The following is a 95,620-nucleotide window of genomic DNA, read 5'->3' on the forward strand; positions in this document are numbered from 1 at the left end:
TATCCGGTGAAGTGGTATATGCCGGCTTAGGAACGAAGGAAGAGCTTGAAAAAGCGGATGTTACAGGGAAAATCGCCCTTATTCAAAGAGGCAGCTTCACTTTTGCAGAGAAAGTATTGAATGCAGCAGAAAAAGGGGCAGCAGGTATCATCCTATTCAATAATGCAGATGGGGAATTAAATGGGACCCTTGGAGGGGCTAATGATCAGTATATTCCATCTGTCACGATAACGAAAAAGGATGGAGAAGCACTGCTTGAAAAATTGAATGCTGGAGTTAAACTGGCAGCATCATTAAAGATTGAAGGAGCACATACCGGAGAGAAAACCTCTTATAACGTGGTGGCAACAAAAAAAGCAACAAAGAACATTAAGGCTAAGAAGAGCGATATCATCTATATCACTGGACATCATGATTCCGTCGCTGGGGCACCTGGAGCGAATGATGATGCATCAGGCACGTCCGTCACACTTGAACTTGCACGTGCACTGAAGAATCTTCCTACAGATACGGAACTTCGCTTCGTCACCTTTGGGGCCGAGGAAAATGGATTGCTTGGTTCACAGAATTATGTGGAGAACCTCTCTGATGATGAGATCAAGCGGACGATTGCAAACTTCAACCTGGATATGGTGGGAAGCAAGGACGCTGGAGATTTGGTCATTTTGACTAATGATGGAGAGTTGAATCTTGTGACCGAGCTGGCTCAGGCATCAAGTACAAGGCTGAATGGCGAGCCTACTCCATATGGACAAGGCGGACGCAGTGACCATGTATCTTTCGCTGAGGCTGGGATTCCCGCTGCTTTATTCATCCACAGTCCATCAGAACCTTGGTATCATACTCCTGATGATTCCATTGATAAAATCTCAAAAGAAAAGCTTCAAGATGTTGCTGGAATTGTCGGAACCGCTGTCTATGACCAAGCTAAAATCGAAGCTAAAGAGCCAAATCCAAATCATAAAAAAGGGGAAAAGGTGAAAGCTCCGCATTTATTTGACGAAAAGGAAATCAGATAATGCATTAAAAAAGTATGAATTTCAGAGGGTGCAGCTGCACTCTTTTTTTATGTTAAAAAATGAATAAACGGGGGAAGTCTAATTCATAATCCTTCCAAATGGGATGGATTCCCTATGTAAATGAAGTTAATGAATTATTTTCTATTAATCCCTATGCTGAATATAAGGGAGAGTTGTTTCCAGTATCAGAAGAAAGAACAACAGGAAAAGTATTGTTGGATACAACCAACACTGAACTTGCTATAAAGATGAGGTTTGAACGAACAGATAAATATATATATCCAAATATGTGGAATAGGATTAAGTGGGAATTACCAAGGAGAGGAGGCCTTATTCAATGGATTAATTTTTTCATTTAAATAGCCTTTAAGGTTAAGGGCCTATTTTTATACCCACTATTATACAAACTGGTTCACCAAGTTGTTTACATAAAGTAAAAGAGGATTATTTTTTCCGGAATTGGGTAAAAAGTATTAAGCTGTCTTTCATTTAATATCTAGCACTAAGGTTTCTTTATTCTTTTGAATAAGGATGGTTTGGTGGGAGGTGATTAAATGAGAAAGGCCTATGGTATAAAAAGTTTAATAATTTACTTAGAATCGGTAAATTATCCAATTACCGAAAAGGAAATCGATGATCTAATATTAAATAAGAAGATACCTCATCTAAGACCCATAAATAATTTACTGATTTTTAATTTAGATCATATTGATGGCTGGCTTAGTGATCAATTAAAACCTTAGTTAATTGAAGCCCTGCTTTAAGCGGGGCTTTGATCTGCTATCTAAGTCTATTTATAAAACCCCGTTAATATGAAAAGTAACCAGATGGAAAAAGGCGGCCAAGGTGTTCATGAAGACCTTGGCCGCCTTTTTGTTTATCTTCTTTTTTTTGCCTATTAGTGGCAAACTAATTTATAAGGAACTGGAGTTGGAATGAGTATTTGTTGTTTTACAGGTTTAATTATTGCTATTGTATGTGTAGCTAGAGCTATAAAAGAAGTGGAGATGTGGTTTCTATGATACATATATTAATTGCGGATGATGATCGGCATATTCGGGAGTTGCTTAAATTTCATTTGGAAAAGGAAGGATACATGGTATCGGAAGCGAAGGACGGGAATGAAGCTTCCTTGAAACTGGAGAGGGAACGGATCCATCTGGCGGTTGTTGATATTATGATGCCGTTTAAAAACGGACTGGATCTTTGTAAGGAAATCCGGGATCAATATGATCTGCCTGTCATTTTATTGACTGCCAAAGATCAACTTATCGATAAGGAAAAGGGATACTTTGCGGGTACGGATGATTACCTCGTCAAGCCATTTGAGCCACGGGAACTTCTATTTCGGATAAAAGCGCTATTGCGAAGGTACCGTATGGTGAATTCTGAATCCATATCATTGAATCAAACGATTATTGACCGGAAAAGTTATGAAGTGAGAATAAAGGGGAATACGTTGCTCCTGCCGCTTAAGGAATTTGAGCTGCTGGCTCAGCTGGGGAGTTTTCCTGATCAGGTCTTTACGCGTGAACAGCTTATTGAATTGGTGTGGGGTGCTGATTTTGAAGGGGATGATCGGACGGTTGATGTCCATATTAAACGGTTAAGGGAACGTTTTGCCGGGCGTACGGATGATTTTGTTATAACGACTGTCCGTGGCTTAGGTTATAAACTGGAGGTCAATAGGAAGTGAAAACACTATATTTCAGGATAGTTATTCAAACCATTTTGATCATGGTGCTTGCGAGTGTCATCGCTTTTTTGATTTCCAATATCTATTATCATAAGGTTCAGAAACCTTACAATGGCGAGAAGATAAGCAAAGTGGCAAGTGAGATTGTCTCCTTATATGAGGAAAACCCAGATCAGGATATTGATGACTATTTAAATCATATAGCAGGATTGCACTATCAAATGTATCTTTTTAATGAGCAGGGTGAAGGAACTTTATATGGGGAGCCGTTTCGGGAAACGGCTTTGGATCCAGACACGATTTCCGGAGTTTTGAACGGAAAAACGTATCAAGGGATCGCCAATTATAATAATGGGCTATTTATTACCGGTTTTTTTGAGGATGTATTAATCAATAGCATTGGCGTTCCCATGAACGTGAATGGGGAAAGGCATGCATTGTTTGTAAGGCCGAATATAGAACTGCAGTTTGGAGAGTTCCGTTTTTACCTTTCTGTTTTGCTCGTACTTACGCTCCTACTCAGTTTTTTATTTGTTATTATTAACACGCGTTTCATCGTTAAGCCAATTACGAAATTAACAGAAGCTACAAAGAGAATCGCTGATGGGGATTATAGTAGTAAATTGAATGTTACCCGGAGTGATGAAATTGGGGATTTGGCACAACATTTCGCGAAAATGACTCAAAGCATACAGCGGTTAGATGATATGAGACAGGAATTCGTTTCAAATGTTTCTCATGAAATTCAATCTCCGCTCGCATCCATCCAAGGTTTTTCTCAAACCCTTCAATCTGAGGAATTAACAAAGGAACAAAGAAATAATTACTTGTCCATTATTGAAAAAGAAAGCAGGCGCATGTCGTTGTTAAGCAAACAGCTCCTAATGCTTGCTTCCTTGGATAAAGAGGATGACCCGCTGCAACGTTCCAATTTCGATTTAGCACAACAAATAAGGCAAGTGATGTTTATGCTGGAATGGAATTGGCGTGAAAAAAATATGGTGATTGAAATGGATTTACCATCAACCGTCGTTACTGCAGATGAGAAACTTTTAAATCAAGTATGGACGAATTTGATAACCAACAGCATTAAATACTCCGAAAGCGGCAGTTCGATCGTTATTCGACTCAAAAAAATGGGTAACTTTGTTGAAGTGATGATTTCAGACACGGGAATGGGAATTCCAGAAGAAGACCTCCCTTATATTCTTGAGCGCTTTTATAAAGTCGATAAAGTGAGAAATCGCAGTGAAACAGGCAGTGGCTTAGGACTTTCGATAACGAAGAAGACCGTTGAACTACATGGCGGAACGATTGAGGTTCAAAGCGAACTTGGCAAAGGGACCACTTTTTATATACGGCTGCCCCTTATGTAATCATTTGTTCATCTTCCATTCATATTGATTGTTTACAATCGGGTCATACCGAATCAAGTAGGAATTGATCGGTAAACAAAAGGAATGGGGGATGAAATGATGTTTTTGGCAATACGTGAACTAAAGCATTCAAAGTTACGTTATCTGCTGATTGGACTGATCATGGTATTGGTCGCTTTGCTTGTCTTTATCATTTCAGGATTAGCTAATGGACTTTCTTCAGATAATGCTTCATCCATACAAAATATGAAGGCCGACTATTTTGTCATGGAGCATGACTCTAAAAATAAATTGAACCGATCGATCATATCCATGGAAAAACTAGATGAAATCCGTGCTTCCTCGGATGTTAAAGCAGCCGAGGGTCTTGGGCAAATGATGACCACATTGAATAAAATCGGGTCAACGGAAAAAACGGATGTCACGATTTTTGCGACCAATGCTAATGGTATTTTAGCACCGAAGGTCATAGAAGGAAGGAACTATGACAATAAGAAACAAGGTGAAGTAGTTGCTGATCGTTCTTTAAAAGAGGTTGGCTATAAATTAGGTGATTCACTCAAAGATGACCTATCAGGTAAGGTTTTCACCATTGTTGGTTTTACAGAAAAGCAGTCTTACAGCCATTCACCTGTTGTTTACATGAATGTTAAGGGATGGCAGGAGATTAATCCTGCATTGAAAAACCAAGGGGAGGATTCAATCAGCACCATAGCAGTGCAAATGGATTCGAAGGCAGAAGAGAATGTACGTGAATCATTGCCTGAGGATGTAACGCTCATTTCTAAAGATGAATCCCTTCAGAGTATACCAGGGTTCAAAGAGGAACAGGGCACATTGACGATGATGATCGCTTTCTTGTTTGTCATAGCAGCATTCGTTTTGGCTGTATTCTTTTATGTGATTACCTTGCAAAAAACGAATCAATTCGGAGTTCTTAAAGCACTCGGGGCCAATACGGGCTACCTGGCAAAAAGTATTATTGGTCAAGTAATGCTGCTTGCAGTGACATGCATAGCCATCAGTGTTGCCCTGACATATGTCGTCACGTTAATCATGCCAGAGGGAATGCCATTCGTATTGAGTACCGATTTGGTCATTAAATATTCCGTGTTACTTTTGGTTGTATCCCTATTGGGTTCGCTGCTATCACTATACCGAGTAGCGAAGATAGACGCAATCGAAGCAATAGGGAGGGTATCATGATGAGGGATAAACTATTATTTGAAAACGTCAGTAAGATTTATGGGGAAGGCATTAATAAGGTGACAGCCCTTGATAATATTTCCCTGAATGTGAAAGCGGGGGAATTCGTCGCGATCGTGGGTCCTTCAGGCTCAGGAAAAAGTACTTTTCTTTCCATAGCGGGTGCGTTACTATCTCCGAGCGAAGGTCGCTTACTGCTGAATGATGAGGATATTACATCACTATCCTCAAAGGAATTGACTCGGGTGCGCCTTGAAAAGATCGGGTTTGTATTCCAGTCATCGAATCTTGTTCCATATTTAACTGTACGAGATCAGCTGCTACTCATTTCCGAACTGATTGGCAAGCGGGATAAAAAAACTGTGAAAAAAGCGGACGAATTGCTTAGCCATCTTGGACTTGGAAATCGGGCAGATCACCTGCCTGAAGCACTGTCGGGCGGAGAGCGGCAGCGTGTAGCCATCGCCCGTTCGCTGATGAATGATCCTGAAATCATTTTAGCGGATGAACCAACGGCAAGTCTTGATTCCAAAAGAGGCAGGGATGTTGTTGAAATGCTTGCACATGAGGTGAAGTCAAGAAATAAAGCGGCCATCATGGTAACGCACGATGAAAGAATGCTAGATTTATGTGATCGAGTGGTCAATATTACAGATGGCAAGGTATTTGGATGAGTTATACCTAAAACACACGCCCCCTTGAGTTGAATCAAGGGGTAACTGGGCCGCCGCCTCTCCAAAGGAATTAGGAGAGGCGGCGGCCTGAATTCTCTGAAATACTAGATGGAACCGTTATAAATAATTTTATAGGAACGGGCTGCAAATATGTAAGCAAAGGCAAAGGCATATTTTATATATGGCTATAAGAAAAGGATATTATGCTGGTATCCCAGACCGTTCTCTTCGGATTAATTATGTTTTTTAATTTTAAAGAACAAACAGTGATAAGTTGCTTTCACACCTGATTCTTCTCGGTATTCTGTGTCGTATATGTTGATTAACTCTCGAAAAAAAGCGGGGCGTTGGCAGTAGTTTTCTTTGTTGCTGTTAGCTGCACCAATCTTTTTGATTGAAGTGAAAAATTCACGTACTGTCTGAAAGTACTCTGGTTCAAGCGTTTCCATTTTTGTCATCTCTATTGGAAATGCTGTTGAAAAAGGGATTGCTTCTTCACAAACCTGCGATAATTCTTCTAGAGTATAAAACATTTGGCCAGGTGAACTATCAATGGTAAGTTGAAGCTTTTCTTTCGCATGTTCATACGACATATGAAGCTCTTGAAAGGTTTTAGTTCCGAACGTTGAAAATATCAGGCATCCTTCAGGCGTTAAACGCGCAGACAATTTTTCAAGGGTTGCAGGAAGGTTATTCAGCCATTGAAACGTTGCATTGGAAATAACTAAGTCATAGTTTTCATTAAGTTCCATTTCTTCGATGTCAGCACATAAAACAGTAACACGGTCTTCCTTTGTCAGTCCTTTCGCCACTTCAACCATTCCTGGTGCTAAATCAACAGCCGTAATAACAGCATTAGGAAATGTTTTAACGAGTAACCTGGTCAAGTAACCAGTGCCGCAGCCAATTTCAAGAATATTAATTCTTTGACTGGGGTTTTTTTGAGGAAGTAGATCAACCAATTGTCTCGCCATATTTTTTTGAACATTGGCATACGCATCATATGTTTTCGCATGTTCACTGAACCGCTTACTTAACAATCGTTTATCAATCATGAATGTACTCCTTTTTGAATGAATGTTTTCATTAGCTGTACACATTCCTGTGGTTTTGTGAAAAATGGAATATGACCAGCCCCTTCCATAATGTGGAATTCGGCTTCCCCACCCAGATTTTCTTTAATGAAAGATGAGGCTTCGAGTGGGCAAATTTTGTCTTCCATTCCATGAATCAATAAAAAGGGGGTTTTAACCTGAGCGAGCTTTACTCTTACGTCTTTCTGAAGTAAATAATCCAAGCCTATAAGAAGCGAAAACACATCATCTCCTTGAAACTCGCGTTGAATTGTCGCATTGAATTGATGATAAAAACCTTCTTTTTTTTCTGCTTCGGAAAACATTGCTTCATAAAATGAAATCAAAGTCTTCTCTTTATTACGCTGTAGTTGTTTCTTCATGCGCTCGACAATAAGTGGATTCCAACCAAATGAATAGTTTTCATCTGTGGTAAACCGACTCGTTGCACCAATTAGTATAAAACCTTTTATTTTTTCTCGATATGAGCTTATAAGTTCAAGTGATACGAGTGCCCCTAATGACCAGCCAAGTAAAAAAATAGGACCATCGATGGAAGCGATTGTGTCGATGACTCGTTCTTCAAAGTCATTTAGTGTTTTCGTATCTCTCCATTCTATAAATGAAAGGTTAAATGCTTCAGACAGCGGTTTGATTAACGGTTTAAATGCTCCTTCTTCCATTCCCCAGCCAGGAAGCATGATTAAATTCGGCTTTTTCATTCAATAACACCCATTTCTTTTCCAATAATAGAAACCTTTTTAACTGCCCAATCAAGATCTTCTTTATTGTGGAGAGCTGTCACGGTAAACCGGATTCTCGCCTCATTTTCAGGAACGGTCGGCGGTCTGACAGCAATGGCTGCAATTCCTTCTTTCTGCAAACGTTTGGCAAATTTCATCGTTTTTTCGTTTTCTCCGATGACAATAGGAACAATCTGTGATTGACTCCCACAAATATTAAACCCGTAATATGTGAGTTCTTTTCTAAAGTATTCCGAATGTGTTTGGAGCAGTGCACGGCGCTCTGGTTCTTCTTGCACAAGGTCAATCGCTGTTTTTATAGCACCGAGTATGGCAGGGGGAAGTGCAGTTGAATAAATGAATCCGCGCATGCGATTTTTTAAATAGTCAATAAGCCATTTTTTTCCGACAACATAGGCTCCGAATGAACCAAGCGCTTTACTGAATGTTCCCATTTGGATATCAATTTTATTTTGAAGATGGAGATGACAGGCATAACCTTCGCCGTTTTTACCGTAGATGCCGCTTCCGTGTGCATCATCTGTCATTAAAATTGCGTTATAACGCTCTTTTAATCGAACAAGGTCTTCAAGATAAGCAAAGTCACCGTCCATGCTGAAGACCGTATCCGTCACGATTAATTTACGTGCTTCAATTGATGATTTTTTCAATAATGCTTCTAAATGATCTAAATCATTATGCCGATATCGCATATGCTTCGCACGGCTCAAAAGAGCTCCGTCGACAATGCTTGCATGATTCAATTTATCACTATAAATAAAATCGTTACGAGACAGCAGGGTGGAGATAATTCCTAGGTTTGCGTTATATCCACTGTTGATAATAAGACCTGCTTCTGCTTTCTTCCAATTGACAAGAGCTTGTTCTGCTTGATCGTAAAGGGGATGATTGCCAATGATTAAACGTGAAGCCGTTGCTCCTGCACCATATGTATGTACTGCATCAACCATAGCCTTTTTCAACCGTTCATCTCCTGCATATCCTAAATAGTTATTGGAAGCAAGGTTTAGCATCCTATGGCCATTAATCAAAAGCCATGGTTTCTCGGCAAATACAGTTGTGACGAGTTCACGTTTTTGCGATATCTCTTCTAAATAAGCCAGTTCTTTCTTTATTTTATCTTCCCAAGGTAATTGTTTTTCACTGTGCATGGACATTCTCCTTTTGTTATATGTTAACTTAAATTTATTTTAGTTAACATATAAAACATTCTAATCATGACTCTATAAAACTGTCAAGCTTTGAAAAGGAACCCGATTATAAAATAATTATCCATAAATCAGGGAGATAACGAGGGGCGAAAGAGGAGAACTATTATCAGCATTCTGATTAGAATTTGTCCTTTGAACCATGTAGTGGAGCAGTAGAGTTTGACCATAACAATAAGTTGAAAGGGGGATTATGATGGCTGCTGTTTTCCATGGGCAGCAGCTTTGTTAAGCTAATGTCTAATAGAGCTTAGAAAAATTTAGTGCCCTTATACGTATTAAGCTTATTCATTGAAGATAATCTAACTACCAAGGTAGTCTTTTTGTTAAACCTTCAAATCTTTGAAGGATTAAATGGAATTCCATGTTACTATAGAGCAGTGAAATTAACCTATTTCTTTTCACATTAACAATTACATAAAGGAAGGTAATTAAATATGAAAAAGATTTCTTTAGATGTTTTATTTATATTAATAGGAGCTTTTATTTTCGCTTTGGCAATAAATCTTTTCGTTATTCCCAATGAACTTGGTGAGGGAGGAGTCACGGGGATAACCATCATTTTATTTTATCTTTTTGAGTGGTCACCAGGGCTGTTAAGTTTGATCATTAATGCTTTCCTGCTCATTGTCGGTTATAAATATCTGTCGAAAATGACAACGATTTATACCATCATCGCCGTTGCATTCAACTCGCTTTTCCTTCATTTAACCGAAAGTTGGAATATATCTTCCGATGAAATTGTCATCAATGCGATATTTGGCGGGGTTTTTGCTGGAGCAGGGATTGGAATAATCATTCGAGTTGGAGGTACGACTGCCGGTACAACGATCCTAGCCCGAATTACGAATAAATATTTGGGATGGAGCTTAAGTTATGGACTTCTGTTTTTCGATTTAATCGTTGCGTTCTCATCTTATTTCATCATTGGCGCAGAAGGTCTGATGCTTACTATCCTAATGCTTTATATTGGAACAAAAACGATGGAATTCATCATTGAGGGATTGAACCCGAAAAAAGCGATTACCATCATATCAAATGAAGCGGACCAGATTGCAAAACAAGTGACGGTATTGATGGACCGAGGGGTAACCGTTTTTAGCGGTCATGGATACTATACAAAAGCATCCAAGGATATTTTATATATCGTTATAAGTAAGCAAGAGGTGCTCAAGTTAAAGAGAATTGTGCAGTCAACGGATAGCAATGCTTTCATAGCCATACATGACGTTCGGGATGTATTTGGTGAAGGATTCCTGGATATCTCGAAGTCCTGAAGCGATTGGTTAGTTCGAAATGAAAAGGCCTAATAGGCTTTTTTATTTTGCAATGTAAAAAAATCTGTAAATTCCGAATAATTTGTTATATTATGTAAGTAAGAAACCACACACCCTGAGGAATGCAGCCATTAAATATGGAGGTGTCTAAGATGATCCTTTTAAAAGTGGATGACAGAAAGTTTGGGAAAAGCAATATCAAGTACAGTGTAGTTGATAAGGAAACGAATGAATTGATCATTAGTGGTGTGTTTAAAGAATTTGGACAGGCAAGCGATAAATATTATGAACTGAAAGATGAATATGGTTCATCCAATGTACAGATGGTATTGAAGTGAAAAGAGGGGGACCGTTGGGTTTCCCTTTTTGGGTACTAATGTCAGAGGTGAAAATGGCCCGTACAAAAAAATAGTTTTTATAACCGTTTAAAGGAATATTCAATGGTTTCTGAATCATATAATTAGATTGAGAAGGTTTTGAACATCCTTTTTTTACAATATACTACAATTTAATTGTAAAGTATGGAATTTGGTGGTAATATAAAGCGCATAAATGTAAACGTTTGCAAAGGAGTTTGTGGGGAGGTGATGTAAAAGAAGTACGATAGACTATTCATATCGTAGAACGAAAGGTTTTTATTTTACTATTTTATGCAAACGTTTTCTTAAAATTGCATGAATATTATGAAAAAAGGGAGAGTCGGTAGGCATGAATCGTAAAAAATGGTACGGGGGAATCTTTTCTGTTTTATTAATTTTTAGTGTGATTTTGGCTGGATGCTCTTCTTCTACTGGTGGAAACAGCGACTCTAAGGATAAAGTGACTCTGGATATTTTTCAATTCAAGGTAGAATTCAAGTCGCAATTCGAGGCATTGGTGAAACAATATGAAAAAGAAAATCCAGATGTGAAGATCAAGATATCGACAGTTGGCGGTGGAAATGATTATAAATCAGCCATTACGGCAAAGTTCGCTTCAGGTGAGGAGCCAGCGGTTTTTAACATTGGCGGACCGGTAGATGTCAAACAATATAAAGATAGATTATTAGATTTAAAGGACACGAAGGCAGCGGCAGCAGCACTTGATGGCACTTTGGATGGCGTGGAAGAGGACGGGCAAGTTCTTGGACTTCCATTTAACCAGGAAGGATACGGCTTGATTTATAACAAACGGATATTTAAGGAAGCCGGAATCAATCCTGAAGAAATTACAAGTTATGCAGCATTAGAGGCGGCAGTTAAGAAAATGGATTCACAGAAAGACAAATTGAAAATCGATGCAGTTTTCGCTTACCCGGTTAAAGAGAAGTGGGTGACAGGAAACCATTTATCCAATGTATTCTTAGCGCCGGAGTTTGATGGGAATGTGTTAAAAGCAAGCAAGTCTCCAACTGTTAAATTCACGGATGGTGACAAGTTTAAACAAATGATCGATATCCAAAATAAATATTCTGTCCAGCCGACAACAAGTCTTGATTACTCCCAACAAGTGGAAGAGTTGTTCTCACTTGAAAAGGTTGCAATCATTCAGCAAGGTAACTGGGTGTATAACACAGTATATGATATGGACCCGGAATTAGCGGAAAAAGGCATTGGTATCATTCCGATTCCTAATGGAGACAAAGCAGGAATGCCGGTCGGCGTACCGAACTATTGGGCAGTGAACAAGAAATCGGATGAAAAGGTACAGGAAGAAGCGAAGAAGTTCCTCGACTGGATGTATACATCTGAAGAAGGGAAAAAAGCCGTTTTGGAAGATTTTAAATTCATTCCTGCTTATGAAGGATATGATGTAGAAAAAATAGCCGATCCAATTTCAAAAGAAATTTATAAATACTCCCAAGATGGAAACACGATTGGTTGGGTGTTTAATGGATATCCGGTTGGTTGGAATGATGACCTTGGTGCAAGTGTCCAAAAGTACGTAACTGGTAAATTGACGTGGGATGAACTTGTCCAACAGAACATTGAAAATTGGGAGAAGATTCATAGCAAGTAAGTGTTCGGAATGGCAAATGACCAATCGGCATGAAAAGTGTGTCGATTGGTTGTTCCTGTTACAAGAAAGTAGCTAAGGGAAATTGCTTAAATAAGGTATACATCATTTACTAACTAGTCATGATCGATTTTTTTAATATTTTTTGAAATCCGTTATCTATTAAATCATTTCAAGGAGGTCGGTTTCGTTGAGGAATCGGGATGCCGCATATTGGCTGTTTTTGACACCTGTTCTTGCTGCACTCATTTTGGTGGTGATCGTGCCACTCATCTACGGATTTTATTATTCCTTTACGAATTGGAACGGTCTAGGGACGCCAGCTTTCATCGGTCTTAAGAATTATATGGATTTGTTTACGGATAGAGGGTTTCTGGATACATTTTGGTTCACCATTAAATTTTCCGTAGCGGCAATTGTTGTAATCAATGTCATCGGTTTAAGTTTGGCTCTTATCGTGACATCGAAAATCAAATCAAGCAACATACTGCGGACAGTTTTCTTTATGCCCAATTTAATTGGCGGCTTGATCCTAGGTTTTATTTGGCAGTTCATTTTCATTAAGGTCTTTGGTGCGATTGGTGACTTGACTGGGATCGAGGCATTTAATGGATGGTTATCAACGACAGAAACAGGTTTTTGGGGGTTGATCATATTAACGTCTTGGCAAATGGCCGGGTATATCATGATCATTTATATTGCATATCTGCAGGCTGTTCCTGAAGACTTGATCGAAGCGGCAAAAATTGATGGGGCTAACAGCTTCCAGCGTTTTCGCCATATCACCTTCCCGCTTGTGGCACCTGCTTTTACCGTCAGTTTGTTTTTGACGCTGTCCCACTCGTTCAAGATTTATGATCAAAATCTTTCTTTGACGAACGGAGCTCCCTATAATTCAACCGAAATGGTCGCGATGAACATTGTAAAATCCGCTTTCACCGAAAATGATATGGCATATGCACAGGCAAAAGCCGTAATCTTTTTCGTAATTGTGGCAGCAGTTTCTTTAACACAAGTGTATATCAATAAGAAAAGGGAGGTTGAGCTGTAATGAGAAAAAAATGGAAGCTATGGCTGGTTGGATTCATCGGTTTCATTTTAGCCGTAATATGGCTCACTCCGTTTTATTTAATGATTGTCAATGCTTTTAAAATGAAGCGGGATATATTTGCCGATACACTGGGACTGCCTGAAACCTGGACATTCGAAAACTTCATTCAAGCTTTCGAGCAATTGGATTTCCTCCGGACTTTATTCAATTCTTTATTGATATCGGGCGTCAGTGTAGTCATTATTATCATCTTTTCTGCGATGGCCGCATATGCACTTTCCCGAAACAAAAGTAAAATAAGTTCCTTGCTTTTCTTTGTGTTTGTAGCAGCCATGTTGATTCCGTTTCAGTCTGTGATGATACCGCTTGTTGCCCAATTTGGTCAGCTGGGGATGTTGAACAAGGCCGGACTGATTTTCATGTATTTAGGTTTTGGCTGCAGTCTTTCCATATTCCTATACCATGGTACATTAAAAGGGATTCCCCTCTCTCTTGATGAAGCAGCTAAAATTGATGGTGCTAACCGGTTTCAGGTATTTTGGTATATCATCTTTCCATTATTAAAACCGATGTCCATTACAGTTGGGATCTTAAATGTCATTTGGATATGGAATGACTATTTGTTGCCATCCCTTGTTATTGGTGGCGAGGGATCGGAGACCATTCCGCTTAAATTGTTCTTCTTTTTCGGGCAGTATACGAAACAATGGCATCTTGCCTTGGCTGGACTTACTTTATCCATCATTCCAGTCATCATTGCGTATTTTTTTGCTCAAAGGCAAATTATCAAAGGAATTGCAGATGGAGCCGTTAAATAACTATTTAAATATAGGGAATATTAAACCATATGCGGTGAACGGGGAGTGGTGATGAATATGTCTGTTACAATAAAGGACGTTGCCAAAAAAGCGAATGTCGCTCCATCAACGGTATCGCGTGTAATTCATAACAGCCCGACAATAAGTGAAAAGACAAAGCGTAAGGTACGCAAGGTATTAAAAGAAATGGGCTATCATATGAATGAAAATGCCCGCAACTTAGTCACGAAGTCCACAAAAGCCATTGGAATCGTCATGAAAAGTTCCGCAAGGGAATCACTTTATAATCCCTTTTTTCCAGAAGTGATCCGAGGCATCGGGGATTTCTGTAATAAAGAGGGGTACAGCCTTTCTCTGACAACCGGCGAGACGGAGGATGCCATCTTTGAGGATGTCGTGAAAATGGTTCAGGGCAGAAGAGTGGATGGCATGATTGTTTTATACTCTAAAAAGGACGATAAAGTAGTGCCGTATTTAATAAAGCAAGGCTTTCCGTTTGTTTTGATAGGGAAGCCAAGTACGAACGTCGGCGGCATCACATTCATTGATAACGATAATGTTCAAGCGGCCAGGGAAGTATCGGAGTTTGTAATCAGCCTTGGACATGAGCGAATCGCCTTTTTAGGAGGCAGTCCAGAGTTTGAAGTGATTCAAGCCCGCTTGACAGGGTTTCAACAAGCGATGGAGCAGGCTGGATTAGATGTGCCACAGGAATATATCAAATTGATCCCTTTAAATCGAACAGATGGAATAAAGGCGATTGATGAATTGCTGGAATTAAGTAAGGCTCCAACCGCTTTTTTGGTTATGGATCTTTTATTGGGAGTTCTTTTGCTTGGAGTTTTAGCAGAAAAGAACTTGAAAGTGCCGGAGCAAATTAGTGTCGTCTGTTTTAATCACTCAGAATTCATAGAATTTTTAAGTACGCCGCTTACAACGGTTGATATTCATACGTATCAGTTAGGGTATGAGGCGGCAAAATGCGTGTTCGATCTCATTGCAAATCCTGAAATGATGGAAAAAAGTATAAGGATCCCTACCAAAATCATAAAGCGGGAGTCGCATTTTGTTGCCGAAAAGGAAATTAAATGAAAAATGTAGAAATGTTTTACTAATTAAAGCTTGATTTTTGCTAACATAAATTTACAATATAGATTATCACTATTATTTTTGAAAATTCAACTTTCTATAAGCCAATAAGTATGATCTGATAATCGACTAAGGTTTGATCACGTTTAACGCAAACGTTTGCGTTATGAATAAAGAGGTAATAGTTTAAAATACGAGCAAGAACAAGATGCCGACAAATTGATATGGAGGAGATTGTTCATGAGAGTCCTAGTATGGAATGAGTTTCGCCACGAGAAAACAAAGCCTGAAGTAGCCGAAGTATATCCAGATGGAATCCATGGGGCAATTTCCGGATTTTTACAAAGTGAGCAGGTCGAAGTGAGGACGGCCACTCTCGATGAAGAAGAGCATGGATTAACCGAAGAAGCACTGAAACGAACGGATGTACTTCTATGGTGGGGACATGTAGCACATGATGAAGTTCAGGATGAAATCGTTACAAGGGTTCAGAAGCGGGTTCTCGAGGGAATGGGTCTCATCGTCCTTCATTCTGGTCATTTCTCTAAAATCTTCAAACAGTTAATGGGCACGACTTGCGATTTGAAATGGCGGGTGGCGGATGAGAGGGAAAGGCTCTGGGTTGTCGATCCCAGTCATCCGATCGTTGATGGAATCGGGGAATATATAGAGCTTGAGAAGGAAGAGATGTATGGGGAACATTTTGATATTCCTGCACCAGATCAATTAATATTCGTCAGTTGGTTTGAAGGCGGGGAGATCTTCAGAAGCGGTTGCACGTATCAGCGGGGAAAAGGAAGGATTTTCTATTTCCGTCCAGGTCATGAAACATATCCGACTTTCCATAATCCAGAGATTCAACGGGTAATTAAGAATGCCGTTGATTGGGTCAAGCCAGAATTTGGAATGGTAACGAACTATGGGAAAGCCGAACCGTTGGAATCCATATCAACAAAGAGCTGAAGTGAAGGAGAGAACAGAATGGGCAAAGTGAAGGTAGGAGTCATTGGATGCGGGAGTATCGCAAAAAATAGGCATTTTCCGGAGTATGATGCACATAAGGAAACTGAAATCATTGCCGTTTGTGATATTGTGCCAGACCGGGCGAATGCAGCAGCACAAAGGTATGGCGCCCAAGCATATACTGATTATATAGAACTTTTGAAAAATGAGGAGATTGAAGCGATCAGTGTATGTACACCGAATTACCTGCATGCAGGCATCACAGTTGCGGCCTTGGAAGCAGGTAAGCATGTCCTTTGTGAAAAACCAATGGCCACTTCTTTAGATGAAGCTGAAAAAATGAATGAGGCATCAGCGAAAAGCGGAAAAATACTAATGATTGGTCATAATCAGCGTTTTGTTCCTTCGCATCAAAAAGCGAAACAGCTTATTGAGAGTGGGAAGCTAGGAAAAGTCTATAGCTTCCGGACGGCCTTTGGACATTCCGGGCCAGAAACCTGGAGTGTGGACGGACGGGAAAGCTGGTTTTTTAAAAAGGATCAGGCAGTCATTGGTGCAATGGGCGACTTAGGCGTCCATAAAGCTGATTTATTAAGGTATCTCCTTGGAGAGGAATTTGTTGAAGTGGGAGCCTTTGTGGAAACGACTGCCAAGAAAAACACAGACGTTGATGACAGTGCGGCCTGTATTCTCCGGACGGAGAGCGGTATCATCGGTACTCTTACCGCCAGCTGGTCTTATGCAAAAGAAGACAATGCGACGGTCATTTATACGGAAAAAGCGGTATTGCGCCTTGAAGACGATCCGAAATACTCACTGATCATCCATCATGATGATGGAAAGACAGAAACCATCCAATTAGGAAGCATCCAGACAAATGATTCTGATGGACAGCATGATTCCGAAGTGATCAGCCACTTTGTAAAATGTGTGGTGAACAATGAGGAGCCTCTTGTCTCCGGAGTTGAAGGGTTAAAATCATTAAAAGTCATTCTTGGCGCGATGGAATCAAATGCATCCCGAAAAATCATCCGCTTATAAAGGGGTTTATAGTCATCATGTACAAATTAAAAATGGGTATTATCGGTGCTGGCGGAATTGCCCAAAAAAGGCATATCCCAGCTTTTCAAAAATTTCAAGATAAGGTAGTTTTATACGCCATCCAGGATATAGATGAAATGAAGGCGAGAGAAGTGGCACGTGAATTTCATATCGAGAAGGTTTTCACCAATTATGAAGAAATGTTTGCTGAAGTGGATGCTGTTACGATTGCAACGCCAAATAAGTTCCATGCGGAGATTTCAATTGCTGCCCTGCAAGCGGGTGTACATGTGTTATGCGAAAAGCCGATGGCCATTACAACTGAGGAATGTAAGGCAATAACCGAGGCTGCAAACATATCGGGTAAAGTGTTATCGACTGCTTATCATTACCGCTTCATGAAGGAAGCCCAGGCTGCAAAGAAAATGATTCAGGCCGGTGAAATCGGTGAGCCATATGTAGCGCGTGTACAGGCAATCAGACGCCGAAAAGTCCCTGGCTGGGGAGTATTTACAAGCAAAGAATTGCAAGGCGGGGGAAGCGTAATCGACTACGGCTGCCATTTGCTTGATTTGGCTTTATGGCTGATGGATGACCCAGAACCGATTGAAATCGTAGGTTCGACATATAATTATGTCAGTAAGGGTGTCGATCAGGTCAATCTATGGGGGAATTTCGATGCATCGGTATTTGAAGTGGATGACCATGCCACGGCTTATATCAAATTTGCCAACGGAGCATCTTTATTATTCGAAACTTCTTGGGCCGCGAATATCCGTGAAGAAGCAACTGTTTTGAGTTTATCCGGAACACAGGGCGGACTTGATGTGTTCCCATTAGTCTTGAATCAGGCTAAACACGGCATGCTATTAAATAGTGAGGCAGTATGGATGCCAGGGGAGGATACACCAGACCTGCAGCAGGCAGAGAACTTTATTGACAGCTGCCTAGGATTGGTGGAACCATTGGTAAAACCATCGGAAGCCATGAAAGTTTCAAAAATAATCGAAGCCATTTATCAAAGCTCGGCAAGTGGGAAGGTCATGAGCATAAACTAAAGAAAAGGTGAGGTGGGGCTTGTGAAATTAGGGGTTTTTACCGTGCTATTTGCTCAAAAATCATTCGAGGATATGCTTGATTATGTTGCGGATTCCGGATTAAAAACAGTTGAAATCGGTACAGGCGGGTATCCAGGCAATATCCATTGTCCACTCGATGAACTGCTGGATAGTGAAGAAAAGCGCCAAAAATACCTGGAATCCGTTCAAACAAGAGGATTAACGATCAGTGCATTCAGCTGCCACGGCAATCCGATCTCTCCAGATAAAGCGTTCGCCAAAGAAAGTGATGAAACACTGATTAAAACAATCAAGCTTGCATCCTTACTAAATGTCCCGGTCGTCAATACCTTTTCTGGTACAGCTGGTGATCACGAAGGAGCTAAATATCCAAACTGGCCTGTCGCCCCATGGCCCAATGAGTATACAGATGTGCTGAAATGGCAATGGGAAGAAAAATTGATCCCCTATTGGAAAAAAGTAGCCGCCATTGCCGATGAACACAATATAAAAATTGGACTTGAACTGCACGGTGGTTTTCTCGTTCACACACCCTACACCTTGTTAAAACTGCGGGAAGCTACATCGGATGCAATAGGAGCCAACCTAGATCCAAGCCATCTTTGGTGGCAGGGCATCGAGCCAGTCGGAGCCATCAAAATTCTAGGGAAAGCGGGGGCAATCTACCACTTCCACGCAAAAGACACATACTTGGATCAGGATAATATCAATATGTATGGATTAACCGACATGCAGCCATATGGAAATGTCCAAAGCCGCGCCTGGAACTTTCGCTCAGTAGGATGCGGACACAGCCTGCAAGATTGGTCCGACATCATGAGCGCCCTTCGCACATACGGTTACGATTACGTCGTCAGCATCGAACACGAAGATCCGCTGATGTCAGTCGAAGAAGGATTTCAACGGGCGGTAACCAATTTAAAAACTGTCCTCATCAACGAAAGTCCAACTGATTTATGGTGGGTATAATTTTATAGCCGATTACGAGCAGCCTATTAGAGGTTGCTTTTTATTTTGGCCATTAAAAGTGGAATTCGCGAGTAAAAGTGCGGAACTCACGAGTAAAAGTGCGAAACTCACGAGTAAAAGTGCGAAATTCACGAGTAAATGAGCGGAATTCACGAGTAACTGTGGAACTCACGAGTAAAATTGCAGAATTCACGAGTAAATGAGCAGAATTCACGAGTAAAAGTGCGAAATTCACGAGTAAAAGTACCCAAAAAGAACAAAATAGCAATTTTATTGCTGAAAAATCTTCTGAAATTAAAAAACGATGCCCCCTGAATTCTGGGAGCATCTCAATAGTTATCTCTGCCTAGGGGTATAATCCAACTCCTTGAATAGTTCCGATAATTCATCTTTGGTCAGGTCGCGCCATTGTCCTAGCGCCAGTCCGTCCAAATGGATATTCATGATTCGGATTCGATGCAAATCACGGACCTCATAACCGAGTGCTGAGCACATACGGCGGATTTGTCTGTTCAATCCTTGCATCAAGGTGATGTTGAATGTATATTTGGTCAATTGCTTAACCTTACATGGAAGTGTTTTCGTATCCAAAATCTCCACGCCGGATGACATATCTTGAATGAAGGAAGCGGTAAGTGGCTTATCCACGGTTACGATATATTCCTTTTCATGTTTGTTTTCTGCACGAAGGATTTCATTTACGATGTCTCCGTCATTCGTAAGCAGGATCAGTCCACTAGAGTCTTTGTCCAGCCGTCCGATATGAAAAATGCGAAGCGGATGATTTACAAAATCAACAATATTTCCTTTAATGTGTTTTTCCGTCGTACTTGTAATCCCTATCGGTTTATTCAGTGCAATATAGACATTTTGCTGTTCCACTTTTATTGGCTTGCCATCTACACGAACATCATCCCCGGGTTCAGCTTGACTGCCAAGCTCAGCAACTGTGCCATTAATCGTCACACGGCCATCGGCTATCCATTTATCTGCGCCTCGTCTCGAGGTAATTCCGGATTCACTGATATATTTATTGATCCTCAACTAAAGCACACCTTTGCATTCAGATTTTCTTCTTTAAAGGATAACGTAAATCATGCTGGGTAGACAAGGGGAAAAGACAAGAAAGTGTTAGGGGGTTTGAAATTCTGTACATTTTTTACAAGTTTTTCATGACGGCAGCTGGGTATTCTTTTTTCTTTTTACTTGTCAGATAGACACCAATGAAGGCAAGGAGACCGTCCAGGAGTTGGACCAAAGTAATCGGTTGACCTAAAAGTAGGTTAAGAATGGCGGTAAAAACAGCAATCAGATTTAGATAAATTCCAGCCTGGCTTGCATTGATATGACGAAGGGAAATATTCCAGAAAATAAAGGGGCCAACAGATGGGAAGATTCAAATGTATATGAGTCCTGTGAGCTGGAAAATATCCGGAAGGTGTCAATAAAGATATGATAAGTCCGAGTGCATGGAGGGCTGAAATTTTCTCCTTTAGCAGCAATCTCCATTATTTCCATACACTCCTCCAATTTGGCTTTTGAATCCATTGTCGAAAATGTAATTATCGGCCCAGAACAGATTGGCCAAGATGAGAAAAAATAAAATAACAATAGATTTTTTCATCAGGCTGTCTCTTCCTTAATTAGTAGAATATTCACTAAATATAGCGAAAATAGAAGATCCTAATCATCTAGTAATGTAAGACGTTCAATTAAGGTTAGGAATAAAGATGGGATAAATCAAGAAAAGGCTGCTCAACAGTGCTGAACAGCCTTTCCTTCTATATACTAAGCGAAAATGGCACTGATTTCGGCGATTTCATCCATGGTTAGATTGACATCCAATGCTTTTAAGTTGCGTGTGACCTGTTCTGGCTTTTTCGCTCCGGGAATCAGGACATCTACCGAGTGCCGAGTTAAATACCAAGCTAGTACCACATCGGCGACATCGGCATGCTTCCTGTTGGCGATTGCCCGTACCTCTTCCACTTTTTGCAGGTTGCTTACAAAGGCTTGTCCTTGGAAAAGCGGACTTTTTGCCCGGCCGTCCTCGAATGTTGATTCTTGATTATATTTGCCGCCGAGAAGACCGGAAGCAAGGGGGAAATAAGGAATGAAGGAGATATTATTTTCGGCTGTATATGGCAGTAGGTCTTGTTCTGCCTCCCGTTTGAATAGATTGTACTCGGATTGCAGGACATCGACATAGCCGTCTTTATTCGCTTCCTTCAATTGTTCGAACGAAAAGTTCGAGACTCCGATTGACTTGATTTTGCCTGCATCCTTCAATTCCTTTAAGGCACCTACTGCTTCATCTTTAGGAGTACCCTCATCAGGGAAATGGATATAGAATAAGTCGATGTAGTCTGTTTGGAGCCTTTTTAGACTCGAATCCACGGCATTTTTCAGAAAAGCCGGAGAGTTATCAAAGACGATATTGCCATCGGAAAATTTATGTGCCCCTTTAGTGGCAAGTACGATATCCTCGCGTTTGCGACTCTCTTTAAGGATTTCACCGATAAGTTCTTCTGAGCGCTCCGGACCGTAAATGTAAGCTGTATCCCAAAAGTTAATTCCTTCATCAAGTGCCGTTCTCAAGACGTCCCTTCCTGTATCCTCGCTTAGATTAGGGAATAGGTTATGTCCGCCAATGGCATTCGTTCCAAGGCCAATCGGATTTACATACAAATCTGTTTTACCAATACGAGTTTGTTTAGACATATTACTTATCATCTCCTTTAACCCCATCATAACAAAAAGTGGATGGTGTTTTCCAAAATAAAGCAATGCAGGCCGTCCAAAAAATAAGCAGATGATCTGTAAAATCATCTGCTTCCCTCATTATAATAATGTTTTGATTTCCAACTCCTCAGCTGGAGCTGTTTGTCCGATTTGACTGAGCAGAATGCCAAGGGCTGTACCGACGAGAGCAGGGATGACCCACTCCATGCCGTAAGCGGAAAGGGGAAGGACATCAGTCAAGGTTTGCACGGGTCCTAATTGTAAGCCGAAAGCATTCAGCCCATCCATCAAGGCGAAAACTCCTGTGAAAGTCATTGCACTGCGATAAACCTTCTTCGGGTTTTTGAAATGACGGCTGAAGAATGTCAGGACAATCAGGACGATCGTTAACGGATAAGCCATCACAAGGAATGGTACCGATACTTTCAGAATTTGATTCAGACCCATATTTGAAAGGATGAAACCGACGATTGTTACAATCAGAATGACGCTTTTGTAGTTCAGCTTGGGAAAAAGTTTCGAGAAGTACTGTCCGCAAGCGGTCGTCAATCCGACGACGGTGGTGAAACATGCTAAAGTGAAAATGATGCCGAGAAGGGCCTTCCCGCCAGTTCCAAGTAAAAGGGTGGATGCGACTGTGAGGATATCCGTTCCGTTTTCGAATGACCCATCGGCTGCCATGCGTGCTCCCATTATACCTAAGGAGATATAGACTAATGAAAGCAATACACCAGCGATGAGACCCGCTTTTACTGTATATCTCGTCAATTGTTTTCGATCGGAAATCCCTCTTTGCTGGATTGAAGTAAGGATGACGATCCCAAATGCCAGGGCAGCTAAAGCATCCATCGTGTTGTACCCTTCAATGAACCCTTTCGAAAATGCTCCTGCTGCATATGCGTCTGTTGGAGCTTTGAATGGAGCATCAAGCTTTACGAATCCGACAGCACAGAGAATGACCATGGACAAAAGCAGAATAGGTGTAATCCAGCGTCCCATGAAGGTTTCCATTTTTTTTGGATTCAATGAAATGGCATAAACGATGATGAAAAATATGGTTGTGAATATGAATAGGAACAGGGATTGATTCATTGAGTCACCAAGATATGGCTTGAAGCCCATTTCATAGGCGACATTCGCATTCCGTGGAATGGCTAGAAAAGGTCCGATGCTTAAATAAATGACAACCATGAACAACGTGCTGAATAGAGGATGTACACGTGCCCCGATAGTTTGTGCCCCGCCTTTAACAAGTGAGACGGCGAGAAGCACTAAAATTGGCAGGCCGACTCCAGTGGCGATAAAACCGGTAATGGCTGGCCAAAAAGAAGTTCCCGAAGACGCCCCTAAAAATGGGGGGAATATAAGATTCCCGGCTCCGAAGAACATTGAGAAAAGCATTAGGCCGATAAATAATGTGTCTGTTTTTTTCATGGTGATTCTCCTTTTTTTAAAATGATAACTCCCGCCGACTGGCCTGAAAAAGGCTATTTTAAGTGTTTTGTGCAAATAAAAAACTCGCCCCTGAAAATCAGGGACGAGTTTGTGCTCGCGTTACCACCCATATTCCGCACTTCATAAGAAGCTGCGGCACTCAGTCAACGTACGAATTCATACGTGATCCATTGTAACGGCGGAAACCCGTCAAAGCCTACTGCATTTTCAGCTTTGCATCTCAGAGATGATTTTCGGATAGGCCTTGGACATCGACTTCCACCAAATGTCGACTCTCTGTGGAACAGGGTACTAATCTTACTCTTTCTCTTCATAGATTTTATAATATAAAGATAATTTAGCAAATTCTGATTATGAAGTCAACATAATTTATCATTTCATTATTCCTTTTAAGCAGGGAATTAGTCCTCCGTTGGCGAAACTTCCTTTATCGAGGGGTATTTTTTGCAAAAAGAATCGGATATAACTCCCTATTATCTTTCTAACCGCAACTATATTATAATAGAAGGCAGAACACTAAAGGAGACAACATTATGTCTGAAAATAAAAAGTTAAGCCTGGCGGATGCAGTCAAACAAAAACTGGCTCAAAAGCAAGCAGGATCAAGTAAAGATAAACTGGAAACCGGCGTAGTGAAGAAAACGAAACAGCTTAAAAGCCAGTTGACCAAAAAGCCGAATAACCAACGTAAGCGTACAGGGGTATAATCCTAATTTGTCAATGGACAATGACTGTTCGGAGCTTATCAGAGAGCAGTTACCTTTCACGAATGAGGGTGCTGCTTTTTTATGTGAACGATTAAATGGGATATTAGTAATGAGTGGGGTAGAGGATTTGTCTTATTACCGTTTTTAGTTTTAGGTAGTTAAAGGGCTGGACTTCTGGTAATTTAGATGTATAAAGAATGGTTCGCTAAACTTTTCAGATACCGGTTAAACTAGAAAAAACATAATTTCTCGAATATGGAAATGACATCTCTGTATCGGTTCATTAAAATCATTACAGTTCCATTCGTTTCTGTTTTAAAATTGTAAGAGTGGTGACATGTTGTTACCATATTGTTTTGTTAAAATAACATTTTAAGGTTTACAAATGATTTTCTTAACTAAAGGAACCTATTAATTGCATGTTAGGGCTTCTTGACTGCTTTTCAAATTAGTGATTATCCTTTAATTGAAAATATGAAATATATCGGGGGAATAAAGATGGACGAACGGCTGATCGGGAAAAAATATTATGAAACGATGATTGAGGATACAAGGAAACACCCCATTCAAGCTTTGGGTGAAATGTTTCTCGTGGAACAAAAAAAAGAAAGAGCGGATTTAACGGCAATTCGATTCGCTCAAGGTGAAGTATACTTTCAGCACCATGACTTTGAAGCAGCCATTTTTAAATGGGAAAACATAGAAGGTGAACTTGGTTCATGGGCGAAGAAAAACATCGCTGATGCTTATTTTGAACTGGAAATGTATTCAACCGCAGAGGATATTTATAAATCCGTCGATACGAATGAAGCGGTTTTGAAAACGGAGGTTCTTTTGCAACTGTTTTCCCTTTACATAGTTGAATCTAGAAATGATTTGGCTTCCAAAGTCGTGAAAGAAGCAGTAGAGTTTCAACCTGACTATCCGAATGTCACGGAAATCGCACGAGCCTTTTTTGAAGAACAAAAGGATTGGAACAGTGCGGTGGTATTAGCGGCGAATGAAAGTATCCGTACAGAATCAATGGGCTGGTTCGATGTGCTGAAAACGTATATCCAGCAGGGGGTTGCCCAATCGATGGATCCGGACTACTTTTCAACTGTCCTTGGTTCGCTATACACACTTGACCAGGGGCGTTTCGAAAAGGTGACGGTTGCCCTCTGGAAAAATTATAAATATACCGATTCTTATTTTGAATGGCTAAGAGTGATTAATAACTTGATAGATACAATCGAATTAAACCAAGGGGATGTATGGGATGAGCTTTCCGTCTATTACAGGGATGCATATGCAGGCCTGTTGGAAGGAACGCACCTAATCAAAGATTTAAGCCCTGTCGTGCCAAGGTTGCTGGAAAACTGGCTGAAAATCGCAGATGGGGAGCTTTCGCTGTTTGCGGCGGCATCCGCGCTGTCCTGGAATGAAATCTTCCCGGATACGATTAATGCGCTGGTCATTCAGGATGCAGAAAGCCTGCTTTCGAAATCGCCTAAATTGGGAGGCGGACTGGAAGCGGGAGAGAAACTGTTCAATTCTATCATCCAATGGGCTGAAGAGAATGATTTAAGGGTTGGCAATAAGCTTAAATGGATGGTCGAGGGGCTTAAGGATACCGGAAATTTCAATCTTCTTCTTGTGGGAAGTACAGGAAATGGCAAGACATCCTTTATACAGTCAATAGTTGGCGAGAGCATCGCTGCCGAAGATCATTCTTCACTAGTCAGCGTCAAAGACGGGGATGATTTGGAAATCCTTGAAATTACCGATACAGATAGCAAGGTTGTCATGGAGCTAACTGAATTGGATGAAACACGCCGCCAGCGCGGGACTATTGTCGATGTGACGCTTATTAGTGACTATCTTAGAAATAATCGTCTGCGATTATTGGATACACCGGGGTTCAATGGGGAAAAAAGCGTGGAATCGGATTTCCAAGGCTATTTACATGGCAGTGATGGCCTGATGTTCGTTCTTGATGCCCGGGCGCCTTTCACCGGTAGTGAACGGGACCTGTTATTGGAAATTCAAATGATGGCTCCGAAACTGCCGATTCATTTCTTATTAAATAAAATGGATACGATATACAGTGATCAAGTCGCGGTCCGGATGGAAGACGAAACATGGGATAAAGTGAATGCATATTTCCCGAATGCGAAAGTGTTCGCTTTCTCTAAACTTTATGACAGCAAGCAGCAGTTGAATGACCTTTCTGCATTCCTTCAATCGAATTATCAAGATGATAATTGGAAAGAAAGAAGGTCTGAAAAAATCCTTGCTTTCATTCGTAAAACTTTATCTTATCTGTTAGAAAAACGGACAGCCAATGAACGGAAATGCGAGCATTCCATCTCTTGGAATGAACAGATGGAAGTCAAATTGAATGGTGCGGTCAATCAACTGGCTGATTTAGAAAAAGAAAAAAGTGAAAATATCATAAGGTCGTACCGTGTGCTTAAGGATGAAGTGAAAAGTCAGCTTTCTTCTAAAATTCCTGAATTACTGAGGGATTGCTCTAAATCGTTAACGGAAAGCAGTGATTTCAGTCAGGTCCATATACAGTTGAACCATGAAATGAATGAGCGGATTCAAGCCTTCATTTCTGACAAGATCATGCCTCAATATTACCGTTCTCTTCAAGATTGGATTGCTAGTTCCCAAATGGAGTTCTCACAAAGCCAACAGTTTATGGATGAGATGAGTGCCGGATTCAATGAATTATACAAAGAAGAACGGATTATGCTGGCAGGTGACTTCAGGGTATTGGATGACTGGCGCCGTGATGCCGACAGGATGACAAGCAGTATCCGCATCGATGACGTTAATATCCTTTTGCGAAGGACTCCATCACAATTGCTGCTTAAAGGAGCAGGAAAGCTGTTTGGGGCAATACCGCAAAATAAAGCCAATATGTACAATCGTTATAAGAAATACTTGGAAAGTGAAGATTACCAGGATGTTGCGGAAATGATCACTGAACGCTTCCTTACCCAATTTGGATTGTTTGAAAAATCTTTAGATCGGGACATCTCACTTTTCTATCGCAGCTCATTTGCCTTACTTCAAAAAACAATAGAGCAAACGCAGACTGAAATTAAAGACTACCAGGCTGCATTGGAGCATATGAAAGAAAATCCGGAAGTTTACCGTGATCCGATCACTGTGTTCGAAGTGAAACTACGTCAGTTGGAGAGACTTGAAAAAATTGAGAAAAAGCGTCTAGCCCAGCTTCAAAGAAAATAAAAAGTAGCAGGAAACATTTCAAATATTCGAAAAACTATTGACTTTACGACTATATCCCTATAAAGTGATAATTACGAAAAACGTAACACGATATATTCTCTTATCAAGAGTGGCGGAGGGACTGGCCCTAAGATGCCCAGCAACCGTTCCATTAGGAATTGGTGCTAAATCCTGCAAAACAGAAATGTTTTGACAGATAAGAGAGGGATAAGTCTGCAATACAGCTGATTAAACCTCTCTATTACTAGAGAGGTTTTTATTTTATGATTTACACCAACTTAACTGATAAGAATAATAGGAGAATGTGGAGGGAAACAAGATGGGAAGATCTATTAAAGGGATATTCGTTTCAGCCATCGCTTCGGCGTTGCTTTTAACGGGTTGTTCTACAGGACAGAGTTCCACAGAATCGAAGAAAGAAGAAAAAGTATCATTTGAAAATGTACCGGAAAGATTTGCTGATGGGGAAGGGGCCAAAATCAAAGTGATCCGTAAAATTGGCGGTGATGATCATACGGCCCAATACCTTGCTGGAGCGAAGGAAGAAGGAGAAGCAATGGGCTTTCAAGTGGATACGTATACAGCCAATGGGGATACGGCTAAATTCCATGATGCGATCGCGCAGGCTTTGCAGGAAGATTATGACGGCTATATCATCTCCCATGGTGATGATGCAGCAACAGTGAATGACGTTCAAAAGTTGGTTGATGCAGGTAAAAGCGTTGTCACATTCGATTCAAATAGCGATTTATCTAAAATAGAAGGTGTGACATTAACTTCACAGGATGATGAAGCGCTGGCAACACTGGCTTTCGATAAACTGATAAAAGTACAGAAAGGTGAAGCGGCGATTGCTTACCTTTGGGTGGATGGTTTTCCTCCAATGGTGAGAAGAAATTCAGTTTATCAGGAAAAATTAAAAGAAAACCCTGGAATTAGGGAAGTCGAAAGATTCGGAGTGGCATCTGCAGATACTTCGGTTCAAACACAAAATGCAGTAGCCGCAATGCTGAATAAATACCCAAAAGGTAAATTGGATGCCATTTTCGCAACATGGGATGCCTTCGCTATCGGTGCCGCCCGGGCGATTAAAGAAGCGGGCCGCGATGAAGTGAAGATATACGGAATTGATGTATCGAATGCAGATCTTCAGGAAATCCAATCGGCCGCTAGCTCATGGTCCTACACGGCAGCCGTCGATCCCAAGTTGATTGGTGCAGTGAATATGAGGATATTGGCAAAAAAATTAGCGGGCGAAAAAACACCGCAAACCTATGACTTAGAGGCTTCACTTATTTCACAAAAGCAAATCCAAGCCTCAAAAGAAGCCGTTAACATGGCAAATCTGTCTGGTATTGTCGAAGGATGGGGTGTATCAACGGAATTTGAAGAAGATTGGATGAAAGTTTTGAAAGCTCATTATAAAAAGTAAAAGGGGACACTCTCTTGCAAGTGAAGGGAGTGTCTGTTCAATAAGGGGGAATGGACATGGGCACGCAACTAGAAATGAAGAAAATCTCGATTGAATTTCCAGGAGTGAAGGCGCTTAGTGAAGTTGACTTTTCTATACAATCAGGGGCAACCCACGCATTGGTCGGTGCAAACGGAGCAGGGAAATCGACGTTAATGAAGGTTTTATCGGGAGCCCATGTTCATTATTCAGGTGACATTTTTATTGATGGGATAAAGCAGAATATCCGCTCGCCCAAAGCGGCGCAGGAACAGGGTATTCAAATAGTTTATCAGGAAGTAGATACGGCCCTCATCCCTTATTTAACCGTTGGGGAAAATATAATGTTGAATGATATGGTCCAAAACATGGGAAAAAAACAGATAGTTCAATGGAAAGAGCTGCACAACCAAGCCTCTTTAATTCTTGAAGATATGAAAATTCGTGTCCCTTCGAAAAAGCTGGTAAGAGACCTTACCTTGGCTGAAAAACAGATGGTCCTGATAGCAAGAGCCGTTTCGACAGAATGCAAATTCCTGATTCTCGACGAACCAACTGCTCCGTTAAGTCATATAGAAACGACAGAACTTTTTCGAATTGTAAATGAATTAAAGCAAAAAGGTGTTGGAGTCATTTTCATTTCACATCGTCTGCCTGAGATTTTTGAAATCTGTGAGGAAATTACGATCATGAGGAATGGGGAGCTTGTCACTTGTCGAAAGATGGAAGACATCACCTGTAACGAAGTGATAGAGAATATGCTAGGGAAAACCATGGATGAACAGTTCCCTGAAGTGAATTCTTCGATTGGCGACGTTATTCTGGAAGTGAAGGGATTGTCAGATACAGAGAAAGTTAAAAATGTCAGTCTGCATATTAAAGCAGGGGAGATAATCGGCTTGGCAGGGTTGGTCGGGTCTGGGAAAACGGAGTTGTGTAAAAGCCTTTTCGGTCATACTTCGATTACAGCAGGTGAAATCATCCTAAATGGCCGAAAGCTTTCTTTGAAATCACCGCACCAAGCAGTAAAAAGCGGTCTGGCACTTATACCTGAGGAACGCAGGAAAGAAGGGGTCCTTGTTCAGGAATCAGTATCGGCGAACTTGACTGCAGCCAGTATCGGCAAATTCTGCAAGACATTCAGTTTTGTGGATCGTAAGGCGGAAATGGAAAAAGCGAAGGAAATGATCGCAAGTCTCGGCATAAAAACTCCTTCCGGGGAGGTGAAAGTAGAAAACCTTTCAGGTGGTAACCAGCAAAAGGTTGCCATTGGAAAATGGCTTATAGCCGATGCGGATGTATACATATTCGATGAACCAACGAAAGGTGTCGATGTTGGAGCCAAGAAGGATATATTCGAAATGATTGCAAAGCTTGCGAGGGATGGGAAAGCGATCATTTATGCATCATCCGAGCTCTCCGAAATCATTGGCATTACTAACCGGACATACGTGTTATATGACGGGAGCACTGTCATCGAACTAGAAACAAGCAAAACGAATGAAGAAGAACTACTATTCTATTCAACAGGAGGAAATTAGGATGAGTACACCCATTTCTGTTACACAGACAGCGAAAGCGAAGAAAAAGGTGGACCTGTTCGAATTTTTCTATAAATACGGCACAATATTAACGATTGTCATTCTAATTGGAATTTTTGCCGTGTCCAATCCATCTTTCATTCAAACTACTAATCTGATCAACATCCTGCGTTCTATCTCAATCGTGACCATCATTGCGATCGGCATAACGATATCCTTGACAGTGAATGGGTTCGACCTTTCCGTCGGCTCCGTCGCATCATTGGCCAATGCCATAGTCATATCAATGTTTGTCTGGTTTTCACAGGATACATTCATCGCCATATTAGCTGCAATCGGTGCCTCACTTGTCGTAGGGGCTTTGAATTCATTCATGATCGTTAAATTGAGAATTCCCGACATGCTAATGACATTGGCTACGATGTTCATTATCCAGGGAATTGCCCTTACCTATACAAAAGGGGCAACGGTTTCGCAAAATATGGTCATGCCCGATGGGACATTCGCAACAGGACTGATCAGCCCGTTTTTCGCCAAAATTGGCCAAGTACCATGGATAATCCTGATCATGGCAGTCATTGTGATAGCGACCCATATCTTTTTGACTTATACGAAGCACGGTCGTTATATGTACATGATTGGGGGAAATAAGGAAGCGGCGAGACTTTCCGGGATATCGGTTAATAAATACAAAATCCTTGCCTATCTGCTTTCAGCTCTATTAGCTGCAATCGGGGGGATTGTCCTAGCTTCAAGGGTCATGACATCAGAAATCAATTCAGGGTCCCCCTATTTAATGGATGCCGTTGCAGCAGCCTTCATTGGTTCCTCCGTTTTAGGAGCGGGAAAACCGAATGCCTTTGGAACCTTTGTCGGTGCAGTCCTGATCGGAATCCTTCAAAATGGTTTGATCATGATGTCCGTTCCGTATTATGCTATGGATATCGTCAAAGGAACAGTGCTGGCCCTTGCGCTCGCGGTAACTTATTATAAACAAAAACACTAAAATGAATCTATCACCTTAAATTATTAAGAGGCCGTTTCCCATTTAGGATAAGGGGTAGACATTGTCCTTATTAGATTCTTCTTGCAAGAATCCTGTAATTTTGAATTTTGAATAAAGATTGATAAAAATCCTGTTGGATATGAACAGGATTTTTTCGTTGGCACCTAAAGGGCGGGGTAATCGAGATAAGAATTTCGTTTATGTATCGTCTTCATTTTACTTTATCACCTCTTATAATAAAGTCGCCAAAAGCAATTATAAAAGAAGGCGGAGCTAGTTCGATAACCGCAAATGATGCTAGTTGCTGAGGGTTGAGAAATTGGGTGCAGCGGCTCCCCAGCTGATGGTCAGAATGCTTCTTTTAGAAAAGGCTGAAATAAAACGTCCAGAAAAATGCTAAGCAAAGATACTCGCCCCAAATAAAAACTTATATGATAGACCTCCAGATTTTTATTCAGAACACCATCATAATATTGTTAAGGGATAACACCAACTGATTTTCAAAAAAACAGAACCTTTAAATTTCAGGTTCTGTTCCTATTGGTTATTTGAACTTTTGCACTTCTTCTTTTCCCTCGAATTTGTTGTCTTTCAATATGCCGATTTCTTCGATATGGTTTCGTGCCGTTTCATCGCCAAATTTATATATGAGGGCATAAAGCTTTTTCATGGCTGCATCGTATTTATCATTTGCCCGGTCATGATGATAGAGAAGGTAGGGGACATGTGAACGGGCATATGCCTCCAGGTCATCTGTCCGGTGTTCCTCCAAGCATTGTTTCAATTCTGCCAGTTCCTCATCAGTTACGTGTACAGTGAAGCTCGGGTTCTCTTCAAGTTTTTGTCCGAGTACGTCGCCGCTGACCAAATCGACATGATAGGTCTGTTTGTCCTGCCTCATTCTACTCATCATCCTTTCAACCGTTTATCTTTCTGTACCACTTTTTGTAAAAAGATAATCATAAAAGTCAACATTTCCTTAATGAAAATGATAGGAAATAGAGGTATCGGATTTCTTATCAAAGGGTTTAAGATGGATGTATAGAATAATATGGGGGAGTATCTTTGGAAAAGTGAGGAGTGATGTAGTGAAGAGAACATTCATGGTTATTTTTTTGATGTTGATTGCTTCAGGCTGCGTAACAAGGAATTATGATTCCAATATGGATTTGGGGAAAAGTCAGTTGAATGAGGAAAATTATTTAGAAGCCCACGAGGCATTTGAATTAGCTTATAAAGAAGCAAAAACACCGGAAGTAAGAGAATTAATGGATCTTTCAGGTTTTCTGGCGAGTGGAATGAAGAAATACGACGAACAGGATTTTGATTCGGCCCAAAGAGATTTTCAAGAAGCAGCCACATATAAGGCAAAATACCAGGAAGGTAAACTAATGGTTTTAAAGGCGGCGGAAATGCATCCGGTATCAGGCCCAGCCACTATAGAAACCGTAGAGGGGAATGACGAAGTGGAACCGATGGAGGAAGCAAGTAAAGAAGGGACCATTGGATCCGAATTAGAAGATAAGGCGGCAACGGATACAAAAGCTGAGACGGTAAAAGGAAAAGAAGAGAGTGAGGATTCGGTTAGTACCTTAAGTAAATCTCAGGCGGAGAAGCTTGTGAAGGATTACGTGGACATGGAAAATTTCCCGCATTTGCAAATAGAATATGATCATGATGCCGAAAAGGGAGATTACATTTTTCAAGTGTTCGAAGTGGATGAAGGCAGTCAGAAAAATGGCCATGCAGCCACTTGGGGATGGTATGGCGTGAATAAGGAGACAAAAGAAGTGTATGAAGTCATGTAAAGGTATATATAACGGTCGAATTGAAAAGGGGCCCATGTTGAGGCCTTTTTGTTTTCTAGCATGCCAAACATCATATAGCAGGATGTGATAAAATTTTATATTTTTTATAAAAAGGTCACTTATTTCTTTATTTCTTAAGAATTTTTTAATAATTACTGTATATGATTGAGCCAAGTAAATGACAATCATAGGAGGGATAAAGATGGAGAATTATAATGGTGATGAGCAAGCCAGAGTGAAGACAGAAAGGAAGAAGGGTAAGTCCTTTTTGCTAACTGGCCTTGTTTCCGGAACAGTTGCTTCTATTGTTACATCTTCTGTATTTGTATTTGGCGGGGATTTTATAGATCAAGGGAAAGGTTCCGTGAATGAGTCAACCCAAAAGGCGGGTGTAGAGCAAACGGAAAACGTTGAAAAGGATAGAAGTGTCACGGCAGAAAAGTTATCGACAAGTACGGATTCAAATGATAGGGCAGAGATGGTGGAATCAGCATCCAAATCGATTGTAGGGGTCGTGAATTTACAAGAGATGCAAAACCAGGACCCATTCCAGCAGCAAAGCACGAAAAGCGAAACGGTTGCGAGCGGCACTGGTTCAGGGGTCATTTTTAAAAAGGCAAATGGGAAGGCCTATATCATTACGAACAATCATGTTATTGAGGGAGCAAAGAAAGTCGAAATTTCATTATATGATGGACAAAAGGCAACTGCAGTGGTTGTCGGGGCGGATGCTTTGACGGACTTAGCGGTTTTGACAATTGATGCCTCGAAAGCACCTGATGGAATTAAATTCGGGAATTCTGATAGCATGCGTCCAGGTGAAGAAGTATTGGCGATTGGTAATCCTCTTGGACTTGACTTTTCACGTTCGGTTACACAAGGGATCGTCAGTGCGACCGGACGCTCCATTTCAGTCGATACATCGGACGGTGAGTGGGAACTTGATGTCCTTCAAACAGATGCTGCGATTAACCCTGGCAATAGCGGCGGGGCATTGATCAATACAGCTGGGGAAGTGATAGGCATAAACAGCTTGAAGATTTCCGAAAATGGTGTGGAGGGCCTAGGTTTTGCCATACCAAGTAATGATGTGATTCCGGTTGTTACGGAACTGATTGAAAACGGAAAAATCACGCGCCCGTATTTAGGAGTAAGCTTGGCCAGTATAGAAGAACTGCCACAGTATTACCTACAAAATGTTCCTGAAGCTGCAAAGTCGGGTGTCATGGTTACAAGTATTGAAGCGGGATCGGCAGCAGCGAATGGAGGGCTTAAGCAACAGGATATCATCGCGGAGATTGATGGAACGAAAATAAATACGGCAGCAGAATTAAGGAAAGTCTTATACACGGATAAGAAAATCGGAGATAAAGTGAAGGTTAAAGTGTATCGGGGGGCGGAAAAGAAAACGTTAACGATAACCTTGCAGAAATCATAGAAAGATGTATGGCCCCTGATAAATTCATCAGGGGTCATTTATTTGATATTGAAGTCAAAAAGTTTTTAAAAGTATAGAAAAGGATAGTATTGGAAAAATTGATAGTGTATTTATACTGTTTTACAGATTTTTCATATAGTCTTGAATACCTAAAAGTGAATAGTGGCGTCTTCTATTTGTCAAGGTTTTCATTGTGGATATGTTAAAAAATAGAAAAGATTTGACAAATTTGTGAAATGTCATAAAATAGAAAGAAAGGGGATGAAATAATGGAAACTAATCAGAAGATGATGGATGCAGTGAAGTGGGTATCAGGCACAGGTTGTGTAATCGGGATTTTAATTTTTAGTTTAAGTTTTTTTGTAAGCGATTACAACAAGGATTATTTATTAACCGCTGTTGGGATGGCCATTACACTAAGCGCAGCTGCCATTTTTCTAGTTGGTATATTTTTTGTCCTGACAGAAGAAATGGTGATGAACACAAAAAAGGGTGAAAGAGTTGTACCGGATACAACTAAAGTTATAAAATTAAAATCAAAAGCTATTCCTAAAACAAAAAGGAGTACCGAATACAGTAACTAAAAAAGGACAATCATTCCTGTTCTGAAAGAAAGGCCACACGACACCAAGAGCAACGGCTGTAAGAACATGGAGAATAGGAACCCCATTGTATATCCACGAAGAAATAATAGTTTCATACTCGTATTACATCATTCCTTACAGGTAGATGAGGCTAGAACCCGGAATGCTTGTGAAGAATCAGCTGTCGGTATGGTAGCGAAGTTGTATTCGGGAACTTTGGAATTGAGAGTAGGCCAATACTCTGAATTTTAAAGGGTCGCTTGAAATATTACTTGGTGCATAACGAGTACTTCAGAAAATTGTACACGATTAAAATGTAACCAAACGATAACCCAAGTGCACTAACGAATGAAAGCGTATTCAATAACCCAAATCCCAGCTGACTTACAATATGTGTACATTCGATGTGCTTGGCCATCCAAACCAAACTTGCCCACATTCCTAAATGAAAAGTTCTCACTCTACATCATGAACTATACCCACGAAAAAAAATGGACACCTTAAAATGTCCATTTTTTTTCGTTTTTTTATGTGCGTTTACTAAAAGAAATGCAGTTATCCAGTGTGTTTCTTTTATGCTAGGCACCAAAATGCAGTTTTACTAAAAAGGACAACTGAGGTGAAGTGGTTTTTGCAATAGCATATTGGGATAATAATTGGATTAATGTCCTAAACTGCTGTTGGGGAATACTGACAGGGCAGTAAGTGTTTATTGGGGAAGTAACCCAGTTAGCAATCAAAGTGGGAAGGCAATCAAGTAATTATCATAAGGATCGGAATGTTCATTTCAGACTATTTGCTTCCATATATAGTGACCAGTGTTGGACCGTAAGGGGATTGAAGCAGAAAAAATGACATGGTGTGCACAATGCCGTTACCCACGTCCGTGGTCGAGTTAGAAAAATACGTTTTTAAATCCTGGCTAACATCGTCATCATTCACGATCCCATCGATAGTTACCTAATTAACATGATAGGTAATGGAAATCGTAGTGTTAAGAAAATTCAGATTTGCTCTTGAGGTTATGTACGTGGCGAATATATTGTAAAAATTATATTTCATTATATTAAAGTAACATTAAATGGAAAATGGAGCAGAGCTACTTTTTAATCCTAGACTCCATATGTAAGGAATTAAACACTTATTATATTTCATTTCCTTAAGGTTTTCGAACATTTCAGTTCAATTACCAACTTCTTACTGTATTTTAATGAACTTTATGTGACAGATGTCACTTTGTATTGTCTTTTTTTAAACTTGGGATTAATATTGTTATGTCGGGGTTTGTGAACATGGTAACACTTTGTCCGAATAATTACCAATAGGAATTTTATTATGTAAGAAAGGGGTAGTACTATGAAAATAAAATGGGCTTTATTAACTATACTTTTTACCATCGCCACTGTGCTAACGGGTTGCGATAACCCATTAATGGTCTTGGACCCTAAAGGGCCAGTAGCTGCAACACAAGCAGATGTCATTATGTTATCGATATGGACAATGGCCTTTGTCGTTCTTGTCGTAATCGTACTGTATGTCTTCATGATAATGAAATATCGTGCTTCCAAACAGCGTGATGATTATGAACCACCTCATATTGAAGGAAGTAAGGTTCTTGAAATAATTTGGGTTGCAATCCCAATTTTAATCGTCGCTTTCCTTTCCTTTGTTACTGTTAAAACAACAAATGAAGTAGAGGCAACACCTAAAGGATACGAAAAGCAGGAACCATTAGTTATCTACGCTTCATCTTCTAACTGGAAGTGGCACTTTAGTTATCCTGAAGAAAATATCGAAACAGTTAACTATCTGTTTTTACCGACTAACCGACCAATTGAATTTAAACTTTATTCATACGGACCAATTGCTAGTTTCTGGATTCCGCAACTTGGAGGACAAAAATATGCGATGTCTGATATGGTTACCACGTTGCACTTAGCAGCTGAAGTACCAGGTGAGTATATGGGCCGAAATTCAAACTTCAGTGGTTCAGGTTTTGCTCAGCAAACGTTCAACGTAAATGTATTGCCAAAAAAAGAATATGATAAATGGGTAAAAGAAATTAAAGCAACTGCTAAACCGATTACTAAGGATAAATTCAATAAATTACTAGAACCTGGTCATGTGGGACAATCCACGTATACTGGAACTCACTTAAAGTTTTCTCCAGCTCCAGAAGGTGAAAATTCAGGTCATCACCACGGATCATCTGATACTGAAAAAAAATCAGATGAATCTACCAAAGATTCACACGAGGAACATTCAGAACACAGCAACATGAACATGGATCATTAAGGGTTTAACTCACATTCTACTAAACAATTAGTTTTACGATAAGGAATATTTTCCTGAAAGGAGTCACAAAAGTATGGATTACTTTGATCGATTTGCCGTACCTCATCCAAGTCCTGCGATTTATGCATCCATGGTTGCCATTGGCCTAACTATGATTGCGCTTGTTGCCGGAATTACCTATTTTAAAAAATGGGGTTACTTATGGCGTGAGTGGTTAACAACGGTTGACCATAAACGTATTGGTATCATGTACATCTTGTCAGCACTACTTATGCTTTTCCGTGGTGGCGCAGATGCTCTATTGATGCGTGCCCAAACGGCTATTCCAAATAACGGCTTGTTGGATGGACAGCATTATAATGAAATTTTTACAACACACGGGGTTGTTATGATCCTGTTTATGGCTATGCCATTTATCATTGGGTTAATGAACATTGTTACACCATTACAAATAGGGGCACGTGACGTAGCATTCCCACGTCTAAACGCAGTAAGCTTCTGGTTATTCTTTATGGGGGCAATGCTATTTAACATCTCTTTCGTAGTCGGTGGTTCTCCTGATGCAGGCTGGACATCTTACTTCCCGCTGGCAAGTAACGATTTCAGTGAATCAGTAGGTTCGAACTATTACGCGATTGCAATTCAAATAGCTGGTATCGGGACATTACTGACTGGTATCAACTTTATCGTAACAATCTTGAAAATGAGAGCACCTGGCATGAATTTAATGAAAATGCCAATGTTCACATGGTCTATCTTGATCACAAACTTTATTATCGTTTTCGCTTTCCCTGTATTGACAGTGGCACTTGCGTTAATGACAATGGATAGACTATTCGGAACTCAGTTCTTTACGATGGCTAATGGCGGTAGCGATATGCTTTGGGCAAACTTGTTCTGGGTTTGGGGACATCCTGAAGTTTATATAGTTATTCTTCCAGCTTTCGGTATTTACAGTGAAATCATTTCGACTTTTGCACGTCGTAACCTGTACGGTTATAATTCGATGGTTATCTCTATGGTAGCTATTTCTACACTATCTTTCGTTGTATGGGCTCACCATTTTTATACAATGGGTCACGGTGCAATGGTTAACGGTATCTTCTCGGTTACCACAATGGCAATTGCAGTTCCGACCGGTGTTAAGATTTTCAACTGGTTGTTCACACTTTGGAAAGGTAAAATCGTTTTTACCGTCCCAATGTTATACTCTTTAGCTTTCATTCCGATTTTCACTCTCGGTGGGGTAACTGGGGTTATGCTTGCCATGGCAAGTGCTGACTACCAATACCATAATACAATGTTCTTAGTAGCTCACTTCCATTACGTTTTGATCCCTGGTACTGTATTTGCCGTACTTGCTGGTTTTACGTACTGGTGGCCAAAAATGTTTGGTTTCATGTTGAGCGAAAAAATTGGGAAATGGTCGTTCTGGTTCATTACTATCAGCTTTAATGTAACATTCTTCCCGATGTTCATAACTGGTTTAGATGGGCAAGCACGTCGTATGTTTACGTACTCTGAATCAACGGGCTATGGTCCATTGAATTTGCTCTCATTCGTTGGAGCAATTGGCATGGCAATAGGTTTTGCGCTTATTGTGTACAATATCTATTGGAGTACTCGTTATGCATCAAGAAATATTTCAAAAGATCCATGGGATGCACGTTCTCTAGAGTGGGCTACACATACACCAATTCCAGAATACAATTTTGCAATTGTACCTACAGTTGATTCTACAGAAGCATTCTGGGATTCTAAGAAAAAGGGCTTTAAATTATTTGGTGGTAAAGTAGAAAAGATTCATATGCCAAATAACAGTGGCGTACCGTTTATCTTGAGCTGTATCTTCTTCGTTTGGGGCTTTGCAATGGTATTCAGCATGTGGATCATTGCAATCATTGCCACACTTGGTATCTTTGCTTGTATGGCTCACCGTTCATTCGAAAAAGACCACGGACGTTATATCTCCGTTGAAGAGATTGAAGAAACTGAAAATAAATTGCGAGGTGCTAAGTAATGAAAATAGATAACTCGCTGCCACTAGAATATAGCACGGAAGAAAATCGCTTAAAGATTTTTGGATTTTGGATTTTCCTGGGGGCAGAAATAGCTCTTTTCGCTACACTGTTCGCCACTTATTTTGTATTAGTTCATGGTACTGGAAATGGTCCTACAGGGGACGAACTCTTTAAAGTACCAACCCTAATGCTTCAAACAATTTTTCTTTTAACCAGTAGTTTTACCATTGGTCTTGGAATCAATGCAATGAGACTTGGCAGACAGAAAGCGATGCTTGGTTTCTTCATTATCACCCTTATTCTTGGTTTAGGCTTTTTGGGAGTCGAAATCTATGAATTCGTGGAGTATGTACATGAAGGAGCAACCATTCAAACAAGTGGTTTCTTATCTAGTTTATTTGCGTTACTAGGTACGCATGGAGCTCACGTTACACTTGGTTTATTCTGGGGAACCTTCATCATTCTGCAGATTAAAAAACGCGGTATGACTCCAGAAACTACAAACAAAGCTTTCATCTTTTCTCTTTACTGGCATTTCTTAGACGTTGTCTGGATTTTCATCTTCAGTTTCGTCTACCTGAAAGGAATGATGTAATATGAAAGAATTATTCCCACGGGGCCAAGTTATGGGATTTGCTTTTTCACTAGTCCTGACTTTGGTTGCACTATCAGTTATAGTGTATGATCTCTCACTAAAAATGGCTTTAATCATCCTACTTGTTACAGCCTTCATGCAAGCTGCACTTCAATTTGTTATGTTCATGCATGCAGGAGAGTCTGAAGATAAAGCATCGATTTACACAAACGTTTACTACGGATTGTTTGTTGCATTGGTTACAATTTTCGGTACAATGCTAACAATGATTTGGGGATATCAATAATCCATTCCTGCAAAACTGGGCGTCTTGATGACGCCCAGTTTTTTTGTATTCAAATTATGGTGAGCGTAAAATTACATACATTCAATCCTCTGCATCATAGAAATTTGTATTGTTAAGAAAGAAGAGGGGGGAGGAGAGGCAAATACTGTGATGGAAAATAATTTAGTATCTCCTTAATTTATTGTGTATCCTGCATTATAATGGGTACGGTGGGCTTTTTGCATTTAGATATATTGAAAATGAGACTCAAATTCAAACGTGATATTGGATATATCTTTAAAAAATAATTTTAGCGTAAACAAAAAGAATCCATTTTTGAAATTAGATGATCAAGATGATTAAGTTAGTATAAAGTTTTTATATTCACCAATAGTTAAACGTTAATAGAACGGACACATTTCCTAAGAAAAGCTTTCCGCTCTTTTGATATAATAAGTGATATAGTAGTTAACTATGCCTTAGCGGAGATGATGAATATGACATTGCCGGTTTTGATTTTGACAATTCTCATAAGTTTGATTAAATTATTAGTTACCTGTCTTCCAACAGATGCAGTGAATTGGATTCTCAGCAAATTTGAAATGCATTCAGAACTTAGTGACGCGAATGCCATCGTAACCTTTGACGGAAAACGGTTGGAAGGTGAAGAAAAAATTCAAGTTATTAATTATTTCAACAAAGCTAAATTTTTGAAAAAGAATCATATATTTCCAGGTAACGAACAATTATTTTTACATCCAGAGAACAGTGGGGCTCCATTAGTCATTGATACTAAAAAAGGCAAGAAGGATGTTAGGTTATTTTTGTACATTTACAACGACCACGTGGATGTAGTTAAACAGTACAAGAAGAAAGTAGTTGCGTATAGTCTGCTCTCCAATAGCCTTCAGGAACGTTCAATGCCATTAATAAGGGATGTAGTTTAAAAGGAACATAAACAAAGTCGCTCTTTTTTTCTGATTCAGATTGAGAGTTGAATGTTCACAAACTGACACATCCAAATTGGTATTATGTGGGAAAAGCTATTAAAAGTGGATTTAGGGGAAAATCGTTATCGAGGAGTTCTTTGAATAGAAAAAATTCATTAGAATACTATAAATGAAATACAATAAATCTGGATTGAAATGCGAAAAGTAATTTTGATGATTATGTCTAAAAGGGTAATAAAAAAAGCAGGTATCTAAAGCGATGCCTGCTTTTTTAAGCTTTCCATTGTTTTTCCACTTGATTAAAGGCTTGTTGTAAAATTTCTTCTTGATTAGTACCTGGTTTAGTAAGGACGTTAGTTTGATAAGATTTTCCTTGGAAATCAACTGTTACTGTAACTTTTACCATTATGCATCTTTCCTTTCTTGGTTCAGTAATGAGGTGGTTGTACCTACTTCTTTTATACCCGTGGGGGAAGACTTTTCAAACATTGCGAAGTAGCAAGTGTGGGGATTTAATATTCAAAATTATCTGATATTTTTAAGGGGATGTCAACACTTTTTTTGACAGACTCCATTTCCTTATTTATTTTTAGGCTGTTTTCACATACTTTGTTGCTATTTACCAGGTAGTGAGTTGTGGTTGATTTCCCCTCCAGATGCTCGCTTTCCTTGGTGCGGGCGGTGAGCCTCCTCGGCGTAAACGCCTGTGGGGTCTCACCTGTCCCGCTGCTCCCGCAGGAGTCTCGCACTTCTGCTCCAATCAACCTTAAATAGTTTCGTTTTAAAAACAACAATCTTTACGAAAAGAGCCTATTTTTATGTGTACAAGGCTTGTGTATTGGGGTCAGACCATACCCTTTTTTGCGGCTATATAAAGACGACCTGGCTTGTGTGCGCATAACAGCCAGGTTGTTTTTGTAAAATTAACTATTCATATTTTCGTTAAGATAATTCCGATTAATGCTGCAAGTACGCCGGCAATTTGATAGGATTTAAGTTTTTCTTTGAATAAATAACAACCAGCGAATACGACAACTAAACAGTTCAGGCTGACGACAGGAAAGATGATGCTGGCGATTCCAGTATTTAATGCAAAGAAATAACATCCATAGGCTATGATGCTTAATAACCCTACGAGTGATCCAATTTTCACTTCCATTAACTTAATCTTCTCATTCTTGATGGCTAATGCCGAAATGAGATAAAGTGTTCCGCCACCATACATTGATACTAGGATATCAAGGGAGTTTAAATGAAGACGGGTTGATGTCGTCATTAAGATACCTAGCACACCAAATGAGAAAATCGCGAATAATGTGTGCATCATCCAAGGTAAATATTGATGATTGCCCTTAGCATTAGGTGTATACTGAATGACAAGGGTAGCGAGCAGCATGCAGACAATTCCGCTCCACTGCAGTGAAGAAATATGCTCATGAAAAATTAATGCAGCACAGAGGATGGGAAATATTGCATTTGCCGCAATCAGTGGTGATGTCAAACTTGCCGGTCCTTTTTCAAAGGCACTTGCCATCTGGATATTACCGTTAGCGTTCAGTATACCAATGGCTCCACCAAGCAAGATGGATGGCCAGTTAGTAGTCAAGCCATCTACAAATCCGCTATATAAAAGTGACATGATGAAGGCGGTAAAATAAAAGAAAAATTGGATATGTACCTTTGAGTAACCCTTTCCGTTACTCCATTTAAAAATGCTGTTATTGATTCCGAAACATAAACTGGTGATAAGAGCCGCAAAAATCCACATTGCTTTAATCTCTTCCTTCATGTAGGATAAACTTCTTCTACATTTTAAGCCGAATACGTGTAGGAATCAAACTTAAATAAAAAGTAGATTGACAGATTAGATTTTTTTTTCTATATTTACTATGACAATTTTAAATATTTCCCGATAAACGGGAGAGGTTCATAGCTTCACCCTCTTAAAAAAACTATGGCTTTGATTATTTTTTTGCGAATCAACCATATCTTTGAGGAGATATGGTTTTTGTTATATAGAGGCCCATTTTATGAATCTCCCCTGACAAACGTGGATGAGGAGGACTTTTTATGTCTGGAAGAAAAGAAGAAGAATTAAAAAAAGATATCACACTGCTTGGGAATCAAGGGACAAAATATACATTTGACTATGCGCCTGAAATTCTGGAATCATTCGATAACAAGCATCCGAACCGGGACTATTTCGTCAAATTCAATTGCCCGGAATTCACTAGCTTATGTCCAATAACGGGCCAGCCGGACTTTGCAACCATTTACATCAGCTATATTCCAAGTGTGAAGATGGTGGAAAGCAAGTCATTGAAACTTTATTTATTCAGCTTCCGTAATCATGGTGATTTCCATGAAGACTGCATGAACATCATCATGAATGATTTAATCGAGTTGATGGATCCCAAATATATTGAAGTCTGGGGCAAGTTTACACCTAGGGGCGGAATCTCCATCGATCCTTACACAAATTATGGTAAACCAGGTACAAAGTATGAGAAAATGGCGGATTACCGCTTGATGAATCATGACTTATACCCGGAAACGGTGGATAATCGCTAAAGATTAGAAAAAGACAACTGGCTTATGCCGTTGTCTTTTTTTGGTTTTTTGCTATTCTCATTCAGTAAACTCACTATTTTGTATTCTTTAAAAACACAAATGTCCTCCTGTGGAGGAATTAACACTTGATTGTTTCGTGAAAAAACGTAATAATAGGAAGAGTTAATTTTGACAGAATATTTTCAAAAATAGGGGATGTCGTGATGAAAGTTGCAAAGTTTGGCGGAAGTTCACTTGCGTCAGGTGAACAGGTGAAAAAGGTATTCGAAATTGTAGTTGCTGATCCAGAGAGGAAGATTGTTGTCGTTTCGGCTCCAGGGAAACGCAATTCAAATGATATAAAGGTGACGGATCTATTGATTGAGGCTGCGGAACAGCAGCTGCGCGGGGATAACGGAGAGCATTTGATAGAAGATGTGGTATCCCGCTATGCGAGCATTGCTGAAGAGCTGGATATATCCGAGGAGGTCATCACTGGGATTCATGGAAATCTAAAAGCACTGTTGCATGGAGACCAATCTAACCCGAAGCGCTATTTGGATGCTTTAATGGCCAGTGGCGAGGATAATAATGCTAAGCTGGTTGCAGGTTATTTTCAAAGCCGTGGTGTAGAGGCTCAGTATATAAATCCAAAGAAGGCTGGTTTGATCGTAACGGATGAAGATGGATTTACCCAGGTGATGCCAGAATCGTATGATCGGTTATATGCTCTACGTGATGAGCCAGGAATCGTAGTATTCCCAGGGTTCTTCGGATACACGTTAGATGGTGAGGTTTTAACATTCTCAAGAAGCGGTTCCGATATTACGGGTTCGATTCTTGCGAATGGGGTCAAAGCCGATTTGTATGAGAACTTTACGGACGTGGATGCCGTTTATGCGGTGAATCCAAATGTGGTTTCCAATCCGAAGGGAATCAGGGAATTGACCTATCGTGAAATGCGGGAGCTTTCTTATGCCGGTTTCTCGGTATTTCATGATGAGGCGCTGATTCCTGCATTCCGTGCGGGAATACCAGTCCATATACAAAATACAAACAATCCGGCTGCACAAGGGACCCGCATTGTAAGTTCACGGGATAATACGAATGGGCCAGTTATTGGGATTGCAAGTGATAAAGGATTTTGCAGTATTTACATTAGCAAATATTTGATGAACCGGGAAGTTGGTTTTGGCCGGAAACTGCTGCATATCCTTGAAGATTACGGAGTTTCGTATGAGCATATTCCATCAGGCATCGATGATGTGACACTTATTCTAAGGCAGGACCAGATGGAGGGTGAAACCGAGAAGCAAATCATTTCACGAATCAAGAAAGAGCTACATGCCGATGAGGTGAATGTGGAGCATGATCTTGCTTTGATCATGATTGTAGGTGAAGGAATGCGTCATAATGTCGGTACAACGGCAAGGGCGTCAAAAGCGCTGGCCGAAGCAAAGGTGAACATTGAAATGATCAACCAAGGCTCTTCGGAAGTAAGCATGATGTTCGGTGTGAAAGGGAACAGTGAAGAGACGGCCATTCAGGCCTTATATCACGAGTTTTTTTGAGTAAGAACGTTTAGGGACCTCCTTGAAAAGGGAGGTTTTTTTGGATATGAATTGTCCCCGCTAAGTTCAAATGAATAAAAGACGCGCTGAGGGTTCAGCGCGTCATGTTTAGTTCAGGACCCATTTGTCCTTTAAGAATAATATTCTTGAGACAACAAAGGGGAGGATGATCAAGATGACGAGGGAGCTGGCTGTAAGGAAGATATTCTGAATATCAATCACACCATATATCAATTCTTTAAAGAGTGCGAAGATGTTTAAAATCGGCAGCAGGAAGTGCTTGTTTGTTAACTCATGTAAACCTGTGCCTCCTAAAAACAATGTCGGCAAAATGACGAGCATGGTAATGGGCGATAAATAGTTAAACGTTCCCCTCTCATCTTTACCTTTAAAGGATCATGACGTTGTGGCACTGATAGGGAATGTCCTCGCAAATGCGATAGAAGCTGCTGCATCATGGCAGGAGGAAAGAAGGGAGATAGCCCAAATTACGCTCCATTTTTATAAACGGAGTGGTATGTACCTATTATCATGCAGTAACAGTTGTCTGCCAGTACCTAATCCCATTCTGGACGGACTGTTTGAAAAATACGGTCAAACCACGAAATGGGGGCAGCATGAAGGGATGGGTACGAAAATCATCGCTGATATCGTGAAAAAACATCAAGGGTATTTGGATTTCACCTATAAAAGTGAAGAATTCAACTTGAAAATTAAGGTGCCGGCTATTAAATAATCTTCTTTAAGGGGTTATTATAAGTGAAAAACAACATTTGCCTGCGTTTTGCTCTTAAATATAAAAGGAAAGCCTCCAAATAGAAGATTGGAGGCTTTCCTTTTATATCAGTCCATAATTGTCAGGAGTTGATCGATCGCGTTCCTTGGCCGTGGGGCAGGGATCATATCGGGATAGCCGACGTGAAGGCTGCCGACAATCTTCTCTCCGGGTTTCATGCCTAAAGCTTCACGAAACTCGATGCTGTGTATCATGCCGTATGTTTCCCATATCAGCCCGATTCCTTGTTCCCAGGCAAGCAGGCTGAAATTCTGGATCAAGGCACTTGTAGCCGCATAATCTTCTTCACGTGTCATAGGATTCGGATTCTCTTCCATGATCACCGCGACAAACATCGGTACATCTATAAGCTTATTATATCCTCGCTGTCCGGCTGCTTCTTTCTTTTCCGGGTCCTTCTCTTTGCCTGACATGAAAGCACGGGTTGCCTCTGCGAGTTTTAATCGGCTATCACCATGCACCACGACAAAGCGCCATGGTTGGGTAAGTTTATGGTTCGGTGCCCATGTCGAAGTTTCCAATAGTGATCGGATGGTATCAATAGGAACAGGAATGTCCTTAAATCGTTTGATGCTGCGCCGTTCTTTAATGATATCTTCAAGTTTCATGATCATCCTGCTCCTTTATATAAGTAAGTTTGTTAGTTTTTTTAAAAAAATAATCCCCGGCTGCCTAATATGCTTCCAACGTGAATAAATACTTGAATAAAGAGGGGGCAATATTCCAGTGAACTGCATTCGCTAATGAGCATATAAATTTTACTAGGCACAGAGAAGCCGGGGCGACATTGTATCTATGTACAATATCAAAAAGGTACGATATGAGATTATCGTAATTGTTTATCAAATTTCAGAGATTGATAATGAAATTGAAAATCATTATCAATTAGAATTGTCGCCTATTTCCTGTTTTTTGTCAAGGGTATTTATTAAAAAAATCAAGTTATTTACCAATCCTTTAAATCAGTTAAAATCTTTTAAATAATCTGTATAAAAATGTATAATGAGAGGTGAAAAGATGCTATCTACATATGAAGAATCGAAGGGTGTCATAGATGAAAAAACTGGCCTCATTTCTTAAGCCATACTGGCTCTTGATCATTCTTGCTTTATTCTTGATGATTGTCGAGCTCGGTGTAGAACTGTTACAACCTCTATTTATTGCTAAAATAATTGATGATGGCATTTTACAGAAAGATTTATCGGTAGTGATTAAATGGGGAAGTGTCATGGTTGGACTTTCCATTTTTTCATTTCTTGGCGGGATCGTTAATTCCTTTACAGCATCACATGTAAGTCAGAGCTTTGGACATGATGTAAGAAAAAGCCTTTTTGGTAAGATACAGGCGTTTTCTTTTGCGAATTTGAATAATATCCCGACTTCATCGTTGATTACAAGGATGACGAATGATGTGACCCAGCTTCAAAATACGGTTTTCATGGGCCTTCGTATCATGGCAAGGGCGCCTTTGATAGTAATCGGGGGGGCGATAATGGCGATTGCGGTGGATTTGAAACTCTCCCTTGTTTTGGTCATTTCGATTCCGGTTCTTGTTTTCTTCCTGGGATGGGTTATGAAACGGGCGGCTAAGCTGTTTAAGCTCGTACAGAAAAAGCTCGATAATGTCAATGGGGTCATGAGGGAAAACCTGACAGGCATGCGCTTGATCAAGGCCTTTCTTCGTAAGGAGCATGAAATCGGACGGTTTGACGATGCGAATGACGAGTTGAAAAGAAAGACTGTGACTTCCCTTCGTTTAATTGAAACGACAATGCCTGTTCTGATGCTGGTCATGAATGTGGCGATTCTGATCATTCTTTGGCTTGGAAGCGGATTTATTACAACGGGAGATATACAGGTAGGGGAAGTTGTGGCGATTGTCAACTATGCCACAAGGATTGCGGCATCACTTTCCGTTTTTTCATGGCTGATCACGGTCATATCCCGTGCAAAGGCTTCAGCGGAACGTGTGACGGAAATATTTAAAACCCCGATAGATATTGATGAAGGCAAAATTGAATGCAAGAGTGATACCGTCAAAGGGGGAGGCATCAAGTTTCTAGATGTATCTTTCCGCTATCCTGGAACAGATGCACCGGTATTGAAAAACTTGAACTTCTCTATCGATCCGGGAGAATCGCTTGCCATCATAGGAGCAACAGGATCAGGGAAAACATCCTTGTTTCAGCTGATTCCGAGATTGTACGAAGTTGAGAGCGGATCCATTCTAATAGATGACCAGAATGTGAAAGATATTCCCTTGAATTCGCTGCGGAAAAGGATCGGCTATGTACCGCAAGAAGCCTTGCTTTTTTCAGGAACCATAAAAAATAATGTTGCTTGGGGAAAAGAAGGGGCCTCGATGGGGGAAATCATGGCAGCTGCCATGGATGCTCAGGTTCATGAGACCGTAATGAAACTCCCAAAACAATATGAGACGCAGTTAGGGCAAAAAGGGGTGAATCTGTCCGGAGGTCAAAAACAACGGTTATCGATTGCGAGGGCATTAGTGCGCAGACCGAAGATTCTCCTTCTGGATGACAGTACGAGTGCGCTGGATTTGAAAACGGAAAGTAAATTGCTCGCCGCTTTAAAGACCTATACATGTACAACACTCATCATTACACAAAAAATCAGTACAGCCATTGAGGCGGACAAGATCCTGTTGCTGGAAAATGGCCAAGTGCTTGCGCTGGGGAAACATCAGGATTTGATTCAAACAAGTGATCTTTATCGAAAAATCGTTCACTCACAGTTTGGGGAGGAGGGGATTTCTCTTGAGTCGAAGAATATCTCCCGATAAGAAAAAGGCAAAACCAGTCAACTCATGGAATACGATAAAAAGGATCACCCCCTACTTAGCAACGAATAAAAGCCTGCTGTTTTTTGTCCTTTTCATGGTACTGGTAAGCTCGGTTTTGGGGTTGCTTGGCCCATTTCTTGTAGGGATGGCCATCGATGACTATATTGTAACGAAGGATAGCGGGGGGCTGATTAGCCTTCTTATCGGGCTTCTCGGAGTCTATATATTCTATTCACTATCCATGTGGCTTCAGAATTATTGGATGATCGGAATCGCACAGGATACAGTTTATGCGATGCGCAATCAACTGTTCAAAAAGCTTCACCAATTGTCCATTCCCTTTTTTGACCGGCGTCAGCATGGGGAATTGATGAGCCGGGTCACGAATGATATAGAAAATGTCAGTTCTACTTTGAATAGTTCCGTCATCCAGATTTTCTCAAGTGTGCTGACACTGGTCGGGACGATCGGAGTGATGCTGTATTTAAGCCCGTTATTAACTGTTTTAACCTTATTCATCGTTCCTCTTATGTTTTTTGGGCTGAAGTGGATAACGAACAGGACGGGCAAGCTTTTTAAGGAACAGCAGAAGAACCTTGGAGACTTGAATGGGTTTATAGAAGAAACGATTTCGGGACAACGGATTGTAAAGGCTTTTTCGCAGGAAGATAAAGTGATCCGTGATTTTATCACCCGGAGTGAAAACTTAAAGAAAGCCGGATTCCTATCACAATCATACTCTGGGCTGATTCCAAAACTGATGAATTTACTGAACAACTTAAGTTTTACTGTAATAGCAGCTGTCGGGGGTTTTTTGGCGATGAGTGGCATGGGAACGGTTTCCATCGGGGTCATTGTCATTTTCACCGAGTATTCAAGGCAATTCACCCGTCCGCTCAATGACCTGGCTAATCAATTCAATACACTCCTCTCGGCTGTTGCTGGTGCGGAGCGGGTTTTCGCCATACTTGATGAAAAAGAAGAAGAAGTGGATGAGAAACAGGCCTCTGAACTTCGGGATGTATGTGGTGAGGTGGACTTTGAGGATGTTTCCTTTTCGTACAATGATGAGGGCCAAACGATATATGATGTTAGTTTCCATGCAGAAAAAGGGGAGACCATCGCGCTTGTAGGTCCCACTGGGGCCGGTAAGACTACGGTCATTAATCTGCTTGCGCGTTTTTACGAGCCGAACAGCGGCCGGATCTTGATCGATGGCCAGAATATCCAGCAGGTGACGAGGTCCAGTCTCCGCAAGCATATGGGCTTTGTTTTACAGGATTCCTTTTTGTTTCAAGGTACGATTCGTGAAAATATTCGCTACGGTCGGCTGGAGGCGGGCGATGTAGAAGTGGTGGATGCAGCCAAACTTGCCAATGCCCATTCCTTTATCATGAAACTGCCAGACCGCTATGATACCATCTTGAATCAGGATGGCAGTGGAATCAGTCAGGGACAGCGCCAGCTTTTATCGATTGCCAGGGCTATTTTAGCCGATCCCGTTCTATTGATTTTGGATGAGGCGACAAGCAGTATAGATACGATTACCGAGTTAAAAATCCAGGAAGCATTACATCGTTTGATGAAGGGGAGGACAAGTTTTGTCATTGCCCATCGATTGAATACGATTCAGCAAAGTGATCAGATCTTGGTGCTTGATGAAGGAAGGATCATTGAAAAGGGATCACATGATGAATTATTGCGGCGAAGGGGTTTTTATTACGAACTCTATCGCAGCTCATTAAAGGAAAATCAGACCGGATGATGAAAAAATGTGTGCCGTTAGGCGCACATTTTTTGTTTTGGTCACCTTATACTTTCAACTTGCATTCCATTTCATTTAAAGAGGCGATTGCCTCCTCTAAAAATATGAGGATTTCTTCCTTTACCGGATATAAACCTGCCGAGGAGGAGTCAGCTGCGGATTTACGAACTTCCCAGAATTTCTCCTCTAGATCTTTGTTTCCTTCGAAAATCAATTCGGATAAAAGCAGGCAATCTTCAGCGATCAGCTTTCCTTCCTCGGATTCGGCAGAAAATCCTTTTTTGATGGTTAATTCTATACGTTTTATTAGGTTGATCCATTGTTTCGTTTGGATATTATCTTTTTCCATCTTAGGTAGTTTGTCCAAGGTTTTCCGTTCTTCTTTGCTGAAGAATTGATCACGATTATGTTCTTTTCTGTAGATTAGCGGCAGCAGCAGCTCCCAATCCAGATCTCCTTCGACTTCTATACTATTTAACAAGGTTTGGATGTTCTTAAGAGTGTTTTCAGCTTCCCTAATGCTTGATATCGTCTGTTGTTGTTGATGAAGGAGCAATTCTTTGAAGGCCTTTTTATCCAACACGGTCTTTATATCATCTAAAGAGACCGAAAGGCTTTTAAGCAAGCAAATTTTTTCAAGCCTTTTGAGGTATTTCCGTATAATATCGGCGGCCATTTGCGTGTCGGAACTCAGGTGTCAGTAATTGGATTTGGTCGTAATACCGAATCGTTCTAATCGTAACGTTCGCAAGTTTGGACAATTGACCCACGGTCCAAAATTCCATTGTCTTACCTCCAAATTAATATTGAAGATGACGTTGCGTCATCATCTACACTTACATTATAGCTTAACAGAACAGGAGGGATAAAATGGATTTTGACAAGAATGAGTATTTTAAAGGTGATCCATGGGGAATTAAGGAAGGAGTATGGATGTTGGGGTTATCATGCTTCATTGTGCCTGTTTTCATTGAATTCTTGCTGAGAGAGCAGTTCGATTCATTTTTTCGGAATGGTTTATATACAGGAACGACCATGGGCTTCATTATGGCCATCGTATTTATGTTAGGGGTTTATTTCGTATGCTTAAGGCCGTGTAGTTTATCTTGGAAGGAAGTGGGGGTTCGCCGATTTGCTGCGTCTTACTGGGGGGCGATAGCAGGTTGGACCATTGTATTGATATTTAGCAGTATTATGGTGCTTGCCCTGATGATGGCCGTAGGGGGAACGTATGAAAATGAAAAAACAGAAAGTGTGAAACAGAATGTCACAGTCTTTAATTTCTTCATAGGCTTCATTTCTGCTGCCATCATTTCTCCCGTTTATGAGGAAATCCTTTATCGAGGATTCATATACCGTTGGATTAGAGTCCGAACGGGAAAGAGCTGGGGAATGTTCATCAGCTCCTTCCTTTTCATGGTCGTTCATATCCCTACTTATAATACATTAATGATCAATTTTATAAGCGGTTTGGTATTTGCTTGGGCATACGAAAAGACAGGGTCCATCTGGCCATCTGTTATGATTCATGGATTATTTAACGGACTGGCGGTGATATTGACGTTCTTAGAGTGAAATAACCAATCAGAAAAAAGGGAATTATCGACAAGATAATGGAAAATACTTTACAAATCGCCTATTTTGCTATTGCTAAAAAACCTTTTAATAACATATAATTCTGAATATACGTAAAATTCTTTAAATTAAATGGATCATAGCCTAACTCCATATGATATGAAGATTTTTTATAGTAAACCATTGAGAGGGGATGGTAAAAAGTGAAAGCGCTTAAGTCGGTCATTCTTTGGGGAATCATATCTGCGGTGGGGGCGGTGAGTTTTGGTTTCGTCGCATTAAACCGGGGGGAAAGCATCAATGCCATGTGGATTGTCACTGCAGCACTCTGTGTTTATTCAATCGCATATCGCTTTTATAGTAAATTCATTGCACAGAAAGTGTTTGAGCTAGATGATAATCGCCAGACCCCATCGGAAGCGAATAATGATGGGAAGGACTACGTGCCTACAAATAAGTGGGTGTTGTTTGGCCACCATTTCGCAGCGATTGCCGGAGCTGGCCCTCTTGTTGGCCCCATTCTTGCAGCGCAGATGGGGTATTTGCCAGGGACACTATGGCTTGTAGTCGGAGTTGTATTAGCTGGTGCGGTTCAAGATTTCGTTATTCTCTTCGGTTCGATGCGCCGTAACGGTAAATCATTGGGAGAGATGATCAAAGAGGAAATCGGACCGATTACAGGTTTGATTGCGATGATCGGAATCCTCGGCATCATGGTTATCTTATTAGCGGTACTTGCCCTGGTTGTCGTAAAAGCGTTGGTGGGCAGCCCATGGGGTATGTTCACGATTGCCTCGACAATACCGATTGCAGTCCTCATGGGCATCTACATGCGCTATATAAGGCCCGGTCGTGTTGGAGAAGGTTCCATTATTGGCATTATACTATTGATGCTTGCGTTATTTTTCGGCCGCTTTGTATCCGAAAGTGCTACATTGGCGCCAATGTTCACATTTGATGGAGAAACGATCGCCATCATGCTGATTGTCTACGGATTCGTTGCCTCCGTTTTGCCGGTATGGATGTTATTGGCACCACGTGATTACTTAAGCACATTCTTGAAAATCGGCACGATCATAGGACTTGCGCTTGGTATTTTCATTGTCATGCCGAGCCTTGAAATGCCTGCCGTCACTCAATTCATCGATGGAACAGGACCCGTTTTTTCAGGGAATTTATTCCCATTCTTATTCATAACGATCGCTTGTGGAGCGGTGTCGGGGTTCCATGCTCTCGTTTCATCGGGAACGACTCCGAAAATGATTGAACGTGAATCACATTCACGTCCAATCGGATATGGGGCGATGTTGACTGAGTCCTTTGTAGCCATCATGGCGATGATAGCAGCCTGTGTACTGACGCCAGGGATCTATTTTGCCATTAACAGCCCGGGCGCCGTTGTGGGAACGGAGCCGGCTCAAGTGGCGGCTACGATATCCGATTGGGGTTTCATTTTGACACCTGAAATGATTACCGGCCTTGCAGATGATGTTGGGGAAGAGACCATTTTATCCCGCACTGGTGGAGCGCCAACCTTTGCAATCGGTATGGCCCATATCTTCTCACAAGTGATTGGTGGAGCGTCCCTGATGGCGTTCTGGTATCATTTCGCGATCCTATTCGAGGCATTGTTCATATTGACCACCATTGATGCGGGAACCAGGGTAGGGCGTTTTATGATACAGGATATTATCGGCACCTTTTACAAGCCATTTGCCGAAACGAATAAATGGCTACCTAATATTATTGCGACTGCCATTTGTGTAATCGGTTGGGGGTATTTCCTATATCAAGGGGTCATTGATCCTCTTGGCGGAATCAATACCCTTTGGCCATTGTTTGGAATTGCGAACCAGATGCTTTCCGCCATTGCGTTGCTGCTTGGGACGACAGTCCTTTTCAAAATGGGCAAAAAAGCGTATACATGGGTCACTCTTGTGCCAACTACATTCTTATTGATAGTGACCATGACGGCGGGATGGCAAAAGCTTTTCCACGAAAACCCTGCGATTGGCTTTTTGGCACATAAGGATAAATTTAAAGCGGCCTATGATAATGGGGAAATTCTCGCTCCGGCAGCAAATCTATCTGAGATGAAACGGGTTATCGTCAATGATTATGTGGATGCTGCCCTATGTGCCATCTTCATGATCGTTGTGATCACTGTCCTGATTTCTGCCATTAAGTTATGGATAAAGGTCTTGAAGAGCGAGAAAATAGATTTACATGAATCACCTTATGTATCCAGGTCATCATAAGGGAGGGAAGGAAATGTTGAAAAGATTAGTTAAGATTCTCAGCTACAGAAAGCAGTTCGTCAGTTTGCTTGTCGGCGTTCCGAGTTATGATACTTATGTGGCACATATGAGAGTGCACCATCCTGAAGATCCCGTGAAAACCAGGAAAGAATTTTTCTGCGAAGCCCAGGATGAACGCTATAACGCAAAGGGTGGGAAAGTGTCTCGTTGCTGTTAACTGAATATTTTTTTGAAGGGCCCTCAATAGGAGGGCCTTTTTTATTTGAATTAAGAACCCGGACATGAGTAGAGGGAGAAATATAACGACGATAGAATCCTGGTCCATTATTCAAAACTGATGTTATTTAACCTAACAATATTGGTGTGAAACATTAAAAAATAAGTTGAATTATTAGAAAATTAAGTTTATGATAAAAAATATAACATTTAAATGTTAATAAACATAACATATACAAAAACAAGGGGGAAAAAAACAGTATGCAAATGGCAGATTCAGTATTCATGTTTTTGGCGACGATGATGGTTTGGTTAATGACACCAGGGATTGCCCTATTTTATGGAGGGATGGTAAAAAGTAAAAATGTCCTGAATACGGCAATGCATAGTTACATGCCACTTGCTGTCATTTCGATTCTTTGGGTGCTGATTGGATATTCTTTATCATTTTCACCTGGTAATGCATTTCTGGGCGGTCTGGACTGGGTTGGCTTAAATGATGTAGGCTTTGCACCTGGACCATACAGCGAAACAATTCCTCATAGTTTGTTCATGTTATTCCAAATGACATTTGCCGTTTTAACAGCATCGATCATTGCAGGTGGCATTGCTGAGCGGATGAAGTTTTCAGCATTCTTGATTTTTACGATCCTTTGGTCTTTATTCGTATACGCTCCTGTTGCTCACTGGGTATGGGGGGGCGGCTGGTTAGCAGAGCTTGGTACTCTTGATTTTGCAGGTGGCAACGTTGTTCATATTTCTTCGGGGGTTGCCGGTCTGGTTTTAGCGATTATGTTAGGTAAAAGGAAAGAGTCGGGGGACAGTGCACCACATAATCTTCCTTTAACATTCCTAGGTGGATCATTAATATGGTTCGGTTGGTACGGCTTCAATGTCGGAAGCGCACTGACAATCAATGAAGTGGCGATGAACGTATTCGTTAATACAGCTGTTGCAGCAGCTGCTGGTATCGTTGGCTGGCTGATCGTTGAGTATATGGCTAATAAAAAGGCGACATTGCTTGGGGCAGTATCCGGAGCCATTTCTGGGTTGGTTGCCATTACACCGGCTTGCGGATTTGTAACGCCTGCATCATCCATCATCATCGGGGTCATAGGCGGCGCCGTTTGTTTTTGGGGCGTATTCTTCTTGAAAAATAAACTGGGCTATGACGATGCTCTTGATGCTTTCGGATTACATGGGATCGGTGGAACATGGGGTGGCATCGCTACAGGTTTATTCGCGACCACTTCCGTCAATGAAAGCGGGGCAAACGGTTTATTCTATGGAGATTTCAACCTATTGTGGAAGCAGCTCATAGCGATCGTTGTAACTTATATTTTCGTTGCCGTGGTCACATATATCATCGCTAAAGCCATTAACCTTTTCGTTCCGTTACGTGTCAGTGAAGAAGATGAGTACATGGGGCTTGACCTTACACTTCATGGAGAAAAAGCTTATCACGAATCAATTTAAAAGGGGGTTGATCATATGTCCGAGGTTTTAACGAAAATAGAAATCATTACACGTCCCATTAAATTTGAACAATTCAAAACGGAACTAGCAAAAATAGGGGTAAGCGGAATGACTGTTTCGGAAGTAAAAGGAACGGGTCTTCAGAAAAGTTATGTGGAAACATATAGAGGCAGAAATCGTGAAATGTCATTACATGACCGAATGAAGATTGAAATCGTCGTGTGTGAAGTTCCAGTTCAGGATGTCGTGGATGTAGCAAGGAAATTCTTGAGTACCGGTAAACCAGGTGACGGAAAAATCTTCATTTATGAATTGGCGAATGTTGTGAATATCCGTACCGGAAAAGAAGGCCATGATGCGTTAAAGAATGAGATTTGATGCAGTGACTCAATCGACCAAATGTGCCGGATCCAATAAATAAAAGAAAGGGAGCTGAAAATGGGGAGACTGGTCCGAATTGTTAATGCAAAAAAACAGAAGATCGTTAATACGCTCATTTCAGAGGATGTATATCAACCTGATGACAGACCCTTTTTATTGGAATTACCATTAAAAAATTTAGAAGAAATTTTATCGCTTCGAATAAAGTCCTCGTTTCAGGATCCCCGATTTAAAAAATAACCTTTTAGCCGTTTCCTTATGAAGGAGAACGGCTTTTTTATGCATCCCCCATGGAAATCGAGGAGCTTTCCAACTATAATAGATAAAAGGACATAAATTTAAATCCAATTTTTTTGCCTTTTTTGATACTTTTCGCTTAGTTAATTCGTTTTTTCTTTAATTTGCGAAAAGTGAATTCGGAAAAATGTAAGTCCTCCAAAAATTATTCGCGAATGCCCTGTTTAATGATGGGGAAATTATTAATATGTTCTTTTAAGAGGTGAAGGGAAATGGATCAATTTACGGTCGAATCCGTTTTAAATATCATCAGGGAGTTTGTTCCGAAGGATGCTTCAATTTCTGTGGCTGATTCCAAAAAATACATTTATTATCAACCGAGCAAACAAGTTGACCTAAGAATAAAACCGGGTGATTTAATTAGTGAAAACACGGCGACATATAAAGCTCTGAGTGTCCGTAAAAAAATAGGGGTGCAAGTTGAAAGTAATGTTTTTGGCGTACCCTACTATGGGCTGAGTGTACCTATCATGGACGAGGGCAATCCTTTAGGGGCGGTAACAGCCATTTTGCCTTCAAAGCCATTAATTTTACCGACATCATTCTTGACCATTAAAACAGATGAACGCTGGATACCGCTTCCTTATGATGAAATTATGTATTTGGAAGCTCAAAATAGGAAAACTAAAATTCAGTCCGAACGTGTGAGTGGATTTCATAAAATGAACTTAAGTGAATTGGAGTACATTTTACCTAGTGAATTATTCATTCGTGTGCACCGTTCGTACATCGTCAATATTAACTATATACAGGAAATCCTTCCTGATTTTCATTCTACATTTTTACTAATAATGAAGGACAATTCCAAAATCCAAGTAAGTCAAACATATGCAAGTCAATTCAGAAGGGCTTTAGGATTTTAGTGTTACTCCTTTGTGTGAAATAAATGCTGGTTTATGCTCCATTTAAGGCTTTTCATTCGGAAACGAATGTAACTATTACACTGGCTTGGTAAAATTAAGTGTAAGAAAAGCGAAAAATGGGGGTCTTTTGTATGAACGAAAGCGTTTTCAAAAAAATTCGCAACGAACAATTTAAGGGGAAAGTAGTTACAGCGGAAGAAGCAGCTTCATGGATTAAAGATGGGATGAAACTCGGTATGAGTGGATTTACCCGTGCTGGTGATGCTAAAGTTATTCCAATGGCTCTGGTTGAAAGAGCTAAAACTGAAAAATTCAAAGTTGATGTTTATACTGGTGCTTCTTTAGGACCTGAAGTCGACCAACATATGGCGGAAGCTGGTATCATTAACAAACGCTTACCGTTCCAAGCGGACAAAGGCATTCGTAATAAAATCAATGCTGATGAAGTCACATATGTTGATCAGCATTTATCTCATACAGCTGAACAAGTCCGTCAAGGCATTGTCGGACCTATAGATTTTGCAATCATCGAAGCACTGGCGATTACAGAAGAAGGGTTAATCATCCCGACAACTTCTGTAGGTAACTCAGCCATATTCGTTCAAGAAGCTAAACATGTAATCATTGAATTGAACGTATCCCATCCAGAAGGATTGGAAGGGTTGCATGATATATATACACCAGCTAAACAAGGGGAACGCGAACCGATTCCTATGACTAGCGTAAGCGATCGTCTAGGTTCGATCGGTATTCAGGTTGACCCTGAAAAGGTAATGGGGGTCGTCGTTTCTACAGATCTTGATGCACCTTCTACAATCGTGCCGCCGGATGAAGAAACTGCAACCATCGCAAACCACCTTATTAACTTCCTTCGTGAAGAAATCAAGGCTGGTCGTTTAACTGAAAGCCTGGCTCCGCTTCAATCAGGTGTAGGATCAGTGGCAAATGCAGTATTCGCGGGCTTCCTTGATTCTGAATTTAAAGATTTGGAAGTGTATTCAGAAGTGCTGCAAGATGCGGTATTCGATTTAATCGATGCTGGAAAAGTTAAATTCGCTTCAGGTTGTTCGATTACATTAGCTGAAGAAAAAGGAAAACAGGTTTACGGTGAACTTGAGAAGTACCGTGATAAACTTGTTCTTCGTCCACAAGAAATATCTAACCACCCTGAGATCATCCGCCGTCTTGGTTTGATTTCAATCAATACAGCGTTAGAGTGTGATATCTACGGTAATGTAAACTCAACACATGTTTCTGGGACAAGAATGATGAATGGAATTGGTGGATCAGGAGATTTTGCCCGCAACTCACGCTTAGGTATTTTCGTAACGAAATCATATGCAAAAGGCGGCAATATTTCCAGTATCGTTCCTTTCGTTTCTCATGTGGATCACACTGAACATGATGTGGATGTATTAGTGACAGAGCAAGGGATCGCTGATTTACGCGGGTTGGCACCAAAAGAGCGCGTAGAGTTAATCATCGAAAACTGTGCGCATCCTGACTACCGTCCGCAGCTTCGTGCATACTTCACTGAAGCAGTTGCGCAAACTGGAGGACATCAAACTCCACATATTCTTGAAAAAGCATTCTCATGGCATACAAACCTAGCTAAAAACGGTACGATGCTTGAAGCAGTACTTCAAGATCAAAAATAAGAGTCAAAACCCCGCCATTACAGCGGGTTTTTTTTATTTGGATTCGCCCTTGTTACTTATCCACTTTATGATATTTGTGGAAACCAATGAATCTTTCGTCAACTCCAATGGAATATTGAAAGGTAAATAGATTATTCTCCTGAGCAATTTGTATGGTGTTTCCAATTAGTTCTTTTTCCTTCAACTTATAACGGATTTAAAGTGTAAAATGAAGCTTAACCATCAAAAAGGTAGGGAATGGCGTCATTATGATTTTTTCTTTTATTTTTGTATATAATTATTCATTCAAGTTAAGGAAATATGGTAAACTGCAAACAATGAAAGATTATCATCATAGGATTTTCCGAATTTATGATGTTGTTTCCTAAGGGGAGTTAAATAGAATGGTAATAGTGGAGGAGATAATTTGTTCAAGACAAAACTGCATTTTTGGACGTTAGAGTTATTACTATTGTCTTTACTTTTTTATGTTGGTACAAAGATTTCTTTTCTTTTCGAACCAATAGTTATTTTTACATCTACATTGTTCTTTCCCATCTTGATTTCAGGTTTTCTCTACTTTTTGTTCAACCCCACTGTTGATTTCCTGGTTAAAAGAAGAGTGCCAAGGGGATTGGCCATAGTATTGCTTTATGTATTTTTCCTAGGATTGGTTAGTTTGTTGGTCGGTCTGGTTGGCCCATCACTTTCCAAACAGGTTACGGATTTAATCAATAACCTTCCGGATTATTTCAATCAAGTTAGGAAGTTCATTGAAGATTCAGCAGAGTCAAAATGGTTTTTGTGGACGGTGGAACAAGATTATGTCCCTTTGCAAGAAGTAGGAGATTCGCTTCAAAAATATTTGACGAATTTACCGAGTAATATAACGAATAGTTTATCTTCTGTTTTCAGCGTAGTGACGAATATAACATTAGTGGTCGTAACGGTTCCTTTCATCTTATTTTATATGTTGAAGGATGGGGATAAGCTTCCAAGCTCCATCATGAAGTTCGTACCGGTTAGCTATAGAAAACCAGCTTTAACAGTACTTCAGGAAACTGGCGGGACGCTTACTACATACATACAAGGACAGATGCTTGTTTGCTTGTTTGTTGGGATTGGAACGTTCATTGGGTATTTAATCATTGGTTTGCCTTACGCGTTCTTATTTGCGCTGATTGGTGCAGTAACCAATATCATTCCATATGTAGGTCCGTTTATCGGAGCGGCTCCTGCGGTCATAGTGGCATTGATTCATTCACCGGCCGAAGCGTTATTGGTCATTCTTGTTGTAACGGTCATCCAGCAACTGGATGGTAATTTCATTTCACCGTTAGTCATCGGGAAAAAATTGAACACACATCCGCTTACCATCATCATCCTATTGCTCGTCGCCGGAAATATAGCCGGTATCATCGGTATGATTTTGGCCGTTCCTACTTATTCCGTTGTTAAAACGATTGTATTGAATATCGTAAAATTCATCAGGATCAGGAAAGAGGAAAAGCTTGAAGAGGATATACTGGAATGAAAAAACGGGTCCGACTCATTTGAGTCGGGCCCGTTTTCTTAGTGAAGGAACGAAAGCTTATTAATTACAAACCTAACGAAATATATTTTACTTCAAGGTATTCTTCGATGCCTTGGTGTCCACCTTCGCGGCCGAGCCCACTTTGCTTGAATCCGCCAAATGGAGCTTGTGGAACGGAAGGGAGTCCGTCGTTCAATCCTACAATACCGAATTCAAGTGCCTCGGTGAATTTGATGCCTTTGGTGATATTTTCAGTGAATACGTAAGCTGCCAAACCGAAGATGGAGTCATTTGCCCTTTTGATTGCCTCTTCATCGGTCTTGAAGGATGCGATTGGAGCTAGTGGACCGAATGTCTCTTCCTTCATGCAAAGCATGCTGTCATCAATGTTGGACAGTACGGTTGGTTGAAGAAAAAGGCCGCCGATTGATTTTCCGCCAGCTTCGAGCTTAGCTCCGCTGCTGATTGCTTCATCAATTTGTTTTTGAACCTTATCCACTGCATTTTGATCGATAAGCGGACCGATATCAACGCCATCTTCCAATCCGTTTCCTACTTTTAGTTCTTTGACCCTGGCAACGAGCTTTTCGATAAAGGCTTCCTGAATGGCTTCGTGGACATAAATGCGATTTGAACAGACGCATGTTTGTCCAGCGTTACGGAATTTTGAACTGATGATGCCATCAACCGCCTTATTAAGGTCGGCATCTTCAAGAACGATCGCGGGGGCATGACCTCCAAGTTCAAGCGAGATTTTCTTTACTGTGTCGGCTGAGCCCCTCATTAAGGTTTTACCGACTTCTGTAGACCCGGTGAACGTCAACTTACGGATCCTCGTATCTTGAAGCCAAGTTTCACCGATTTCTGATGATTTTCCTGTCACGACATTGATGACTCCTTTTGGAATCCCAGCTTCTTCCGCTAATTCAGCCATTTTTAAAGCTGTTATGGGAGTCAGGTTTGCCGGTTTAATGACGACTGTGCAGCCGACGGCAAGGGCTGGTGCCACTTTTCTTGTAATCATGGCTGCTGGAAAGTTCCAAGGCGTAATGACAGCTACAACTCCTACAGGCTGTTTAGTCACGAAAAGCCGCTTATTGGACACGGAAGCAGGAATCGTTTCGCCGTAGACCCGTTTCCCTTCTTCGGCAAACCAAGATAAAAAGCCATTTGCATATGTCATTTCGCCAAGAGCCTCTTTAAAGGGCTTGCCTTGCTCTTCAGTCATGATTTTGGCAAGTTCTTCTTTATTATCATCAATCAATCGATGCCATTTCCAAATTAGTTCCGCACGTTCGTAAACTGAGAGTGCTGACCAATCCGTAAAGGCATCATAAGCGGCATCTGCAGCCTTGGCTGCTTCAGTCGCACCGCCTTTAGGAACGGTGGCAACTATTTCATCCGTTGCCGGGTTTTTCACTTCAATTTTATCCAACCCAAAATCCGACCACTCACCGTTAATAAATAATCCGTAATCCTTCATGATAAAACCTCCTATTTTGGTTAAATCCATCAAACTACTAAAAAACTTTTAACTTTATACCTTTACCTGTTACATAAAAGTATAAACACTTTCCGATGATACTGAAATTTATTTGATTGGCTATTTTTTTGAAACTCGACTATTCCTTGTAGAATGTGGAGGAGGAAGACATAAAAAAAGAGGTGCAAGTTGCACACCTCTACATTCATGGTTTCGATTATTTTTCCGATGAGACGGCCACTTCACCCATATCACCTGAGATGGCTTGATTTGGATTGAATTCACCTTCGGATTTAGAAATGACCACAGTAGCAACACTGTTACCGATTAGATTAGTGATTGCGCGTGCTTCAGACATGAAGCGGTCGACTCCAAGAAGTAGTGCCATTCCTTCAACCGGAATCATTGGGAAGGCAGCTAATGTTGCAGCAAGTGTAATGAAACCGGATCCCGTTACACCAGCAGCTCCTTTGGACGTTAACATCAAGATTCCCAGAAGGGTTAATTCCTGCCAGATGCTTAAATCGATACCATAGGCTTGGGCGATGAAAATCGCTGCCATGGATAAGTAAATGGATGTGCCATCAAGGTTAAAAGAGTAACCAGTTGGGACAACTAAACCGACTACGGATTTTGAACAACCGTATTTTTCGAGTTTTTTCATCACGCTTGGGAGGGCGGATTCCGACGAAGATGTACCTAAAACTAAGAGGATCTCTTCTTTTAAATAGGCAATGAACTTGAAAATATTAAAGCCGTAGATTTTTGCGATCGAACCAAGGATAAGAATGATGAATAGTGCCATGGTAATATATACGCTACCCATTAATTGTCCTAAGGAACTTAGTGAACTAAGACCGAACTTACCGATTGTGTAAGCCATTGCCCCAAAAGCCGCCAATGGAGATACTTTCATGATCATACTGACTATGCCGAAGAAAATATCAGCAATATGTTGAAGGAAGGAGACGACAGGTTGTACTTTTGGTCCCATCGCCGCCATTGATAATCCGAATAATACGGCAAAGAATAAAATAGGGAGTAAGTCCCCGCCAGCCATTGCAGCAACAGCATTATCGGGGATGATGTTGGAAATGAAGGCCATTGCGCCATGTTCCGTTTCGGAAGCGGCTGTTGTATATTGTGATACATCGCCGCCTTCGACTGAATCGATGTTGAAACCTTTACCAGGTCCTAACATATTAACTACGATAATTCCGATAGCAAGGGCGAAGGTGGTAACGATTTCAAAATAGAGCAGGGCCTTTCCGCCGATGCGGCCAACCTTTTTCATATCGCCCATACCGCCAATCCCGATTACGACGGTTAGGAAGATGATTGGTGCAATGACCATTTTAATCATTTTAATAAATAAATCAGCTAATATCTTCAGCTGTTCACCAAAAGCAGGGAAGAAGAAACCGACTGTTATACCCAAAATGATACCGATGATGACCTGAACTGTTAGATTTTTTAATATTTTCAAGGTACATTCTCCTTTGCTATATGATAGCGCTTTCTTAACTTGACTATAGTGTAACAGAAGGAAGAATCAGAATATTCTTTTGGTGATATTGTTCTTTTTGGTCTTTTTGGTCTTGTGGATTTCAAATGATGGGTAGAAGAGGAAATGATAGTGATTTAGGTCTAATGTATACCTAAGCAGCATAAAAAAAATACCGGCGGAGCTCCGGTATTGAGGAAAATCAATTTTCAAATGGTTTTATGAGTGCATAAAGGGTTGCAATCACAGGAAGTTTCAAGCCGGCCTTGTCAGCAAGGCGCAGTGCTCCGCCCTGTAAATGTTCCACTTCGAGGGTTTGGCCCTTCCGGCGGTCCTGATGCATGGAAGAGGTTGATTCATCCGGTAAACCTGCCATGTTTTCCAAAGCCTGAGCAATATTCTGCCTGGTAATCCCAACGTCATAAGCGTTTGCAAGTTCCTTCATTTCAACTAGGACGTTTTCCAGCAATCCATTGGTTTCCGGGAATCTCCGTATCGTGCCGATAGGGAGGTTTGAGGCGGTTGTTACACCCGAGAAAGCGGTGATGAACATGTATTTGATCCACATCCTGATTAATATGTTTTCCGTCCTGCTTACCTCCATGATAGCTGATCCGACCGCCTGTTCAAATTCATCACAAATCTTTTTCTGTGAAGGGTGAAGCGGGCCATAGATTAAATCGTGATTATCATTGGAGTGAATGACATGACCTTTTTCATCAAGGGTGGCAATGATGAAGGCACTTCCTCCCATGACGGCTTCATCGCCCAGTTCTTCTTGTAAAATGGATATATGCTCCAATCCATTCAAAAGCGGAAGGACCTTTGCGCCCTTTTCAACAAGGACCTTTAAATCTGTAAGGGTACCTTGCAGATGCTGGCCTTTTACGGCGAGAACCACAAGGTCAACCTTGTCTATATCAATTACATTTTCTGTGATATGCAGGTCGTTAAATTGATAGTTTCCATGTGGGCTTGATATGCTTATGCCGTTTTCTTTCAATTGTTCGGCACGTTTTTTTCGGACAAGGTATTGAACATGCTGACCAGCCTGCTGCAATCTGCCTCCAAAGTAAGAACCGAGTGCTCCGGCCCCTATAATGACAATATTCAAAGTGCACACCTCTCTTTTGGTTAAGATGTACTAATCATAACATTGACTGAATTTTCGGTAAATGTTTATCGTTTAAGGGTAAACTAGCTGTTTTAAAGTGTGTAAGTGGAAAAAACAAAAGACCAGCCTGAAAGATATCAGGCTGGCACTTATCATTATTTATAGACTTTTACTTTAACCGTTTTTCTGCCCCAATTCATTGCTTTTGAATGAGAAGAGTAGAAGACGTCAATTTTATTCCCTTTGATTGCGCCGCCTTTATCTGCGGCAATGGCCTCCCCGTATCCTTCTACATGAACTTTAGTTCCTAGCGGAATGACCTTAGGGTCGACTGAGATTGCTTTTGCGTTAGGGTTTTTCTTTAAGTTAAGACCTGATGCTGTAATACCGCTGCAACCTTTGCAGTTCGCTGTGTAAGCTGTCGCATTGACGGTGATCGTTTTATATTTCTTGGATGATGTTGTTTTAGCTTTAGCTTTAGGTTTAGCAGAGGTCGAAGTTTTCTTAACCTTTAAAACTTGATTTGGATGGATGTTATCTTTTTTAAGGTTGTTCCAACCTTTGAGTTGATTGACTGTTATATTATGTTTATTGGCGATACCCCATAGTGTGTCGCCGCTTTTAACTTTGTATGTAGTAGTAGCAGCCGATGAAACTCCGGAAAAACTAAATACCAGCAAGAAAGCAGTGAATAGTGGAAGTAGTATTTTTTTCAAAATGAATAGTCTCCTTTGTTTTAAATCGTAGACTTAGAATAACAGGTATATATGACAATAATGTTTCGGTGGAATAGTAATTGTGTTACAAAAACGTTTCCGTTGATAAATAAATGTAATGTAAACTAGGTCTAAAGGACTTGTCCATTAAATGGAAATGTATATTTATTATGTCAGTATGAGCGTTTTTTTTGTTTAAAAATGTTGATGCAATGGCATATTTTGTTTAATTATAAAAAAACTGGTTGATTGATGCTTAGTTTTAAAGTCCTGTATATTTTGTAAAAATACAACGCGATAATAGTCAAATACCTGCTGTATATTTTAGTGAGAGAGGATTTTTAGGAAATGAAAAAATCCGACATCTAATGATGCCGGATGTTAACATCCAAATGGATTAAGTTAAAGAAAATTCAGAAGCGAAATCGACTAGCATTTTTTGATATACTGCCACAGATTCAAGATTAACGCATTCCCTATCTCCATGCCAGTTCTCACCTTTAGGTCCGAATTCAATGGCTGGTATATTATATGCCGCAAAAAAGACGGTATCTGCGGAGCCATGTTGTCCAAAAATGACAGCATCTCGATGGGTGTTCTTTTCGATAATCGGGCGAAGCAGTGTGATGAATGGGTCTGACTCTTCTGTTTTTACAGGTTTACTGTACATATTAAGGTGGAGATTCTTTCCTGTCACACTTTCGATCTGAGCAATGATCTCTTCCATTGTTTGCGTAGGAAGATAGCGGATATCAAGACTGAGCAAACACGCATCCGGTACCTTATTGTAGACATCCCCACCTTTTATTTTTGCTAGGTTAATTGAAGGGGAAGAGTAAAGGGGGGTATGATCCCGGGTGAAAGGAAGTTCCTTTATTTTTTGATAGAGATCATAGGCCTTTTCGATTGCATTTACGCCTTCCCATGGTCGGCTTCCGTGTGCGGATTTGCCGGATACTTCAATATCGAGTCGAAGTGCACCCTTTGCCTGGAGACCGATTCCCAATTGTGTCGGTTCAGCGCATATTACGAAGTCCCCTCTGTAACCATGTTTCGCTAAATATCCAGAACAGTTCAACCCGCCAATTTCTTCATCTGATACAATCTGTAGCTGGATTTTCAAACCTATGCCCTTATCTTTCAGTTCGGTAAATGCACACATCATCCCTGCAAGCCCAGCTTTCATATCGGCTGCCCCGCGTCCATATAAATTTCCTTCATGAACTTCAGGGAAAAATTGATCAGGCGTCCCGCTGACAACATCCACATGGCCATTCCAAATTACGGTTTTATCTCCGCTGCCAATCTCGCTAACAAGCATTTTATAACCGTTATTGACGATCACATTTACGGTAATTCCTTGTTTTTTAAGCCAGTTCGCACAGTATTCAACTGCTTCGTTGGCTCCTTCTTTCGATGAACTATCAATAGATACTAAATCCTTAAGTAACTCGATTAGCAAAAAGAAAACCCCCTAAAAATATGCATACTATTAGTATATATACCCTTTCTTAGTAAGGGTTAACTCAAAAATATTTTCTTGTTAAAAAACGTTTAACCTTTTCTTCCCGTGGGGTATGTAAAGGGGGAGCGACAATTTACATTCTTTAAGGAGGATGATAAATATGGATAAACGTATAATTGGTGTATATGAAACTGGAGAAGAAGCCATTAAGGCTGTTGAGTCATTGCAGGCACAAGGATATAACCGTGAAGATATTTCAGTAGTTGCGAAAGATAAAGAAGAATTAAAGACAGTGAATGAAGAAACGGGTACAAAGGTTGAAGAGGGACTTGCAGCCGGTGCGGCGACCGGAGGAATTTTGGGCGGTGCTGCCGGATTATTGGCAGGTGTGGGTGCACTGGCGATTCCGGGAATCGGACCGGTACTTGCAGCTGGGCCGCTTGCTGCCACATTAGCCGGAGCGGCTGTAGGTGCAGGTACTGGCGGATTGGCCGGTACATTAATCGGTATGGGCATACCTGAAGAAGAGGCGAATCGTTATGAAGCGGATGTTAAGGGTGGCAAGCTGCTTGTGTTAGTCGATTCGGATGCGAGTAAACCCAACTCTTCCTACTCAGGAATTACAGAGACCGATGAAACGCTAACGAACAGTAGAAGACCTCTTTAAATTGTAAGTTAAAAAAGGACGGACCCCGTTAGGGCCCGTCCTTTTTTTGATTAGAATGTAAATTTCCGTATTTCCTTGTGCATATCCTGGGATAGGGCATCCAATTCACTAGCCAGGGCATTTAATTGTTCCATGGAAGCATTCGTTTGTTCTACGGAAGCAGATACTTCTTCAGTTCCTGCCGCAGTTTCCTGGCTGATCGAGTTTAATTGTTCTGCATTACTCGCCATCCGTGTGACCTCGGATACCATTTCGTTCATCATCTTTTTTATTTCGTCAAAATTGCTGAATGTATTCGCGATAATGGATGCAATGTGACTGAAGGCATTTTCCGTATCCGTTACAGAAGTATCCTGAAGATGGATTTTTTGATTGACTTGGTCAATCAAATCAACGGTATTGGTTGTATCGGTTTGCATGGCTTGAATGATTTCCGAGATTTCCTTTAGTGAGTTTTTCGTCTGTTCGGCCAGTTTTTTCACTTCATCGGCAACAACTGCAAACCCTTTTCCATGTTCACCTGCCCTGGCTGCTTCGATGGCAGCATTCAGAGCGAGTAAATTAGTTTGTCCGGCAATTCCGCTTATGGTCTTTACAATCGCATTGATATCATTTGACCGTGCATCCAAAGATTTGACTGCCGTACTCATCTTACTGGATATCATGGAAGTTTCATTGAATTGCCGTTTTAGGCCTTGCACTTGAGTGATTCCGTTTTCGGAAGCCTTGAACATATTTTCGGATTCCGTGGCCATATTGCTCGCTTGCGCTTCAAGATCATTGATTTTGTCAGCCAAAAGCTTTACAGCCCTTTCGTTATTCTGCCCTACTTCAATTTGGTCGATGGCACCGGCCGCTATTTGTTCCATAGTCAGGGCCACCTCGTTAGCTGCCGCTGAATTCTCATCTGCACTAGCCACCAGTGTCATGGATGAATCGGATACTTTATCGGAAAGGTTGTTGACAACCCCTAACATATGGCTCATATTCCTGGTCATTATGTTGGTGTCTTCTGAAAGTTGCCCAATCTCATCCTTTCTGGGAATGGAAGTCCTGGGTGTGAAATCGCCGTCAGCCATTTTCCGAATGGATTCTTGCAGCTTTTTAATGGGAGTTGTTAAAGAACGGGTTATGAAGATGGCAGTTAGTGCAGTGACAGTAAAGACGATCAACATTGTGATGATATTACCGATTATCATCGGGCTTGCATGGGCTATTACTTCATTTTCTTCCATTACTCCAGCAATTCGCCATCCAGTGGTTGGATTGGTGGCGTATCCGATGATCCGGCTTTGCCCTTCATATTCCTCTATCATTGAACCGGATTCACTTTTCATTTTTCTGAAGATATTTTCCTTTGATATATCCTGTTGAATTTTTTTCTTGTCAGGATGTGTAACGAATATCCCCTTCTTATCAAGCAAAACGGTATAGCCAGTTTTTCCGAATTTCGTTTGATTAACCATCGTGATCAATGTATCGATTGAAATGTCGACGCCGATCACGCCTATTAATTCATCTCCATCATATATGGCTTTTGCTGCCGTAATGACAAGTTTATTCGTCGCCTGATCTGTATAAGGTTCCGTCCAAATGGTCTTGTTTTTTTGTTTTAATGCGGATTGATACCAATCCCTTTGTCTTGGGTCGAAGTCAGCCGGCAAATCCGCTTTTGGGAATATTAATGTTTTTCCACCTTTCTCAGTGCCGAGGTATAAACCATTTATTTCGGAACTGCTTGACTGTGTATGGGAAAACTCATCCATTATGGATTCTGGGTACTTATCAGAATTACTCATGATAGGATACTTACCGATCCTATCCAATTGATTCTCCGTTTTTTGAAAGAAGATTTCGAAAGAATCGTTCATTGACTTTACTTGCTCTTCCGTCGTTACGGTAAGTACCTGGGTCGTCATATCGATACTATTTTTATAGCTCATGTAGGAGATGGCCATTCCGCTTATCATGATCAAAGCTAAAAAGGGAATCAATATTTGTTTTTTTAGCGAATTAAAATACCAGTCCTTCAGTCTTTTCATATGGACAATCCTCCTTATATACCTCTAATTAATTTTGGCTTCTATAGATATTTCGGTCTGTTTGCCCTTTTTTGAAGATTGAAGTTGGAAAATTGCCAATATTAATTTTGTCGGAATCTCCAACATAAATATAAGGTATTCTGCGGTTGGCATGGAGTGGAATATAGATGAAAAAAAAGAGCTGACCGCTATAGTCAACTCTTCCAATCATTGAATCTTATTCGACTTGGATATTTTTTGTCCTGCCCGTATACCATGTGTAAAACTCGTCAGCATATTCAACGGATACATCTTGGAGCTTTGTATGGTGCACAGGCTTGGAGCGGTTGATCGTTTCGATTGAGGCAAGCCCGAAAAGCTTTTGCAACTTCGTACGTTCCACCTCAATTTGAATGACCTTGCTTCTTTTGGTAATGAATAGTGATGTTTCCAAACTTCCGGACTTAAACTGAATAAACTCATCATTTAATAAATAACGGCTATTTTTGTAATCTAGAATTCTCAATGTATAAATGATGGCGAGTAAAATCAGCGATATATACCATAGGGAGGGTTTGAAATAATAGATTGCCACTGTTGTGAGAATCCAGAAAAAGCTGGGCCGCAGCATTCGGATTTTGAAGGCCTGCTTCGATAGCGACTCCATTGACCGTTCCACTCTGTAAGCGGGTAAAATCTCTTCTACCATTCCATATGCCATTTCAATCGATAAAAAAGGATAGAGAGTATTTGTTTCTAGCTCTTCATCACCCGTACTTCCTGCGCTGATCAGTTTCACTTCTGCCAAGCCTAGCAACCTTTTAATGATTGATTGGGAGATTTCGACAGCTTGTACTTTTTCTTTCTGAATGGAAAAAGCAGATTCATCCAGTAGACCTTTCTTGATATATATACGATCGTGATCGGATGAAATTTCATATTTTCCATATTTAACGAATGTGGAAATGATTCCGAAGGCAACGGCTATACATATGAGGCCGACAAGAACGATGGTTATGATCCACCACGTATCCAATAACTTGGCAAAGAACCCTTCGGCATTCTCCAAATTGATAAAATCATCGAGTGTATTATATAACGTAGCCACAATTGGGATAAGAGCCAAAAAGCTGAGTGATGTAAAGGAAGCTTTCAGCACATCCTGTTTAGTTGGCGTGAAATGGATCGTTTTTTCAATTGGTTCCATATCCTCCGCTATTCGTTCTTCGGGGCTATCCAATTCGATAACCTGAAGTTCCTGTTTTGAAGAATATTCCCCCTCAAGCCGTTCGGCCTCTTTTCGGGAAATAACCTCAAAAGGCAAGGTACCCTGATCACCAGTCATCCCTGTTTCGAATGTTAAAGAGGTTAAGCGGAAAATCTTATGGAATACCGTCGTACGTTGTTGAACATTCTGTACCTTATGAAGCGGGACCGTTCGATAAGATTTCGAAATGATCCCTGAGGTAATATAAATGGTTCCTTCTTTGATTTGATATTTATACGTATACCATTTAAGGATGATAGAAAGGACATTCCAAATCAGATAAACTAAAAAAACGATTTGGAGTACCTTCATATACATCTTTTCAGAACCGAAGTTCAGGACATAAAGCATGATTATGAAAAACACATTCCCTTTCAGCAATTTCCATAATTCGAAGGGGATTTTGAAAGGGTGTAATCGTTTCACATGTTCTTCCATCGTTAATCCACTTCCTTAATTTTAGCGAAATGGGCAATTTTATCTCGTAATTCATATGCCTCTTTCTCGGGGATGGCAGGTATGTCATGTGAGTCCCCCATTGTTCCGATACTTAGTGAATAAAGGTTATATTTTCGCAAAAACGGGCCTTGGTTCAATTTGACGGACTGAACCTTCGTCATCGGAATGAGTTCATGCGTTTCACTCCAAGCTCCGCGTTTTGTTTGAATGAATTCTTCGTTCACGTCGTAACGCCAATACTTTTGCAACAAGATTGGTTCAATGAAGATGGACCAGATTGCATGGAAAAAAGATAATGTGATAAGTCCGTATAAAATCCATCCAATCCATTCTTTCCAAGCGAAATAATCATCAACATATAATAGGATGCAAAAGACGGCGAGGGTAATGAAATTGGTAATGGCTTCGGTCATCCGCCATACCTTCACGGATTCTTTGGAAATTTTCTTCGTTGGTGGCGATATCTTTGAATACATATATTCACTCCTTACTATGTCTTTATACTTATACGGATTATCATTCAAAAAGGTTCCCTGTAATCGTACATGTAAATGAATCATGAAGTAAGGATCGCCAATTGGATTCCATTGAATGGCGGTCGAATAATCCTGCCTTTCTTGAGTATGTATAAATAGAGACCATCATGTGGAAATTTTCTTTTTTAAATGACTTTAAAATGGACAAGATAGAGGTGGTGAGTTTTTAGAGTGGGAGTGATAGGTTTGACATATAAAAGGAAGTTGAGTTTTATATTCTTCCTGTTTTTGATTTGTTTTTTTAATGGAGAATCGATGCAGGCTGCGAATGATGATGGAAACCTAGGACAGGAAATTCAACAAATTTTGGATGATTCACCAGGGTTGGCAGGGGCGTTAACGGGAATTTCCATCCGATCAGCGGAATCGGGGGAACTGATTTATGAACGAGGGTCGCAAACGAGATTGCGGCCTGCTTCGAACCTTAAGCTTTTGACTGCAGCAGCTGCGCTGGAAACATTAGGGGAAGATCATCTTTTTCAAACGGAACTATACATAAAAGGGGTGCAGGTTGGCCATGTTCTGCAGGGGAATGTTTATCTGAAGGGAAAAGGAGATCCAACATTATTGGAAAAGGATTTTGATGAGCTGGCATCGTCACTGAAGCACAAGCAAGTTAAGCTCGTTCATGGAGATCTTATAGGGGATGATTCTTGGTATGATGATATCCGTTATTCCCGAGACTTGGTCTGGAGCGATGAACAGGAATATTACGGAGCAGCTGTTTCAGCTTTAACCGCTTCTCCGAATGATGACTACGATACCGGTACCATTATCGTGGAGATAACCCCCGGGGAAAAGGCTGGAAAAATGGCAAAGGTGATGCTGAAGCCTGAAACGGATTACGTGAAGATCATCAACAAAACGAAAACAGTAGCGGCAGACGGCAAACAGGAAATTGAAGTCGAACGGTCTCATGGCACAGATGTCATTACAATCACCGGGACCATTCCGGAGCATGCCGGGGTGACCGAAGAATGGATCTCAGTGAAAGATCCCACAGAATATGCCCTGAGCCTATTTGAAAAGTCAATGAAGAAACATGGAATTAAAGTGTTGGGAAAAAGGAAAAAAGGAAAAGCCCCTGTAGGAGCGGACTTGATCGCCACTCATCAGTCCATGCCACTTTCACAACTGCTTATTCCTTTCATGAAATTGAGCAATAACGGCCATGCTGAGGTTTTGGTGAAAGAAATGGGCAAAGAAGCAGCAGGGAAGGGAAGCTGGAAAGATGGTTTGAAGGTCGCTCGAAATCAAATGAAGGGTTTGGGTCTCAATATGCAAACAATCAAGATGCGTGATGGATCTGGCATATCCCAAGTCAATATGATTCCAGCGAATGAAATAACGAAACTGCTATATGCCGTACAGGAGAAAACGTGGTTTCCTGCTTACTTGAACGCTTTGCCGATTGCAGGAAATGAAAAGCGGATGGTAGGCGGTACGCTTAGAAAGAGAATGAAAGGGACAAATGCAGCTGGGAACGTTCGTGCGAAAACAGGGACCATTTCAGGAACGAGCTCTCTATCAGGTTATGTGACGACCAAAAGAGGGGAAAGAGTCATATTTTCGATCATCGTGAATAATTTCATGGAAGAAAAGGGCATTACGGCAATCCAGGATAAGATAGCCGTGATGCTTGCAGAACAGGAAAAGCTATTGGTGAGCGGACTTTAGTATCCATTTTGAAAGGTAAGCTTGAAGTTCAGAAAAATCTGCGATGAACAGATCAGCATCAGCCAATTCATTTTCTTCGGCAAATCCAAATTGGCAGCCTACAGCCGATAAGCCATTTTTCTTTGCTGCCTCGATGTCGGATTTTCGATCCCCAATCACAATGGCGCTATCAATTCGATAGTCTTTCAACAACATTTGCACTAATTCGGTCTTCGAGCCTTTCGAGGACCTTTCCACGCTATATATGTCCGTAACGAATTCATGCAGCCCAAAATAAGAACAGATTTCTTCCAGGTACTTTACTAGACCGTTGCTAGCAATGAAAATGGAAATTCCAAGCTGTTTGATCGTTGACAAGGTCTCCATGACGAGGGGGAAAAGCTGACCATTCCCTTGTTTGATTTCTTGAATCAAGCAATCTAAAAAAAGTTGGTCAGCCTGTCGGCGAATATGATCGGGATGCTTAGGTAATAGAGTTTCCCATACGACTGTCAGCGGGACGCCCATAATCTCTTGATACTTGGCAAGCGGGGTATTCCCTGTCCAGCTCCCTTCTGATCGAAGTATCTCAAATGTTCTTTCAAGTGAAGAACCTAATATCTTGTTTGTTTGAAACAAGGTGCCGTCCATATCGAAAATGGCGGCAAATTGGATTCTGTTCATTACTAGCACCTTCTTCTTAGTTTTTTTCATTTTATCCCCACAAGGAAGGAATATAAGGGAGGACGAATAGAAATAAGTAGTATAGGAGGAATGCTTATGAACTTTCCAACACTTAATGGACAGTATACGATTAAAAATCTTATTGCTGAAATTCACGAAATTTCCCAAAAAAGATCTCCATATATTATGGCCATCGATGGTCGGGGCGGGTCTGGAAAAAGTACACTCGCTTCCCTTATCCATGCAAAGTGTCCAGGTAGCGCAGTCGTTCATATGGACGATTTTTATTTGCCATCATCGAAAAGGATCCAGTTGCCCCCAGCCCAAAAACAGATTGGAGCGGATTGTGATTGGGAACGGGTTTTTAACCAAATCCTAAAACCGCTTACTGTAGGGAATGATGCAAGGTATCAAAGGTATGATTGGGAAACGGACACTATGGCCGAATGGCATATCGTTCCTGCTGGAGGCCTTGTCATTATTGAAGGGACGTATTCTATCCGTAAAGAATTGGCAGGGTCCCATGATTTCACGATATGGGTGGAATGTCCCCGCGATCAGCGCTTGAAACGTGGCCTCGAGCGGGATGGTGAAGATGCGCGTCAAATGTGGGAGGATAATTGGATGGTTCATGAAGATCTATATGTTGACGCGCAAAGGCCGCAAGAAAGAGCGAATCTTGTTGTGGACGGAACGAGCTGAATCCTGGGATATCTGGAAAGTCACTTTTAATTGTAAGGGTTTACCTGTAAAATTCATATTGAATTTTTAGATAAATTTCTGGGGAGCCAGAAGCATGGGGGGAAATTATGTTTAATAATGAAGAGCAAGCAGCCGTATATAAAGCCATTTATAACCGAAGGGATATCAGGAGTTTTTTGCCCAAGCCCATTTCAAAGGATAGACTCCGCAGAATCTTGGATGCTGCACATCATGCGCCGTCTGTAGGATTCATGCAGCCTTGGAGTTTCATTGTAATTTCATCTCAGGAAACCAAGAACAGTTTGGCATGGGCAGCGGATAAAGAAAGAAGGGCACTAGCTATTCATTATGAAGGGGGTAAAGAAAATAAGTTTCTTAGTTTGAAAGTGGAAGGGTTAAAAGAAGCACCTTACACCATTTGTGTAACATGTGATCCGACACGTGGCGGCTCCCATGTTTTGGGGAGGAACTCTATTCCGGAAACGGATATCCTATCAACGGCCTGTGCAATTCAAAATATGTGGCTGGCTGCCTGTGCGGAAGGATTGGCAATGGGATGGGTAAGCTTTTATAAGAAGAATGATATTCGTGACATTTTGGAGATTCCGCCGCATGTAGAACCCATTGCACTCATGTCAATTGGCTATACGGATCAATATCCGGATAAACCCATTCTTGAACTTGCCAATTGGGAAAAAAGAAGGCCGATGGATGAACTTATTTTCGAGGATAAATGGGGTAAAAGATGAAACTTTTATAATAAATGGATTCTGAATCCTCTTCGAGTGAACTGGGGAGGGTTTGGGAAAATCAGTTACACAGGTATTGGAAAGTTAATCTTTACAAAGTTATGAAGCCCCTGGTTTAGGGGTTTTTGTTGTGAGGAAATGGTTTTCTGAGAAAAAACCAGAAGGCACTCATTCAGTATGGGCGATTAAAAAGATTAATCCTGTTTACACATTTACGTTGGAGGGGAAGGCAACGGACCTGCAGCCATCACGAAGTGGTTGTAAATGAAAGAAGCAGTGAAAATATAGAAGGCTCTTTCGGAAGATACATATTCTGGAAGAGTCCTATTGAATGTACGTATTCAATAATTTCCGTGGATCCTGGTAAGTGCCTTTGTGAACACCGAAAAACTAAAAATAAAAACTGGCTGCACTTTTAACGTTGTCAGTTTTTTGATTTTAAAGGCTGCGCCTTTTAGAGGATTCAGGTATACCGAGGTCTTCATGGTTTTCCTGTAGGTTTTTCTGCTGAATCCGGTTAGTGCTTTTTATCGATCGTATATGCCAATTCATTAATCCTCAAGCTCCCACAGCTGAATGAGTAAACAATCAGTCAGATCTTTAGCCCCAACTCCAATGGGGTCAAGGGATTGCAATACTTGAATCATATCTTCTATTTCTACCAAGGAAACGGAAAATGCGAGGCAGCCCAATTTGCATCCAATTCAAGAAGTCCATATTCATTTAAGCCCCCCATTGGGGAATCTCCCTTTCGATAGCTTTCAAGGATCTTAGCATGCTCGTTTCTTCTAGTTTTTCCAGTGTTTCTGCTTTGCTGGAATAATTATCGTTCGGGTTGTAAACATCGTCGCCGTTGAAACTCGACAATATGCCTGTCATTTAGCACTTAATGTAATGGATGGGGTGATTAATGATTTGAATACGAATCGAATGATTTATATATGAATCAATACATGCTCGTGATGATTTGATTATGAATCGTTGTTCCTTGAATACCTTTAATATAAGACTCATATAATTTGGCATGCATCTTGCTATATCTATATATATAAATATAAAAATAAATTAGCTTGAAAAAAATCCATAACATGAGAAGGGTGTTTTTTACATGATTAAAGAGAAGACGGGTATTCAGGAATTAATCGATTTGGATAAAAAGCATTTTATTCATCCGACTACGGCAATCGAGCAACAGCAGGCAGATGGTCCAAGTTTCATCTTTAAGGAAGGGAAGGGAATATATCTTACGGATGTCACGGGCAGGACAGTCATTGATGGCATGGCTTCACTTTGGAATGTGAATATTGGACATGGACAAGAAGAGATGGCTGAAGTCGCGAAGGAACAAATGGCGAAGCTAGCTTTCACCTCAAGTTTCGCCACTTTCAGCAACGAGCCGGCAATCCGGTTGGCGGCCAAAATCGCTTCCATCGCTCCTGGGGATTTGAATGCAGTTTTCTTCACTTCAGGTGGATCAGAGTCGAATGATACGGCCATCAAACTTGCTCGTCATTACTGGCTTTTGAAAGGGCAGCCTAATCGTCAAAAAATCATTTCCCGCTCGAAATCCTATCATGGAGTGGCAATGGGAGCTACAAGTGCGACTGGCCTGAAGCCGTTCCGGGACTTCACGAATTCAATCGCACCGGATTTTTACCATGTGGACGGTTCTTCCATTGAAGAGTTGCGTAAGGTCATAGAACAGGAAGGACCAGAAACGATTGCGGCATTTATCGCTGAACCGATTCAAGGGGCCGGTGGCGTGAACCTTCCTCCTGAAGGCTATTTTAAGGAAGTAAGGGAGATTTGTAATGAATACGGCATTTTAATGGTGACGGATGAAGTCATTACAGGTTTCGGAAGAACAGGGACTTATTTTGGGATTGAACATTTTGGTGTTGTACCTGATATGATGTGCTTCGCAAAAGGTGTGACGAGCGGATATGCACAGTTAGGCGGTGTCGTCCTGAATGATAAGATGCATCAGGATTTCATTGCCCTTTCAAAAGGTACGCTTTTACACGGCTACACATACAGCGGCCATCCTATGGCTTGTGCGGTTGCATTGAAAAATATTGAAATAATTGAACGTGAAAACCTGATAGAAAACTCGAAACAGCGTGGTGAAGAGTTGCTTGCAGGCTTCAAGAAGCTTCAAAGCAAACACCCGATTGTTGGTGATGTCAGGGCACTTGGATTAATTGGCGGCATCTCCATCGTAAAGGACAAACAAACAGGTGAAGGCTTTGAGACACAGCTTGCTCCAAGACTGGTTGCTGAAGCGGCGAAGAATGGTTTGATTTGCCGGTCTGTTACGTTTGATCAAGATACACTCGTATTCGCCCCACCTTTAATTATTACTAAATCGGAAGTCGAAAGAATAATTGAAATCCTTGATGAGACATTTACTGCTGTCGAAAAAGAAATTTTATAAGAGGTGAAAGTGATGGTAATGACGGAAACGCTGAAAAAGAAATTATTCATTAATGGTAAATGGCAAGAAGCTGAAAAGTTCACGACACTAAAGTCTCCCTATAGCGGGGAAGTTCTGGCGGAGATTCCTTCTGCAAGCCTTGAGGATGTCGAGTTGGCAATAGAATCAGCCTATCAAGCTAGAAAAACAATGGCAGCTTTGCCTAGTCATAAACGCGCTGCCATACTTGAAAAGCTCGCGAGTCTTTTGGAAAGCCGCAAAGATGAGGCAGCTGAAATTATTGCTAAAGAGGCAGCGAAACCGATTAAAACGGCAATGGTTGAAGTATCCCGGACAATTGCCACATATAAATTTGCAGCAGAGGAAGCCAAAAGGATTCATGGAGAAACATTGACGATGGATGCTACAGCTGACGGAGAGGGAAGAATAGGATACACCGTCCGTGAGCCTCTTGGCGTTGTGGGTGCGATTACTCCATTTAATTTTCCGATGAACCTTGTAGCCCATAAAGTAGGCCCAGCCATTGCTGCCGGAAATACACTTGTCCTGAAACCTGCGAGCCAAACACCGCTATCTTCGCTATTTCTTGCTGAACTATTAGCCGAAACTGATTTGCCGGCAGGTGCGTTTAATTTAGTTACCGGAAGCGGTTCGGTTATTGGTGATAAATTAGTCACCGATTCACGGGTGAAGAGCATTTCATTTACTGGGAGTCCGGCTGTCGGAATCGGGATTCGTAATAAGGCAGGAATAAAGAAAGTGAGCCTTGAACTAGGTTCGAATGCGGCTGTCATCGTTGATAAAGGGATCAATATCGACAAAATCATCCAACGCTGTGTATCGGCAGCATTCGCTTTTCAAGGGCAGGTCTGTATTTCCTTACAGCGTGCATATGTTCATGAAGAGGTATATGATGAGTTCGTCAAAAAATTCATAGAAGCAACAAATGGCTTGAAACTTGGAGATTCTTTGGACCCGTCGGTGGATATTTCGGCATTGATCAGCGCTGGTGATGTACAGCGAAGCCTGGATTGGATCGGTGAGGCTAGACAACACGGTGCGATTGTTGCAGCAGGAGGCAAATCTGAAGGGAATATCCTGCATCCGACTGTGTTGCTGGAAGTGGATGCAGTGCTTAAGGTATCATGTCAGGAAGTCTTCGCTCCCATTGTTTTGATCAATAAGGTTTCGTCCGTTGAGGAAGCGATTGATTTGGTCAATGATTCCGAATTTGGATTGCAGGCCGGGATTTACACAGAAAATATCAATCTGGCTCTTTCTGCCGCAGAAAAATTGGAAGTCGGCGGTGTTATCATTAATGATATCCCAACTTACCGTGTCGACAACATGCCATATGGCGGAGTCAAAAAAAGCGGAACGGGCCGCGAAGGGCTGAAATATGCCATTGAAGAGATGACGGAAATGAAACTGGTCATTATTAACCGAAATTAATCAAAAAAAGAGATGAGCAGCTGCTCATCTCTTTTTTTGAGCTGCGGGTTTCATTTTTCTAGGAATATTGAAAAAGTCTGAGATGAAGGATTGCCCATATGTTATGCGAAAATGAATAGGTAATTCACGGTTGAATTTAAATGGTTGACGGGAAAGGGGAAGAAAACGTGATTTCCCTATTATTTCAAACTGGCATGAATCTTGCTCATATTATATATAGGTAGAAAACTTAAAACCGAGGAGGAATTTAGATGCAGGAAACTTTACAAAATAACACGAAAAAGGAAGGAACGGGAGCACTGGACTTAAAGATGTTCATCAATGGAAAATGGGTGAATTCGACTTCAGGTGAAAAGAGGGATGTATTGAATCCGGCCACGGGAGAAGTCATTGCTACGGCTGCGGAAGGCACACAGGAAGATGTGGATGCAGCGGTCGAAGCAGCGAAATATGCATTCTATGAAGGTGGATGGTGGGGTACTCCGGCAGTGGAGCGAGCTCGCATTTTATTCAAAATTGCCGATAAAATAGAAGAAAAGGCTGAAGAACTTGCTGCGTTGGAAACATTGGATAATGGGAAACCGTTGCGTGAGGCTCGTTATGACATAGATGATTCAGCAGCCTGTTTTAGATATTATGCAGGGTTGGCTACAAAACCGACTGGTCAGACTTACGAAGTTCCTGATGGTCAGCAAGCGATGGTCGTAAGGGAACCGATCGGTGTATGCGGGCAGATCGTTCCTTGGAATTTCCCTCTAATGATGTCAGCCTGGAAACTGGCCCCGGCACTTGCTGCAGGAAATTCAGTTGTGTTCAAACCATCGGAGGTTACACCAGTGACAGCGGTCAAACTATTTGAAATCATGGATGAGGTCGGATTGCCAAAAGGTGTCGCAAACCTTGTGTTAGGAGCGGGACCAGTTGTCGGACAGGCCATTGCCGAACATGAGGAAATCGATAAAGTAGCCTTTACGGGTGGAACGGAAACAGGACGTAAGATCATGGAGGCTTCACTGGGTAACCTGAAGAAGGTGACATTGGAGCTCGGCGGGAAATCACCTAATATCGTATTTGCGGACTCTGACTTTGAGACTGCAGTGGATTACGCTCTATACGGGATTTTCTGTAATCAAGGGCAAGTGTGTTCAGCAGGATCCCGTTTATTGTTGGAAGAGTCCATTTACGATCAGTTCATTGCAAGTCTTACTGCGAAGGCAAAAAAGATCAAAGTAGGTTCAGGTTCTGATGAAAAGAGCCAGATGGGACCTATCGTTTCAGAGGCACATATGAACAAAATATTATCGTACATCCAAATCGGAAAGGAAGAAGGAGCCAAGTTAATCGTCGGTGGAAATAGAATTAAAGGAAACGGTTTGGAAAAGGGATATTTTGTCGAACCTACCATTTTTGTTGATACGACACCGGATATGCGTATTGTACAGGAAGAAATTTTTGGCCCAGTGCTTGTCGTTCAAAAGTTCAAGGATGAAGCTGAAGCTCTTCGACTTGCCAATGATACGAAATATGGTTTAGCGGGAGCGGTGTTCACGAATGATATCGCAAAAGCATACCGTGTCATAAAAAAAGTGCGTGCCGGCATCACGTGGATAAACTCATATCATCCGACCTATAATGAAGCTCCTTGGGGAGGATTCAAGCAAAGTGGAAATGGACGTGAACTCGGCACTTTTGGTTACGAGGCTTATACGGAAGTGAAGCAAATCAATAACAACTTGGATATTCAACCAACAGGCTGGTTTGATGAAGAGTAAATAGCTTGACGAAAAGGCTGTTCCTTGGGGAACAGCCTTTTTTGTGGAATCGCAGTTATAATGCCAGAATCATGAATATATTTCTAGAATCGCAGATAAAATCCCGGAAATAGCAGATATATTTCTAGAATCGCAGATAAAATCCCGGAAATAGCAGATATATTTCTAGAATCGCAGATATAATCCGGAAATCGTAGATATATTTCTAGAATCGCAGATATATTTCTGGAATCGCAGATGAAATCCGGAAATCGTAGATGTATTTCTAGAATCGCAGATAAAATCCGAAAATCGGAGATATATTCAAAGGTTGCTGGACATTGATTTACTTTTGCTGGACTTTTTCAAGATCCACCCGTCCTGAAAAGAAAACGGCGCCATTACCCATATCTGAAAGGCGATCTGGGGTAAGGGAATTGATCTGTTGTTTGGTCTCAGGTGTATTCTGCCATAAGCCTTGGCTGACTAGTACGCCGGGTAACACATTTTCACCGGGAGCAGCGGTGAGCAAACATTCACCGCGTCCGTTCCAGATTTTAACCATATCTCCGGAAGCTATTCCTAATGTTTTGGCATCAGCGGCATTCATGTGCAGCTTCGGTTCCTTTTCCAAGGAGATATGTTTGGCATTATTTGAAAAGGTTGAATTCAAGAAGTTGTGATTAGGTGCCGGTATGAATAAAAATGGCAGGTCACTGTCTTTTATGATTGGTGTATATGTTGGCAGAGGCTGGTATCCATCCAGTTTCATCCGATCTGAGTAAAGTTCGATTTTTCCGCTTGGTGTCGGTAGTTTACCTGGGAATATCCGGCGCATCTTTGCTTTGACAAATTGATTCCTTGATAGGGAGTCATAGGTGATGCCATCTAAGTGCGGGTTATCGGGAAAATCCAGCGCCTGCCGTATCATTTCTTCCTCTGAATCTCTAAAAGCTTGTTCCTCAAAGCCCATTCCAATAGCCAAAAGTTTGAACAATTCAACATTCGATTTCGACTCGCCATATTTATTGACTACAGGTTTTTGTATTTGGACGTAATTATGCCAGTATGAATTATAAAAATCCTCCGTTTCATAAGATGATGTGGCAGGGAGGACAAGGTCAGCATACATGGCCGTTTCGGTTAAGAATAGGTCATGGACCACTGTGAATAGATTTTCCCGCATTAAACCTTGCTTCACTTTATTTGCATTCGGAGCGACAAGTGCTGGGTTGGAGCCGTATACAAACATGGATCTAATCGGGTTATCCTTTTCTAAAAGAGCTTGACCGATTTGGTTCATATTAATGGTCCGGGTAGCTTTATTATGCAATAAATCAGGACGTCTTAAGGCATTTGTATTAAAAGCAAGATAGCCTGAATTCCCTTTGATGGCTCCGCCGCCTTCCACCATCCATTGTCCGGTAAGTGCAGGCAGGCAGGCAATGGTACGTACTGCCATGCCGCCATTGTCATGGTGCTGCAGGCCATTGCCTATGCGAACGAATGATGGAGTGGTGGTGCCATACATCCTGGCTAATTCATATAAGTCATCAATTGGAACGCCAGTGATCGCGGAGACGGTCGCAGGCTCATATTGGCGGACGTGTTCGCGCAATTCAGCAGCACCCACTGTGTATTCATCGAGAAAAGGCTGATCGACTAGATTCTCGTCAAATAGTATATGCATTAAACCGAGGGCGAGGGCAGTGTCTGTACCAGGAAGAATCGGTATGAACCAATCTGCCCACTTACCGGTTTGGTTTTTATGTACGTCAATGACAACTACTTTGGCCCCATTTTTTCGGGCTTGCTGGGCAAGCGTAACTTGGTGCATATTTGTGCTTACGGCGTTGATGCCCCACAGGATGAAAAGCTTTGTATGAATCGTTTCTTCAGGGTCGATGCCGAATGAACCACCCATTGTATAGCTGTATCCGACTGAGCCGGCCGCATTACAGATGGAGCGCTCAAGCATGCTTGCACCGAGTTTGTGAAAAAAACGCCGATCCATCCCCTCTGCGCTGAGGTTGCCCATGTTTCCATAAAAGCTGTAGGGAAGTATGCTTTCAGGACCATGCATTTCGATCAGTTCTTTCCACTTTGAAGTGATTGTGTCAATGGCCTCTTCCCAGCTGATTGGAGTGAAATTCCCTTCTCCTTTCGGGCCGATGCGCTTTAATGGCTGCTTTAAGCGATTGGGGTCATATAGGCGGGCAGTCATGTTTCGGACTTTGTTGCAAATATTCCCTTTGGTGACTGGGTGATCAGGGTCCCCCAGGACTTTAATGATTTTCCCGTCTTTTTTGTGCAGCAGTAAACCGCATTGATCAGGACAGTCAAGCGAGCAAACAGAGGGAAAGACTCCATCTGGCTGATCGATATAGGATTGCATGGGCGTATCCTCCTAATAATCTAATCTCATAAATGAATCCAAAATTCATTTATATCTTAATTATATTGAAAGTGAAATCATTGAAAGGTGCAAGAACTTCTTAACATATGTTTTTTTTTCTGATAAGCTTACAAGATGAAAATTAACCTATATTTATCACAAAACCAATAAGTAATAGGAGGATTCATTTTTGGATTATGGAATTATAATATCAATTGGGATATACATGGCAGGTATGCTGTTAATTGGTTATTTCGCCTATCGAAAAACGGCCAACTTAACAGATTATATGCTTGGCGGACGGAACTTGGGCCCGGCTGTAACTGCATTGAGTGCAGGTGCTTCCGATATGAGCGGTTGGCTATTGATGGGTCTTCCGGGTGCAATGTACATTAGCGGTTTGAGTGCTGGCTGGATTGTCCTCGGCCTGTGTGCAGGATCTTATTTAAACTGGTTATTCGTGGCACCAAGACTTCGGACATATACGGAAGTGGCCGACAATTCGATTACGATTCCCGACTTTCTGGGAAATCGCTTTAAAGATGAATCCCGGATTTTAAAAGTGGTATCAGCATCGGTCATTTTAATTTTCTTCACCTTTTACACATCTTCAGGTATGGTAGCAGGCGGTGAGCTTTTCCGCTCCACTTTCAATTTGGATTACCGGTGGGGCATCTGGCTGACGGCGAGCGTCGTTATTCTTTATACATTATTTGGCGGATTTCTGGCTGTTAGCTGGACGGACTTCGTACAAGGTACGATTATGTTCATTGCCTTAATTCTAGTACCAGTTGTCACGATTGTAAATATTGGTGGCTGGGATCCTACCTTCAATGAAATAAAATCGATTAACCCGAAGTTATTACATGCTTTTGAAGGAACATCAACCATAGGCATCATATCACTTCTGGCTTGGGGACTTGGTTATTTCGGCCAGCCTCATATAATCGTTCGATTCATGGCGATTTCATCTGTTAAAGATTTGAAAAGTGCACGAAGAATCGGTATGGGCTGGATGATTTTTGCTATCGTAGGAGCCATGTTCACCGGATTGGTAGGGATTGCTTATTTTAACCTGACAGGCAGTCCTTTAGGGGAAAGAAATGCAGAGTCTGTCTTCATCCTTTTAGCTAAAGAACTGTTTCCTTCTTTAATTACAGGTTTCTTGTTGGCGGCGATTTTAGCAGCGGTCATGAGTACGATTGCGTCTCAGCTGTTAGTTTCGGCAAGTGCTCTGACGGATGATTTCTATAAGCAGTTCATTCGGCCAAATGCATCGGATAAGGAATTGGTGCTGGTGGGACGGTTCGGCGTTTTGGCAATTGCTGCCATAGCCCTCGTTTTAGCTTTTAATCCCAGTGGTACGATTCTTAAATTGGTGGGTTACGCATGGGCTGGTTTTGGAGCGGCTTTCGGTCCGGTCATTTTGTTAAGCCTGTACTGGAAGCGAATGACGAAATGGGGAGCACTGGCGGGAATGATTGTCGGTACCGCAACCGTGATCATCTGGGAAATGATCGATAAGTTCTCTGAAGTATACGAAATCATTCCCGGTTTCATTGCTGGTACAATAGCGGTGGTTGTCTTCAGCTTATTATCGGCCAAGCCTTCAAAAGATATAGAAGAGGAATTCAATCAGGCCATCAAAAACCTCTCTTGATCCTTTGAAACAGTCCAGTTAAATGGTGCTGGATTTTTTAGAGATATGAAACAATGAATGCAATATATATGATACAATATCCAAAGAGTCCTTATGTTGAAAACATGAGGGCTTTTTTTGAGTGATTTGGGAATAATAAACCAAAAAACAATACAAAGGATAAAACATGAAACAATCTCATAAAATTGCATGTAAAGTGGCTATTATATATATAATCATTGGGGTCTTATGGATTATCGTTACGGATTATATCTCTATGACACAGGCAAAGGAAGATGTTCAGATATATGCAATGTTTCAACATTCCAAAGGGTGGATTTTCATTTTCATAACCGGGCTTTTCTTATACTTCATAATTAGGTATTGGACAGGGAAAATGTTGAGGTCCCAACAGGAATTTAATCTGAAGGATGAACAGTATCAGTCGCTGTTCAACCATAACCCGGATTGTGTCCTTGAACTGAATCTTGAAGGTAATGTCGTTTCGATTAACCCGGAAGCTGAAAAGCTGTTAGGTAATAACAGTGACAATTTGAAAGGCAAGAATGCGAAGCATCTCATCAACTGGAATGAAAGGGAAAAGGTATCTGTTTTCTTTATACAGTCCCTTAAAGGCGAGGCGGTAAAATTCGAAACGACCATTCAGAATAAGAATGGTGAAGAGCGGATAATCCGTGTAACCTTTTTACCGATCATCGTACAAGCGGAGTTGCTTGGAGTATATGCAATCGTTAGGGATATTACTGAATCACGGCGCGAAGAGGAATTGATGATCATGTCTGAAAAGCTATCCGTAATCGGGCATCTGGCCGCGGCCGTGGCACATGAGATAAGGAATCCGCTGACATCGTTAAAAGGATTCGTACAGTTAATGGATATGACGAAGGAAGTCAATCCGCTGCATTCTGATATCATGTTAAAGGAAATTGATCGAATTAATATAATCTCGAGTGAACTGTTGGTTCTCGGAAAAAAACAGGATGTCGCTTTCCAAAGGATTGATCTTGCCGACAGTTTACAACAGGTATTCACGTTAATGAAAGCAGAGACGAATTTGAATAATATCGAGATGGGGTTCAGGGTTAAAACCGCCGAACCGATTTATATTATGGCTGATACAATCGAACTTAAACAGTTGATAATCAATATTGTCAAGAACAGCATTGAAGCGATTGACGATAATGGGAAAATTGATCTGTCGCTGAAAATCATCGATGATCAAGCTGTAGTCAGCGTGAGTGATAATGGTATAGGAATGGTACCCGAGCGCCTTGAACGGATTGGTGAACCTTTCTATTCGACAAAGGAAAAGGGCACAGGGATCGGGCTTGCGATTTGCCGGAAGATCGTTCATCGCCTTGATGGGGAAATGCATTTTGAAAGTGAGATAAACAAAGGAACGACGGTTACAATTCGTATTCCGTTGGCTACTGGACAAGAATAAATGGTACTATGAAAGATAGGAAAAGTTTTATATTAAAGGAGAACGATATGAGCGAATTACCTGCATTAGTGAACGATAGAAAACCATATATACAAGAGGTCTGGAAAAAATCCGGGTTCGGACAACTTACCCCGATTCAAACGAAAGCGATTCCCGTGATTGTTGAGGGAAAAGACATCTTGGCTGAATCACCGACTGGAACCGGAAAAACTTTAGCTTATTTACTGCCATTGCTAGAAAAGATAGATCCTGAAAAAAAATCGCCCCAAGCTTTGATTTTAGCATCATCCCGTGAACTGGTCATGCAAATCAATGAAGAAATTCGCATTTGGTCAGAGGGAAGCGGTATAACTGGTGCAGCATTCATCGGCGGTGCTAATGTAAAAAGGCAGTTGGACAAACTGAAGAAGCATCCACAGGTCATTGCTGGAACGCCAGGACGGATTTACGAATTGATTGCACAAAAAAAATTGAAGATGCATGAAGTTAAGACGATTGTACTTGATGAAGGTGACCAATTGATCACTCCAGAGCATATGGGAACGATCAATAATATTATCAAAACAACGCTAAAAGACCGGCAAATCATGGTATTTTCGGCAACCCTGCCAGAGGAAACGGAAAAAGCGGCCAGAGGATTCATGAATGAACCCGAAATGATCAAGGTCGATAAGCATGAAAAAATGGAATCGAAAGTGGACCATCTTTACTTTGTTGTAGAGAGACGGGAAAAATCCAAGATTCTTGAGAAAATCACAAGACTTAAAGATGTGAAGGCCCTTGCCTTCCTTAACGATATAGCAGAGCTGAGCGTCCTACATGAAAAGCTGAGTTATAAAGGTGTTGAAATGGGTGTGCTTCACGGGGAATCCAATAAAGTCGACCGGGAGAAGGCGCTGCGCAAGCTTCGTTCCGGAAAATCCCCGATGTTGATCGCAACGGATGTAGCGGCAAGAGGGCTAGATATAAAAGGCCTCACAGCAGTCGTTCATATTGATATGGCTGACAACATCGATCAATATATCCATAGATCAGGGAGAACAGGGCGTGCAGGTGCAGATGGCACTGTTATTTCAATCGTAACGGAAAGAGAAGAGCGAGAGTTGAAAAAAATGGCTCGTGAACTGGAGATTCCATTAACGAGAGTAACTTTCTATGGTGGAAACATCGTAGTCGATGAATGAGTTGGGGAAAAGGGATGGCCGTTGCGGCTGTCTCTTTTTTTTTGTAGGAGTCAGATACAATCCGCAAACATGCCTGAACTCCTTCTCGTCTTGAAATTAAAGTGGAGATTCATTTTGCAGAATCCACTCTACATGCCTTTTCCACTGTATGGTGGGATTCCCAGTTAACCAAAAATATGCCGATGAAAATGAGTGAACCTCCAACCGCAACGTACCAGTGAACAGGCTCATCCAGCAAGAGGTAGCCAGATAGGACACCAAAAAAGGGAGCTAGAAATAGGAAGGCGCTCGTTTTGGCTGAATCCCCCTTTTGTAATAGGAAAAACCAAACAGAAAATTGAACGATGGATGCCATGATGGCCAGCCATAACAAAATAAGGATGGATGCCTGGGAAATCTTGAAAAAGGGCTGTTCAAAAAGAAATGATCCAATGAGCAGGAGAAAACCTCCGCACAGCATTTGATAGGCTGACATGACCCAAGTGTCGAAGGTATGTCCCCAAACTTTCATCAATAGGGTCGCAATGGACCACGAAATGGCTGACATCAATCCAAGAAGAGTACCGGTCTTCAAATCAAGATGTGCCCCCATTGTGATAAAAACGCCAATAAAACCGAGCAAAACTCCCGACCATTGTTGCAAGGTGTAAATCGTTCTAAGAAATAGCGTTCCAAAAATGACCACTAATAATGGGTTCATGAATGTCAAGATCGAAAGTTCCCCGGCTGAAATGGTCCTTAAACCTACAAAGATGCATCCCATTACACCAGCAGTCTGGAAAAAACCGATGATACTCAACTTTGACCAATCCTTGATCTTTTTTGGATGCGGGCGTTTGATGAGCTTGACGACAATGGCCATGATGAAACCTGCTAGGATGAACCGAATCGCTGCAAGTAACATTGGGGAAGTATACGCTAAGCCAATTTTTCCTATAGCGAATGAAGAACCCATTAACGCAGTCGTTAAAATGACCAGAAAACCAAAAATGAATTTGTTCATCTTGTGCCCTCCCGAAGTCTTCAACTATAAATACCAGATTGTGAAAGTATATCACACATACTAAATTATGGGTTTTTACAACGGGGATATCTATGTATGAAAACGCTTCCTTTATGTGGATTTTTGACATATGATATCAATAGACATAGGTTAGGAGGAGATGTTATGACAGGAAAGTATAAACAGTTTGAAACGGCAGTCATACATGAAGGATATGACTCGAAGAAGCATTTAGGAAGCTTGGCAACACCATTATTCCAAACCTCAACATTCACTTTTGAAACGGCCGAGCAAGGGGAACGGCGTTTTGCCGGTATAGAAGATGGATATATTTATTCACGCCTTGGAAATCCGACGGTACAAGTGCTGGAAGAAAAGATTGCCGCTTTGGAAGGCGGGGAAGCTGGCCTTGCTTTCGGATCAGGTATGGCTGCAGTTTCTGCGGTGCTTTTTGCCTTAACTAAAACGGATGACCACATCCTGTGTTCACAGGGTTTATATGGTTGTACTTTTGGCCTTCTGCAGTTAATGAAAAATAAATACCGCATCACTCATGATTTTTGTGAAATGGATACAGAAGAAAAGGTAAGGAAAATGATTCGGCCGGAAACGACCTGCATTTATGTAGAAACCCCGATCAATCCGACGATGAAAATGATTGACTTACAGATGGTAGTGAGAGTAGCGAAGGAATATAATGTGACGATTGTAGTCGATAATACGTTTTCGACACCCTACTTACAGAGACCCCTTGAATATGGGTGTGATATCGTCCTTCATAGTGCTACGAAATATCTTTGCGGACATGGGGATGTCGTTGCGGGCCTTGTCGTTGGTAAGAAGGACTTTATTAATCAGGTAGCTGGGACTACACAGAAGGATATCGGTGGAATCATTTCACCATTCGATGCCTGGTTACTATTGCGGGGGTTAAAGACCTTGCCTGTCAGGATGGACCGTCACTCAGCCAATGCAATGAACATCTTTCATGAACTTGTGAAACATCCAAAGGTGAAAAAGGTATATTATCCAGGTGATGAAGCTTCACCGGATCATTATATAATGCAAAAACAGATGAAACACGGAGGCGGCCTTATCTCTTTCGAATTGCATGGTACAAAACAGGATGCACAGGAATTCCTCAATAAATTGAAACTTATCAAAATTGCCGTCAGTCTAGGGGATGCCGAGACATTGATCCAGCATCCCGCTACCATGACGCATTCTGCCGTTCCTGAAGAATCGCGGGAACAAATGGGCATCAGTGACCAACTGGTCCGTCTCTCAGTTGGCCTTGAAGCTTGGCAGGACATCTGGCACGATCTTCAGCAAGCTTTTTAGACCACCAGATTTCCCTATCAGTTCTTCCGATTTTTAATGAAGGTCGTGATCGACACGATAAAAATGAAAGCAGCCAGAATATAAGAAATGTCTGTGATTACCTGGTAGGGCGCACCATTTCGGATCCCGATGCCAATGAACGTCCAAACGAATACGAGAGGATAGCACCAATCCCGGTTTTTACCAGCAAAGACAAAGGCCAGGATTGTTGCTGCAATCAGCAAAACGATCGTCCAAGCTACACTGGAAATCCCAAAACCGTCCCATTCGATATAGGTAAGGTAATAAGAAATGTCGGCGATGGCTGCAACACTCACCCAGCCGGTATAAACGGAAAACGGAAAAAGGTCGAAAGGAGTATGCTCCACTTTTTTTATGCTTGTATAACTGACCAATAATATAGCCAAAAGAGCAATGATAATGAATACGGATAACAAAAATCGTTCGTAATGCCAAGCCAAAAGCCAAGCGCCATTTAGGACACAGCTTAAAGCGAACCAAGGGAAGGATGCCTTATTGGCAGGGCTGTTTTGATGTTTACTTAAAAACTGCCTGAATACCCAGATGGCGAGCAGAAAATAGATTAAACCCCAAATGGAAAATACATAACCGGCAGGAGTGAAGAGGACATCCAGTTTATCGGAAATCTCTCCAGATGTTCGGCCGTTCAAAGGCAGGAAATTGGCTAAAAAATTCATCGTGACGACGAATAGAAAGAAAAGCAAATTGTTGATGGCGATAATCTTGGGCTTCCTCCTTGTTTGAATTGTAATCCCTATAACCTATTCCACCAATTAGGCCCGGTTAACCTTTTGGAGCACATCGAGGTTACTTGGAGCGGAATTTCATTTTTCCATAAAGTGAGGGAGTTCCTGTAACAAATGAACCATTTAAGTTTAGAAATTTTACATCCTCACTTTAAGGTGATAAAATATTCAAAGATTCATATTATTTTAGTCCTTCGGGGTCGGGTGAAAATCCCAACCGGCGGTGATGAAGAAATTCTAAGCCCGCGAGCCTGATAAAGGCAGGATTTGGTGAGATTCCAAAGCCGACAGTAAAGTCTGGATGGGAGAAGGACGTGTGGAACCCAAGTGTATACGTACGCCTAATTTTTCAAAAAAGAAAATATTGGGCTTTTTAGGTATACAGTTTTTTTCACTCATTTCTCCTGTTAACTCCTTAGGTCATCCTAAGGGGTTTTTTATATTTTATAAAAGGGGGAAAAACATGTTTACGGGAATCATCGAGGATATCGGTACCGTCCATTCCTTGAAAAAAGGGAAAAGCAGTATGGAGTTGTCGATCCGTTCTGAAAAAATCCTTGAAGATGTTCATCTGGGGGATAGTATTTCAGTCAACGGGGTCTGCTTAACGGTAACGTCCTTCACGAAAAGTTTGTTTACGGTCGACGTAATGCCGGAAACGGTCAAAGCTTCCTCGATCCGGACGTTAAAATTGGGATCACCTGTGAATCTCGAACGAGCCATGAGTGCACAGGGAAGGTTTGGCGGTCATTTTGTTTCAGGTCATATCGACGGGACCGGAACAATCATAAAAAAAGAACGAAAAGAAAATGCCGTATATTATGTAATCCAATTGGAAGAAGGGCTCAGTGCCTTTTGCATTCCAAAAGGCTCTGTAGCCATTGATGGAACGAGCCTGACGATATTTGGAATTGAACGAAACCTTTTGACTGTATCTCTGATTCCATTGACTCATCAGGACACCGTATTGGGACAAAAAGCGGCTGGCGATATCGTTAACATTGAAAACGACATGATAGGGAAATATATTATACATCAAATGAAAAATGGCGATTCAAAACCAGGACTGAATTTAGAGTTTTTGGCAGAGCACGGATTCTAATAAAAGGGCGGTGTAATGATGTTCCATACAATTGAAGAAGCGATCGAGGATTTGAAAGCTGGCAAGGTAGTAATCGTATCCGATGATGAAGACCGTGAAAACGAAGGGGATTTCGTCTTGTTGGCCGAAAAGGCAACGCCGGAAGCGATCAATTTCATGGCGACTCATGGACGAGGTTTGATATGTACAACCATTACAGAAGAACTGGCAGGGAAATTGAACCTGCATCCTATGGTAGGAGAAAATACCGATCATCATGGTACTGCCTTCACGGTTAGTGTCGATCATAAAAGCACTTCCACAGGAATAAGTGCTTTTGAACGGTCCTTGACCATTCTTGAGCTTCTTAAAGAAGATTCGGTTGCTGAAGATTTTCAAAGGCCTGGTCACACTTTTCCGATAGTCGCTAAAGAAGGCGGCGTATTAAGGAGGGCAGGACATACGGAGGCTTCGGTGGATTTGGCAAAATTATGCGGTGCCGCTCCAGCTGGTGTCATATGTGAAATCATGAATGATGATGGATCGATGGCACGCGTATCCGATTTAGAAGTCATCGCTGGGAAATTCAACCTGAAGTTCATTACGATAGCCGATTTGATTCGGTATCTTGAACAAAGTGATACAATCGGGAAACAGGCACTTGAACTGAACATCCCGAATGCTTAAGGATTTTTAGCTAAATTAATCTTTAAATGAAAAAAATGATATTTTTTTAAAATTAGGAGGAATTGGACATGGGGAAAGTTATTGAAGCACAATTAATAGGATCAGGATTGAAAGTCGGAATCGTGGTAGGAAGATTTAATGAGTTTATCACAAGCAAGCTTTTAGGAGGGGCATTGGATGGCCTTAAGCGTCATGGCGTTGATGAAAATGATGTTGACATCGCGTGGGTGCCGGGTGCTTTCGAACTTCCGTTAATTGCGAAGAAACTTGTGAATACGGGTAAATATGATGCGGTTATCGGACTTGGAACGGTAATCAGGGGTGCCACTTCACATTATGATTATGTCTGCAATGAAGCAGCTAAAGGCATGGCTTCCGTTTCCTTGGACACAGGTGTACCGGTTATCTTCGGTTTGTTGACAACTGAGAACATTGAACAAGCCATTGAACGTGCCGGAACAAAATCAGGTAACAAAGGCTATGAAGCTGCCGTTAGTGCCATTGAAATGGCCAACCTTGGAAAATTGATAGAACAGTGATTTCACATCAGGAAAGCCGCAGGGAATAACATTCCCTGCGGCTTTTTGATGTGCCGGATTTTAAGGTCAATGAAGCATTTGTGACTTCCTATTTTTCCCCTGTTGTATGGACAATCTTGAAAATGGATAAGGCCACTTATTGGGAGGGACCTAGAAAGATGGATAGGGTAAGACTTTAAGTAGTCACTAACGGGGAGATGCCAGAATCATTAAAGGTTAACTGTGCTGCCCTGTCAGTTTTAAAGGAATACATGGAAATACAATTTCAAAGTAATGTGTTTTCATTATATTTGGGTATAATTTCTGTGAAATAATGAATCATTAGTGGTTTTTCGAAAAAAAAACGAACAAAAGCATCGCGTAATGAAAGCATGATAAAATATGCGGATATGATTATGCTACAATTGTAAAGATTGCAATTGAAATTCCTGTCTTTAGGGAAAAGTAAAATTATTAGTTATTAGGAGGGGTTTGTGTGTACCATCTCTTTACACATAATGATTTAGATGGAGTCGGCTGCGGCATTGTCGCTAAGCTGGCATTCGGAGAAGAAGTAGTGGTTAGTTATAATTCAATCGGTCGCCTTAATCAAAATGTAGGAGCATTTCTTGAGCAGGCAAAGATTGAGGATACATTGATTGTTACTGATCTATCGGTTGATGAAGATAACGAAAAAATGATTACGCAGTTTGTGGAAGACGGAGGAAAAGCGCTTCTGATCGATCATCATAAGTCAGCACTGCATTTGAACGAGCATGATTGGGCATCTGTAACTGTCGAACAGGAAGACGGTAAACAGACGGCAGCAACTTCATTATTCTATCAGTATGCAGTTGAAAATAAATTGCTGGAACCTTCAAATATTGTCGCTGAATTCGTTGAATTGGTCCGTCAATACGATACTTGGGAATGGGAAGTAAATAAAAATTCAACGGCAAAACGGTTGAATGACCTGTTTTTCATGATTCCGATAGAGGAATTCGAAATGAAAATCGCAAATAAGCTTTCTACTGCTGAAAGTTTCACTTTTGACGAAGTGGAGCAAACGCTTCTAAATATAGAAGAAAGTCGAGTAGATCGGTACATAAACAGGAAAAAAAGAGAAGTTTATCAAGCTACGGTCGGTCCACATACAGCTGGTGTGGTCCACGCAGAGTCATATCACTCAGAACTTGGAAACGAACTGTCGAAAGAATTCTCACATTTGGATTATATCGCAATCCTGATGGTCGGAAGTAAAAGAATCAGCTTCCGGACAATCCACGATGACATAGATGTTTCTGAAGTTGCTGGCAAGTACGATGGGGGCGGCCATCAAAAAGCCGCCGGTTGTACCATGTCCGAAAAGGCATATAGCCAATATGTCGAAAAGACCTTCTATGCCGAGCCCCTTAAACGCGATGCACATAAAAATCAATTGAATGTAAAAGAATCACCAGAGGGATGCCTATATTCAACAAGAGAAAAACAGGACATATTCATCTATGAAGATGAAGAAGAGGAATGGATTGTTGAAATCAACGGAAAACAACAGAAAAAAACATTCGATACATTTGGGGAAGCGGAAAAATACATGAAGCGGAAATATGCGGCATGGCTGGCCCATGATGAGAGATATGAAGAGTTTGTCAATAAAGGGTGAATAGGAAAAGCGGCTGTCCGAATTGAACTATACCCCGGATAACGGACACACATAAAAAAGTGTCCCTTATCCGGGTTTTTTTATGTTTCAATAGATGTAA

Annotated in this window: 84 protein-coding genes, 1 pseudogene, 3 riboswitches and 1 other annotated feature (1 of these 89 running past the window's edge); of the genes and pseudogenes, 58 read left to right on the plus strand and 27 right to left on the minus strand. The window is 41.1% G+C overall.

The genetic code is table 11. The features are described 5' to 3' along the window. The 6 genes from SB775_RS09635 to SB775_RS09660 all read left to right on the plus strand — a co-directional run. On the plus strand, positions 1-1,019 hold the 3' portion of the coding sequence (locus tag SB775_RS09635; protein WP_410861451.1) for a M28 family peptidase. 388 nt of this gene lie to the left of the window's left edge; 1,019 of the gene's 1,407 nt are visible here — the last part of the coding sequence; the start codon falls outside the window, past its left edge; the stop codon is at positions 1,017-1,019. A 554-nt stretch (positions 1,020-1,573) separates the two neighbouring features. Then, positions 1,574-1,762 (plus strand): hypothetical protein, encoded by a 189-nt coding sequence (locus tag SB775_RS09640; RefSeq protein ID WP_061461318.1) that lies wholly within the window; start codon positions 1,574-1,576, stop codon positions 1,760-1,762. Positions 1,763-2,037: 275 nt separating this feature from the next. Further along, positions 2,038-2,715, plus strand: a complete 678-nt coding sequence (locus SB775_RS09645) for a response regulator transcription factor (protein ID WP_061461320.1) — start codon at positions 2,038-2,040, stop codon at positions 2,713-2,715. Continuing rightward, entirely contained in the window at positions 2,712-4,091 is a 1,380-nt protein-coding gene (locus SB775_RS09650; protein WP_289321144.1) for a sensor histidine kinase, read from the plus strand. Before SB775_RS09645 ends, SB775_RS09650 begins: the two co-directional genes overlap by 4 nt. Before the next feature lie 99 nt (positions 4,092-4,190). Beyond that, the gene (locus SB775_RS09655; protein WP_410861452.1) at positions 4,191-5,297 is read left to right on the plus strand and encodes an ABC transporter permease; all 1,107 of its coding nucleotides are present in this window, start codon (positions 4,191-4,193) and stop codon (positions 5,295-5,297) included. Beyond that, the gene (locus SB775_RS09660; RefSeq protein WP_410861453.1) at positions 5,294-5,971 is read left to right on the plus strand and encodes an ABC transporter ATP-binding protein; all 678 of its coding nucleotides are present in this window, start codon (positions 5,294-5,296) and stop codon (positions 5,969-5,971) included. The genes SB775_RS09655 and SB775_RS09660 overlap by 4 nt, the downstream gene beginning before the upstream one ends. Positions 5,972-6,204: 233 nt before the next feature. Here the strand turns inward: SB775_RS09660 and bioC are convergent, their stop codons facing one another. From bioC to bioF, 3 genes are read right to left on the minus strand one after another with little or no spacing between them, the layout of a single operon-like run. Next, positions 6,205-7,026: a malonyl-ACP O-methyltransferase BioC gene (gene bioC, locus SB775_RS09665; protein WP_410861454.1), complete on the minus strand. Its 822-nt coding sequence runs from the start codon at positions 7,024-7,026 to the stop codon at positions 6,205-6,207. After that, on the minus strand, positions 7,023-7,766 hold the full coding sequence (locus SB775_RS09670) for an alpha/beta fold hydrolase (RefSeq protein ID WP_410861455.1): 744 nt from the start codon (positions 7,764-7,766) through the stop codon (positions 7,023-7,025). The genes bioC and SB775_RS09670 overlap by 4 nt, the downstream gene beginning before the upstream one ends. Next, positions 7,763-8,959: an 8-amino-7-oxononanoate synthase gene (gene bioF / locus SB775_RS09675; protein ID WP_410861456.1), complete on the minus strand. Its 1,197-nt coding sequence runs from the start codon at positions 8,957-8,959 to the stop codon at positions 7,763-7,765. Before bioF ends, SB775_RS09670 begins: the two co-directional genes overlap by 4 nt. Positions 8,960-9,453: 494 nt before the next feature. On the opposite strand from bioF, the gene SB775_RS09680 reads away from it, so the two are divergent. The 10 genes from SB775_RS09680 (at position 9,454) to SB775_RS09725 (ending at position 19,298) form a co-directional block, all read left to right on the plus strand. Continuing rightward, positions 9,454-10,293, plus strand: a complete 840-nt coding sequence (locus SB775_RS09680) for a YitT family protein (protein ID WP_061461337.1) — start codon at positions 9,454-9,456, stop codon at positions 10,291-10,293. A gap of 152 nt (positions 10,294-10,445) precedes the next feature. Continuing rightward, on the plus strand, positions 10,446-10,631 hold the full coding sequence (locus tag SB775_RS09685) for a hypothetical protein (protein WP_061461339.1): 186 nt from the start codon (positions 10,446-10,448) through the stop codon (positions 10,629-10,631). A gap of 370 nt (positions 10,632-11,001) precedes the next feature. Continuing rightward, entirely contained in the window at positions 11,002-12,291 is a 1,290-nt protein-coding gene (locus SB775_RS09690; protein WP_410861457.1) for an ABC transporter substrate-binding protein, read from the plus strand. A 187-nt stretch (positions 12,292-12,478) separates the two neighbouring features. Continuing rightward, positions 12,479-13,339 (plus strand): carbohydrate ABC transporter permease, encoded by an 861-nt coding sequence (locus SB775_RS09695; RefSeq protein WP_061461343.1) that lies wholly within the window; start codon positions 12,479-12,481, stop codon positions 13,337-13,339. Further along, a complete protein-coding gene (locus SB775_RS09700; RefSeq protein WP_410861458.1) occupies positions 13,339-14,157 on the plus strand; it encodes a carbohydrate ABC transporter permease in 819 nt (272 codons plus the stop codon). Before SB775_RS09695 ends, SB775_RS09700 begins: the two co-directional genes overlap by 1 nt. A 57-nt stretch (positions 14,158-14,214) precedes the next feature. Beyond that, on the plus strand, positions 14,215-15,249 hold the full coding sequence (locus tag SB775_RS09705; RefSeq protein ID WP_318682106.1) for a LacI family DNA-binding transcriptional regulator: 1,035 nt from the start codon (positions 14,215-14,217) through the stop codon (positions 15,247-15,249). A 237-nt stretch (positions 15,250-15,486) separates the two neighbouring features. Next, entirely contained in the window at positions 15,487-16,209 is a 723-nt protein-coding gene (locus tag SB775_RS09710; RefSeq protein WP_284471923.1) for a ThuA domain-containing protein, read from the plus strand. A gap of 18 nt (positions 16,210-16,227) precedes the next feature. Then, positions 16,228-17,250 carry a Gfo/Idh/MocA family protein gene (locus tag SB775_RS09715; protein ID WP_089362553.1) on the plus strand — a complete coding sequence of 341 codons (1,023 nt, stop codon included), beginning with the start codon at positions 16,228-16,230 and terminating at the stop codon, positions 17,248-17,250. Positions 17,251-17,267: 17 nt separating this feature from the next. After that, positions 17,268-18,308 carry a Gfo/Idh/MocA family protein gene (locus tag SB775_RS09720; protein WP_089362554.1) on the plus strand — a complete coding sequence of 347 codons (1,041 nt, stop codon included), beginning with the start codon at positions 17,268-17,270 and terminating at the stop codon, positions 18,306-18,308. A gap of 21 nt (positions 18,309-18,329) precedes the next feature. Then, complete coding sequence (locus SB775_RS09725) at positions 18,330-19,298, plus strand: sugar phosphate isomerase/epimerase family protein (protein WP_061461355.1); 969 nt, start codon at positions 18,330-18,332, stop codon at positions 19,296-19,298. Between the two features lie 52 nt (positions 19,299-19,350). Here the strand turns inward: SB775_RS09725 and SB775_RS09730 are convergent, their stop codons facing one another. The 5 genes from SB775_RS09730 to brnQ all read right to left on the minus strand — a co-directional run bounded on the left by SB775_RS09730 (position 19,351) and on the right by brnQ (position 23,474). Beyond that, positions 19,351-19,533 (minus strand): hypothetical protein, encoded by a 183-nt coding sequence (locus SB775_RS09730; protein WP_410861459.1) that lies wholly within the window; start codon positions 19,531-19,533, stop codon positions 19,351-19,353. Positions 19,534-19,634: 101 nt separating this feature from the next. Then, positions 19,635-20,342, minus strand: coding sequence for a 23S rRNA pseudouridine(2604) synthase RluF (gene rluF / locus SB775_RS09735; RefSeq protein ID WP_061461357.1), 708 nt, complete (start codon positions 20,340-20,342; stop codon positions 19,635-19,637). A 115-nt stretch (positions 20,343-20,457) separates the two neighbouring features. Further along, on the minus strand, positions 20,458-20,694 hold the full coding sequence (locus SB775_RS09740) for a DMT family transporter (RefSeq protein ID WP_081108671.1): 237 nt from the start codon (positions 20,692-20,694) through the stop codon (positions 20,458-20,460). Between the two features lie 392 nt (positions 20,695-21,086). After that, positions 21,087-22,019, minus strand: coding sequence for an aldo/keto reductase (locus SB775_RS09745; protein WP_089362556.1), 933 nt, complete (start codon positions 22,017-22,019; stop codon positions 21,087-21,089). Positions 22,020-22,139: 120 nt separating this feature from the next. Continuing rightward, entirely contained in the window at positions 22,140-23,474 is a 1,335-nt protein-coding gene (gene brnQ, locus SB775_RS09750) for a branched-chain amino acid transport system II carrier protein (RefSeq protein WP_410861460.1), read from the minus strand. A 96-nt stretch (positions 23,475-23,570) separates the two neighbouring features. Further along, positions 23,571-23,818: a binding site (T-box leader), on the minus strand. A 210-nt stretch (positions 23,819-24,028) separates the two neighbouring features. Here brnQ and SB775_RS09755 point away from each other — a divergent pair. The 5 genes from SB775_RS09755 (at position 24,029) to SB775_RS09775 (ending at position 31,439) form a co-directional block, all read left to right on the plus strand. Then, positions 24,029-24,202 (plus strand): hypothetical protein, encoded by a 174-nt coding sequence (locus SB775_RS09755; RefSeq protein ID WP_164468807.1) that lies wholly within the window; start codon positions 24,029-24,031, stop codon positions 24,200-24,202. Between the two features lie 498 nt (positions 24,203-24,700). Next, positions 24,701-27,442 (plus strand): GTPase domain-containing protein, encoded by a 2,742-nt coding sequence (locus tag SB775_RS09760; RefSeq protein ID WP_284471920.1) that lies wholly within the window; start codon positions 24,701-24,703, stop codon positions 27,440-27,442. A 97-nt stretch (positions 27,443-27,539) separates the two neighbouring features. Continuing rightward, a riboswitch (SAM riboswitch) is annotated at positions 27,540-27,645 on the plus strand. A 116-nt stretch (positions 27,646-27,761) separates the two neighbouring features. Next, positions 27,762-28,874, plus strand: a complete 1,113-nt coding sequence (locus SB775_RS09765; protein ID WP_410861461.1) for a sugar ABC transporter substrate-binding protein — start codon at positions 27,762-27,764, stop codon at positions 28,872-28,874. A 56-nt stretch (positions 28,875-28,930) separates the two neighbouring features. Then, entirely contained in the window at positions 28,931-30,433 is a 1,503-nt protein-coding gene (locus SB775_RS09770; RefSeq protein ID WP_410861462.1) for a sugar ABC transporter ATP-binding protein, read from the plus strand. 1 nt (position 30,434) lies between these two features. Beyond that, entirely contained in the window at positions 30,435-31,439 is a 1,005-nt protein-coding gene (locus tag SB775_RS09775; protein ID WP_410861463.1) for an ABC transporter permease, read from the plus strand. 544 nt (positions 31,440-31,983) lie between these two features. Here SB775_RS09775 and SB775_RS09780 read toward each other — a convergent pair. After that, positions 31,984-32,340, minus strand: coding sequence for a hydrolase (locus SB775_RS09780; RefSeq protein WP_410861464.1), 357 nt, complete (start codon positions 32,338-32,340; stop codon positions 31,984-31,986). Between the two features lie 187 nt (positions 32,341-32,527). On the opposite strand from SB775_RS09780, the gene SB775_RS09785 reads away from it, so the two are divergent. The 8 genes from SB775_RS09785 to SB775_RS09820 all read left to right on the plus strand — a co-directional run bounded on the left by SB775_RS09785 (position 32,528) and on the right by SB775_RS09820 (position 41,392). Beyond that, the gene (locus SB775_RS09785; protein ID WP_410861465.1) at positions 32,528-33,247 is read left to right on the plus strand and encodes a hypothetical protein; all 720 of its coding nucleotides are present in this window, start codon (positions 32,528-32,530) and stop codon (positions 33,245-33,247) included. Positions 33,248-33,449: 202 nt separating this feature from the next. Further along, positions 33,450-34,685 (plus strand): S1C family serine protease, encoded by a 1,236-nt coding sequence (locus SB775_RS09790; protein WP_410861466.1) that lies wholly within the window; start codon positions 33,450-33,452, stop codon positions 34,683-34,685. 269 nt (positions 34,686-34,954) lie between these two features. Further along, on the plus strand, positions 34,955-35,269 hold the full coding sequence (locus SB775_RS09795) for a hypothetical protein (RefSeq protein ID WP_061461379.1): 315 nt from the start codon (positions 34,955-34,957) through the stop codon (positions 35,267-35,269). Positions 35,270-36,625: 1,356 nt separating this feature from the next. Then, a complete protein-coding gene (qoxA, locus tag SB775_RS09800) occupies positions 36,626-37,564 on the plus strand; it encodes a cytochrome aa3 quinol oxidase subunit II (RefSeq protein WP_089362569.1) in 939 nt (312 codons plus the stop codon). 73 nt (positions 37,565-37,637) lie between these two features. Further along, positions 37,638-39,584, plus strand: coding sequence for a cytochrome aa3 quinol oxidase subunit I (qoxB, locus tag SB775_RS09805; protein WP_089362570.1), 1,947 nt, complete (start codon positions 37,638-37,640; stop codon positions 39,582-39,584). Beyond that, complete coding sequence (gene qoxC / locus SB775_RS09810) at positions 39,584-40,180, plus strand: cytochrome aa3 quinol oxidase subunit III (protein ID WP_061461385.1); 597 nt, start codon at positions 39,584-39,586, stop codon at positions 40,178-40,180. Before qoxB ends, qoxC begins: the two co-directional genes overlap by 1 nt. Position 40,181: 1 nt before the next feature. Next, on the plus strand, positions 40,182-40,466 hold the full coding sequence (gene qoxD / locus SB775_RS09815) for a cytochrome aa3 quinol oxidase subunit IV (protein WP_061461387.1): 285 nt from the start codon (positions 40,182-40,184) through the stop codon (positions 40,464-40,466). A gap of 476 nt (positions 40,467-40,942) precedes the next feature. Further along, complete coding sequence (locus SB775_RS09820; RefSeq protein WP_089362571.1) at positions 40,943-41,392, plus strand: YfmQ family protein; 450 nt, start codon at positions 40,943-40,945, stop codon at positions 41,390-41,392. 274 nt (positions 41,393-41,666) lie between these two features. On the opposite strand, the gene SB775_RS09825 is transcribed toward SB775_RS09820, so the two are convergent. Then, on the minus strand, positions 41,667-41,801 hold the full coding sequence (locus tag SB775_RS09825) for a BA3454 family stress response protein (RefSeq protein ID WP_061461391.1): 135 nt from the start codon (positions 41,799-41,801) through the stop codon (positions 41,667-41,669). 525 nt (positions 41,802-42,326) lie between these two features. Continuing rightward, positions 42,327-43,184, minus strand: a complete 858-nt coding sequence (locus SB775_RS09830; RefSeq protein ID WP_410861467.1) for an EamA family transporter — start codon at positions 43,182-43,184, stop codon at positions 42,327-42,329. Between the two features lie 127 nt (positions 43,185-43,311). Then, positions 43,312-43,357, plus strand: a riboswitch (PreQ1 riboswitch). 108 nt (positions 43,358-43,465) lie between these two features. Between SB775_RS09830 and queF the strand changes: the two genes are divergently transcribed. From queF to SB775_RS09845, 3 genes are all read left to right on the plus strand, one after another. Then, the gene (queF, locus tag SB775_RS09835) at positions 43,466-43,966 is read left to right on the plus strand and encodes a preQ(1) synthase (protein ID WP_410861468.1); all 501 of its coding nucleotides are present in this window, start codon (positions 43,466-43,468) and stop codon (positions 43,964-43,966) included. A gap of 203 nt (positions 43,967-44,169) precedes the next feature. Then, positions 44,170-45,516: an aspartate kinase gene (locus SB775_RS09840; RefSeq protein ID WP_410861469.1), complete on the plus strand. Its 1,347-nt coding sequence runs from the start codon at positions 44,170-44,172 to the stop codon at positions 45,514-45,516. A gap of 406 nt (positions 45,517-45,922) precedes the next feature. Further along, positions 45,923-46,252 (plus strand): GHKL domain-containing protein, encoded by a 330-nt coding sequence (locus SB775_RS09845; protein ID WP_477627363.1) that lies wholly within the window; start codon positions 45,923-45,925, stop codon positions 46,250-46,252. A gap of 107 nt (positions 46,253-46,359) precedes the next feature. Here the strand turns inward: SB775_RS09845 and SB775_RS09850 are convergent, their stop codons facing one another. Then, entirely contained in the window at positions 46,360-46,926 is a 567-nt protein-coding gene (locus SB775_RS09850; RefSeq protein ID WP_410861470.1) for a nitroreductase family protein, read from the minus strand. A 440-nt stretch (positions 46,927-47,366) separates the two neighbouring features. Here SB775_RS09850 and SB775_RS09855 point away from each other — a divergent pair, with 440 nt between their 5' ends. Together SB775_RS09855 and SB775_RS09860 are read left to right on the plus strand one after the other, a co-directional pair. Next, the gene (locus SB775_RS09855) at positions 47,367-49,115 is read left to right on the plus strand and encodes an ABC transporter ATP-binding protein (RefSeq protein ID WP_410861471.1); all 1,749 of its coding nucleotides are present in this window, start codon (positions 47,367-47,369) and stop codon (positions 49,113-49,115) included. After that, positions 49,090-50,880, plus strand: coding sequence for an ABC transporter ATP-binding protein (locus SB775_RS09860; protein WP_410861472.1), 1,791 nt, complete (start codon positions 49,090-49,092; stop codon positions 50,878-50,880). The genes SB775_RS09855 and SB775_RS09860 overlap by 26 nt, the downstream gene beginning before the upstream one ends. 46 nt (positions 50,881-50,926) lie before the next feature. Here the strand turns inward: SB775_RS09860 and SB775_RS09865 are convergent, their stop codons facing one another. Both SB775_RS09865 and SB775_RS09870 read right to left on the minus strand, forming a co-directional pair. Next, a complete protein-coding gene (locus SB775_RS09865) occupies positions 50,927-51,463 on the minus strand; it encodes a hypothetical protein (RefSeq protein ID WP_410861473.1) in 537 nt (178 codons plus the stop codon). 52 nt (positions 51,464-51,515) lie between these two features. Next, complete coding sequence (locus SB775_RS09870; protein ID WP_410861474.1) at positions 51,516-51,665, minus strand: MerR family DNA-binding transcriptional regulator; 150 nt, start codon at positions 51,663-51,665, stop codon at positions 51,516-51,518. 85 nt (positions 51,666-51,750) lie between these two features. On the opposite strand from SB775_RS09870, the gene SB775_RS09875 reads away from it, so the two are divergent. The 8 genes from SB775_RS09875 to SB775_RS09910 all read left to right on the plus strand — a co-directional run bounded on the left by SB775_RS09875 (position 51,751) and on the right by SB775_RS09910 (position 61,117). Further along, on the plus strand, positions 51,751-52,455 hold the full coding sequence (locus tag SB775_RS09875) for a CPBP family intramembrane glutamic endopeptidase (protein WP_410861475.1): 705 nt from the start codon (positions 51,751-51,753) through the stop codon (positions 52,453-52,455). Positions 52,456-52,658: 203 nt separating this feature from the next. Further along, on the plus strand, positions 52,659-54,713 hold the full coding sequence (locus SB775_RS09880; protein ID WP_410861476.1) for a carbon starvation CstA family protein: 2,055 nt from the start codon (positions 52,659-52,661) through the stop codon (positions 54,711-54,713). A 13-nt stretch (positions 54,714-54,726) separates the two neighbouring features. After that, entirely contained in the window at positions 54,727-54,930 is a 204-nt protein-coding gene (locus tag SB775_RS09885) for a YbdD/YjiX family protein (protein WP_089362581.1), read from the plus strand. 260 nt (positions 54,931-55,190) lie between these two features. After that, entirely contained in the window at positions 55,191-56,405 is a 1,215-nt protein-coding gene (locus SB775_RS09890) for an ammonium transporter (RefSeq protein WP_410861477.1), read from the plus strand. A gap of 15 nt (positions 56,406-56,420) precedes the next feature. Then, positions 56,421-56,783, plus strand: coding sequence for a P-II family nitrogen regulator (locus SB775_RS09895; protein ID WP_061461417.1), 363 nt, complete (start codon positions 56,421-56,423; stop codon positions 56,781-56,783). Positions 56,784-57,295: 512 nt separating this feature from the next. Beyond that, on the plus strand, positions 57,296-57,946 hold the full coding sequence (locus SB775_RS09900; protein ID WP_061461422.1) for a LytTR family DNA-binding domain-containing protein: 651 nt from the start codon (positions 57,296-57,298) through the stop codon (positions 57,944-57,946). 131 nt (positions 57,947-58,077) lie between these two features. Next, positions 58,078-59,604 carry a succinyl-CoA:acetate CoA-transferase ScpC gene (scpC, locus tag SB775_RS09905; RefSeq protein ID WP_061461424.1) on the plus strand — a complete coding sequence of 509 codons (1,527 nt, stop codon included), beginning with the start codon at positions 58,078-58,080 and terminating at the stop codon, positions 59,602-59,604. A gap of 406 nt (positions 59,605-60,010) precedes the next feature. Continuing rightward, complete coding sequence (locus tag SB775_RS09910) at positions 60,011-61,117, plus strand: AI-2E family transporter (RefSeq protein ID WP_289321125.1); 1,107 nt, start codon at positions 60,011-60,013, stop codon at positions 61,115-61,117. A 64-nt stretch (positions 61,118-61,181) separates the two neighbouring features. Here the strand turns inward: SB775_RS09910 and SB775_RS09915 are convergent, their stop codons facing one another. From SB775_RS09915 to SB775_RS09935, 5 genes are all read right to left on the minus strand, one after another. After that, on the minus strand, positions 61,182-62,600 hold the full coding sequence (locus SB775_RS09915; protein ID WP_410861478.1) for an NAD-dependent succinate-semialdehyde dehydrogenase: 1,419 nt from the start codon (positions 62,598-62,600) through the stop codon (positions 61,182-61,184). 217 nt (positions 62,601-62,817) lie between these two features. Further along, complete coding sequence (locus SB775_RS09920) at positions 62,818-64,086, minus strand: dicarboxylate/amino acid:cation symporter (protein ID WP_217899803.1); 1,269 nt, start codon at positions 64,084-64,086, stop codon at positions 62,818-62,820. Between the two features lie 220 nt (positions 64,087-64,306). Next, on the minus strand, positions 64,307-65,227 hold the full coding sequence (locus SB775_RS09925; RefSeq protein WP_410861479.1) for a ketopantoate reductase family protein: 921 nt from the start codon (positions 65,225-65,227) through the stop codon (positions 64,307-64,309). Between the two features lie 146 nt (positions 65,228-65,373). Continuing rightward, the gene (locus tag SB775_RS09930; protein WP_061461434.1) at positions 65,374-65,934 is read right to left on the minus strand and encodes a 3D domain-containing protein; all 561 of its coding nucleotides are present in this window, start codon (positions 65,932-65,934) and stop codon (positions 65,374-65,376) included. A 397-nt stretch (positions 65,935-66,331) separates the two neighbouring features. Next, positions 66,332-67,396 (minus strand): M20 family metallopeptidase, encoded by a 1,065-nt coding sequence (locus SB775_RS09935; RefSeq protein ID WP_410861480.1) that lies wholly within the window; start codon positions 67,394-67,396, stop codon positions 66,332-66,334. Between the two features lie 163 nt (positions 67,397-67,559). On the opposite strand from SB775_RS09935, the gene SB775_RS09940 reads away from it, so the two are divergent. Beyond that, positions 67,560-68,066, plus strand: a complete 507-nt coding sequence (locus tag SB775_RS09940; protein ID WP_089362590.1) for a general stress protein — start codon at positions 67,560-67,562, stop codon at positions 68,064-68,066. 50 nt (positions 68,067-68,116) lie between these two features. On the opposite strand, the gene SB775_RS09945 is transcribed toward SB775_RS09940, so the two are convergent. The 3 genes from SB775_RS09945 to SB775_RS09955 all read right to left on the minus strand — a co-directional run bounded on the left by SB775_RS09945 (position 68,117) and on the right by SB775_RS09955 (position 72,289). Next, complete coding sequence (locus SB775_RS09945; RefSeq protein ID WP_410861481.1) at positions 68,117-70,108, minus strand: methyl-accepting chemotaxis protein; 1,992 nt, start codon at positions 70,106-70,108, stop codon at positions 68,117-68,119. A 217-nt stretch (positions 70,109-70,325) separates the two neighbouring features. After that, the gene (locus SB775_RS09950) at positions 70,326-71,792 is read right to left on the minus strand and encodes a PH domain-containing protein (protein WP_410861482.1); all 1,467 of its coding nucleotides are present in this window, start codon (positions 71,790-71,792) and stop codon (positions 70,326-70,328) included. A 2-nt stretch (positions 71,793-71,794) separates the two neighbouring features. Continuing rightward, positions 71,795-72,289 (minus strand): PH domain-containing protein, encoded by a 495-nt coding sequence (locus tag SB775_RS09955; protein ID WP_089362593.1) that lies wholly within the window; start codon positions 72,287-72,289, stop codon positions 71,795-71,797. A 246-nt stretch (positions 72,290-72,535) separates the two neighbouring features. Between SB775_RS09955 and dacB the strand changes: the two genes are divergently transcribed. Further along, positions 72,536-74,026, plus strand: coding sequence for a D-alanyl-D-alanine carboxypeptidase/D-alanyl-D-alanine endopeptidase (gene dacB, locus SB775_RS09960; RefSeq protein WP_286140825.1), 1,491 nt, complete (start codon positions 72,536-72,538; stop codon positions 74,024-74,026). Here dacB and SB775_RS09965 read toward each other — a convergent pair. Further along, the gene (locus tag SB775_RS09965) at positions 74,006-74,689 is read right to left on the minus strand and encodes an HAD hydrolase-like protein (RefSeq protein WP_375166261.1); all 684 of its coding nucleotides are present in this window, start codon (positions 74,687-74,689) and stop codon (positions 74,006-74,008) included. The two genes, dacB and SB775_RS09965, sit on opposite strands and share 21 nt — an antisense overlap. Before the next feature lie 96 nt (positions 74,690-74,785). Here SB775_RS09965 and SB775_RS09970 point away from each other — a divergent pair, with 96 nt between their 5' ends. From SB775_RS09970 to SB775_RS09980, 3 genes are all read left to right on the plus strand, one after another. Then, the gene (locus SB775_RS09970) at positions 74,786-75,391 is read left to right on the plus strand and encodes a uridine kinase family protein (RefSeq protein ID WP_284471895.1); all 606 of its coding nucleotides are present in this window, start codon (positions 74,786-74,788) and stop codon (positions 75,389-75,391) included. Positions 75,392-75,498: 107 nt separating this feature from the next. Beyond that, positions 75,499-76,140, plus strand: coding sequence for a 5,6-dimethylbenzimidazole synthase (bluB, locus tag SB775_RS09975; RefSeq protein ID WP_410861483.1), 642 nt, complete (start codon positions 75,499-75,501; stop codon positions 76,138-76,140). Positions 76,141-76,270: 130 nt separating this feature from the next. Then, entirely contained in the window at positions 76,271-76,408 is a 138-nt protein-coding gene (locus tag SB775_RS09980; protein WP_410861484.1) for a hypothetical protein, read from the plus strand. 283 nt (positions 76,409-76,691) lie between these two features. Here the strand turns inward: SB775_RS09980 and SB775_RS09985 are convergent, their stop codons facing one another. After that, positions 76,692-76,832: an RNA polymerase factor sigma-54 gene (locus tag SB775_RS09985; protein WP_410861485.1), complete on the minus strand. Its 141-nt coding sequence runs from the start codon at positions 76,830-76,832 to the stop codon at positions 76,692-76,694. Between the two features lie 416 nt (positions 76,833-77,248). On the opposite strand from SB775_RS09985, the gene SB775_RS09990 reads away from it, so the two are divergent. The 3 genes from SB775_RS09990 (at position 77,249) to SB775_RS10000 (ending at position 81,798) form a co-directional block, all read left to right on the plus strand. After that, positions 77,249-78,574: an aminotransferase family protein gene (locus tag SB775_RS09990; protein WP_061461455.1), complete on the plus strand. Its 1,326-nt coding sequence runs from the start codon at positions 77,249-77,251 to the stop codon at positions 78,572-78,574. A gap of 18 nt (positions 78,575-78,592) precedes the next feature. Beyond that, on the plus strand, positions 78,593-80,026 hold the full coding sequence (locus SB775_RS09995; protein ID WP_410861492.1) for an aldehyde dehydrogenase family protein: 1,434 nt from the start codon (positions 78,593-78,595) through the stop codon (positions 80,024-80,026). Positions 80,027-80,277: 251 nt separating this feature from the next. After that, positions 80,278-81,798, plus strand: coding sequence for an aldehyde dehydrogenase family protein (locus SB775_RS10000; protein WP_089362598.1), 1,521 nt, complete (start codon positions 80,278-80,280; stop codon positions 81,796-81,798). A 325-nt stretch (positions 81,799-82,123) separates the two neighbouring features. Here SB775_RS10000 and SB775_RS10005 read toward each other — a convergent pair whose 3' ends face one another. Further along, positions 82,124-84,172: a molybdopterin oxidoreductase family protein gene (locus SB775_RS10005; RefSeq protein ID WP_410861486.1), complete on the minus strand. Its 2,049-nt coding sequence runs from the start codon at positions 84,170-84,172 to the stop codon at positions 82,124-82,126. Between the two features lie 190 nt (positions 84,173-84,362). Between SB775_RS10005 and putP the strand changes: the two genes are divergently transcribed. From putP to SB775_RS10020, 3 genes are all read left to right on the plus strand, one after another. Next, positions 84,363-85,832, plus strand: coding sequence for a sodium/proline symporter PutP (putP, locus tag SB775_RS10010; RefSeq protein WP_410861487.1), 1,470 nt, complete (start codon positions 84,363-84,365; stop codon positions 85,830-85,832). A 166-nt stretch (positions 85,833-85,998) separates the two neighbouring features. Then, the gene (locus tag SB775_RS10015; RefSeq protein ID WP_410861488.1) at positions 85,999-87,276 is read left to right on the plus strand and encodes an ATP-binding protein; all 1,278 of its coding nucleotides are present in this window, start codon (positions 85,999-86,001) and stop codon (positions 87,274-87,276) included. Between the two features lie 47 nt (positions 87,277-87,323). Next, positions 87,324-88,460 carry a DEAD/DEAH box helicase gene (locus SB775_RS10020; protein WP_089362602.1) on the plus strand — a complete coding sequence of 379 codons (1,137 nt, stop codon included), beginning with the start codon at positions 87,324-87,326 and terminating at the stop codon, positions 88,458-88,460. 109 nt (positions 88,461-88,569) lie between these two features. On the opposite strand, the gene SB775_RS10025 is transcribed toward SB775_RS10020, so the two are convergent. Beyond that, entirely contained in the window at positions 88,570-89,463 is an 894-nt protein-coding gene (locus SB775_RS10025; RefSeq protein ID WP_061461468.1) for a DMT family transporter, read from the minus strand. Positions 89,464-89,628: 165 nt separating this feature from the next. Here SB775_RS10025 and megL point away from each other — a divergent pair, with 165 nt between their 5' ends. Then, entirely contained in the window at positions 89,629-90,804 is a 1,176-nt protein-coding gene (gene megL, locus SB775_RS10030) for a methionine gamma-lyase (protein ID WP_089362603.1), read from the plus strand. Positions 90,805-90,821: 17 nt separating this feature from the next. On the opposite strand, the gene SB775_RS10035 is transcribed toward megL, so the two are convergent. Next, a complete protein-coding gene (locus SB775_RS10035) occupies positions 90,822-91,502 on the minus strand; it encodes a tryptophan-rich sensory protein (RefSeq protein WP_410861489.1) in 681 nt (226 codons plus the stop codon). Positions 91,503-91,757: 255 nt separating this feature from the next. Continuing rightward, a riboswitch (FMN riboswitch) is annotated at positions 91,758-91,888 on the plus strand. Positions 91,889-92,034: 146 nt separating this feature from the next. Between SB775_RS10035 and ribE the strand changes: the two genes are divergently transcribed. From ribE to SB775_RS10055, 4 genes and pseudogenes are all read left to right on the plus strand, one after another. Continuing rightward, positions 92,035-92,673 carry a riboflavin synthase gene (ribE, locus tag SB775_RS10040; RefSeq protein ID WP_061461474.1) on the plus strand — a complete coding sequence of 213 codons (639 nt, stop codon included), beginning with the start codon at positions 92,035-92,037 and terminating at the stop codon, positions 92,671-92,673. 18 nt (positions 92,674-92,691) lie between these two features. Further along, positions 92,692-93,330, plus strand: a pseudogene (gene ribB, locus SB775_RS10045) (3,4-dihydroxy-2-butanone-4-phosphate synthase); the annotation flags it as partial. A gap of 77 nt (positions 93,331-93,407) precedes the next feature. Continuing rightward, positions 93,408-93,878 carry a 6,7-dimethyl-8-ribityllumazine synthase gene (ribH, locus tag SB775_RS10050; RefSeq protein ID WP_061461475.1) on the plus strand — a complete coding sequence of 157 codons (471 nt, stop codon included), beginning with the start codon at positions 93,408-93,410 and terminating at the stop codon, positions 93,876-93,878. 475 nt (positions 93,879-94,353) lie between these two features. Beyond that, positions 94,354-95,520 (plus strand): DHH family phosphoesterase, encoded by a 1,167-nt coding sequence (locus tag SB775_RS10055; protein WP_410861490.1) that lies wholly within the window; start codon positions 94,354-94,356, stop codon positions 95,518-95,520. Positions 95,521-95,620: the final 100 nt, after the last annotated feature.

The organism is Peribacillus sp. SIMBA_075, from assembly GCF_046534585.1.

Bases quoted from the DNA above. Each gene is read 5' to 3' on its own strand.
- SB775_RS09775 (WP_410861463.1), top strand. From the start codon at position 30,435: ATGAGTACACCCATTTCTGTTACACAGACAGCGAAAGCGAAGAAAAAG.
- SB775_RS09895 (WP_061461417.1), top strand. From the start codon at position 56,421: ATGTCCGAGGTTTTAACGAAAATAGAAATCATTACACGTCCCATTAAA.
- qoxA (WP_089362569.1), top strand. From the start codon at position 36,626: ATGAAAATAAAATGGGCTTTATTAACTATACTTTTTACCATCGCCACT.
- SB775_RS09660 (WP_410861453.1), top strand. From the start codon at position 5,294: ATGATGAGGGATAAACTATTATTTGAAAACGTCAGTAAGATTTATGGG.
- SB775_RS10000 (WP_089362598.1), top strand. From the start codon at position 80,278: ATGCAGGAAACTTTACAAAATAACACGAAAAAGGAAGGAACGGGAGCA.
- SB775_RS10015 (WP_410861488.1), top strand. From the start codon at position 85,999: ATGAAACAATCTCATAAAATTGCATGTAAAGTGGCTATTATATATATA.
- SB775_RS10020 (WP_089362602.1), top strand. From the start codon at position 87,324: ATGAGCGAATTACCTGCATTAGTGAACGATAGAAAACCATATATACAA.
- SB775_RS09770 (WP_410861462.1), top strand. From the start codon at position 28,931: ATGGGCACGCAACTAGAAATGAAGAAAATCTCGATTGAATTTCCAGGA.
- qoxD (WP_061461387.1), top strand. From the start codon at position 40,182: ATGAAAGAATTATTCCCACGGGGCCAAGTTATGGGATTTGCTTTTTCA.
- bioF (WP_410861456.1), bottom strand. From the start codon at position 8,959: ATGCACAGTGAAAAACAATTACCTTGGGAAGATAAAATAAAGAAAGAA.
- bluB (WP_410861483.1), top strand. From the start codon at position 75,499: ATGTTTAATAATGAAGAGCAAGCAGCCGTATATAAAGCCATTTATAAC.
- SB775_RS09710 (WP_284471923.1), top strand. From the start codon at position 15,487: ATGAGAGTCCTAGTATGGAATGAGTTTCGCCACGAGAAAACAAAGCCT.
- SB775_RS09715 (WP_089362553.1), top strand. From the start codon at position 16,228: ATGGGCAAAGTGAAGGTAGGAGTCATTGGATGCGGGAGTATCGCAAAA.
- ribE (WP_061461474.1), top strand. From the start codon at position 92,035: ATGTTTACGGGAATCATCGAGGATATCGGTACCGTCCATTCCTTGAAA.
- SB775_RS09955 (WP_089362593.1), bottom strand. From the start codon at position 72,289: ATGTATTCAAAGATATCGCCACCAACGAAGAAAATTTCCAAAGAATCC.
- SB775_RS09780 (WP_410861464.1), bottom strand. From the start codon at position 32,340: ATGAGGCAGGACAAACAGACCTATCATGTCGATTTGGTCAGCGGCGAC.
- SB775_RS09855 (WP_410861471.1), top strand. From the start codon at position 47,367: ATGAAAAAACTGGCCTCATTTCTTAAGCCATACTGGCTCTTGATCATT.
- SB775_RS09840 (WP_410861469.1), top strand. From the start codon at position 44,170: ATGAAAGTTGCAAAGTTTGGCGGAAGTTCACTTGCGTCAGGTGAACAG.
- SB775_RS09875 (WP_410861475.1), top strand. From the start codon at position 51,751: ATGGATTTTGACAAGAATGAGTATTTTAAAGGTGATCCATGGGGAATT.
- SB775_RS09670 (WP_410861455.1), bottom strand. From the start codon at position 7,766: ATGAAAAAGCCGAATTTAATCATGCTTCCTGGCTGGGGAATGGAAGAA.
- brnQ (WP_410861460.1), bottom strand. From the start codon at position 23,474: ATGAAAAAAACAGACACATTATTTATCGGCCTAATGCTTTTCTCAATG.
- SB775_RS09995 (WP_410861492.1), top strand. From the start codon at position 78,593: ATGACGGAAACGCTGAAAAAGAAATTATTCATTAATGGTAAATGGCAA.
- SB775_RS09965 (WP_375166261.1), bottom strand. From the start codon at position 74,689: ATGAACAGAATCCAATTTGCCGCCATTTTCGATATGGACGGCACCTTG.
- SB775_RS09645 (WP_061461320.1), top strand. From the start codon at position 2,038: ATGATACATATATTAATTGCGGATGATGATCGGCATATTCGGGAGTTG.
- SB775_RS09940 (WP_089362590.1), top strand. From the start codon at position 67,560: ATGGATAAACGTATAATTGGTGTATATGAAACTGGAGAAGAAGCCATT.
- SB775_RS09825 (WP_061461391.1), bottom strand. From the start codon at position 41,801: ATGGTAAAAGTTACAGTAACAGTTGATTTCCAAGGAAAATCTTATCAA.
- SB775_RS09795 (WP_061461379.1), top strand. From the start codon at position 34,955: ATGGAAACTAATCAGAAGATGATGGATGCAGTGAAGTGGGTATCAGGC.
- SB775_RS09885 (WP_089362581.1), top strand. From the start codon at position 54,727: ATGTTGAAAAGATTAGTTAAGATTCTCAGCTACAGAAAGCAGTTCGTC.
- ribH (WP_061461475.1), top strand. From the start codon at position 93,408: ATGGGGAAAGTTATTGAAGCACAATTAATAGGATCAGGATTGAAAGTC.
- SB775_RS09765 (WP_410861461.1), top strand. From the start codon at position 27,762: ATGGGAAGATCTATTAAAGGGATATTCGTTTCAGCCATCGCTTCGGCG.
- SB775_RS09820 (WP_089362571.1), top strand. From the start codon at position 40,943: ATGACATTGCCGGTTTTGATTTTGACAATTCTCATAAGTTTGATTAAA.
- SB775_RS09655 (WP_410861452.1), top strand. From the start codon at position 4,191: ATGTTTTTGGCAATACGTGAACTAAAGCATTCAAAGTTACGTTATCTG.
- SB775_RS09945 (WP_410861481.1), bottom strand. From the start codon at position 70,108: ATGAAAAGACTGAAGGACTGGTATTTTAATTCGCTAAAAAAACAAATA.
- SB775_RS09850 (WP_410861470.1), bottom strand. From the start codon at position 46,926: ATGATCATGAAACTTGAAGATATCATTAAAGAACGGCGCAGCATCAAA.
- SB775_RS09705 (WP_318682106.1), top strand. From the start codon at position 14,215: ATGTCTGTTACAATAAAGGACGTTGCCAAAAAAGCGAATGTCGCTCCA.
- scpC (WP_061461424.1), top strand. From the start codon at position 58,078: ATGAACGAAAGCGTTTTCAAAAAAATTCGCAACGAACAATTTAAGGGG.
- SB775_RS09830 (WP_410861467.1), bottom strand. From the start codon at position 43,184: ATGAAGGAAGAGATTAAAGCAATGTGGATTTTTGCGGCTCTTATCACC.
- SB775_RS09700 (WP_410861458.1), top strand. From the start codon at position 13,339: ATGAGAAAAAAATGGAAGCTATGGCTGGTTGGATTCATCGGTTTCATT.
- SB775_RS09990 (WP_061461455.1), top strand. From the start codon at position 77,249: ATGATTAAAGAGAAGACGGGTATTCAGGAATTAATCGATTTGGATAAA.
- SB775_RS09950 (WP_410861482.1), bottom strand. From the start codon at position 71,792: ATGGAAGAACATGTGAAACGATTACACCCTTTCAAAATCCCCTTCGAA.
- SB775_RS10035 (WP_410861489.1), bottom strand. From the start codon at position 91,502: ATGAATTTTTTAGCCAATTTCCTGCCTTTGAACGGCCGAACATCTGGA.
- megL (WP_089362603.1), top strand. From the start codon at position 89,629: ATGACAGGAAAGTATAAACAGTTTGAAACGGCAGTCATACATGAAGGA.
- qoxC (WP_061461385.1), top strand. From the start codon at position 39,584: ATGAAAATAGATAACTCGCTGCCACTAGAATATAGCACGGAAGAAAAT.
- SB775_RS09870 (WP_410861474.1), bottom strand. From the start codon at position 51,665: ATGGAATTTTGGACCGTGGGTCAATTGTCCAAACTTGCGAACGTTACG.
- SB775_RS09900 (WP_061461422.1), top strand. From the start codon at position 57,296: ATGGATCAATTTACGGTCGAATCCGTTTTAAATATCATCAGGGAGTTT.
- SB775_RS09640 (WP_061461318.1), top strand. From the start codon at position 1,574: ATGAGAAAGGCCTATGGTATAAAAAGTTTAATAATTTACTTAGAATCG.
- SB775_RS09970 (WP_284471895.1), top strand. From the start codon at position 74,786: ATGAACTTTCCAACACTTAATGGACAGTATACGATTAAAAATCTTATT.
- SB775_RS09720 (WP_089362554.1), top strand. From the start codon at position 17,268: ATGTACAAATTAAAAATGGGTATTATCGGTGCTGGCGGAATTGCCCAA.
- SB775_RS09790 (WP_410861466.1), top strand. From the start codon at position 33,450: ATGGAGAATTATAATGGTGATGAGCAAGCCAGAGTGAAGACAGAAAGG.
- SB775_RS09890 (WP_410861477.1), top strand. From the start codon at position 55,191: ATGCAAATGGCAGATTCAGTATTCATGTTTTTGGCGACGATGATGGTT.
- SB775_RS09915 (WP_410861478.1), bottom strand. From the start codon at position 62,600: ATGAAGGATTACGGATTATTTATTAACGGTGAGTGGTCGGATTTTGGG.
- SB775_RS09760 (WP_284471920.1), top strand. From the start codon at position 24,701: ATGGACGAACGGCTGATCGGGAAAAAATATTATGAAACGATGATTGAG.
- bioC (WP_410861454.1), bottom strand. From the start codon at position 7,026: ATGATTGATAAACGATTGTTAAGTAAGCGGTTCAGTGAACATGCGAAA.
- SB775_RS10005 (WP_410861486.1), bottom strand. From the start codon at position 84,172: ATGCAATCCTATATCGATCAGCCAGATGGAGTCTTTCCCTCTGTTTGC.
- SB775_RS09755 (WP_164468807.1), top strand. From the start codon at position 24,029: ATGTCTGAAAATAAAAAGTTAAGCCTGGCGGATGCAGTCAAACAAAAA.
- SB775_RS09685 (WP_061461339.1), top strand. From the start codon at position 10,446: ATGATCCTTTTAAAAGTGGATGACAGAAAGTTTGGGAAAAGCAATATC.
- queF (WP_410861468.1), top strand. From the start codon at position 43,466: ATGTCTGGAAGAAAAGAAGAAGAATTAAAAAAAGATATCACACTGCTT.
- SB775_RS09680 (WP_061461337.1), top strand. From the start codon at position 9,454: ATGAAAAAGATTTCTTTAGATGTTTTATTTATATTAATAGGAGCTTTT.
- SB775_RS09745 (WP_089362556.1), bottom strand. From the start codon at position 22,019: ATGTCTAAACAAACTCGTATTGGTAAAACAGATTTGTATGTAAATCCG.
- qoxB (WP_089362570.1), top strand. From the start codon at position 37,638: ATGGATTACTTTGATCGATTTGCCGTACCTCATCCAAGTCCTGCGATT.
- SB775_RS09690 (WP_410861457.1), top strand. From the start codon at position 11,002: ATGAATCGTAAAAAATGGTACGGGGGAATCTTTTCTGTTTTATTAATT.
- SB775_RS10025 (WP_061461468.1), bottom strand. From the start codon at position 89,463: ATGAACAAATTCATTTTTGGTTTTCTGGTCATTTTAACGACTGCGTTA.